81 protein-coding genes are annotated in these 81,593 nt (G+C 73.5%); 41 read left to right on the top strand and 40 right to left on the bottom strand.

What is annotated here, in order from left to right; translation table 11 throughout:
- Window positions 1–535: shikimate kinase (locus tag K7854_RS23825; RefSeq protein WP_226028599.1), on the top strand; the 535-nt coding region annotated here is incomplete at its 5' end.
- A 30-nt stretch (window positions 536–565) separates the two neighbouring features.
- Here the strand turns inward: K7854_RS23825 and K7854_RS23820 are convergent.
- From K7854_RS23820 to K7854_RS23805, 4 genes are read right to left on the bottom strand one after another with little or no spacing between them, the layout of a single operon-like run.
- A complete protein-coding gene (locus K7854_RS23820) occupies window positions 566–889 on the bottom strand; it encodes a putative quinol monooxygenase (protein ID WP_226028598.1) in 324 nt (107 codons plus the stop codon).
- Window positions 890–933: 44 nt separating this feature from the next.
- The gene (locus K7854_RS23815) at window positions 934–1,971 is read right to left on the bottom strand and encodes an NAD(P)-dependent alcohol dehydrogenase (protein ID WP_226028597.1); all 1,038 of its coding nucleotides are present in this window, start codon (window positions 1,969–1,971) and stop codon (window positions 934–936) included.
- Window positions 1,968–2,768: an iron-sulfur cluster assembly protein gene (locus K7854_RS23810; protein WP_226028596.1), complete on the bottom strand. Its 801-nt coding sequence runs from the start codon at window positions 2,766–2,768 to the stop codon at window positions 1,968–1,970. Before K7854_RS23810 ends, K7854_RS23815 begins: the two co-directional genes overlap by 4 nt.
- A gap of 1 nt (window position 2,769) precedes the next feature.
- The gene (locus K7854_RS23805; RefSeq protein ID WP_226028595.1) at window positions 2,770–3,771 is read right to left on the bottom strand and encodes an amidohydrolase family protein; all 1,002 of its coding nucleotides are present in this window, start codon (window positions 3,769–3,771) and stop codon (window positions 2,770–2,772) included.
- Between the two features lie 169 nt (window positions 3,772–3,940).
- Here K7854_RS23805 and K7854_RS37705 point away from each other — a divergent pair, with 169 nt between their 5' ends.
- A complete protein-coding gene (locus K7854_RS37705) occupies window positions 3,941–5,437 on the top strand; it encodes an AAA-type ATPase lid domain-containing protein (RefSeq protein ID WP_226028594.1) in 1,497 nt (498 codons plus the stop codon).
- A gap of 31 nt (window positions 5,438–5,468) precedes the next feature.
- Here K7854_RS37705 and K7854_RS23795 read toward each other — a convergent pair whose 3' ends face one another.
- From K7854_RS23795 to K7854_RS23785, 3 genes are read right to left on the bottom strand one after another with little or no spacing between them, the layout of a single operon-like run.
- Window positions 5,469–6,980, bottom strand: coding sequence for a tripartite tricarboxylate transporter permease (locus K7854_RS23795; RefSeq protein ID WP_226028593.1), 1,512 nt, complete (start codon window positions 6,978–6,980; stop codon window positions 5,469–5,471).
- 1 nt (window position 6,981) lies between these two features.
- On the bottom strand, window positions 6,982–7,527 hold the full coding sequence (locus tag K7854_RS23790) for a tripartite tricarboxylate transporter TctB family protein (protein WP_226028592.1): 546 nt from the start codon (window positions 7,525–7,527) through the stop codon (window positions 6,982–6,984).
- Window positions 7,524–8,510 (bottom strand): Bug family tripartite tricarboxylate transporter substrate binding protein, encoded by a 987-nt coding sequence (locus tag K7854_RS23785; RefSeq protein WP_226028591.1) that lies wholly within the window; start codon window positions 8,508–8,510, stop codon window positions 7,524–7,526. The genes K7854_RS23790 and K7854_RS23785 overlap by 4 nt, the downstream gene beginning before the upstream one ends.
- A gap of 283 nt (window positions 8,511–8,793) precedes the next feature.
- On the opposite strand from K7854_RS23785, the gene K7854_RS23780 reads away from it, so the two are divergent.
- Window positions 8,794–10,440 carry a sensor histidine kinase gene (locus tag K7854_RS23780; protein WP_226028590.1) on the top strand — a complete coding sequence of 549 codons (1,647 nt, stop codon included), beginning with the start codon at window positions 8,794–8,796 and terminating at the stop codon, window positions 10,438–10,440.
- Entirely contained in the window at window positions 10,437–11,225 is a 789-nt protein-coding gene (locus K7854_RS23775; RefSeq protein ID WP_226028589.1) for a response regulator, read from the top strand. Before K7854_RS23780 ends, K7854_RS23775 begins: the two co-directional genes overlap by 4 nt.
- Here K7854_RS23775 and K7854_RS23770 read toward each other — a convergent pair.
- Window positions 11,188–11,778: a TetR/AcrR family transcriptional regulator gene (locus K7854_RS23770; RefSeq protein ID WP_226028588.1), complete on the bottom strand. Its 591-nt coding sequence runs from the start codon at window positions 11,776–11,778 to the stop codon at window positions 11,188–11,190. The genes K7854_RS23775 and K7854_RS23770 overlap by 38 nt on opposite strands.
- Before the next feature lie 200 nt (window positions 11,779–11,978).
- On the opposite strand from K7854_RS23770, the gene K7854_RS23765 reads away from it, so the two are divergent.
- Genes K7854_RS23765 through K7854_RS23750 form a run of 4 tightly spaced genes read left to right on the top strand, consistent with a single transcriptional unit; the run spans window position 11,979 to window position 16,861 of the window.
- Window positions 11,979–12,581: a 2Fe-2S iron-sulfur cluster-binding protein gene (locus K7854_RS23765; protein WP_226028587.1), complete on the top strand. Its 603-nt coding sequence runs from the start codon at window positions 11,979–11,981 to the stop codon at window positions 12,579–12,581.
- Window positions 12,578–13,570 carry an FAD binding domain-containing protein gene (locus K7854_RS23760; protein ID WP_226028586.1) on the top strand — a complete coding sequence of 331 codons (993 nt, stop codon included), beginning with the start codon at window positions 12,578–12,580 and terminating at the stop codon, window positions 13,568–13,570. Before K7854_RS23765 ends, K7854_RS23760 begins: the two co-directional genes overlap by 4 nt.
- Window positions 13,567–15,717, top strand: coding sequence for a xanthine dehydrogenase family protein molybdopterin-binding subunit (locus K7854_RS23755; protein ID WP_226028585.1), 2,151 nt, complete (start codon window positions 13,567–13,569; stop codon window positions 15,715–15,717). The genes K7854_RS23760 and K7854_RS23755 overlap by 4 nt, the downstream gene beginning before the upstream one ends.
- Window positions 15,710–16,861, top strand: coding sequence for an XdhC family protein (locus K7854_RS23750; RefSeq protein WP_226028584.1), 1,152 nt, complete (start codon window positions 15,710–15,712; stop codon window positions 16,859–16,861). Before K7854_RS23755 ends, K7854_RS23750 begins: the two co-directional genes overlap by 8 nt.
- Window positions 16,862–16,902: 41 nt before the next feature.
- On the opposite strand, the gene K7854_RS23745 is transcribed toward K7854_RS23750, so the two are convergent.
- From K7854_RS23745 to K7854_RS23730, 4 genes are all read right to left on the bottom strand, one after another.
- The gene (locus K7854_RS23745; protein WP_226028583.1) at window positions 16,903–18,681 is read right to left on the bottom strand and encodes a glycoside hydrolase family 15 protein; all 1,779 of its coding nucleotides are present in this window, start codon (window positions 18,679–18,681) and stop codon (window positions 16,903–16,905) included.
- A gap of 10 nt (window positions 18,682–18,691) precedes the next feature.
- On the bottom strand, window positions 18,692–19,513 hold the full coding sequence (locus K7854_RS23740) for a polysaccharide deacetylase family protein (RefSeq protein ID WP_226028602.1): 822 nt from the start codon (window positions 19,511–19,513) through the stop codon (window positions 18,692–18,694).
- A 107-nt stretch (window positions 19,514–19,620) separates the two neighbouring features.
- Window positions 19,621–20,529 (bottom strand): DMT family transporter, encoded by a 909-nt coding sequence (locus K7854_RS23735; protein ID WP_226028582.1) that lies wholly within the window; start codon window positions 20,527–20,529, stop codon window positions 19,621–19,623.
- Between the two features lie 16 nt (window positions 20,530–20,545).
- Window positions 20,546–21,397 carry an SDR family NAD(P)-dependent oxidoreductase gene (locus tag K7854_RS23730; protein WP_226028581.1) on the bottom strand — a complete coding sequence of 284 codons (852 nt, stop codon included), beginning with the start codon at window positions 21,395–21,397 and terminating at the stop codon, window positions 20,546–20,548.
- Between the two features lie 253 nt (window positions 21,398–21,650).
- Here K7854_RS23730 and K7854_RS23725 point away from each other — a divergent pair, with 253 nt between their 5' ends.
- The 3 genes from K7854_RS23725 to K7854_RS23715 all read left to right on the top strand — a co-directional run bounded on the left by K7854_RS23725 (window position 21,651) and on the right by K7854_RS23715 (window position 23,779).
- Window positions 21,651–22,736: an MGDG synthase family glycosyltransferase gene (locus K7854_RS23725; RefSeq protein ID WP_226028601.1), complete on the top strand. Its 1,086-nt coding sequence runs from the start codon at window positions 21,651–21,653 to the stop codon at window positions 22,734–22,736.
- A gap of 97 nt (window positions 22,737–22,833) precedes the next feature.
- Window positions 22,834–23,220 carry a DUF2267 domain-containing protein gene (locus tag K7854_RS23720; protein WP_226028580.1) on the top strand — a complete coding sequence of 129 codons (387 nt, stop codon included), beginning with the start codon at window positions 22,834–22,836 and terminating at the stop codon, window positions 23,218–23,220.
- Window positions 23,221–23,287: 67 nt separating this feature from the next.
- Window positions 23,288–23,779, top strand: a complete 492-nt coding sequence (locus K7854_RS23715; RefSeq protein ID WP_226028579.1) for a DUF1360 domain-containing protein — start codon at window positions 23,288–23,290, stop codon at window positions 23,777–23,779.
- Window positions 23,780–23,807: 28 nt separating this feature from the next.
- Here the strand turns inward: K7854_RS23715 and K7854_RS23710 are convergent, their stop codons facing one another.
- Window positions 23,808–24,206: a DUF5997 family protein gene (locus tag K7854_RS23710; RefSeq protein WP_226028578.1), complete on the bottom strand. Its 399-nt coding sequence runs from the start codon at window positions 24,204–24,206 to the stop codon at window positions 23,808–23,810.
- Between the two features lie 58 nt (window positions 24,207–24,264).
- Here K7854_RS23710 and K7854_RS23705 point away from each other — a divergent pair, with 58 nt between their 5' ends.
- Window positions 24,265–25,038 (top strand): LysR substrate-binding domain-containing protein, encoded by a 774-nt coding sequence (locus K7854_RS23705; protein ID WP_226028577.1) that lies wholly within the window; start codon window positions 24,265–24,267, stop codon window positions 25,036–25,038.
- 37 nt (window positions 25,039–25,075) lie between these two features.
- Here the strand turns inward: K7854_RS23705 and K7854_RS23700 are convergent, their stop codons facing one another.
- From K7854_RS23700 to K7854_RS23690, 3 genes are all read right to left on the bottom strand, one after another.
- Entirely contained in the window at window positions 25,076–25,816 is a 741-nt protein-coding gene (locus tag K7854_RS23700) for a DUF4142 domain-containing protein (protein WP_226028576.1), read from the bottom strand.
- 89 nt (window positions 25,817–25,905) lie between these two features.
- Complete coding sequence (locus tag K7854_RS23695) at window positions 25,906–26,601, bottom strand: HAD family hydrolase (protein WP_226028600.1); 696 nt, start codon at window positions 26,599–26,601, stop codon at window positions 25,906–25,908.
- Between the two features lie 29 nt (window positions 26,602–26,630).
- On the bottom strand, window positions 26,631–27,107 hold the full coding sequence (locus tag K7854_RS23690; protein ID WP_226028575.1) for an Lrp/AsnC family transcriptional regulator: 477 nt from the start codon (window positions 27,105–27,107) through the stop codon (window positions 26,631–26,633).
- A 218-nt stretch (window positions 27,108–27,325) separates the two neighbouring features.
- Here K7854_RS23690 and K7854_RS23685 point away from each other — a divergent pair, with 218 nt between their 5' ends.
- Both K7854_RS23685 and K7854_RS23680 read left to right on the top strand, forming a co-directional pair.
- Window positions 27,326–28,816 carry an FUSC family protein gene (locus K7854_RS23685; RefSeq protein ID WP_226028574.1) on the top strand — a complete coding sequence of 497 codons (1,491 nt, stop codon included), beginning with the start codon at window positions 27,326–27,328 and terminating at the stop codon, window positions 28,814–28,816.
- Window positions 28,817–28,951: 135 nt separating this feature from the next.
- Window positions 28,952–29,992, top strand: coding sequence for a lactonase family protein (locus tag K7854_RS23680; RefSeq protein ID WP_226028573.1), 1,041 nt, complete (start codon window positions 28,952–28,954; stop codon window positions 29,990–29,992).
- 261 nt (window positions 29,993–30,253) lie between these two features.
- Here K7854_RS23680 and K7854_RS23675 read toward each other — a convergent pair whose 3' ends face one another.
- From K7854_RS23675 to K7854_RS23655, 5 genes are all read right to left on the bottom strand, one after another.
- Window positions 30,254–31,180, bottom strand: a complete 927-nt coding sequence (locus tag K7854_RS23675) for a sirohydrochlorin chelatase (protein ID WP_226028572.1) — start codon at window positions 31,178–31,180, stop codon at window positions 30,254–30,256.
- A gap of 138 nt (window positions 31,181–31,318) precedes the next feature.
- Window positions 31,319–32,320, bottom strand: a complete 1,002-nt coding sequence (locus tag K7854_RS23670) for an N-acetylglucosamine kinase (protein ID WP_226028571.1) — start codon at window positions 32,318–32,320, stop codon at window positions 31,319–31,321.
- Entirely contained in the window at window positions 32,317–32,994 is a 678-nt protein-coding gene (locus K7854_RS23665) for a uracil-DNA glycosylase (RefSeq protein ID WP_226028570.1), read from the bottom strand. Before K7854_RS23665 ends, K7854_RS23670 begins: the two co-directional genes overlap by 4 nt.
- Before the next feature lie 70 nt (window positions 32,995–33,064).
- Window positions 33,065–34,219, bottom strand: coding sequence for a WD40/YVTN/BNR-like repeat-containing protein (locus K7854_RS23660; protein ID WP_226028569.1), 1,155 nt, complete (start codon window positions 34,217–34,219; stop codon window positions 33,065–33,067).
- 82 nt (window positions 34,220–34,301) lie between these two features.
- The gene (locus tag K7854_RS23655) at window positions 34,302–35,936 is read right to left on the bottom strand and encodes a DNA alkylation response protein (RefSeq protein WP_226028568.1); all 1,635 of its coding nucleotides are present in this window, start codon (window positions 35,934–35,936) and stop codon (window positions 34,302–34,304) included.
- A gap of 118 nt (window positions 35,937–36,054) precedes the next feature.
- On the opposite strand from K7854_RS23655, the gene K7854_RS23650 reads away from it, so the two are divergent.
- On the top strand, window positions 36,055–36,807 hold the full coding sequence (locus tag K7854_RS23650; protein ID WP_226028567.1) for a PaaX family transcriptional regulator C-terminal domain-containing protein: 753 nt from the start codon (window positions 36,055–36,057) through the stop codon (window positions 36,805–36,807).
- A gap of 4 nt (window positions 36,808–36,811) precedes the next feature.
- On the opposite strand, the gene K7854_RS23645 is transcribed toward K7854_RS23650, so the two are convergent.
- Both K7854_RS23645 and K7854_RS23640 read right to left on the bottom strand, forming a co-directional pair.
- A complete protein-coding gene (locus K7854_RS23645) occupies window positions 36,812–37,612 on the bottom strand; it encodes a pectate lyase (protein ID WP_226028566.1) in 801 nt (266 codons plus the stop codon).
- 197 nt (window positions 37,613–37,809) lie between these two features.
- A complete protein-coding gene (locus K7854_RS23640; RefSeq protein WP_226028565.1) occupies window positions 37,810–38,889 on the bottom strand; it encodes an NADH:flavin oxidoreductase/NADH oxidase in 1,080 nt (359 codons plus the stop codon).
- A 139-nt stretch (window positions 38,890–39,028) separates the two neighbouring features.
- Here K7854_RS23640 and K7854_RS23635 point away from each other — a divergent pair, with 139 nt between their 5' ends.
- Together K7854_RS23635 and K7854_RS23630 are read left to right on the top strand one after the other, a co-directional pair.
- Window positions 39,029–39,391 carry an ArsR/SmtB family transcription factor gene (locus K7854_RS23635; protein ID WP_226028564.1) on the top strand — a complete coding sequence of 121 codons (363 nt, stop codon included), beginning with the start codon at window positions 39,029–39,031 and terminating at the stop codon, window positions 39,389–39,391.
- Window positions 39,392–39,562: 171 nt separating this feature from the next.
- Entirely contained in the window at window positions 39,563–40,018 is a 456-nt protein-coding gene (locus K7854_RS23630) for a DUF6214 family protein (RefSeq protein WP_226028563.1), read from the top strand.
- A gap of 45 nt (window positions 40,019–40,063) precedes the next feature.
- On the opposite strand, the gene K7854_RS23625 is transcribed toward K7854_RS23630, so the two are convergent.
- Window positions 40,064–40,720, bottom strand: a complete 657-nt coding sequence (locus K7854_RS23625; protein WP_226028562.1) for a DUF305 domain-containing protein — start codon at window positions 40,718–40,720, stop codon at window positions 40,064–40,066.
- A gap of 206 nt (window positions 40,721–40,926) precedes the next feature.
- Between K7854_RS23625 and K7854_RS23620 the strand changes: the two genes are divergently transcribed.
- Window positions 40,927–42,429: an LVIVD repeat-containing protein gene (locus tag K7854_RS23620; protein ID WP_226028561.1), complete on the top strand. Its 1,503-nt coding sequence runs from the start codon at window positions 40,927–40,929 to the stop codon at window positions 42,427–42,429.
- Here the strand turns inward: K7854_RS23620 and K7854_RS23615 are convergent.
- The 5 genes from K7854_RS23615 to K7854_RS23595 all read right to left on the bottom strand — a co-directional run bounded on the left by K7854_RS23615 (window position 42,417) and on the right by K7854_RS23595 (window position 46,430).
- Window positions 42,417–43,133 (bottom strand): TetR/AcrR family transcriptional regulator, encoded by a 717-nt coding sequence (locus tag K7854_RS23615; protein ID WP_226028560.1) that lies wholly within the window; start codon window positions 43,131–43,133, stop codon window positions 42,417–42,419. The two genes, K7854_RS23620 and K7854_RS23615, sit on opposite strands and share 13 nt — an antisense overlap.
- A 144-nt stretch (window positions 43,134–43,277) precedes the next feature.
- A complete protein-coding gene (locus K7854_RS23610; RefSeq protein WP_226028559.1) occupies window positions 43,278–43,967 on the bottom strand; it encodes an HAD family hydrolase in 690 nt (229 codons plus the stop codon).
- Window positions 43,968–44,047: 80 nt separating this feature from the next.
- Entirely contained in the window at window positions 44,048–44,719 is a 672-nt protein-coding gene (locus tag K7854_RS23605; protein ID WP_226028558.1) for a phosphatase PAP2 family protein, read from the bottom strand.
- A 57-nt stretch (window positions 44,720–44,776) separates the two neighbouring features.
- Window positions 44,777–45,712, bottom strand: a complete 936-nt coding sequence (locus K7854_RS23600; RefSeq protein ID WP_226028557.1) for a M56 family metallopeptidase — start codon at window positions 45,710–45,712, stop codon at window positions 44,777–44,779.
- A gap of 145 nt (window positions 45,713–45,857) precedes the next feature.
- Window positions 45,858–46,430, bottom strand: coding sequence for a DUF5134 domain-containing protein (locus K7854_RS23595; protein WP_226028556.1), 573 nt, complete (start codon window positions 46,428–46,430; stop codon window positions 45,858–45,860).
- Window positions 46,431–46,629: 199 nt separating this feature from the next.
- On the opposite strand from K7854_RS23595, the gene K7854_RS23590 reads away from it, so the two are divergent.
- Together K7854_RS23590 and K7854_RS23585 are read left to right on the top strand one after the other, a co-directional pair.
- Window positions 46,630–48,327 (top strand): FUSC family protein, encoded by a 1,698-nt coding sequence (locus K7854_RS23590; RefSeq protein WP_226028555.1) that lies wholly within the window; start codon window positions 46,630–46,632, stop codon window positions 48,325–48,327.
- Entirely contained in the window at window positions 48,324–48,905 is a 582-nt protein-coding gene (locus tag K7854_RS23585) for a MarR family winged helix-turn-helix transcriptional regulator (RefSeq protein ID WP_226028554.1), read from the top strand. Before K7854_RS23590 ends, K7854_RS23585 begins: the two co-directional genes overlap by 4 nt.
- A 222-nt stretch (window positions 48,906–49,127) precedes the next feature.
- Here the strand turns inward: K7854_RS23585 and K7854_RS23580 are convergent, their stop codons facing one another.
- Together K7854_RS23580 and K7854_RS23575 are read right to left on the bottom strand one after the other, a co-directional pair.
- Window positions 49,128–49,892: a VOC family protein gene (locus K7854_RS23580; protein WP_226028553.1), complete on the bottom strand. Its 765-nt coding sequence runs from the start codon at window positions 49,890–49,892 to the stop codon at window positions 49,128–49,130.
- A gap of 154 nt (window positions 49,893–50,046) precedes the next feature.
- Window positions 50,047–50,439, bottom strand: coding sequence for a VOC family protein (locus K7854_RS23575; protein WP_226028552.1), 393 nt, complete (start codon window positions 50,437–50,439; stop codon window positions 50,047–50,049).
- Between the two features lie 84 nt (window positions 50,440–50,523).
- Between K7854_RS23575 and K7854_RS23570 the strand changes: the two genes are divergently transcribed.
- The gene (locus tag K7854_RS23570) at window positions 50,524–51,063 is read left to right on the top strand and encodes a GNAT family N-acetyltransferase (RefSeq protein WP_226028551.1); all 540 of its coding nucleotides are present in this window, start codon (window positions 50,524–50,526) and stop codon (window positions 51,061–51,063) included.
- Between the two features lie 58 nt (window positions 51,064–51,121).
- On the opposite strand, the gene K7854_RS23565 is transcribed toward K7854_RS23570, so the two are convergent.
- Window positions 51,122–51,805 carry a glycerophosphodiester phosphodiesterase gene (locus K7854_RS23565; RefSeq protein ID WP_226028550.1) on the bottom strand — a complete coding sequence of 228 codons (684 nt, stop codon included), beginning with the start codon at window positions 51,803–51,805 and terminating at the stop codon, window positions 51,122–51,124.
- Window positions 51,806–52,032: 227 nt separating this feature from the next.
- Between K7854_RS23565 and K7854_RS23560 the strand changes: the two genes are divergently transcribed.
- From K7854_RS23560 to K7854_RS23545, 4 genes are all read left to right on the top strand, one after another.
- Window positions 52,033–53,436, top strand: a complete 1,404-nt coding sequence (locus K7854_RS23560; RefSeq protein WP_226028549.1) for a DUF6421 family protein — start codon at window positions 52,033–52,035, stop codon at window positions 53,434–53,436.
- Between the two features lie 56 nt (window positions 53,437–53,492).
- Window positions 53,493–54,239 carry an SDR family NAD(P)-dependent oxidoreductase gene (locus K7854_RS23555; protein ID WP_226028548.1) on the top strand — a complete coding sequence of 249 codons (747 nt, stop codon included), beginning with the start codon at window positions 53,493–53,495 and terminating at the stop codon, window positions 54,237–54,239.
- The gene (locus K7854_RS23550; protein ID WP_226028547.1) at window positions 54,236–55,306 is read left to right on the top strand and encodes a threonine aldolase family protein; all 1,071 of its coding nucleotides are present in this window, start codon (window positions 54,236–54,238) and stop codon (window positions 55,304–55,306) included. The genes K7854_RS23555 and K7854_RS23550 overlap by 4 nt, the downstream gene beginning before the upstream one ends.
- Before the next feature lie 88 nt (window positions 55,307–55,394).
- Complete coding sequence (locus tag K7854_RS23545; RefSeq protein WP_226028546.1) at window positions 55,395–55,967, top strand: transglutaminase domain-containing protein; 573 nt, start codon at window positions 55,395–55,397, stop codon at window positions 55,965–55,967.
- A 10-nt stretch (window positions 55,968–55,977) separates the two neighbouring features.
- On the opposite strand, the gene K7854_RS23540 is transcribed toward K7854_RS23545, so the two are convergent.
- The gene (locus K7854_RS23540) at window positions 55,978–56,706 is read right to left on the bottom strand and encodes a lysophospholipid acyltransferase family protein (RefSeq protein ID WP_226028545.1); all 729 of its coding nucleotides are present in this window, start codon (window positions 56,704–56,706) and stop codon (window positions 55,978–55,980) included.
- A 262-nt stretch (window positions 56,707–56,968) separates the two neighbouring features.
- Here K7854_RS23540 and K7854_RS23535 point away from each other — a divergent pair, with 262 nt between their 5' ends.
- From K7854_RS23535 to K7854_RS23515, 5 genes are all read left to right on the top strand, one after another.
- The gene (locus K7854_RS23535; protein ID WP_226028544.1) at window positions 56,969–57,352 is read left to right on the top strand and encodes a TlpA family protein disulfide reductase; all 384 of its coding nucleotides are present in this window, start codon (window positions 56,969–56,971) and stop codon (window positions 57,350–57,352) included.
- A gap of 146 nt (window positions 57,353–57,498) precedes the next feature.
- Window positions 57,499–58,008 (top strand): flavin reductase family protein, encoded by a 510-nt coding sequence (locus K7854_RS23530; protein WP_226028543.1) that lies wholly within the window; start codon window positions 57,499–57,501, stop codon window positions 58,006–58,008.
- A 220-nt stretch (window positions 58,009–58,228) separates the two neighbouring features.
- The gene (locus tag K7854_RS23525) at window positions 58,229–59,017 is read left to right on the top strand and encodes an electron transfer flavoprotein subunit beta/FixA family protein (RefSeq protein WP_226028542.1); all 789 of its coding nucleotides are present in this window, start codon (window positions 58,229–58,231) and stop codon (window positions 59,015–59,017) included.
- A gap of 54 nt (window positions 59,018–59,071) precedes the next feature.
- Window positions 59,072–60,034, top strand: a complete 963-nt coding sequence (locus K7854_RS23520) for an electron transfer flavoprotein subunit alpha/FixB family protein (RefSeq protein ID WP_226028541.1) — start codon at window positions 59,072–59,074, stop codon at window positions 60,032–60,034.
- A 165-nt stretch (window positions 60,035–60,199) separates the two neighbouring features.
- Window positions 60,200–61,498, top strand: coding sequence for a DUF6986 family protein (locus K7854_RS23515; protein ID WP_226028540.1), 1,299 nt, complete (start codon window positions 60,200–60,202; stop codon window positions 61,496–61,498).
- Here K7854_RS23515 and K7854_RS23510 read toward each other — a convergent pair.
- Both K7854_RS23510 and K7854_RS23505 read right to left on the bottom strand, forming a co-directional pair.
- Window positions 61,479–62,342: a hypothetical protein gene (locus tag K7854_RS23510; RefSeq protein ID WP_226028539.1), complete on the bottom strand. Its 864-nt coding sequence runs from the start codon at window positions 62,340–62,342 to the stop codon at window positions 61,479–61,481. The two genes, K7854_RS23515 and K7854_RS23510, sit on opposite strands and share 20 nt — an antisense overlap.
- 112 nt (window positions 62,343–62,454) lie before the next feature.
- On the bottom strand, window positions 62,455–63,531 hold the full coding sequence (locus tag K7854_RS23505) for a LacI family DNA-binding transcriptional regulator (RefSeq protein WP_226028538.1): 1,077 nt from the start codon (window positions 63,529–63,531) through the stop codon (window positions 62,455–62,457).
- A gap of 214 nt (window positions 63,532–63,745) precedes the next feature.
- Here K7854_RS23505 and K7854_RS23500 point away from each other — a divergent pair, with 214 nt between their 5' ends.
- From K7854_RS23500 to K7854_RS23490, 3 genes are all read left to right on the top strand, one after another.
- Window positions 63,746–64,699: an ROK family protein gene (locus K7854_RS23500; protein WP_226028537.1), complete on the top strand. Its 954-nt coding sequence runs from the start codon at window positions 63,746–63,748 to the stop codon at window positions 64,697–64,699.
- Window positions 64,700–64,787: 88 nt separating this feature from the next.
- Window positions 64,788–64,982 carry a hypothetical protein gene (locus K7854_RS23495; RefSeq protein ID WP_226028536.1) on the top strand — a complete coding sequence of 65 codons (195 nt, stop codon included), beginning with the start codon at window positions 64,788–64,790 and terminating at the stop codon, window positions 64,980–64,982.
- A gap of 166 nt (window positions 64,983–65,148) precedes the next feature.
- On the top strand, window positions 65,149–66,192 hold the full coding sequence (locus K7854_RS23490; protein ID WP_226028535.1) for an NUDIX hydrolase: 1,044 nt from the start codon (window positions 65,149–65,151) through the stop codon (window positions 66,190–66,192).
- 231 nt (window positions 66,193–66,423) lie between these two features.
- Here the strand turns inward: K7854_RS23490 and K7854_RS23485 are convergent, their stop codons facing one another.
- Entirely contained in the window at window positions 66,424–67,779 is a 1,356-nt protein-coding gene (locus K7854_RS23485; protein ID WP_226028534.1) for a dipeptidase, read from the bottom strand.
- A 144-nt stretch (window positions 67,780–67,923) separates the two neighbouring features.
- Between K7854_RS23485 and K7854_RS23480 the strand changes: the two genes are divergently transcribed.
- The gene (locus K7854_RS23480) at window positions 67,924–69,228 is read left to right on the top strand and encodes a geranylgeranyl reductase family protein (protein WP_226028533.1); all 1,305 of its coding nucleotides are present in this window, start codon (window positions 67,924–67,926) and stop codon (window positions 69,226–69,228) included.
- An 18-nt stretch (window positions 69,229–69,246) separates the two neighbouring features.
- Here the strand turns inward: K7854_RS23480 and K7854_RS23475 are convergent, their stop codons facing one another.
- Complete coding sequence (locus K7854_RS23475; protein WP_226028532.1) at window positions 69,247–69,702, bottom strand: nitroreductase family deazaflavin-dependent oxidoreductase; 456 nt, start codon at window positions 69,700–69,702, stop codon at window positions 69,247–69,249.
- A gap of 206 nt (window positions 69,703–69,908) precedes the next feature.
- Between K7854_RS23475 and K7854_RS23470 the strand changes: the two genes are divergently transcribed.
- From K7854_RS23470 to K7854_RS23460, 3 genes are all read left to right on the top strand, one after another.
- Window positions 69,909–70,637 carry a TetR/AcrR family transcriptional regulator gene (locus K7854_RS23470; protein WP_226028531.1) on the top strand — a complete coding sequence of 243 codons (729 nt, stop codon included), beginning with the start codon at window positions 69,909–69,911 and terminating at the stop codon, window positions 70,635–70,637.
- Window positions 70,638–70,776: 139 nt separating this feature from the next.
- Window positions 70,777–72,024, top strand: a complete 1,248-nt coding sequence (locus K7854_RS23465) for a sensor histidine kinase (protein ID WP_226028530.1) — start codon at window positions 70,777–70,779, stop codon at window positions 72,022–72,024.
- A complete protein-coding gene (locus K7854_RS23460; protein ID WP_226028529.1) occupies window positions 72,021–72,686 on the top strand; it encodes a response regulator transcription factor in 666 nt (221 codons plus the stop codon). The genes K7854_RS23465 and K7854_RS23460 overlap by 4 nt, the downstream gene beginning before the upstream one ends.
- A 55-nt stretch (window positions 72,687–72,741) precedes the next feature.
- On the opposite strand, the gene K7854_RS23455 is transcribed toward K7854_RS23460, so the two are convergent.
- The 3 genes from K7854_RS23455 to K7854_RS23445 form a co-directional block, all read right to left on the bottom strand.
- Complete coding sequence (locus tag K7854_RS23455) at window positions 72,742–73,482, bottom strand: maleylpyruvate isomerase family mycothiol-dependent enzyme (RefSeq protein WP_226028528.1); 741 nt, start codon at window positions 73,480–73,482, stop codon at window positions 72,742–72,744.
- A gap of 75 nt (window positions 73,483–73,557) precedes the next feature.
- Window positions 73,558–74,730, bottom strand: a complete 1,173-nt coding sequence (locus K7854_RS23450; protein ID WP_226028527.1) for an MFS transporter — start codon at window positions 74,728–74,730, stop codon at window positions 73,558–73,560.
- A 120-nt stretch (window positions 74,731–74,850) separates the two neighbouring features.
- Window positions 74,851–75,873: a LacI family DNA-binding transcriptional regulator gene (locus K7854_RS23445; protein WP_226028526.1), complete on the bottom strand. Its 1,023-nt coding sequence runs from the start codon at window positions 75,871–75,873 to the stop codon at window positions 74,851–74,853.
- A 294-nt stretch (window positions 75,874–76,167) separates the two neighbouring features.
- Here K7854_RS23445 and K7854_RS23440 point away from each other — a divergent pair, with 294 nt between their 5' ends.
- The 4 genes from K7854_RS23440 to K7854_RS23425 all read left to right on the top strand — a co-directional run.
- Window positions 76,168–77,529: an ABC transporter substrate-binding protein gene (locus K7854_RS23440; protein WP_226028525.1), complete on the top strand. Its 1,362-nt coding sequence runs from the start codon at window positions 76,168–76,170 to the stop codon at window positions 77,527–77,529.
- A complete protein-coding gene (locus K7854_RS23435; RefSeq protein WP_226028524.1) occupies window positions 77,526–78,461 on the top strand; it encodes a carbohydrate ABC transporter permease in 936 nt (311 codons plus the stop codon). Before K7854_RS23440 ends, K7854_RS23435 begins: the two co-directional genes overlap by 4 nt.
- A 2-nt stretch (window positions 78,462–78,463) precedes the next feature.
- A complete protein-coding gene (locus K7854_RS23430; RefSeq protein WP_226028523.1) occupies window positions 78,464–79,357 on the top strand; it encodes a carbohydrate ABC transporter permease in 894 nt (297 codons plus the stop codon).
- Between the two features lie 112 nt (window positions 79,358–79,469).
- A partial coding sequence (locus K7854_RS23425) for a glycoside hydrolase family 2 protein (protein WP_226028522.1) occupies window positions 79,470–81,593 on the top strand: 2,124 nt, incomplete at its 3' end.

Below are 81,593 nucleotides of genomic sequence, written 5' to 3'. Positions count from 1 at the left end.
ACCGATGGGGGTGGGCAAGTCCACGGTGGGGCAGCTGCTCTCCGAGCGGCTGGGCGCGGGGTACCGGGACACGGACGAGGACATCGTCACCGCCCAGGGACGGACCATCGCCGAGATCTTCGTGGACGAGGGCGAGGCCGCCTTCCGGGCCCTGGAGAAGGAGGCCGTGCGCAGCGCGCTCGCCGGGCACGAGGGTGTCCTGGCCCTGGGCGGCGGCGCGGTCCTGGACGCGGACACCCGTGCGCTGCTGGCCGGGCAGCGGGTCGTCTACCTGTCGATGGACGTCGAGGAGGCCGTCAAGCGGACCGGTCTGAACGCGGCGCGTCCGCTGCTGGTGGTCAATCCGCGCAAGCAGTGGCGCGAGCTGATGGAGGCCCGTCGGCACCTGTACGAGGAGGTGGCCACGGTCGTCGTGGCCACCGACGGGCGTACGCCCGAAGAAGTCGCCGAAGCCGCCCTGGACGCAGTGGATCGGCAGTCGGCCCGGCGGGGCCGCCTCACGCCGCACTGCGCGCTGCGCGACGGCGAGCGCTGACGGCGCCGCCGTACGCAGGCTCCCGGCGTCCTACTCCACCGCCATCTCGCCCAGCTCCGACCAGCCCTCCTGGTCCACCGTCGTGTTCACGATGCGCGGCGTGCGGGCCAGGTGGCGCGGCAGCTTCTCCTGTGCGGCGCGGAAGTGGGCCGACTGGACGTGCGCGGCGCCCGCCTCGTCGTCGCGGAACGCCTCGACCAGCACGTACTCCGTGGGGTCGTCGACGCTGCGCGACCAGTCGAACCAGAGGCAGCCGGGTTCCGCCCGGGTGGCCCGGGTGAACTCGCCGGCGATCTCCGGCCACTGGTCGGCGTGTTCGGGGAGCACCTGGAACTTCGCCGTGATGAAGATCATGGTCTTCGCTTTCTGTGATTGCGGGACCGGGACGGTTCTCCCGGTCACGGTACGAGGACGGCGCGGCCGCGGACCCGGCCCGCGTCCAGGTCGGCCAGGGCGTCCTGGAAGCGGTCGAGCGGGTACGTCGCCGTGTGCAGCCTTACCCGGCCCTGCGCTGCGAGCACCATCAGCTCGCACAGGTCGGTGTAGCTGCCAACGAGGTTACCGATGAAGTTGATCTCGGACGAAATGACGTCGATCGTGGGAATGTCGATGTTCTCGCCGTAACCCACGACGTGGTAGTCGCCGGCCCGGCGCAGCATGCGGACCCCGTCGCGGGTGGCGCCGCCCTCGCCGACGAAGTCCACGACGACCTCGGCGCCGTGGCCGCCGGTCAGCTCCAGGACCTGCTCGACGTGGTCGCCGTCGCCCACGACACCGTGGTCGGCGCCGAGTGACCGGGCGAGCTTCACGGCCTCCGGGTTGCGGTCGACGACGACCAGTTCGGCGGCCGTGAGCGCCTTCAGCACCTGGATGCCGATGTGACCGAGGCCGCCCGCCCCGACGATCACACAGCGGTCGCCGGGCCGCAGCCGCCGGGCCGCCTTGGCCGCCGCGTGGTAGGCGGTCAGCCCGGCGTCCGCGAGGGCCGCCACATCGGCCGGTTCGAGGGAGTCGTCGAGACGGACGACGCTGCGGGCGGACGTCCTGAGGTACTCCGCGTAGCCGCCGGCCGTGTCGATGCCGGGGAACAGCGACTGCTCGCAGTGGACGTCGTCGCCCGCCCGGCAGGCCCGGCACAGCCCGCAGGTCATCAGCGGATGGACGATGACCTTGTCGCCCTCCGCGACGCTCGTGACGGCGCTGCCCACGGCGTGCACCCAGCCGGCGTTCTCGTGTCCGATGGTGTACGGCAGGCCGACGCCGGACTTCTCGGCCCACTGCCCCTCCAGGATGTGCAGGTCGGTCCGGCACACCCCCGCGCCGCCGATCCGCACGATCACGTCGTGCGGGCCGGACACCTCGGGGGCGGGTACCTCCGCCATGCGGATGTTGTCGAGCGGGTGGTCGCCGTAGCCGACGACCTGGACTGCCTTCATGCGAGGGTCTCCTTCGTGGTCGATGGGGCCCCGGCGGATGCCCGGCCGGGCGCCGCGGGTGTGCCGTCCACCGGGTTCCCGTCGTCGCCGGAGCGAGGCGCCTGGTCGGCGCCGGAGCCGGGATAGCGGGTGCGCAGCAGACCGCGGCAGAAGTGCGCGTTGCCGTCGATCGAAATGCGCACGGACCGGGCGAACCGCAGGCGCAGCGGGATCTCCCCCGGCGGGAAGGGCCGGCCCGCGTCGTCCACGAGGGCCGGTTCGGCGGGCCCGGTGCCGAGCCCGAGGGCGGCGCGGCGGCGCAGCAGCGCCCGGGCGGCGGGCGTGTCCGGCAGGTCGCCCAGCACCACGTCGCCGAGCCGCTCCCCGGACAGCTCGGGCCGGGCGCGCAGCAGCGCGCTGAGAGCCCGTTCCATCGCGGCCGTGTGCGCCTTGCGCCGGAAGACCTCCCGCAGTTCCTCCAGGTCCCGCTCCGCCTCGTGGCCGAAGGTGCCGCGGTACCCGGCGTCGGCCGCCAGTCCCCGGTTGATCAGGTCGGAGTCGTGGTGGTCGTCGAGCAGGACGGTCACCTCACGGGCGCCGGGCAGCGCGCTGAGCGCGTCCTTGGCGTCGGAGGCCATGAGGTAGGCGAAGTTCGGGGAGCAGAACGACGTCGGGAGCCGCAGGTGCACGGTGATCCGGCCGTCGTCGGCGGTCAGGGAGCGGACGAAGCCGAGGTCGGTGATCGGTTCGTCCAGTTCGGGGTCGTGGACGGTGTCGAGCGCGGCGCGTGCCGCCGCCCCGAGCTGTGCGGCCCACACGTCAGGCCACCGCCCGTTCGGACAGCCGGCCCTCGGCGGGCACGTCGATGCCGTACATGGCGGCCGCGTTCAGGCCGAGGATCTTCTTCTTCTGCGCGACGGTGAGCTGCGGGTACTCGTCCGTCATGTCCTCGGGGATCGTGAAGTCGACGAACCGCTCGACCAGCCACTTCGGCGTCCACAGCGCGTAGTCGCTGGAGAACTGGATGCGGTCCTCGCCGAGCCAGTAGAGCAACTCGCCGATGATCTGCGCGAAGTACCGCGGCCGGGTGTGCATGAACGGGATCGCGACCGCGAGCCCCGCGTGCACGTTGGGCTCCTGGGTGGCGATCCAGCAGAAGTCCTCCAGGCGGGGCAGCCCGCAGTGCTCGACCACGAAGTTCAGGTCGGTGAAGTCGGTGGCCGCCTTGTCGACGTCGGCCACGTCGAAGGCGTCCCGGTCCAGGGGCCGGATCGTGGGGCCCTTGTGGATGTGGATGTTCCGGATGCCCAGCTCCCGGCAGGCCTCCAGGTAGCGGTAGGTCCACGGGTCGTCCAGCTTGTAGCCGCGCGAGTCGCCCTTCCACTCGGCCGTGTAGAGCTTGACGCCCTTCAGACCGAAGCGGGCGGCGTCCTCGCGGAGCTGCCGGAGACCCGCCTCCTCGAAGCGCGGGTCGAAGTAGTGGTTGTAGGTGAGCTTGCCGGGGTGCTTGCGGGTGAGCGCGAAGGCCTCCTCGGTCTGCCCGAACCCGGTCCGGTAGAACGCGCCCAGCCGGGCCGGCTGGAAGATCGCGTGGTCGACGTGGCCGTCGACGAACAGGTCCTTCATCAGCCGCTCGCCGCCGTAGTAGAGGTAGTCCTCGTACGGCCACAGCTCCGGCTCCGGGCTGAGGTTGCGGTGGTAGTCGTAGAAGCAGTCGATGAACTGCTTCCCGTGGATGTTGCGCTGGTTGTCCGGCCGCGCGTCCCAGAGTGCGACGTGCGCGTCCACGATGAAGTAGTTCTCGCCGTCCTTGCGGTACATGGCGTCCCTTCCGTCTCGCCGGCAGCTTGTGGAGCACCGTAGGAAGCGGCGCGAGGGCGGCGGCAGCCGTCGGGTGTCTCACTTTGAGACACCGCGACCGGCGAGATCCGGACCGTCGCCCAGTAGCGTGGCCCGGGTCGACGCAACGACGCGTCCCGCGGAGGTCGAAGTGGACAACGCGCACTCGGACGTCACCCTCGGGCAAGGCGGCGCGGCCGCCGCGCTCCCCACGCGCCTGCGGGCCTCGTGGCGGCGCAGCGAGACGTACGGACTGACGCCGGAGGAGATGCGGCCGGTCTTCACCGGTTCGGTGGACACCGGATCCCTGCTGTACGAATGCGGTCACGAGGTGCTGCGCGGGCTGCGCCGCACCCTGGCCAACGAGCCGGTGAGCCTGATGATCACCGATCACGAGGGCCTGGTGCTGTGCCGGCTCAGCGAGGACGCCGCCATCGACCGCTCCCTGGACCGGGTGCACCTCGCCCCGGGCTTCTACTTCGCCGAGTCCAACGCCGGCACCAACGGGCTCGGCCTCGCCCTCGCCGACCGCGCCCCCTCACTCGTACGGGCCGAGGAACACTTCTGCTCCGGACTGCGCGGCTACACCTGCGCCGCGGCCCCGGTCCTCGACCCGGTCAGCGGCGACGTCGCCGGCACCGTCAACCTCACCACCTGGTCGGACTCCTCCTCGCAGCTCCTGCTCGCCCTGGCACAGGCCACCGCCGGGAGCACCACCGCCCTGATGCTGGCGCGCGGCTCCGGCCGCCGTGTCCGCCCCCTCCCGCGCGGCGAGGTGTTCCGCGTGTACGCCGACGGAACCGACCGGGACGACGAGCGCGAACGCCCCCTGTCCACGGCGTGGACGCGGCGCGTGGCGACGGCCCGCTCGGCGCTCGCCGAGGGGAGGGTGCTCGCGGCCGTCGGGGAACCGGGCGCGGGCCGGACGGCGCTGATCTCGGCGGCACGCAGGGGCACCGCCCCACGGGAGCGGGTCCTCGTGGCACGCCCGCCGGCGCCCGAGGACATGCGGGCCTGGCTGACGCTGTGGACCCCGGAACTGGCCAAGGACGACACCTGCGTCATCGTCTCCCGGGTGGACGCCCTGCCCGGGTGGGCCGCCGCCGAGCTGGCCGCGCTGTTCGCCCGGGCCCGCCGTACGGGCCACGGCGCGGGCACCCGCCTGCAGCCGTTCGCGCTGACCGCCTCCGACTGGTCGGCGCTCCCGCCCGAGCTGGCCCCGCTCGTCGACACCGTCGTCGAGGTGCCGCCGCTGCGGGTGCGCCCGGACGACGTGATGCCGCTGGCCCACCGCTTCGCACGTCGGCACCGGGGCCACGGCGTGACGTTCACACCGGAAGCCGTACGGGCCCTGACCGCGTACGAATGGCCCGAGAACGTACGTCAGCTGAGGAAGGTGGTGCGGGCCGCCGCGGCCCGGGCGGACGTGGTCGACGCGCGGCACCTGCCGGCGGAGGTGTTCACCGGCGCCCGGTACCGGCTGAGCCGCCTCCAGGAGCTGGAGCGCGACGAGATCGTGCGCTGCCTGACCGAGCCCGGTACGACGATGGCCCAGGCGGCGCGGCAGCTCGGGATGAGCCGCGCCACCCTGTATCGCAGGACGGCCCGGTACGGGATCGACGTACCGGGCCGCACGCACCGCTCCTGAGCACCCGGACGTGCCGGGACCGGGCCGGGGATCAGGCCCGGGACGAGGCGTCCGTCCGCGTCCTCGCCCGGAGCACCAGCCGCTTCACCAGCGGCCAGGCCAGCAGCAGCACGATCACCGCGTACACCGTCACCGAGAACGGCGTGTTGACCAGGCCCGTCACGCTGCCGTCGCTGATCTGCAGGGCGCGGCGCAGCTGCTGCTCGGCGTTCGGTCCGAGGATGACGCCGATCACGGCGGGCAGCACCGGGAGACCGTAGCGCCGCATGCCGAACCCGATCAGACCGATGACCAGCAGGATCACCAGGTCGATCACCTCGCCGCCGACCGCGTACGCGCCGACCGCGGCGAAGAACATGATGCCCGCGTACAGATACGGCCGCGGGATCCGCAGCAGCTTGGCCCACACCGGCGCCAGCGGCAGGTTCAGGGCGAGCAGCAGCACCATGCCGACGAAGAGCGAGGCGATCAGGCCCCAGACCAGCTCGGGCTCCCGCTCGAAGAGCAGCGGCCCCGGCTGGATGCCGTACTGCTGGAAGGCGGCCAGCATGACCGCGGCGACCGCGGTCGTCGGCAGGCCGAGCGTCAGCATGGACACCAGCGTGCCCGCCGCCGAGGCCGAGGCCGCCGACTCCGGACCCGCCACGCCCTCGATGGCGCCCTTGCCCCACTCGTCCTTGTGCTTGGACAGCCGCTTCTCCGTGACGTACGACAGGAAGGTGGGTATCTCCGCGCCGCCCGCCGGGATCGCGCCGAACGGGAAGCCGATGAACGGGCCGCGCAGCCAGGACTTCCAGGTGCGCCGCACGTCACCGCGGCCGAGCCAGGGACGGCCCACCGGGATCGGTGCCGCCGTCCCGCGCCGCAGGTGGGCCGCCACCCACAGCGCCTCGCCGATGGCGAACAGACCGACCGCCACGATCACCACGTCCACGCCGTCGGCGAGTTGCAGCGAACCGAAGGTCAGCCGCTGCTGGCCCGTCATCTGGTCCAGGCCCACCAGGCCGATGGTCAGCCCGATCAGCAGCGAGGCCAGACCCCTGATCCGCGACGAACCCAGCACCGACGTCACGGCGATGAACGCCAGCACCATGATGGCGAAGTAGTCCGGGGCGCCGATGTCCACGGCCAGGTCGGCGACCGTCGGCGCGAGCGCCACCAGCAGGATCGTGCCGATCATGCCGCCCGCGAAGTGACCGATGGCCGCGGCGGCCAGCGCCTGTGCGCCACGCCCCGCCTTGGCCATGGGGTTGCCCTCCATGGCCGCGACCACCGCGGCGCTCTCGCCGGGGGTGTTGAGCAGGATGGAGGTGGTCGAACCGCCGAACATCGCGCCGTAGTAGATGCCCGCGAACATGATGAACGCGGCGACCGGATCCAGCCCGTACGTCACCGGCAGCAGCAGCGCCACCGCCATCGCCGGGCCGATGCCGGGCAGCACGCCGATGGCCGTGCCGAGCAGCACGCCGAGGGCGGCCCACAGCAGGTTGAGCGGGGTGAGGGCGGTGCCGAACCCGTCCATGAGGGAGTTGAGGGCGTTCATGTCAGAGCACTCCCATCAGCGGACCGCCGGGCAGCGGCACGCCGAGCAGCTTGTCGAAGACGACATAGGTGATCAGGGACAGCACCGCGGCGATCAGCGGATCGTGGTCCACCCGGCGGCTGCCGAGCGCGAAGGCGGCGCCCCAGAAGAGCAGCGCCCCGGCGACGGGGAAGCCGGCCGGCTCGATCAGGGCGGCGGCGCCGAGGAAGATCCCGGACAGCAGCAGCACCGTGCGCCAGTCGGCCGGTTCGGACAGGTCGACGTCCTCGCCGCCCTCGGCCTCGCCCCGGCCGCCGCGCAGCACGTCGACGGCGAGCAGCGCGGCGATCACCAACAGGCCGATGCCGACCACGACCGGAACGGTCTTGGGGCCGACCGGGCCGCGCTGGGTGATGTCGACGTCCATGGTGAGCGCGTCGGTCAGCACGAGCACACCGAGCGCCAGCAGCAGGGCGCACACGCCCAGTTCGGAGTGGTCGCGCAGCCACGAGCGGCGGCCGGCGGCCGGCTTCTCGTGGTCCTCGGGGAGTTCGGTCCGCGTCGTCACAGTCCCAGCTCCTTCAGCACCGACACCACGCGCTCGTCCTGCGCGTCCAGGAAGTCGCCGAACTCGTCGCCGGTGAGGAACGCGTCGTCCCAGCCGTTCTGGTCCATCGACTTCTTCCACTCGGGCGAGTCGTGCAGCTCCTCGAACAGGCGGATCAGCTTGTTGCGCTCTGCCTCGGACAGTCCGGGCGGGGCGACGATGCCCCGCCAGTTGGTGAAGTCCACGTCGTAGCCGGACTCCTTGAGGGTCGGCGCGTCCTCGAGGTCGTCCACCCGCTCGGGACCGGTCACCGCCAGCACCCGCAGCTCGCCGGCCTTGATCTGGTCCAGGTACTCGCCGACGCCGGAGACCCCGAAGCCGACCTTGTTGCCGAGGATCGAGGCGAGCAGCTCGCCGCCGCCGTCGAAGGGGATGTAGTTGACCGACTTCGGCTCGATCCCGGCGGCCTGCGCCATCAGCATCGGCGCGAGGTGGTCGGGCCCGCCCGGCGACGAACCGCCGCCCACCGGGATCTTCCCCGGATCCTCCTTCCAGGCGCCGATCAGCTCGTCGATCGTCTTGTACGGCGAGTCCTTGGCGACCACGACGACGTCCTGCTCCTCGGTGAGCCGCGCGATCGGCGTGGCGTCGGCGAGGGTCTTGGGGGCGTGGTTGGAGCGGACGGCGCCGACGACGCCGAGACCCATGGACATGGCGAGCTTGCCGTTGCCGTGTTCGCTCACCAGCCGGCTCAGGCCCACGGTGCCGCCCGCGCCGGGCAGGTTGAACACCTCGATGCTGTGGGTGAGCCCGGCGTCCTCGGCGTTCTTCGCGGCCGTGCGGGCGGTGATGTCGTAGCCGCCGCCGGGCGTGTTGGGAACCATGAAACGCAGGCCCGGGATCTGGGTGCCGGAGTCCGAGTCGTCGCCGGAGGAGAGCAACGGCGGTCCGGCCAGCACGAGCACGGCGGCCCCGAGCAGGGCAAGGGGGGTGCGCAGGCGCACGTATGACACCACCTGTCGGTTGGGTAGAGCGGTTGGGTGGAGCGGTGGGGGAATCCCGTGGGGGGGTGACGTGGGCCACATGGTGCCCGCGCGCTCGCCGTCTGTCTTCCTTGCGGAACCAAGGGAGGTTGTGTTCATTGCGGTCGCCAAAACCGTGTGCCGGACGTCGCCGTCGGATCGCCGGTTCATTGCGAAGCAGGCACATCCCTTTCCCTCGCCGCAGGTGGGCGCCATGATGGCGACCCGGCACCCCCGCCCCCCGTGATCCGAGAACGAGTCCGCCGTGGCCCCCACCTTCCGCCGTCAGACCCTCGCGGGCGAGATGCTGGTCCTGCAGCTCGCCATCGTCGTGGTCGTGCTGCTCGCGGTGGCCGCCGTCTCGCTCGCCCAGTCCAGGGCCACCTTCAACCGCGTCGAGGGCCGCCGGGTCACCGCCCTGGCCGAGCAGCTGGCCGCCACGCCGCTGGTGCGCAGCCAGTTGCTGCGCCCGGTGCCGCAGGAAGCCCTCGCTCCGCTGGTCAACTCCACGCAGACCCAGTCCGGGGTCACCTCCGTCACGGTGGCCGACGCCGACGGCCGCGTCGTCAGCTCCACCGACCCCACGCTGATCGGCGCCCGGCTGCCGCGCGGGAAGGGCGCCGGGGTGTCGAGCGGCTGGTCGGGGCCGCTGACGGTGCAGGGCAGCCGGGAGCTCGTCGCCCAGGTCCCGGTGCTCGGAGCCACCCGGCAGACCCTCGGCCGCCGGCTCGGCACGGTGATGGTCGGCGAGGCCGATCCGACGGTGTGGCAGCGCCTGAGCGGCGCCTCCTCCTACCTCCTCGCCTACCTCGGCATCGCCAGCGGCCTCGGCGTGGCCGGTTCCTGGCTGCTGGCCCGGCGCGTCAAGCGGCAGACCCTCGGCCTGGAGCCGCGCGAGATCGCCGGCCTCGCCGAGCACCGGGAGGCCATGCTCTACGGCATCGCCGAGGGCGTCGTCGCCCTCGATCCGCAGCACCGGCTCACCCTGGTCAACGAGATGGGCCGCCGCCTGCTCGACCTGCCCGCCGACTGCGTGGGCCAGAGCCTGGACGGGCTCGGCATCGACGGCCGGCTGCGCGACGTCCTCGCCGGCGCCGCCTCCGAAACGGCCGATCCGCGCGACGAGGTCGTCGTCCGCCACGGCCGGGTGCTGGTCATGAACCGCATGACCGTCACCAAGGACGGCCGCCCGCTCGGCTCGGTCACCACCCTGCGCGACCGCACCGAACTGGCCCGCCTGGAGCGGGAGATCGGCTCCTTCCGCTCCACCTCCGAGCTGCTGCGCGCCCAGGCCCACGAGTTCGCCAACCAGTTGCACACCATCTCCGGGCTCATCCAGATCGGCGCGCAGGACGAGGTGGTGCGCTACATCCGTGGGCTCAACCAGCGCCGCCAGTCCCTGGACGTCACCCTCAGCCGCCGGGTCCGGGACACCGCCGTGGCGGCGCTGATCACCGCGAAGTCCTCCCTCGCGGCCGAGCGCCGGGTCGCCCTGCGCGTCTCGGACCGCACGGCCCTGGACCGCCTGGAGCCGGCGGACGCCGCCGACGTGGCGACCGTCCTCGGCAACCTCGTCGACAACGCCGTGGACGCCGCCGCCACCCTGGACGACGCGCACGAGGCCTGGGTCGAGGTCGAGCTGCGGCAGGACGCCGCCAGCGTCGAGATCGTGGTCCGCGACTCCGGGCCCGGAGTGGCGCCCGAACTGGCCCGGGAGGTCTTCTCGCACGGCTTCACCACCAAGGCCGCCCGGCAGGGCGAGCGGGGCATCGGCCTGGCGCTGACCCGGCTGGTCTGCGAACGTCACGGCGGTGAGATCTCGGTGACCAACACCCCCGAGGGGGCCATGTTCACCGCACGCATGACCGTCAGCCACCTCACCGACGCGGTGGCGGAAGGAGCAGCACCATGACGGCTACGAGCGGCACGTCCGACGCGACCGCGACCGCCGCGCCCCCGGAGACGACCTGTGCCGCCGCCCCGGTCGGCGTGCTCGTGGTCGACGACGACTTCATGGTGGCCCGGGTCCACCGCGCGTTCGTCGAACGGGTCGAGCCCTTCCGGGTCGTCGGGGTCGCCGGCACCGGGGAGCAGGCGCTGGCCGCCGTCGGGGAACTGCGCCCCGACCTGGTCCTGCTCGACCTGTACCTGCCGGACGTGTTCGGCCTCGACGTCATCCCACGGCTGCGCGCCGCGGGCCACGACTGCGACGTCATGGTCATCAGCGCCGCCCGGGAGGCGGACGCGGTGCGCGGCGCCGTGCGGCACGGCGTGGTCGACTACCTCCTCAAGCCCTTCGAGTTCGAGGACCTGCGGGTGCGGCTGGAGCGCTACGCCGTCCAGCGGGGCCGGCTGCTCGGCACGGTGGTGCGCAGCCAGGCCGACGTCGACCGGGTACTGGCCGGGGCCGCGGCACAGGCGGCACCGGTCCCCGCGCTGCCCAAGGGGATGAGCGTGGAGACCGCGGACCTGGTGGAGCGCACCCTGCGCGAGGCGGACGGCACCCTGTCCGCCAGCGAGTGCGCGGCGCTGACCGGCATCTCCCGGGTCAGCGCCCGCCGCTACCTGGAGTACTTCCACACCGTGGGCAGCGCCGAGGTCTCCCTGCGCTACGGCGTGGCGGGCCGGCCCGAGCGCCGCTACCGCTTCCGGGGCGCGGTCACCGGCCCGGTGCTCCGGCCCGCAGGCCGTCCATGACGACATCCAGGAACCGGGTGACCCGCGACTGCCAGTCCTCCCCGGGAGCGACCAGCCACAGCCCGCCGAGGACGAGGAAGAAGTCGTCCCCGGTCAGTCCGGGCCGGATCGTGCCCGCCTCGTGGTTGGCGCGGAGCAGCAGCTCGGCCGCGTCCTCCAGCGGCGTGGGGCGCGGTTTCTCCGGCGCTCCGGGTGCGCTGGTGACCAACCGGATCGCGTCCGCCAGACCCGCCTTGGTCATGGCGAACTCGGCGAGGCGGTCCATCCACTCGCGCAGCGCCCGGTCCGGTTCCCGGGTGGCCAGCATCTCGGGCGCGGCGTCGGCCACCTGCTGCATCCCGTAGCGGTAGATCTCCAGGACGAGCGCCTCGCGGTTCGGGAAATTGCGATAGAAGGTGCCCTGCCCGACCCCCGCCTTCTTGGCGATGCCGCTCAGCGGGGCGTTCGCGCACTGCGTCAGCTCCTCCGTGGCCACGGCCAGGATGCGCTCGCGGTTGCGCTGGGCGTCCGAGCGCAGAGGAGTGTCCGGCTTGTCCTTCTTCGACTGCGGCACTCGTCCTCCTTCCGGGTGCGTGGCCGAATACCGACCTTGCTAAGCGGACAACTGTCCGTTACGTTTCCAGTGAGTGGACAGTTGTCCGGTTGCCCGGCCCACTCTACCGGCGGACAGCGGCCCACGGCCCCCCACCCATGCCCCCACTCCACTGCCTACAGCCAGTTTTCCCGGTCACCAGACACCAAAGAAGGCTGATCATGGCCCCAGCGCCCTCGTCGACGTCCAGCGCCGTCACCCTGAACATCAACGGCGAGAAGCACCACCTGACCGTCGACCACCGCACCACCCTGCTCGACGCCCTGCGCGAGCGCCTCGACCTCACCGGTACCAAGAAGGGCTGCGACCAGGGGCAGTGCGGCGCCTGTACCGTCCTGGTCGACGGACGCCGCGCCGTCTCCTGTCTGAACCTCGCCGTCGCCGCCGAGGGGCGCGAGATCACCACCATCGAGGGGATGGCCGAGGGCGACCGGCTGCATCCCGTCCAGCAGGCCTTCCTCGACCTCGACGGCTACCAGTGCGGCTACTGCACCCCCGGGCAGATCTGCTCGGCGATCGCCGTCATCGAGGAGCACGCGGCCGGCTGGCCCAGCGCCGCCACCGAGGACGTGCGCCCCGAGGCCGGACCGCCACCCCTGACGCCGGACGAGATCCGCGAACGGATGAGCGGCAATCTGTGCCGCTGCGGCGCCTACGTCTCCATCGTCCAGGCGGTCACCCGCGCCGCCGAGGCGCACCACGCCGCGGCCCACGACGGCGACCGCGCCGACCGGCCCGAGACCCCCGAGGAGACGGCCGCATGAGGGAGTTCGGATACCAGCGTGCCGACGACGTCTTGGGCGCCGTGGCCCTGCTCGCCGCCGACCCGGACGCCCGCTTCCTCGGCGGCGGGACCAATCTCGTCGACCTGATGAAGACCGGCGTCGAGCGCCCCGCCCGGCTCGTCGACGTCCGCGGACTCCCCCTGGACGGCATCGAGGAGACCGCGGACGGCGGCCTGCGCATCGGCGCCACCGTCACCAACAGCGACCTCGCCGCCCACCCCGAAGTGCGCCGCCGCTACCCGGCCCTGGCGCAGGCGGTCCTGGCCGGCGCCTCCGGCCAGCTGCGCAACATGGCCACGGTCGGCGGCAACCTCCTCCAGCGCACCCGCTGCGGCTACTTCACCGACCTGAGCAAACCCTGCAACAAGCGGGCCCCCGGCAGCGGTTGCTCCGCGCTCACCGGCGAGCACCACAACCACGCGGTCCTGGGCGCCTCCGACCACTGCGTTGCCGTGCACCCCTCCGACATGGGCGTGGCCCTCGCCGCCTTCGACGCCGTCGTCGGCTACGAAACCCCCGACGGGCCGGGCGAGCTGCCGCTGGCCGACTTCTACCTCCCCGTCGGGGACACCCCGCACCGGGAGACCGCCCTGCCGCCCGGCGCGCTGATCACCGGCGTCACCCTGCCGCCCGCCCCGGTCGCCGCCCGCTCCCGCTACCGCAAGGTGCGCGAGCGCGCCTCGTACGCCTTCGCGATCGGCTCGGTCGCCGCGGCGCTCGACGTCGAGGACGGTGTCGTGCGCGAGGCCCGGCTGGCCCTCGGCGCGGTCGCCTCCCGGCCCTGGCGGGCCCGCGCGGCCGAGGCCGTGCTGACCGACGCCCCGGCCGGCGGCGAGACCTACGCCGCCGCCGCGGACGCCGAACTGGCGGCCGCCAGGCCGCTGCCCGACAACGGATACAAGGTGACCCTCATGCGCAACCTCGTGGTGGCCGTGCTGACCGAACTCGCCGAGGAGACCGCCCGATGACCACCGCCACCACCGGCCCCACGGCGCTCAGGGGCGTCGTCGGCACCCCGCACACCCGCGTCGAGGGCCGCGACAAGGTCACCGGAGCGGCCCGTTACGCGGGGGAGATCCCCTTCGCCGACCTCGCCCACGGTTGGCTGGTCCTCTCCACCGTCGCCCGCGGACGCATCCGCTCCCTCGACACCGAGGCCGTCCTCGCCATGCCCGGCGTACTGGCCGTCCTGCACCACGGCAACGCCCCGCGGGTCGACACCGACTACATCGGCATGCTGGGCACCCCTCCGGACCCGACCGCCGCCGTCTTCCAGCACGACCGGGTGCCGCACGCGGGCTGGCCGGTCGCCCTCGTCGTAGCCCTGACGCCCGAGCAGGCCCGGGAGGCCGCCGAGGCCCTCGTCGTCACCTACGACGAGGAACCGCACGACACCGTGCTCACCACCGGCGCCCCGGGTGCCCACCCCGCCGGCGGGGTCATGCCCGGCGAGACCGCCAAGGGCGACCTCGCGGCCGGGCTCGCCGCCTCCGCCGTCGTGGTGGACGAGGAGTACACCACTCCCGAAGAGCACCACAGCATGATGGAGCCGCACGCCGCCACGGCCCGGTGGGACGGCGGCCGGCTGGAGGTCGTCGACTCCAACCAGGGCACCACCTGGATCCAGAGCGAACTGGCGAACATGTTCTCCCTCGACGCCTCCGCCGTGCGGGTGCGCTCCGAGCACATCGGCGGCGGCTTCGGCAGCAAGGGACTGCGCGCCCACCAGGTCGCCGCCGTGATGGCCGCGACCGAGTTGCAGCGCCCGGTGCGCGTGGTCATGACGAGGCGGCAGATGTTCTCGCTGGCCGGCTACCGCAGCCCCACCCTCCAGCGCGTGCGGCTCGGCGCCGACGCCGACGGCCGGCTGCGCGCCCTGGAGCACCGCTCGCTGAACCAGACGTCCACCGTCTACGAGTTCGTCGAGCCCAGCGCGGGCGTGGCCCGGGTGATGTACGACGCCGACGCCCACCACACGGCCAACGAGGTCGTAGCCCTCGACGTGCCGTCGCCGACCTACATGCGCGCGCCGGGCGAGGCGCCCGGGTCCTTCGCCATCGAGTCCGCCCTCGACGAACTCGCCGAGCGCTGCGGCATCGACCCGGTCGAAGTGCGCCTGCGCAACGAACCCGAGGCCGGCCCGGTCTCCGGCCTGCCCTTCAGCAGCCGCAACCTGGACGCCTGCTTCCGCGAGGGGGCCCGGCGGTTCGGCTGGGCCGAGCGCGACCCGCGCCCCGGGCGGCGCCGGGAGGGGCGCTGGCTCCTGGGCACGGGCACGGCCGCCGCCTCCTTCCACGCGGGCGCCGGTCCCTCCACGGCCGTCGTGACCGCGCAGGCCGACGGCGGCTTCACGGTGCGGATCGCCGCCGCCGACCTCGGCACCGGCGCCCGTACGGCGCTCACCCTGGTCGCCGCCGACGCCCTGGAGGTCGCCCCCGACCGGGTCAGGGTCCGGATCGGGGACAGCGACTTCGGACCCGCGATGATCGCAGGCGGCTCCATGGGCACGCGTTCCTGGGCCTGGGCGATCCGGGAGGCAGCCCGCGAACTGCGGGAGCGGCTGGCCCTCGGCACGGCGATCCCGCCGGAGGGCATCACCGTACGGTCCGACACCACCGAGGCCCTCGGCGCCCTCGCCCACAAGGAGCGGCACTCCTTCGGCGCGCAGTTCGCCGAGGTCGCCGTGGACCCCGCCACCGGCGAGGTACGGGTGCGCCGCATGCTCGGCATCTTCGCGGCCGGCCGGATCGTCAACCCCCTCACCGCCCGCAACCAGCTCGTCGGCGGCATGGTCTGGGGCATCTCCATGGCCCTGCACGAGGAAGCGGTCCGGGACCGGACCAGCGGCGCCCTCTACGCCCCCGACCTCGCCGGCTACCACGTGGCCACCAACGCCGACGTGGGCGATGTCCAGGCCGACTGGGTGGACGACCCCGACCCGGACGACCCGGTGGGCATCAAGGGCGTCGGCGAGATCGGCGTCGTGGGCGCCGCCGCGGCCGTCGCCAACGCCGTCTGGCACGCGACCGGCGTACGCCACCGCCACCTGCCGATCCGGCCGGACCGGATCCTGTCGGCGGGGGTGCCCGCGTCCGGGGGCGGCCCGCATGCTTGACATCGCCGACGAGCTGGACGGCTGGCTCGCCCAGGGGCGGGAGTTCGCCGTCGCCAGTGTCGTCTCGGTCGGCGGCAGCGCACCGCGCGGGCCCGGCGCGGCGCTCGCCGTCGACCGCGAAGGCACGGTGATCGGCTCGGTCTCCGGCGGCTGTGTGGAGGGCGCGGTGTACGAGCTGTGCGCCGAGGCCCTGGACAGCGGCGAGAGCGTGCGCAGACGCTTCGGCTACAGCGACGACGACGCCTTCGCGGTCGGGCTGACCTGCGGCGGAGTCATCGACGTGCTGGTCACGCCGGTCGGCGCGGACGCGCCGTCGCGCGAGGTGTTCCGGGCGGCCCTGTCGACCGCCGCCCGGGGCGGGACCGCGGCCCTCGCCCGGATCGTCCGGGGCCCGGCCGAGCTGCTGGGCCGGGCGCTGCTGGTCCGAGCCGACGGATCCTGCGAGGGCGGTCTCGGCGGCCACCCCGAGCTGGACCGCAACGCCGCCGCCGAGGCGGCTGCCCTGCTGGACGCCGGACGCACCGCCACGGTCGGACTCTCGGAGGACGGGTCGCACTGCCCCGGCGGGCTCACCCTGCTCGTCGAGTCCAGCGTGCCGCCGCCCCGCATGATCGTCTTCGGTGCGGTCGACTTCGCCGCGGCGCTGGTGCGGGCCGGGAAGTTCCTCGGGCATCACGTCACGGTGTGCGACGCCCGGCCCGTCTTCGCCACCCGGGCCCGCTTCCCGGAGGCCGACGAGGTCGTCGTCGACTGGCCGCACCGCTATCTGCGACGCACCCGCACCGACGGACGCACGGTGCTGTGCGTGCTCACCCACGACGCCAAGTTCGACGTGCCGCTGCTGACGGAGGCGCTGCGCAGGCCGGTCGCGTTCGTCGGCGCCATGGGCTCGCGCCGCACCCACGAGGACCGCCACCGCCGGCTGCGGGAGGCGGGCCTGACCGAGGACGAGCTGTCCGGGCTCCGCTCACCGATCGGCCTCGATCTGGGCGCCCGCACCCCGGAGGAGACGGCCCTGTCCATCGTGGCGGAGATCGTGGCGGCCCGCCGCGGCGGCACCGGCGCGCCCCTGACCGGCGGGGCGGAACCGATCCACCGGGACTCGCTCCACCGGGGGGTGACGGAGGCGGGGGCGGCCGCCTGAGGGGGAGACCCGGGGCAGGGAAGGCTCAGGGCAGGGAAGGCTCAGGGCAGGGTCGACTCGCCGGCCAGGCGGACCGCGCACTCCAGCATCATGGCGTGCACGAAGGCCTGCGGGAGATTGCCGCGGAGCTGCCGCTGGCGCACGTCGTACTCCTCGGCGAACAGCCCGGGCGGTCCGCAGGCCGCCCGGGTCCGCTCGAACCAGCGGAACGCGCCGACCCGGTCGCCGACCCGGTGCGTGGCGAGCGCCATCGTGAAGCCGCAGAGCAGAAAGGCGCCCTCGGCCTCGCCGAGCGGCACCCCGGGGTGTTCGAAGCGGTACAGGTACCCGTCCTCGGCCAGGCGGGACTCGACGTACGCACGCGTGGCGGCGTCGCCGTCGCCGTCCCCGAACGCGCAGCCGCGGGCCATCGGCACCAGCAGCGCGGCCTCCGGCCCGTCGTCGTCCTCGGCCCGCCGCCAGCGGCCGTCGGCGCGCAGGCAGCGGCGCCGGGTCTCCCGCAGCACCGTGTCGGCGAGGTCGGCACACCGGCGCCCCGCGGCCCCGGGCAGCACCCCGGCCATCCGCCGCAGACCGCACACCACGCTCAGCCGGGAGTGGGTCCACCACCGGTCCTCCAGCTCCCACAGACCGGCCTCCGGTTTCGACCACTGCCGCTCGACGACGTCCACCGCGACGGCCGCCGCCCGTTCCGCCTCGTCGGTCAGCCGGTCGTGCGCGGCGGCCGCGGCGAACAACTGCAGCGCCTCGCCGAAGGTGTCCAGCTGGAACTGGGCGCCCGCGTCGTTGCCCACGTGGTCGTTGCCGCCGGGATAGCCGGGCAGACGCAGGGAGCGTTCCTTCCCGACCGGCCGCCCGTCGACCGTGTAGGCGGGGCGCACCCCGTCGCCGTCCGCGAGCACGCGCTCGGCGACGAAGCGCACGGCGTCGTCGACCAGGGGGTGCGGCCCGTGCGCGGCGACCGCGAGACCGGCGTAGCACTGGTCGCGCAGCCATGCGTAGCGGTAGTCGTAGTTGCGCCCGCTGTTGGCCCGTTCCGGCAGGGACGTGGTCGCGGCGGCGACCATCCCGCCCGAGACGCTGGTCAGCCCGTGCAGCACGGCGTACGCGTGCCGGGCGTCGCGGGGCGCGACCAGCCGCGAACAGTCCGGCACCGCCCGCCGCCACTCCCGTTCGGTGGCCCGCCACAGCGCGTCGGCGTCCAGCGGCCCGGTCTCCGGCCGCTGGGACAGTTCCAGCACCAGGTCGTGCGTCTCGCCCTCGCGCAGCCGGAACTCGCCGCACAGCCCGGCCCCGTCCCGCCACACCGCGTCCGGCGCCCCCGCGAGCCGCATCCGCAGCCCCTCGGCCCCGGCCGTCCACACCCCCCGGTCCCGCCGGGGGTCGCGCATCCGGGCCTCCCCGAATCCGGGCCGCGGGTCCAGGTCCAGGCGCAGCCGCGCCTCGCCCCGTTCCACGCGCATGCGGCGCAGCAGTACGAGCCGGTCCGTGCGGGCCGGCAGCGCCAGGGCCTCCCGGCACTCGATCACGCAGCCGGCGGTCACCCACCGGCTGATCCGGATCAGCGTCCCCTCCTCGTAGGAGCCGCCCCAGACGTGCCAGGGGTCCGCCGGCTCCACGGTGAAGTGCCCCGCTCCGCCGATCAGCGCCGAGAACACCGCGTCGTCGTGCCACCGCGGGGCGCACAGCCACACGATCCGGCCCCGGGGGTCCAGGACCGCTCCCCGCTCACCGTCGGCGAGAACGGCGTACTCGCGCAGTGCCCAGGGCGGGCACGAGGTGTCCGGTGCCGCCGCGCGCCGCTCGTCGCTGTCGTTCATGACGCTACGGCTATCCCGGCGCCGGTGACCGAAACGGTGCCTGCCCCGTCGTCCCGGCCGTCGTCACCCCGGTCACGGACGCCACCCCGGCCCCGCCGGTCCCGGTCCCGTGCTCGCCCAGGGGCCCCACAGCCCACCCCGCCCCGCGGCAGTCGCGCACGATGTCCGGCAGCGCACCGAGGGTGGCCCGCCAGCTGCCCGGGGCGGAGGCGTGGTCGGTGTCGTGCAGGAGGACCGTGCCACCCCCGTCCAGGTCCGCCGCCACGGTCGCGCGGACCGAAGCGGGCGTGGCGTCGTGCCGCCAGTCCTTGCCCCACGCGGTCCACAGCACGGGCCGCAGCCCGGCCCGGCGGGCGGCCGCCCAGCGACCGGAGGTGAGGATGCCGTAGGGCGGCCGGTACCAGTGCGGGACACTCCCGGTCACCTCGCCCACCACCCGGACGGCACGCAGCAGCTCGCGCGCGTCCCGGGCCGGCGACGACCACCAGGGGCGGTCGTGCGTCCAGCCGTGCACGGCGAGTTCGTGTCCGCGCCGGACCAGTTCACGGGCCGGCGCGGGGTGCCGCAGGACGTTCTCGCCCAGGACGAAGAACGTGGCCCGCACCCCGAGTCCGTCCAGTGCGTCGAGGAACCGCGGCGTGGACACCGGATCGGGGCCGTCGTCGAAGGTGAGCGCCACGTGACCGGGGCTGCCGAGACCGGCCAGACCGGGGAACAGGCGGCGGCGCAGTCCCGGCAGCCAGGTCGCGGCCGGACCGATGTGGGCCAGCGCGGCGGCGACGACCGGAGCCCCGGCGTACACCGCCCGCCCGGTGCGGAACCCGTGCCGCATCCGTGGTGCCTCCGCTCTGTTCACCGCGTCTCCTCCAGGTCGTGCGTCCCAGGGTCGTTCGATCGTCCGACGCTTCCGCTCACCGCTCACCTTGTGCCGCTCACCGCTCACCTCTGGACCGTCTGCCCGGGGCCGTCCCGCGCCGCCGGGGCCGTGTCCCAGGCACCGTGCACCGACGGTGCCCGGGCCAGCCCGACGCTGCCCAGACCGATCAGCGCCACGCCGATCAGCTCGGGCAGCACCCGCACCCCGAGCAGGATCTCCTCGCCGAACAGTGCCCAGCCCAGGGCGACGCTGGTCAGCGCGTCGCCGAGGGTCAGGGCCGGCTGCGAGGCCGCCAGGGTCCCCGCCCGCAGGGCACTCTGCAACAGCAGGAAGCTGGCCACGCCCACCACCGCGGTGGCGTACGGCGGCCACTGGGTCAGTACCTCGCCCACCCCCTGGGGGAGCCGTCCGGTCACTTCCTTGAGCAGCGCCGCCGTACCGCCGAACCCCACCGCGGACGCCGATCCGAAGAGCGCGGCGCGGGGCGCCCCGTGCACCAGGCTGCCGACCGAGGCGAGGACCGCGATCAGGACGAACAGCGCCAGCCCCGCCCAGATCCACCGGCCCCCGGTGGCGGTGTCGTGACCGGGGGCCGGTGCGGCGGAGCCGAGGAACAGCGCGAGCCCCACGGCCAGCGCGACGAACGCCAGCCACGTCCGCGAGTCCGGACGCCGGTGGAAGACCGCACTGCCGACCATCAACGTGAACAGGAGTTCGGTGGCCATCAGCGGCTGGACGACGGCCAGACTGCCCACCGCAAGCGCGGCCGCCTGCAGCACCGTCGTCAGCGCCAGCAGCGCCGCCCCGCCGACCCAGTACCGGTCCCGCACCAGCCGCAGCAACGAGCGCAGCGCCGTGTGCCTGGCCCCGGCCCGGTCCTCGTCCTGCGCCGCGGCCCGGCGCTGCAGTACCGACGCCGCAGCGTTGGACAGCGCCGCGAGCAGGGCGAGGACGACGGTGAGGACACTCACCGCGGCGCGCTCCCGGTCATCCGAACCGTGCGGCCAGCCGCCGGTACAGTCCCGGAGCCGCGCCCCGCACCCGGCACGGCAGACGCAGCCACGAGGGCACGTACACCTCGTCCCGGCCCCGCACCACCGCGGTGCGCACCGCGTCGGCCACGCGCTCGGGGGGCACCGGGCGCGGCCGCGACCGCCGGTAGGGAGCGCCCCGGCGCTCGAAGAACGGAGTGTCCACGACGCCCGGCACCACATGGGTGACCCCCACGCCGGTGCCCCGCAACTCGTAGCGCAGCGAGTCCGCGAAGGCGCCGATCGCGGCCTTGGCGGCGGAGTACACGGCCTCGTCGCGCACCGCGACACTGCCCGCCAGCGATCCGACGAGCACCACCCGGCCCGAACCCGCCGCCACCATCCCCGGCAGCAGCAGCCGCACCAGCCGCAGCGTGGCCAGCACGTTGATGTCGAGCACCTCGTCGATGGTGTGCGGGGGCATGTCCAGGAACTCCCCGGCCCAGCCCACCCCGGCGCCGGCCACCAGCAGGTCCACCCGGCCCGCCGTGGCCAGCGCGAAGTCGGTGAGCTGCCGGTCGGCGCCGGGCAGGGTGAGATCCGCGGCGAACGCGGTGGCCGAGGTGTCGTCGGCGACCCGGCGCAGCCGCACCGGGTCACGTCCGGTGAGCACCAGCCGCCAGCCCTGCTCCTCGCCCAGCCGACGGGCCACGGCCGCGCCGATGCCGGAGGACGCCCCCGTCACCAGCGCCGTGCGGGTCCGCGTGTCCCGGTCCCCGACGGGCCGCCGGGGCCTCGCACGGTCCGCGTCGGGTGCGACGACCTGCGGTCCGGGGGCGGACCGGGGACGGGAGAACGCATGGACCATGGGGACCACCTTGGCTCGGGGCGGGCACCGGGAGGCGTCCGACCGGGCGGTCGGGCTCCGGCGTCCGGCCGGACGGGCGGTCACGGAGTATCCCCCAGGGCCCACCCGAAACGCCCGCTTGCGCGGTGGTTTGGAAGCTGCCGCAGCGGCAACTTGGTCCGCCGTGCATCCTCGCAGCTCATCAGCGCCCCGCCGCGCCGCCGCCCCGCGCGGTCCGCGGGGCGGCCGACGCCTGCTGGTGCTCAGCGCGAGCATGGGCGCCGGTCACGACACGGTTGCCGCCGAACTGGTCCGGCGGGCCCGGGAGCGCGGCGACACCGCCCGGGTCGTCGACGTCCTCGCCCTCCTGCCGTACGGCCTGGGCACCGCCCTCAGGTGCTTCTACCGCGGGTCCGTACGGCACTTCCCCTGGGCCTACGCCGCGCTGTACCGCCTCTTCCTGCGGCCCGGCGCGGGCCGCCGCCCCAGCGGGACGCCGCTGGCCCGGCTCGCCGGGCCCAGGCTGCGCCGGCTGGTGGAACGCACGGGCGCGGACGTGGTCGTGCCCGTCTTCCACCTGGGCGCCCAGCTCACCGGCCACCTGCGCGAACGCGGACTGCTGCCCGTGCCCGGCGTCGTCCTCGTGATCGACTTCGAGCCGCACCGGCAGTGGCTGCACCGGGGCAACGACCGCTGTCTGTGTCTCACCGAGGAAGCGGCGCGCGAGGTGCGGGCCGGCACCGGCACGCCCGCGGCGACGTGCGCTCCCGTCGTGGCGCCGGAGTTCTCGGCCGACGACGTGCCGGGGGCGGCACCCTGGCGGGAGACCTTCGACCGGCTCGGCCCCGGGCGGCCCGCCGTGGTGCTGTCCGCCGGTGCCTGGGGCGTCGGCTCGCACCTGGAGACCACCGTCCGGCTCCTGGCCGGCCACGGCTACCTGCCGGTCGTGCTCTGCGGCGACAATCAGCGGCTGCGCCGCAGCCTGTCCGGCACACCGGGCGTCCTCGCCCTGGGCTGGGTGACGGACATGCCGGGCCTGTTGCACGCCGCCCGCGCCCTGATCGACAACGCGGCCGGCCAGACCGCCGTTCAGGCGCTCGCGGCCGGGCTGCCGGTCGTCGGCCACCGTCCCATCCCCGGCCACGGCGCGGACGGCGTACGGCGGATGGCCGCACTCGGGGTGTCCGAGGTCGCCGAGGACGGTCCCGCACTGCTGGCAGCGCTGCGCAGGCTCACCGCACCGGGCCCGGACCGGAGGCTGCGCATCGCCGCCGGACGCGCGCTGTTCACCGACCACGCCGACGCCCTGACCCTGGTGACCGAGGCGGCCGACGCCGCGCGCGCCGACGCACGAACGTGAGGGCGCGGTGCCTGAGGGGGGTGCGCGCATGCCCGTTTCCCCGGACGGTCGCGGGGCACCCGCCCCGGAGCGGGAACCGGCACAAGGAGGCGACGCCGTGCGGCTCGACGAATTCCTCACCCGGGTCCGCGACCGCGGTGAGTTCCACGGCGACGACGAGGCCGAGCAGGTCACCACGGCCGTCCTGTGGGTGATCGCCTCCCGCATCCCGCCGGAGGACGCCGCCGGACTGGCCCGCGAGCTGCCCGCCCCCCTGGACGACGCGCTGCGCCTGGAACGCGGGCGCCCCGAGACCTTCGGCCGCGCCGAGTTCCTGCGGCGGGTGGCCCAGCAGACCGGCGCCCGGCCGCGCACCGCCGAATGGGACGCGGGCGCGGTGCTCTCCACCCTCGCCGAGGCGGTGCCCCGCGAACGCGTCGAGCACCTGATGGCCCGGCTGCCCGCCGACTGCGCCGACCTCTTCGGCGGCCCGGCACCCCACTGACCACCGGTACTCCACTGATCCCGGTACCCCACTGGCCCCGGTACCCCACTGACACCGAGGAGACCCCATGACGGACCTTGAGCAGCGCTATGCCGACGGGGAGGAGACACCCCTCGGCGGCTACGCGGCGCTCGCCACGACCTTCGCCGCCACGGCGGGCGCGTTCGCGGTGACGGCGTGGCGCCGGGGCGTCCGGCTCCCGGACACCGTCCCCGCCTGGGACGTGGTCCTGCTGGGCACGGCCACGTTCAAGGCCTCCCGGCTGCTGACCAAGGACAGGGTGACCAGCTTCCTGCGGGCCCCGTTCACCCGCCGCGAGCGGGAGGGCAACGCCAACGAGGTGATGGACGCCGGGCGCGGCACCGGTCTGCGCCGCGCCGTCGGTGACCTGATCTCCTGCCCGTTCTGCACCTCGGCCTGGGTGGCCGGCGGACTCGTGGGCACCTACGCCGTGGCTCCCCGGGCGGGGCGGCTGGTGTGCGTGGGCCTGAGCGCGGTCGTGGTGTCGGACTGGCTGCAGTACGCGTGGAGTCTGACCGCGCAGAAGGCCGAGGAGTGAGCGGGCGGCCGCCGGGCCCGGCGGCCGCTCAGCCGCGCTCCGCGCGCTCCGCCCGCTCGGCGTGCAGCTTCTTCACGCGGGCCGCCTCCTTGCGCACCTCGGCCTGGACCGCCTGCTCGCGCTCCAGCCACTCCGGCCGCTCCTGCTTCAGCGCGTCGATCTGCTCCGTGGTGAGCGGCTCGGTGACCCCGCCCCGGTGCAGCCCCGCGATGGAGACGCCCAGCTTGGCCGCCACCACCGGCCGCGGGTGCGGACCGTCGCGCCGCAGCTCGCGCAGCCACGCGGGCGGGTCGGCCTGGAGCGCGTTCAACTCGGCCCGCGTGACGACGCCCTCCCGGAACTCGGCGGGTGTGGCTTCGAGGTACACACCCAGCTTCTTCGCCGCGGTCGCGGGCTTCATGGTCTGGGTGTTCTGGTGCGACGTCATGCCGTCAAGGGTATCGATCGTGTGAGTGGCTCCCGACCACGCCCGGTAACCTGGCCGGGTGACAGGCTCGGAAGCTCCCCCCTCGTTCCGGCTCGCGTACGTCCCGGGGGTGACGCCCGACAAATGGGTGCGCATCTGGAACGAGCGGCTGCCGGACGTCCCCCTCGCCCTGACCCAGGTCCCCGCCGCCCGGGCGGCCGGCGTGCTGCTGGACGGCGACGCCGACGCCGGACTGGTGCGGCTGCCCGTCGACCGGACCCGGCTCAGCGCCATCCCCCTCTACACCGAGACCACGGTCGTGCTGATCCCCAGGGACCATCTCGTCACCGCGGCCGACGAGGTGACCGTCGGGGACCTCACCGACGAGATCGTGCTGCACCCCCTGGACGACGTCCTCGGCTGGGAACGGCCGCCGGGCAGGCCCGCCCTGGAGCGCCCGGCCACCACCGCGGACGCCGTCGAACTGGTGGCGGCCGGGATCGGCGTACTGCTCCTGCCCCTGTCGCTGGCCCGGCTGCACCACCGCAAGGACCTCACGTACCGCACGGTCACGGACGCCCCCGTGTCGGGCGTGGCCCTGTCCTGGCCCGAGGACGCGCACACGGACCGCGTCGAGGACTTCATCGGCATCGTCCGGGGCCGGACCGTCAACAGCACCCGGGGCAGGCAGCCCGAACCGGCTCGTTCCAAGGGCGGGAAGCAGACCGCCCGGAAGCAGACCTCCGGGAAGCAGCCCGGGGCCGCCCGGCGCGGCACCGGGGGCGGGCACCGGAGCGCGAGCGGCGGCAAGGGCAGGAGCGGCGGCCGCGGCGGCAAACCGCGCCGGCACTGAACCCACCGGACCCCGACGCCCCGCCCCCCCCGGCCCTTCACCGGACCGTCGGACTGGGCGTCGGCGCGGAGGTGTTCACCTCGAGGCCGGGCGGCGAGGTGAGCGAGAGCACCGGCTCGCCGGGTTGCGGGGCCGGCGGCGTGAGCTGCACCTTGGGCAGGTTCGGCGGGGCGGTCTGCTGGAAGTTGACCTGGTCGAAATTGACCAGCCCGGTCTTCTCCAGCACGGTGATGTGGTCCAGGACGGTGTCGTTGGCCTGGTCGGCGAGCTGCCGCACCAGCGAGTTCTTGGTGTTGGCGCGGATGTTGGCGATGGCCGGGAAGATCTGGCCGTGGGTGATCCGCATGATGTTGACCGCGGTGGTGTCGAACTGCTTGCCCGTCGTCCCGTCCACGGTCGACACGAACTGCTGCTGCTGCGGTGAGGCCAGGTTGGGCAGGGTGATGCCCAGCTCCGGCGCGATCCGGCGGCAGGTGGCGTCCAGCCGTGAGTGGCCCACGACCAGGTGCTCCCCGGCCTCCCTCATCTCCGGTGTCGTGCCGCGCTCCATGGCCATGAGCCCGAGCGGGTGCTCCCACAGCCCCGCGGCGCGCACCTTCACCACGAAGTCCCGGTCCTGCTCGGTGAGCGGCCCGTACCGCGTGTTGGCGACGACCCGGGCCTGGTCACTGCCCGCGTTCTGCACCCCGAGCATGGTCGGGTAGGCCAGCGCGGTGAGGGTGAGGACCAGGGCACCGGCCACGAAGGCGGTCCCTGCCGTGGTGCGCGTGATGCGCATCGTGCCTCCTGGGACGAGGACAGGCTCGGACACCAGGAGGTACGGATACGGAACGCGATCTGATCACCGCCGCGGGCAAAACCTCGGCCTCAGGAGGCGCGCGCCTGCCCAACGAGCCAGTCGTGCGCCGCCCGCGCGGTGAACTCCTCCTGGCCCCCGCGCACCAGCAGCCCCGCGGTGGCGAACTCCGGGGCGTCGGCCTGGGCCGCGACGTACGGGATCGCGATGCAGCGCATCCCGGCCGCGTGCGCGGCAGCGGCACCGGGAGCGGCGTCCTCCAGGACCACGCAGCGGGCCGGTTCCGCGCCCAGCCGGCGGGCCGCCTCCAGGAAGACGTCGGGGGCGGGCTTGCCCCGCGCTACCTCGTCGGCCGAGACGACCGTGCGCAGGTGGGCGTTGAGCCCGGTGCGGGCGAGGATCGTTTCGATGGCCTCCGGTGACGAACCCGACGCGACCGCCATCGGCACGCCCTCGCCCGCCAGCAGCTCGACGAACTTCCGCATCTCGGGGTAGGCACGGGCCGAGTCGCGGGCGAGCCCCAGGTAGTGGCGGTTCTTGACGGCGAGCAACTCCTCGACCGTGGCCCGCAGCCCGTACCGCCGCTTCCAGTCGGCGACCGTCTCCTGGGTGCTGATGCCCACGTACGCCTCGTGGTCGGCCCAGGAGAAGTCCGGGACGCCGTACTCGGCGAGGGTGCGCCGGCCTGCTTCGTAGTAGTTCGGCTCGCTGTCCACGAGCGTTCCGTCGAGATCGAAGATGACCGAGATGCCGCCAAGCCTGCTCAGGGTGCTCATGTCGTCCAGGATGCCAAGGATCATCTGCGGGCCGAGCGACCGATCGACTCCACCAGCGGCAGCAACCGGTGCGGGACGCGCTCGCGCAGCGCCACCTCGCTGCGGGTGCGGACCACGCCGGGCAGGCTGATCAGCTTCTGCACCACGTCCTCCAGGTGCGCGTTGTCACGGGCCACGACGCGGGTCAGCAGGTCCCCGCCACCCGTGATGGAGAAGGCCTCGACGATCTCCGGCACGGCCGCCAGCGCCTCGCCCACCTCGTCCAGATGGCCCTGGGTGACCTCGATGTGCACGAAGGCGAGCACCGGGTGGCCGAGCGCGGCGGGGGAGAGGGACGGGGCGGCACCGGTGATCACGCCGTCCCGCTCCAGACGGTCCAGCCGGGCCTGGAGGGTGCCGCGGGCGATCCCGAGGAGGCGGGCGTACTCCCGCACGCTGGTGCGCGGCTGCTCCAGCAGCAGCCGCAGGATACGGGTGTCGAGCTCGTCGACGGCCATCGCGGGTCCGGTCCCCTCTCGTCGGCCATTGGCCCTCTGGTGGCCGTAAGCATTCCCTGATCACTGTACCAATGGCACACCTGGACAACAGCCTGTTGAGCCAGTGGTGGCGAAGATGCTCCTATAGAGATGTCGATGGCGCTGCGGACCCCGCGGCGCCTTTTGCATGCGAGGACTTCCGGGCCAGTGGGCGTGAGCGAGCGAGGGGGCGGTAAGCAGTGCTGAAGAAGGTGTTCGTGAGCCCGGACCCGGGGCGGTCCCGGCTGCGGTTCGCCGCCCGGGCCGTCCTCGGCATCGGGCTGGCCGTCGTCGTGTGCGGGCTGGCCGGCACCTCCCTGGTCGGCGCGGTCATCGGCGGCCTCGCCGCCCTGCTCGCCCTCTTCACCGTCACCGACGCCACCGTGCGGGGCCAGGCCGTCACCACCGCGCTGCTGCCGGTCGCCGGGCTGCCCGTGCTCACCGCGGCCGCCGCGCTGCACGGCTTCCCCGTGGCCCGGGACCTCACCTTCCTCGCCGTCGTCGGTGCGGGCGTGTACGCCCGCCGCTGGGGCCCGCGCGGGCACAGCCTCGGCGTCTTCGCCTTCATGACCTTCTTCATCGCCCAGTTCCTGCACGCGACCACGGACCGGCTCCCCGAGATGTTCGCCGCCGTCCTGCTGTCCGTCGCCGCCGCCGCGGTGGTGCGGTTCGGCCTGTGGTGCTACGAGCGCCGGCGGCCCGCGCCCGCCGTCCCCGCGCCGCCGGCCGGCACCGGGCTGGCCCGCATCACCACCCGGCAGGCGGTGCAGGCCACCGCGGGTGCCGGCTTCGCCCTGGTCGTGGGCCAGCTGGTGTCCGGCGACCGCTGGTACTGGGCGGTCGGCGCGACCTGGTGGGTGTTCGTCAACACCACCTCGCGCGGCGAGACCCTGGTGCGCGGCTTCCGCCGGGTCCTGGGCACCGTCGTCGGCATCGGCCTGGGCTTCCTGATCGCCGTGCCGGTGGCCGGGTCCCCGGTGCCCACCGCCGTGCTGGCCGCCGCCTGCGTCTTCGGCATCTTCTACACCGCCGCGGTCTCCTACACCTGGATGATGCTCTGCGTGACCCTGCTCGCCGAGCTGCTCTACGGCCTCCTGGGCGTCCTGAGCCCCGGCCTGCTCGCCCTGCGGATCGCCGAGACCGGCGTGGGCGCGCTCGGCGCCGCGCTCGCCGTGCTCTTCCTGCTGCCGGTCACCACGCACGCCGTCACCGACGCCTGGATCCAGCGCGCGCTGCGCTGTGTGCACGCCTGCACCGCGGAGGCCGCCGCCCGCCTCGCCGGAACGGAGGGCGCCGACCCGGGACCGCGGGTGGCGGAACTGGAGCAGCTGCTGGCCCGGGTACGGCTGTCGGTCGCCCCGCTGGTGCACCCGCTGAGCCCGATGCACGGCCGCAGGCGGCGGGCCCGCCGGGTCCTCGACCTGCTCGACGACTGCGCCCGGGAGATCCGCGGCCTGGTCGCCGTGGCCGCCGACCCCGAAGCCTCGCACGACGCCCGGCTGGCCGCCGCCTGCTGGCGTGTCGAGGCCGCGGTCGAGGCACTCACCGGCGGGGGACCCGTCCCGAGCCGCGCGGGCGGGCCGCGCGCCGCCGAACCCGCGCTGGCCCACCTGCACGACCTGGAGCACGCCCTCGCCGAACTCGCCGCGCCCTTGCGCGGCCCCTCCGGTTCACGCCTGGTCGGCGCCTGACCCGCCCCGTCCGGCGCCCTCGGACACCCGTTTGGTCTAGACCGCAGGTGATCGACTGCTACCGTCGCTCCGGAGCGGACGATCAGGGTCGGCGCTCCACGGGACGCAGGACCAGGCGGGACGAGAGGGGCAGCGGTGACGGACGGCGGCAGGCGGCAGCGGCGGGCATACATCGGGTCGTTCACGGCGGCCGGCGGCCCCGGGATCCTGACGGCCACCGTCGCCCCCGACAGCGGCGCCCTCACGGTCGTGAGCGGCACGGACGGGCTGGCCGACCCCTCCTACCTGGCCCTGGCGCCCGACGGGGACACGCTCTACGCCGTCAGCGAGACTTCCGAGGGCGCGGTGGCCGCCTACCGGGTGAGCGGGGACAAACCCGAGCCCGCCGGGCGGCCGGTGCCCGTCGAGGGCGACGGACCCACCCACCTCAGCCTGTACGCCGGGCACGTGCTGACCGCCAACTACGGCTCCGGCACGGTCACCGCCGTACCGGTCCGCCCCGACGGCGCCCTCGCCCGCTCCGCGTCCGGCGTCCTGCGGCACACCGGCTCCGGCCCGCACGCCCAGCGGCAGCAGGGGCCGCACGCCCACCAGGTGCGGCCGGACCCCAGCGGGCGGTGGGCCGTCAGCGTGGACCTCGGCACCGACTCCGTACGGGTCTGCACCCTCACGGACGGGGCCCTCGCCGTGCACCGGGAGATCGCGCTGCGACCGGGGTCGGGGCCCCGGCACCTGGGCTTCCACCCGGACGGCTGCCGCGCCTACGTCCTCAACGAACTGGCGCCCACCGTCACCGTCTGCCACTGGGACGCCGACGACGGCGCGCTCAAGCCGCTGACCGAGGTGCCGGTACTGCCGGGGGCCCCGGCGGGCGACGCCTACCCCTCCGGCATCGCGGTCTCGCCCGACGGCCGCTTCGTGTGGACGGCGACCCGCGGCGAGGACGTCCTGTCCGTGTTCACCGTGGAGCCGGACGGACTGCGGCTGTCCGCCACCGTGCCCTGCGGCGGTCACTGGCCCCGCGACATCACCGTGTCCGACGGCTTCCTGTACGCGGCCAACGAGCGCTCGGGAGACGTGACCTGGTTCGCCCTGGACCCGGCCACCGGCATCCCCCACCGCACCGGCTCCCTCGCGGTCCCAGCGGCCTCCTGCGTAATCCTCGCCCCCGCATAGCGAGCAGCCGGCCATCCCGCCCCCACCCTGCGGGCAGTCGTGCCGCCCCCATCCTGCGGGCAGTCGTGCCGCTGGGGCGGCACGGGTGGGCGCAGGCGGCACCCCGCAAGCGCCGGGCAACGCGACCGCCCCCCGGCCGCACCCACGCCGGCCACGACCCCGACCGACGGCCCCGTACCCCGCGGCCACGCCGAAGGGGCCCGCTCCTCACAGAGAGCGGGCCCCTTCACACACGCCTGGAAAGGCAAGCGCAAGCGCACGTCACCGAACCGGCGCCCCCTGCGCCTGCTGCGGCGAGATACCGAGCGCCGTCGTGTACTTGGCCAGCGCCAGCTTGCCGATCGCCGGATACGGGCCGAGCGGCTCCGCGGTGGCGCAGCCGGCCTCCTTGGCCGCCTCCTCCAGCACGGACGCCTCGATCTCGGGGCCGATCAGATACGGCGCGAGCGCCAGCTGCTGGGAGCCCGAGGAACGCAGCTGCTCGGCCACGGACGCGATCGAGCCCTCCTCGTCCAGCGCCGCCGCGATCACCGGCACGGCGAGGCGCGCGGCGAGCAGCATGCCGGTGATCCCGGCCGCCTGGACGGCCTCGTCGCCGCCCACGGAGGCCAGGATGATGCCGTCCGCGGCGGTCGCCACGGTGAACAGGCGGGCGCGGTCGGCACGGGCGAGCCCGGCCTCGGAGAGCCGCACGTGCAGGGCCTCGGCCAGCAGCGGGTGCGGTCCGAGCACATCGGTCAGCTCGGCCGCGATCTTGCTGTCCATCACGGCCTGCCGGATCCGGCGCAGCAGCGCGTTGTCCGGCCCGGCGAGCAGCGGCACGACGACCGCGACGGGGCCCTCGGGCTCCTTCACCTCCAGGCCGGCGGCGCGCGCCTGCTCGAAGCGGGCGGTGCGCTCCTCGGCGGCCTGGACGAGCACGGAGGTCAGGGAGGGGAACTCGGCGCCGTCGTCCCCGTCGAGGTGGCCGATCCGGGCGTCGAGCCCGGGCAGCTCGGAACGGGCGATGCTGATGACCTCGTCGGCGAGGCTCCGGGTGGCGCTACTGGGCGTCCCCGGCACCGCGAGGACGAGCGCCGGCGCGCCCTCGGGAGCCACCAGGGGTTCGGGACGGCGGTGCCGTCCGGGCTGGCGGGGGCGCGGCATTCGTACTGGCAGGCCGGACGCGGGCCCAGTGGGGGAGCTCATGGCGCCGCATGTTACTGGTTTCCGGGGTTTCCCTGTTCGGGGAGGGTGCAGGTGAGCGGTATCCGTCCGGTTTTGTCTGATGAGTGATGTACGGATCGGCCGACATCGGCATGATTCACCTCGTCGGCCGACCACTTCTCAGCCGTCTGCTCCGCCGTCCCGGACACGTGTCACCCACAGCATCCTGTCGTCACCCGGAAGGGCGAGTGAGCCGGTCGCCAGATCGGCCGCGATCCGGACCGAGCCGTCCAGCGGATCGCCCTCCGCGACCGTCCACCGCGCCCGCGGCAGCCGCTTCTTCAGCTCCTCGCCCAGCGGTGTGAGGAGCGGGTCGCCGAGCCGCCGCAGCCCGCCGGTGACCGCGACGAGGGGCTCACCGCCGCCCGGACAGACCGCGGCGGCCGAGTCGGCCAGGTGCCGGGCGGCGGCCCGCAGGATCTCCGCCGCGACCGGGTCGGCGGCCGCACACGCCGCCACCTCGGGCGCGAAGGAGGCCAGGACTGCGGGCCGGTCGGACCGCGGATACACCTGCCCGGGCAGTCCCGCCACTGGGCCGAACCGCTCCTCGGCGCGGGCCAGCAGCGATGCGGAGCCGCCCGCCCGCCCGTCATGGGCGCGCAGCGCCGCCTCCAGGCCCGCCCGCCCGATCCAGGCGCCGCTGCCGCAGTCGCCCAGCAGATGGCCCCAGCCGTCCGCCCGGCGCCAGCGGGACAGGTCGGTGCCGACGGCGATCAGGCCGGTGCCCGCGGCCACCACCGCCCCGGCCCGCGGACCGAGCGCGCCCACGTACGCGGTCACGGCGTCGGCGACCAGGGCGACCGTCCGCACGCCCAGCTCCCGGGCGAGCGCACCCGGCAGTTCGGCGCGCAGCGCGTCGCCCAGCGTGGCCAGTCCGGCGGCCCCGACGACGACGGTGTCGAGCCGGGTCAGGCCGGTTTCGGCACCCAACGCCCTGGCCATGGGCAGCAGTTGCCCAAGGAGGTGCCCGGGGTCGATCCCGCCCGCACCGGTGCGGACGGGTTCCCCCGAATCACGCCGAGCGAGCGGACCGAGCGGACCGGGTCCGTCGCCGCCGACGGCGCCCACGACGGCGCGCAGCCCCGAGCCACCGGAGTCCACGGCCAGGAAGCCGCCGCTCACGGCAGGCGCCAGTCGACCGGCTGACCTCCCAGGCGCATCAGCAGGTCGTTGGCCCGGCTGAACGGCCGGGAACCGAAGAAGCCCCGGTCGGCCGACATCGGGGACGGGTGCGCCGACTCCACGGCCGGCAGGTCGCCGAGCAGTGGCCGCAGATTGCGGGCGTCGCGGCCCCAGAGGATGGACACCATCGGCTTGCCCCGGGCCGCGAGCGCGCGAATCGCCTGCTCGGTGACCTCCTCCCAGCCCTTGCCGCGGTGGGCCGCGGGCTTGCGCGGGGCCGTGGTGAGCGCCCTGTTGAGCAGCAGCACGCCCTGCTGGGTCCAGGGCGTCAGGTCCCCGTTGGAGGGCTGCGGGAGATTCAGGTCGGTGTGCAGCTCCCGGTAGATGTTGACGAGGCTGCCGGGCAACGGGCGTACCTCGGGGGCCACGGAGAACGACAGCCCGACGGCGTGTCCCGGGGTGGGGTAAGGGTCCTGTCCGACGATCAGGACCCGTACGTCGTCGAAGGGCTGCTGGAAGGCCCGCAGGACGTTCGCCCCCGCCGGGAGGTAGGTGCGGCCGGCCGCGATCTCCGCGCGCAGGAACTCACCCATCGAGGTGATCCGCCCCGCGACGGGTTCCAGGGCCTTCGCCCAGCCCGCTTCGACGATTTCATTCAAGGGTCGTGGTGCCACGGGCGTCACCCTACTGCCGTACGGGTGACGCCGATCAACCGGTGGCCAAGGCCGGTCCCCCCGCTCCGGTTCATCCGACGACCGCGGCCCGCACGCACAGCACGTCCGGCAGGTGGGAGGCCAACTGCCGCCAGCTGTCGCCGTCGTCGGCCGAGGCGAACACCTCGCCGTTGCGGTTGCCGAAGTACACGCCCGCCTGCTCCGCGTCGTCCGTGGACAGCGCGTCGCGCAGCACCGTGCCGTAGTGGTCCTCCTGGGGCAGGCCCGCCGAGAGCGGCTCCCAGCTCTTGCCCGCGTCCGCGGTGCGGAAGACCCGGCACCGGTGGTCCGCGGGCACCCGGTCGGCGTCGGCGTTGATCGGGAAGACGTACGCCGTGTCGCCGCGGTGCGGGTGGGCGGCCACCGCGAAACCGAAGGTGGAGGGCAGACCCTCGCCGATGTCCGTCCAGTGGGCACCGGCGTCGTCGCTGCGGTACACCCCCCAGTGGTTCTGGAGGTACAGGCGGTCCGGGGTGGCCGCGTCCCGCGCGACCTTGTGCACGCACTGGCCGAACTCCGGGTCGGGGTCGGGCAGGAAGACGGCGGAGACCCCGGAGTTCGACGGCGCCCAGCTCGCGCCGCCGTCGGCGGTGCGGAACACCCCGGCGGTGGAGACGGCGACCGTCACCGACCTGGGGTCGCGCCGGTCGGTGAGGACGGTGTGCAGCCCCTCACCGCCACCGCCCGGGACCCACTTCGACCGGGTGGGGTGCTCCCAGAGCGGGCGGACCAGCTCGAAGCTCTCACCGCGGTCCTCCGAGCGGTACAGCGCCGCCGGTTCCGTGCCCGCGTAGACCACGTCCGGTTCGGCGGCCGCCGGGTGCAGCTGCCACACCCGCTCCAGGGAGGCGCCGGTGTCCTTGGGGAACTTGACGGCGGGCGCGGCCGGTTCGGTCCAGGTCCGGCCCAGGTCGTCGGAGTGGAACACCGACGGCCCCCAGTGCGCGCTGTCGCCCCCGGCCAGCAGCCGCGGGGTGCCGCCGCGGGTGTCGAGGGCGACCGAGTAGACCGCCTGTGCGTTGAAGTAGGGACTCTCGTCGAACTCCCAGGTGCCACCCCGCCGGCGCCCGATGAACAGGCCCTTGCGGGTGCCCACGGCGAGCAGTACCTCGGTCATGCCGATCACCTCCGCGGCGTCCTCGTCGACGCCTTCGTCTCGGACACGGGCCAGTCTGCACCCAGCCACTGACAGTCACCCCTGGAAAGGGCTCCGCCCCAGGTCAGACGGTGGTGTCGGGTCCGGTCGGGGGTGTCTTCGGGCCGGCCGCTCAGCTCTCCTCGGGCAGCGCCCGCGCCAGGATCGCGCCGAGGCCGGCCGTGTCCGGCAGCGTGCCGAAGGAATGCCCCCAGTCACCGCCGAGCCTGCTCGCGCAGAAGGCGTCGGCGACGGCCGGCGGGGCGTGCCGGACCAGGAGGGAGGCCTGGAGGGTGAGGGCCATCAGCTCCACCAGGCGCCGGGCCCCGGTCTCGGACGCCGCACCGAGCCCGGCCCGGAGCCGGGTCACCGCCGCGTCCAGCCGGGCGTCCGCCCCGCCCGCCAGGGCCAGTTCCGCGAAGAGGGCGTCCGCGCAGGCGGGGGAGCGGCCGAGGGCCCGCAGCACGTCGAGGGCGTTGACGTTCCCCGAGCCCTCCCAGATCGACAGCAGCGGCGCCTCGCGGTAGTGGCGCGGCATGCCCGACTCCTCCACGTAGCCGTTGCCGCCGAGGCACTCCAGGGCCTCCGCGGTGAACGCCGGGCCGCGCTTGGTCACCCAGTACTTGCCGACGGCGGTGGCGATCCGCCGGAACGCCGCCTCACCCGCGTCACCGCGCACGGCGCGGTCGGCGGCGCCGGCGAGCCGCAGGGTGAGGGCGGTCGCGGCCTCGGACTCCAGCGCGAGGTCGGCCAGGACGTTGCGCATCAGCGGCTGGTCCACCAGCCGGGCGCCGAAGGCGCTGCGGTGCCGGACGTGGTGACCGGCCTCGACCAGGGTCTTGCGCATCAGCGTCGCCGAGGCCATCACGCAGTCCAGCCGGGTGCAGTTGACCATCTCGATGATCGTCTTGACGCCCTGCCCCTCGGGCCCGACCAGCCAGGCCACCGTCCCGTCGAACTCGGGCTCCGAGGAGGCGTTGGACCGGTTGCCGAGCTTGTCCTTCAGCCGCTGGATGCGGAAGGTGTTGCGGGTGCCGTCGGGCAGCACGCGCGGCACCAGGAAGCAGGACAGGCCCCCGGCGGCCTGGGCCAGCACCAGGAACACGTCGCACATCGGCGCCGACGTGAACCACTTGTGCCCGCGCAGCGTGTAGAGGCCGGGCTCGGCGGTCGCCGTGGCCGTCGTGGTGTTGGTCCGCACGTCCGAGCCGCCCTGTTTCTCGGTCATCCCCATGCCGGCCAGCAGTCCGCGCTTGTCCGTGGGCGTCCGCAGCCCCGGTTCGTACTCCCGTGAGGTCAGCAGCGGTTCGTAGACCTTCGCCAGGTCGGGCTGGGCGCGCAGGGCCGGGACGGCCGCGTACGTCATCGAGGTCGGGCACCCGTGCCCCGCCTCCGTGTGACCCCAGACCAGTCCGCCGGCGGTCCGCGCGACGTGGGCGCCCGGCCGGTCGTCGGCCCACGGGGCGCCGGCCAGGCCCTCGCCGACCGCGACCCGCATCAGGCGGTGCCAGCTCGGGTGGTACTCGACCTCGTCGACCCGGTTGCCGTACCGGTCGTGGGTGCGCAGCACGGGCTCGTACCGGTTCGCGAGGTCGCCCCACTCCTGCGCCTGTGCGCTGCCCGCCCGACGGCCCAGCCGCCGCAGGCCGTCCTCGGCCCACCCGGCGCCCTCCCGGCGCACGCCCTCCAGCAGGGCGGTGTCGTCGGACGCGTCGTAGGGAGCCGGGGGAGGAGGCTGATTGGTGACGTCGTGCGTCGCGTAGGTCATGCTTCCGAGTGTTGCACTTTCCCTGCGAGCGCAGCAATAGTGCAACACGACGGGCGCACGTACAGTACGTGCTCATGCAGTACGTGCTCATGTGGACGAACGACGCGGGCCCGCGCGGATGAGCGGTTCCCAGGCCCCCGACGGACTCACGCTGCGTCCGCTGTCCGCGCGGTCGGTGGTCCTGAGCCTGCTGCTCGGCACGCATCCCCCGGAGCTGCCGGCGCGGGACCTGGTGCGGCTCGTGGCGGGGTTCGACGTCGGTGCCTCCACCGCGCGCGCGGCGCTGAGCCGGATGACCTCCGCCGGGGACCTGCGGCGCACGGACACCGGCTACCGGCTCAGCGAGCGGCTGCTGGAGCGCCAGCGGCGCCAGGACGAGGCCCTGCGCCCGCACACGCGCGCGTGGGACGGCGACTGGGAGACGCTCGTGATCACCGCGACCGGGCGCGGTCCGGCCGCCCGGGCCGAGCTGCGGGCCGCCCTGACCACCCTGCGCCTGGCCGAACTCCGCGAGGGCGTCTGGCTGCGTCCCGCCAACCTCGACCGCCCGCTGCCCGCGGGTCTGGACCGGGTGGCCGAGCGGCTCGTCTCACGCCCCGGGACCCCGGCCGGTGACCTGGCCGCGCGCCTGTGGCCGCTGGACGACTGGGCGGACACGGCACGGGCGCTGCTCGCCCAGGTCGACCGGTCCCGGCGTCCGGCGGACCGCCTCACCGCCTTCGCGGCCGTCGTGCGGCATCTGCTGGCCGACCCGGTGCTGCCCGCGGAGCTGCTCCCGGCCGACTGGCCGGGAGCAGCCCTGCGGGACGCCTACGCGCGCTACCAGCGGGAGCAGTCCGGTCAGGTCCGGGCGCACGGCACCCGGACCTGACGCCTCACTTGTAGGTGATGTCGGACGAGGAGTACTTGCAGTAGGTGCCGTCCGCACCGGAGCCGTTCGAGTCCGGCTCGTCGCCGTCGTCGTTGCCGATGTACTTCTGGCACGGGACGATCTTCTTGCTGCTGTCCCCGACGATCGTGATGTCGCGCAGGGTCGCGCTGTCGCCGTAGTTGGTGTTGATGCCGGCGATCCGGCTGCCCTTCCAGCTGACCTCGATGCCGCTGAGGTTGATCGTGCGCTTGTACTGCGTCGAGCAGTTGCCGCAGGAGCGGACGAAGGTGCCGAAGTTCTTGACGGCGAAGCCGGAGACGTTCAGCGTGCCCGCGCCGTTGAACTGGAACACCTTGTCACTGGCCTCCTTGGCGCCGCCGCCGGAGACCGTGTAGACGTTCGACGACGAGGAGCCCCGGAAGGTCGCCGCGTCCTCGCCGACGTCCTCCCACCAGACGTTCTGCAGGGTGCAACTGCCCTTGCAGTGGATGCCGTCGGCGGCCGGGGCGCCGATGATCACGTTCTTGAGGACGGCGCCGGGGGCCAGTTCCAGGATCGGGCCCTGGTCCTCGTCCTGGCCGTCGGAGCCCAGGTCGCCGGTGCCGTACAGGCGCTTCATCCCGTAGTCCTTGGTGCCGGACACCGCGATGGTGGAGGAGACGCCTTCGCTGCCGTTGGGGGTCGGCCAGGTGGCGGCCTGCGCCGAAGGGGCTCCGGAGGTCATGAGCATGCCAACCGAGAGTCCGAGAGCGGCCAGCGCGCCGGTCGCCGCGCGCCGGGCGGGCGGTCGTGTCGCAGGGGTCATGTTCTGATCCCTTCCATAGGGTGTGGGGGTGGAACGGAACATGTACGTGAACGACGATCGTCATCATGACCGAGTGCGCGAACGCGCGGTCCAACTTGTGGGGAAGTATGGAGCCGCGGCGTTCGCGATGGTCATGCTGATGAACGGACCGTAGAGGGCAAGCGCTTTCTAGTCAACGCCTCGCGCGAAACCCCGCCTCATACGGCCCAGCCGTACTGGTCCGGCGTCCGGGCGTCCGCGCCCAGCTCCCGTGCCGCGTGCTGGGCCCAGGACGGGTTGCGCAGCAGTTCGCGTCCCAGCAGCACCGCGTCGGCCTCGTCGTTGGCCAGGATCTTCTCGGCCTGCTCGACGTCGGTGATCAGGCCGACGGCGGCGACCGGCAGCGTGGTCTCGGCCTTCACGCGGGCGGCGAAGGGGACCTGGTAGCCGGGCCCGGTGGGGATGCGGACGCGCGGGGCGTTGCCGCCGGTGGACACGTCGAGCAGGTCGACGCCGTGGGCCTGGAGGTCGCGGGCGAAGCGGACCGTGTCGTCCGGCGTCCAGCCGCCCTCCTGAAGCCAGTCGGTCGCCGAGACGCGGAAGAACAGGGGCTTGTCGTCGGGCCAGACCTCCCGCACCGCGTCGACGACCTCCAGGGCGAACCGGGTGCGGTTCTCGTACGAGCCGCCGTAGGCGTCGGTGCGGTGGTTGGAGTGCGGCGACAGGAACTCGTGGATCAGATAGCCGTGGGCGCCGTGGATCTCGGCGATCTCGAAACCGGCCGCCAGCGCCCGGCGCGCGGCCTGCGCAAACTGGCCGGCGATGTCCTGGATCTGCGGGATCGTCAGCTGGGCCGGCACCGGGTGCCGCTCGTCGAACGCGAGCGCGCTCGGGGCCAGCGGCTGCCAGCCGTGGGCATCCGCTCCCACCGGCGCCCCGCCCTTCCAGGGCTGTGCGGTGGAGGCCTTGCGGCCGGCGTGGGCCAGCTGGATCGCCGGCACCGTGCCCTGGGAGTGCAGGAAGTCCGTGATCCGGCGGAACGCCTCGACCTGCGTGTCGTTCCACAGCCCGAGGTCCTGCGGGGAGATGCGGCCCTCGGGCGACACGCCGGTGGCCTCCACGACGATCAGGCCGGTGCCGCCCACCGCGCGGGCGGCGTAGTGCGCGAAGTGCCAGTCGCCGGGCACGCCCGCCAGGGGGCCTTCCGGTGCGGCGGAGTACTGGCACATCGGCGGCATCCAGACCCGGTTGGGGATCGTGGTGTCACGAAGCCGGAGGGGCTCGAAGAGGGCGCTCATGGCGGGCTGCTCCCTTGGTCGCGAGGACGGGACGGTTGGTACGGTACCTCTCGTAGTACGCCGGATGTCAAACTACGGCGTCCTTCGTACAATGGGAAGCCCTGCCGTCCGGTGGAACCCCCGACCGACTGGAGTCGCCGTGACCCTCGCCGCCACTGCCGCCGGCGCCCGCGCGCTGCCTCATCCGACGCGTGCGGAAATCCGGCTCGAAGGGCTGCTGCACGCGCTGTCCGACCCGGTGCGGCTGCGGATCGTGCGGGAGCTGGCCGTCGACAGCGACGCCCTGTTCTCCTGCTCGCACTTCGACCTGCCGGTCAGCAAGTCCACCACCACCCACCACTTCCGGGTGCTGCGCGAGAGCGGAGTGATCCGCCAGACCTACCGGGGCACGGCCAAGATGAACGGCCTGCGCAGGGACGACCTGGACGCCCTCTTCCCCGGGCTGCTCGACGCCCTGCTCGCCGCGGCCGCCCGCCAGGCCGCGGTCGTGGGGAGCGGCTGACGCGGGCGGGGGCCGCGGGGCTCGCTCCGCTGACAGGGTGCCGCCCTCGGTGAACGAAGCGTGTTCCGTTCGTATTGAATGTGATCATTCGGTTACGTTGCGTATGTGCTCGAAGCATCCTTCGTTGATCGTTCTCTTCAGCTTTCCGACCGCTGTCCGGACGACGGTGAGATGTCCGTGCGGCACGCCTGGGTGGTGAGCGAGGGTGGCACCACGACCTCGTGGTTCGACGTCCGGCTGGCCTTCGCCGACGGCGCCCGGGTGGACGCGCTCGCCGTGCTGTCCGGCGCGGACCTGCGGGTCGAGGACGTACGGGCCCAGCCGCCGCTGTCCCTCGACGACCTGGCCGTGCTCGCGGAGTGGCTGGAGCACCCCCTCTTCGAGGCCTGCGTCGCGGCCCCCGCGCGGGGTGCCCCGACCGGGGCGCGGCGGGCCCGGCCCGAGTGGCCGCGTGGCAGGGAGGGGCGCAGGCGCGTCGCCCAGGAGTACCGGAGGGCCCGGGAGCAGGGCGGCGACCCGGTCCTCGCGGTGATGCGCGCGACCGGGCACAGCAGGCGCCGGTCGCTCAGGCTGATCGGCCAGGCCCGGGACGAGGGCTTCCTGACGCCGCGTCGCGCTCGCCGCTGAGAGGCGACGGCCGAGGGCCTGCCCCGGCGCCGGGCCGGCCCGTCGTCACAGCATCGCGCGCATACGGGAGATCTCGCTCGTCTGCTGGGCGACCACGTCGTCGGCCATCTCCTCGATCTGCACGTTGTTGCCCTCGGACTTCACGTCCGTGGCCATGCTGATCGCGCCCTCGTGGTGAGTGATCATCAGGGTGAGGAAGAGCTGGTCGAAGGCCTTGCCCTCGGCCGCGCGCAGCTTCTTCAGCTGCGCCTCGGACGCCATGCCCGGCATCGCGGCGTGCTCGTGCCCGCCGCCGGCCGCCTTCTCGCCGTGGGTCTCGAGCCAGCCCTCCATCGCCTTGATCTCCGGGCCCTGCGCGGCCGAGATGCGTTCCGCCAGCTTCTTGACCTGGCCGGACTCCGCCTGGTCCGGCGCCAGTTCGGTCATCTCCAGCGCCTGGGCGTGGTGCTGGATCATCATCCGCGCGTAGGAGACGTCCGCCGAATTGGGGGAGTCGTCGTCCGCGCGCTGTTCCTCGGCGTCCTCGGCGGACAGGGTGCGGTTGCCCTCGCCCGGCTTGCCCGGCGCGATCACCGAGGGCCCGGCGGCGGCCGCCGAACCGGTGTCCGGTCCCGAGTCGCAGGCCCCCAGCCCGAGCACGGCCAGTGCGGTCAGCGCGGCCGTGACGAGGGACGCGCCGGACATCGCGGGGCGAAAGGACACAACGACCTCCTGTGGCTGGGGTCGTCCCTCCCGGGAGGGACGCGGAGCACTTCGTGGGTGCGATGACCGTCCTAGCACGCTTCCGCGCGTCACTGATCAAAAAACTTCATTGCGTGTTTGTTGCCCCCTGTTGGTATGTGCATGGCGAAGACGATACTGCGGGATGCGTGAACCGTTCCGACGGGAACGGACGTTGGGAGGAAACAGTGACCCTGTTGAACGACCCGCGAACGCGGCGCAGACGCCTGGGAGTCGCGGCTGTCGCCGCCGGACTCCTGTGCGCCCTGCTGACCGCCGGCCCCGCCGTGGCAACCCCCGACCCCGGGGACGGTCCGGCCACGTCGAAGGAGGTCTCCAAGAGTGCGCGCGCCGAGGTGCGCGACGCCGTCGAGAGCGGCGAGATACCCGGCCAGGACGAGATCGTCCACTCGGACAACATCCAGCACCTGACCAACATCCCCAAGGACGCGCTGCCCGGCACCAACTCGGACCTGGCCTTCCAGGGCCGGTACGCCTTCGCCGGAAACTACGACGGCTTCCGCATCTTCGACATCAGCAACCCGAAGAAGCCGAAGACCGTCGCCCAGGTGCTGTGCCCCGGCTCGCAGAACGACATCTCCGTCTCCGGGGACCTGCTGTTCCTGTCGACCGACTCCTCGCGCAGCGACAGCAGTTGCAACAGCACCACGCAGCCCGCGACCGAGAAGTCCTCCTGGGAGGGCATGAAGGTCTTCGACATCAGCGACAAGCGGAACCCGAAGTACGTCGCCGCCGTCGAGACCGCCTGCGGCTCGCACACCCACACGCTGGTGCCCGAGCGGAAGAACGTCTACATCTACGTCTCCTCCTACTCCCCGAACGCCGCCTACCCCGACTGCCAGCCGCCGCACGACGGGATATCCGTGATCAAGGTGCCGCGCCAGGCACCCGAGCGGGCGGCCCTCGTGGGCTTCCCGGTGCTGTTCCCCGGTGAGGGTCCCGACGGCGGCGGCAACCCGGGCGGGCCCACCAACCCGGGCGTCTCCAAGACCACCGGCTGCCACGACATCACCGTGCTGCCCTCCGAGGACCTGGCGGCCGGCGCCTGTATGGGCGACGGCATCCTGTTCTCCATCAAGGACCCCGAGCGCCCGAAGGTCATCGACCGCGTCCAGGACAACGTGAACTTCGCGTTCTGGCACTCGGCGACCTTCAACCAGAAGGCGAACAAGGTCGTGTTCACCGACGAGCTGGGCGGCGGCGGCGCCGCGACCTGCAACGCGGAGATCGGCCCGAACCGCGGCGCCGACGGCATCTACGACATCACCGGCCGGGGGGACCACCGCAAGCTGGTCTTCCGCAGCTACTTCAAGATCCCGCGCCACCAGGCGGACACCGAGAACTGCGTGGCCCACAACGGTTCGCTGATCCCGGTCAAGGGCAAGGACATCATGGTCCAGGCCTGGTACCAGGGCGGCGTCTCCGTCTGGGAGTTCACCGACTCCTCGCGGCCCAGGGAGATCGCCTACTTCGAGCGGGGTCCGCTGAGCACCGACACCCTGAACACCGGCGGGTCCTGGTCGGCGTACTACTACAACGGCTACATCTACTCGAACGACATCGCCAAGGGCTTCGACGTCCTCAAGCTCAGCGACCGGCGCACCGACCCGGCCAAGCGGGTCCACCTGCGGGAGCTCAACACGCAGACGCAGCCGGACTACTTCGACTGAGCGGTCGGGTCCGTCCGGTCCTGCTCCGACCGGGTCGGCCGGTCCAGCACACCGGTCGCGAAGAACCGGGACAGGTCCGGGTCGCACCCCGTCCCGCCGGGCGCCTCGGCGTCCGGCGGGACACCCAGCTTCCAGTCCAGCCGGTAGCGCTCGAACAACTCGGCGCGCAGCTCCGGCACCGGCATCGGCACCCCGGGCACGAGCGCCGCGAAGACGGCGCCCATGAGCTGGGCGCGCAGCATCGGGTAGTCCCGGTCGACGTCCTGCGAGCCGTGCCGGGCCACGGTGTCCCGCAGCAGCTCCGCCAGCCGCCGCTGCTCCGGACACGGCACGAAGCCCACCTCCGCCTGGAGCAGGCCCGCCATGTGCTGGCGCATGAGCACCGGCCGGTCCCGGGCGAGCCCCAGGATCGCGTCGATGGCCCGGGCCAGCCGCTCGCGCCCCTCGCCGGTGCGCGGCTCGCGCTCCAGGGCCTCCTCCAGGGTGCGGTGCATCAACCGGTGCACGGCGGACTGCACCAGCTGGCGCTTGCCGGGGAAGTAGTACGAGACCAGCCCCCGCGCCGAACCCGCACGGTCCGCGATGTCGCCCAGCGTGGTCGCCTCGTACCCGCGCTCGCCCACCAGCTCCACGGCGGCCTGCAGAAGACGCTCCTTCGAGCGCCGCCGCAATTCTTCATTGACCGAGGCGCTGCGCGGGGACATGCTGTACTCCTGCGTTGACTGGCTGCCAGCCAACTATACTCGGCGCAGGCGGAGGGCCTTCACCGGCCGTTCCGGCTACCGTCTGCCTCGGGCGACACGGGGGATCGTCCGAGGCGGACGGCACCGCCCACTGGTTGCCTCGGGCTACGGGACGAGGTCCAGCACCGGTCGCAGTCCCGCCGGGCGCTCCGCCACCGGCAGGTGGTCGACGAAGTGCACTGCGCATCCCAGCGCCGCCGCGCCGCCGTCCGCCCTCCGGTCGTCGCCGACCATCAGCGTCCGCTCCGGCTCCACGCCCAGCGCCGCGCAGGCGACGCCGAACAGCCGGGGATCGGGCTTGCGGATGCCGTGCTCGAACGACAGGACGTACGTGTCCACGTACCGGTCGAGGCCGTGTGCGCGGAACACCGGACGCAGGTCCCAGCCGATGTTGCTGACCACACCCACGGCGATGCCGCGCCCGCGCAGCGCGCTCAGCACCTCGGCGGCGTCGGCGTAGGGGCGCCACGCGTCCGGCGACATGTGCCGCTCGTAGAGCACGTCGTGCAGGCCCGGGTCCGGCAGCGGCACCTGCCGGGAGAGTCCGGTGTACGCGGCCCGGTGCAGCTCGGAGCTGTCGTCGCGGACCTCCCACACCTCGGCGAGGTCACCCGGCACCCGCAGCGGTGGTGCGCCGCCGGGCAGCGCTCCCGCTCGCTGGAGGGCCTCGGCCGTCCGGGCCAACTCCGGTGCGGCAAGCTCCAGTCCGGCACCGTCGAGCGCCGCGCGCAGCCACGCTTCGGTGGATTCGATCCGGAACAGGGTTCCGGAGAAGTCGAACAGAACGGCGGTCATGGTCCGGATCCTAGGGGGCGACGGCAGGGAGCGGGTGGCGCGGTGCCCGCAAGAGCCGGCCCGGCGGACGGCCCTCGCGCTCACGGATGCCGGCGCCGGTGCACCAGCACGGCGAGCGCCACGACCAGGGCGCCCAGCAGCCAGCCGCCGAGGACGTCGGTGGCCCAGTGGACGCCGAGCCACACCCTGGTGACGCCCACCCCGGCCACGGAGACCGCGGCGACGGCGAGGCCCGCACGGCGCAAGGTGCGGCCGGCGTCGTAGTGGTGGAGCAGCCACACCAGCAGGCCGCACACGAACGTCGCGGTCATGGCGTGACCCGAGGGGAAGGCCGCGTAGTGCGCGGAGTCCACGGGATCGGGCCACACCGGGCGGGGGCGGTCCACCGCGGCCTTGAGGGCCTGTTGGAGGAGACTGCCCAGCAGACAGGTCACCCCCAGCCATACGGCCGTCCACCGGTCCGCCCGGCGCCACCACAGCCACAGCACCACCACCGCGCACAGCAGGCGCATCGTCCAGGTGTCCCACACCCAGTCGGTGAGGATCCGCATGGCCCGCGTGACGCCGCCCTCCTCGACCGCCCAGCGATGGGTCGTGGCGGCGATGTCCTCGTCCAGCCGCACCAACGGGCCCCATTCGACGGCCACCAGGGTGAGCAGGAGCACGGAGCACACGGTCAGTACCCAGGTGACGCGGAGGGCGGTGCGTGGCTGCGGAGGGGCGGGCGGGGAGTCGACCGGCGGCGTCTGCATGCCGCGATCCTCGCCGAACCGATGCCTCCGGGGCCACTGCCGCGGCCGGGACGGGCCCTAGCCCAAGGCCCGCAGCCCCGGCGCGAACGCCACCAGGACCGGGACGGCCGGTACCAGCGCGGCCGCGGCCGTCAGCCGCAGCCTGCGGGCCGCCGGCAGCCGGTTCGGCGGGGTGAGCAGCCGGTGCACCCGCTGCGGGACGTCGGCCCGGGCGGCCGGGCAGGGACCGAAGACCCCGCGGTCCTCGTTCAGTTCGACCAGGGCCAGGGCGGTCGTCAGGCGGCCGAAGCGGCGTGAGGCCACGTCGTCGGCGGCGAGTTCGACCAGGCGGTGCATCTCGTCGCGGAACGCGGCGAACACCGGGACCTGCGGAAAACCCTCCGCCAGCGCGGCGGAGCAGTGCAGCAGCCAGTCGTGCCGCGCCTGCGCGTGCCCCTTCTCGTGGGCGAGCACCGCGTCCAGCTGCCGGCCCTTGAGGCGGCGCAGCGCCGCGGTGGTGACCACCAGTTGAGGGGGCGTGCCGGGCAGCCACCAGGCGTCCGGCCGCTCGCCCTCCAGGACGACCAGCGGTCCCGCGCCGGGCTCCTCGCCGGGCAGCAGCGGAGCGCGGTGCCGCAGCTCCGCCCGGCGCAGCCGGCGCCGGGAGCGGGCCCGTACCACCTCCCGGGCCAGCATCACGGCGCTCCACAGTCCACCGCAGGCCAGCGTGAGGGCGGTGGTGGCCGCCCAGAGGCCGGAGGTGCCCAGGGCGTAGGCCTCGACCACCGGGCCGGGAGCGGTCGCGAAGACGGGCCCGCCCACCGCGTGCCAGGCCGCCGCCGCGCTCAGCGTCATCGACAGCGCGCAGCACACGATCACCGCCGCCACCACGCACTGCCAGACCCACAGGGCGACCACCGGTTCGCGATCCGGCCAGTCGGCCCGGGCGAGCAGCCTGGGGGCGAGCACGGCGGTCAGGGCGCCGAGCAGCAGCAGTGCCGCGGGGAGAATCATGGGGGCAGCCTATGAGCGCCGTGCCGCCGGCAGCACGGACCCGGGCGCAAAGTGACGCAGACAACGATTGCGCCCGGCGTACACCGGGCAGGGCGGGCCCCGGACGGCCCGGCTCCCGGGGCGGACCGCGCCCCGGCCGGGTGTCTCACAGGGGCAGCAGCATGGCCAGCATTCCGATCGCCATGGAGAGCCGGCAGGCCCGCGCCAGCTCCGGCCGGTCACCCCATCCGGCCCCCGTGCCGGCCCCGGGTGCCGTCCCCGGACCGCCCCCGGCCACCGCCCCGACGGGTATCAGCCGTACGCCCGTCAGCAGCACGTATCCCGCGAAGTAGAGCAGCAGCACCCCGGTCAGCACCGGTGTGCCGGACGTGCCGTGTCCGTGCGCGTGGCCGGGGGACCCGGCCATCACCACCGCCATGTAGACCATCGCCGCGGCTCCCACCAGGTGGTGCAGGTGGTGGCGCGCCGACCGGGCGGCCCACAGCGCCCGCAGTCCGGCGGCGCCGAAGACCACCGCGTAGGCGGGCCAGACCCAGGCCGGCGGGGTGAACACCGCGGCGGGTACGGCCATGGCGGCCATGCCGAACCCCATGAGGGCCTCGCCGCCCGCGGCGCGGCGCTGGTCCTCGACGCCGCTGCGCATCCGCAGCAGGCAGTAGGCGCCGGTCGCCGCGCACAGCGCGACCAGCAGCCATCCGGGCGACGCCGGTCCGTGCACACGCACCTCCCCGTTCGGCGGTCCACGGTCGGTCAAGGACTGCCCCGGCCGTACGGCGCGCACGCGAGCGCAAGGGTGTACGCGGGGGCACCCGGGGAGCGCACGCCCCCTCCGCGGTGGAACACCCCTGGTCGGTGCCGGGAGTGGCTGCCCGTCCGACATTTGATTTACAGGTAAAACACTTGTTAATCTATCCCTCATGAGCAGTGCGACCCCCACCTCCGGCACCTCACCGGCCCGCCGTCTGTCCCTGGCAGGCGTGCTGCGCCTGCGCCGGCCCTCCGAGATCTGGTTCAAGCCCGCCCTCAGTTCGGTCGCCGCCGTCGCCCCTCCCAACCTGCTCCTGCTGGCCGTCGGCCGGCTCGACCTGGCGATGTACACGATGGCCGGGTCCCTGTGCGCGCTGTACGCCCACAATCGCCCCTACGCCGCCCGCGCCCGCACCCTGGCGTGGGTGGTGCTGGGCATGATCGGCGGCCTCGCCGTCGCCCTGGTCACCGCCTCGCTCACCGGCAACGCCGTCGTCCTCGTCACCGTCGGCGCGCTGCTGGCCGCCGTGCAGAAGGCCCTGTGCGACGCCACCCGGGTCGGCCCGCCGGGCAACGTGGTCCTGACCTTCATCAGCTCCGCCGCCCTCTTCGTGCCGCAGACCCTCGGCCAGGTCCCCGGCCACCTCGCGCTGGCCGCCGCCGCGGGCGTCTGGGCCTGGCTCGTCGGCATGGCGCCCGCACCGGTCCGCCCGCACGGCCCGGAGCGCCGAGCCACCGCCCAGGCCCTGAACGCCGCCGCCGCGTACGCCGCCGCCCACGGCACCGGCGCGGACGGCGACACCCACGCCCCCGCCCGCGCCGCCGGGTACGCCGCCGTCCAGGCCGCCTGGCAGACGCTGCTGGCGCTGCCGGCCACCGGCGCCCGCGCCGCCACCCGGCACGCCCTGGAACGCCTCGTGGTCCGTGCCGAGGTCGCGCTCGCCGCCCCCGCCGACACCGACCCGGAGCGGCTGCGCTCCTGGGCCCGCGCCCTGCGCGGCGCCGGCCGGATCCCGCGCACCGGTGACGCGCCCGGGGGCACCGACGAACTCCTCGGCGTGGACGCCGAACTCGCCGCCCGACCCGCGCCCCTGCGGCAGCGGCTCGGCCCGCTGGCCCCGATCGCCGCCCGCACCGCCCTCGGCTGCGCCCTGGCCGGATACGCCTCCCTGGCCCTCGGCATCGGCCGCCCCTACTGGGCCCTGGTCACCGCCGCCGCGCTCTACCAGGCCAACCTGACCCTCACCTGGAGCCGGGCCGTGCAGCGCGTGGTCGGCAACCTCGCCGGGGTGCTGCTCTTCGCCGCCATAGCCCCGCTCGCGCACCTCGGACAGGCGCTGCTCGTCCTGTGCTGCCTGGCCCTCAACTTCGGCGCCGAAGCCCTCATCACCCGCAACTACTGGCTCGGCAGCGTCTGCGTCACCCCGATGGCGCTGCTCGTCACCGAGTTCGCCGGCTACCAGGCCACCGGCGACCTGATGACCGAACGGGCCGTGGACACCCTCGTCGGGGCGCTGGTCGGCTTCCTCGCCGCCGTCGTCGTCACCAACCGGCGCGCCGGGAGCCGCGTCGAACAGGCGGTGACCGCGGCCGACCGGGCCCGGGAGCACGCCGTGCGCCTCCTCACCGAGCCCGCCCCCGCCCCCGGCGCCCTGGAGGCCGCCCGCCGGTCCCTGGCCGCCGCGCTGACCGACCTGCGGGCCACCGCCGACGGCGCGGCCGGTGAATGGTGGGGACGCGCGCTGCCCCAGGAGAGGGTCGTGCTCGCCGAGCAGTCCGGACACCGTACGCTCGCCGAGGCGGTGCGACGCCAGGCAGCGCGTCCGGACCGGGACGCGGGCACGAGAACGGAGGACGTACGGCCATGACCGCAACCGACGGGGGAGCGAACGACGGGGGAGCCGGTTCGCGTGCCGGTTCCGGCGACGGCGGGACGGGGCCGGGCGGCGACACCGTGGCCGCGGTCGTACGCCAGTGGCGCGCCGTCCACCCGGATCTCGACACCGGGCCCATGGAGATCATCGGCCGCATCAACCGCTGCGCCGCCCTCCTGCAGCAGGCCGAGGACGCCCCGCTGCGGCGCGCGGGCCTCAGCCGGGCGGAGTTCGACCTGCTCGGTGCGCTGCGCCGCACCGGACACGAACTGACCCCCGGGGAGCTGGCCCGGGAGACCTTCTCGTCCGGCGCCGCCGTGACCAAGCGCCTCAAGCAGCTCACCGAGCGCGGCCTCGTCGAGCGGCGCGGCGACACCCGCGACCGCCGGGTCGCCCACGTCCGGCTCACGGACACCGGACGCGACCTCGTCGACGGCATCCTGCCCGAACAGCTCGCCTACGAGTCGGCCGTCCTGTCCGGCGTGGACGGGCCCCGGCAGGGCGAACTGGCGGCGCTGCTCGGCGGGCTGCTGGGGCAGCTGGAGGGACGGCTGGACGCGCTGCGGGCCTGAGCAGCGCCGCCGACTCACCCTGCCGGGCCCGTCCACGCCGGGCAGGACCGACCCACGTGGGCTGCCGTGCCAGTCAGAGCGGCGGCCGGACGCGCTGCGGGCCTGCGGGGCCCGGCGGCCGGGCGGGTCGGGGCGTGTCACCGTCCGGCGGGCGGCGGGTGTCGCACGCTGCCCGGCGCCGCGGGCCCGAGCTGCCCGGGTGCCGCCGCCGCGCGGAGCGGGTCAGCGCTCGTCGCCCGCTCGGTAGACGCCGAACATCGCGCCCTGCGGGTCCCGCAGTACCGCGATGCGCGGGCCGTCGGGCACGGAGGTGGGCTCCATGAGCACGGTGCCGCCGCCGTCGGTCGCGTCGACCGCGACGGTGTTCACGTCCGCCACCGCGAAGTACGGCAGCCAGTGCGCCGGCACCTCGTGCGGGAACTTGTCGTCCATCGTCACCATGCCGCCGAAGTCCGCCCCGTCGATGCCCCACTGCGGATAGCGGTCCGAGGCGCCGACGCTCCAGCCGAACACCGTCGTGTAGAAGTCGGCGGCCCGGCCGGGCTCCCGGGTCAGCAGCTCCACCCAGCCCAGCGAGCCGGGCGCGTTGAACAGCCCGGCACCGGGGAACGAGCGCCCCTGCCACAACTGGAACACCGCCCCGCCCGGGTCGGCGGCCACCACGAACCGGCCCGAGTCGAAGACGTCGGTGGGCCCCTGGAGGGCCACCCCGCCGGCCGCCGTCACCTGCCGCGCGGCCGCGTCGGCGTCGCGCACGGCGAACGACACGTTCCAGGCGACCGGCTGACCCTGCTGGTACAGCGGCGTCAGGGCGGCGACCGCCGCGCCGTCGATCCTGGCGATCGTGTAGCCGCCCGCCTGCTGCCGCGGGTCCGTCTCCGGGTACCAGCCGAACAGCTTGGTGTAGAACCGCTTGGCCGCTTCCAGGTCGGTGGTCCCCAGCTCCGCCCAGCAGGGCCCGCCGGTCACCGGTTCGTGGAGCTTCATCGTGGTGGCGTCCTTCCGCCGGGGCCGTGGACCGTACATCCCCCCAGCACACCGAGGCCCCCTCCAGCACGCTAAGGCCGGCCCGCGACCGCGGCCATCCGGCGACGTACGCGCCCGGCGACGTACGCGCCCGGCCCCGTTTCCGTCCGGCGGCTCAGATCCCGGGCCGGTAGCGCAGCGGATGCTCCGCGGGCACCTCCACCAGCACGATCCGGGTGCCGTCCGGGTCCGCGATCCACATCTCCACCAGCCCCCACGGCTCCTTGACCGGCGGTCGCACGATCTCGACCCCCTTCGCGCGCAGTTCCTCGTGGGCCGCAGCCGCGTCCTCGACCTGGAGCCACAGGGCGAGCCCGGGGGTGAGGGGGGTGTCGGAGCGCCCGGAGACCTCCAGGAAGCCGCCGCCGAGGAAGTAGACGGTGCCCCGCTCCGGACCGGTGCCGAACTCCCGGTGGACGGCGAGACCGAGCTGCTCGCCGTAGAAGGCGCGGGAGCGATCGGGGTCGGTGGGGCGGAGCAGGGTCCGGCTGCCCAGTACATGCACCATGCGTCCCGAGACTAGCGGCGGGCACCGACGGCGTTACGCTCATCGGTGCCCGCGCCGTGCCCGAGACCGAACCGGAGACGCCCCATGGACACCGCCGCCAGCCCGCTGACCTACCGCGACGCCACCGACGCCGACGTGGACGCGCTCGTGGCGCTCATAGAGTCCGCGTACCGGGGCGACGCCAGCCGGGCCGGGTGGACCACCGAGGCGGACATCCTCGAGGGGCAGCGCACCGACCCGCAGGGCGTGCTGGAGGTCGTCAAGGCGCCGGACAGCCGGCTGCTGACGGTGGAGCGGGAGGGCAGGATCGTGGCCTGCTGCCAGCTGGAGCACCGCGGCGCGCACGCCTACTTCGGGATGTTCGCCGTCAGCCCGGCGCTCCAGGGCGCAGGACTCGGCAAGACGATCATCGCGGAGGCCGAGCGGCAGGCCCGCGCGACGTGGGGCGTCACGGAGATGCACATGACCGTGATCTCCGTGCGCGAGGACCTCATCGCCTGGTACGAGCGCCGCGGCTACCGCCGTACGGGCGAGATGACCCCCTTCCCGTACGGCGACGAGCGCTTCGGCATCCCGCAGCGCGACGACCTCCGGTTCGAACTGCTGGTCAAGCCGCTGGTGTGACGCGTGCGGCCGCCCGGGCCTCGGCGGCCACGGCGGCCACCGAGGCCGCTCAGGCCGCTCAGGCCGTGAAGCGACCCGTGCGCTTGATCTCCGGGTAGTCGGTCGTCGCGCCGTCCAGGCCCAGGGCGCGCACCAGCCGCAGGTGGTCCTGGGTGTTCACGGTCCAGCAGAACACCCGCAGTCCCTCCTTGCGGGCCTTCCGCACGATCTCCAGCGTGACCCGGTTGATGTCCAGGCACAGCGTCCGGGCGCCCGCCGCCACGGCGCGGTCCACGACCTCCGGGCCGTAGTACTGCGCGACCAGCGCGGTCCGCACCCCCGGCACGAGCCGGGCGATCTCGACGATGGCCTCGTCGTGGAACGAGATCACCTCCACCCGGTCCACCAGATCCCGGCGGAGCATCACCTCGGCGAGGACGCGCGCGGCCGCCACGTCCTTGATCTCGGCCTGCAGCGGCACCGAGACGGCGTCCAGCGCCTCCTCGAAGACGGGGACCCGCTCCCCCCGGCCCGCGTCCAGGGCACGCAGCTCCTCCAGCGTCTTGTCGGCGATCGCACCGGTGCCGTCGGTGGTGCGGTCCACGTCGGCGTCGTGCATGACGACGAGCGCGCCGTCCTTGCTCAGGTGCAGGTCCAGTTCGACGACGTCGAGGCCCGCCCGCTCGGCGGCGACGAAGGAACGCAGGGTGTTCTCGGGTTCGACACCCATCGCTCCGCGGTGACCGATGGTGAGGAAGTTCAAGGCTCGACTCGCTTCCGTCGACGTCGGCGTGGGCAGGGCGGCAGCCTAACGGCCCTGCCGGACCGTTTCCCCCCTGCCGCGCCGGGTATACGAATCCGGCGCTCGACAGGAAAAAATGCGGCGATGCCCGGGGTGAGGCAGGATAATTTACGGAGCCTCCCCTTGATAGGAGAAACGTCGTATGCATACGGTGTCTTGACGCAAGCTTCTCCCGTGGAGGATGGGACATGACGGAAATTCTTGTGCAGGTGGGTGCGGAGGAGAACGTTCCTCCGGCGAGCAGGGTGGTGGAGCACCCGGCGTGGCCCGTGCTCAAGGATGCCGTGGAACGGATCCGGCCATGGCAGTCCAAGGACGGGTCGATCGACTTCGACGCCGAGGGCGCCCCCGAGCGGGCCGCCGCCGAGGACGCCGTGCGCCGCGTCACCGAGGCCGTGCGCGAGCTGTCCCCGCTGCTGCCGCACGACCGGGCCTACCACGAGGCCCTGGTCACCGACCTCGGCCGGTGGGCCGACGGCGGCTTCGAGGTGCCCGACTTCCTCGATTCCCTGCTGGCCTTCCAGCCTGCCGCGAACCGCGCGGACGGCCTCCAGCACCTGGTCGTCTTCCCGATGTACACGCAGAACGGCAACCCGGACCGCAACCTCGAAGCGGTCGTGCTGCGCATGGTCTGGCCCGACTGGCTGGCCGAACTGGAGCGCACCCGCTACGACAACCCGCTGTTCTGCGGCATCACCTTCGAGGACTTCACGGCCGGCTACGACACCAACTCGGCCGTCCTCTTCCCGGAGACCATCGCCGTGCGCGAGGCCCCCGAGCGCTTCTCCTGGGGCGGCATCTTCTGCGACCGCGAGGCCGCCCGCTTCCGCCGTGTCACCGAGGCCGCCGTGGAGCTGCTGGGCCTGGAGCTGCCCGAGGACGTGGCCGCGATGGTCCACGACCAGAAGCGCTGCGAGGAGGCGTTCGTCCTGTGGGACATGGTCCACGACCGCACCCACAGCCACGGCGACCTGCCCTTCGACCCGTTCATGATCAAGCAGCGCCAGCCGTTCTGGATGTACGGCCTGGAGGAGCTGCGCTGCGACCTCACTGCCTTCAAGGAGGCCGTGAAGCTCGCGGACGACGGCGTCCCGCAGGCCCGTGACGTGCAGTACGCGGTGCTCTTCGACCGCATGTTCCGCTTCCCGGTGACCGGCGAGCGGGTGCGCAACTACGACGGCCTCGGCGGCCAGCTCCTCTTCGCCTACCTGCACAAGCACGACGTCGTCCGCTGGACCGACAACAAGCTCTTCATCGACTGGCAGCGCGCCCCGCAGGTCACCAACCAGCTGTGCGCCGAGATCGAGAAGCTCTACCGCGACGGCATCGACCGCCCGAAGATCGTCCACTGGTTCGCCGGCTACGAGCTGGTCGCCACCTACCTCGCCCCGCACCCGGGCTCGAAGTGGGCCAAGGGCCCCGACGCCCTGGACCTGTCCCTGCCGCCGCGCAAACTCGTCGACGACGTGCTTCCGGACGAGTTTCCGCTGAGCATGTTCTACGAGGCCCTGTCCAAGAAGCTCAAGAAGGTGATCGCCTCGACCCGGGGCATCACCAGGGCCGCGGACGGCGCCGAGCGGGCCGCCGCGTGAGCGACGGCACCGGCGGGCAGGCACAGGCACGGCAACAGGCTCGGGAGGCGAGGACCATGGGGAACGGGGCGCTCGACGGCGCGGTGATCGCGGTGGCCGGGGCGGGCGGACCCGCCGGACGGGCCGCGCTGCTGCGGCTCGCCGAGGCGGGTGCGACCGTCGTCGGCGCGGACAACGACCCGGAGCGGCTGGCCGAAGCGGTGGACGCGGCACGCTACGCGCACGGCGGTGCCACCGTCACCGGCGAGACCGTGGACCTGCTGGACCTGGACTCCACCCGGGCCTGGGCCGACCGCACCGAGAAGGAGTTCGGCCACGTCGACGGCATGGTCCACCTCGTCGGCGGCTGGCGCGGCAGCAAGACCTTCACCAAGACCGAACTCGGCGACTGGGACTTGCTGGAGAAGCTGCTGATCCGCACTGTGCAGCACACCTCCCTCGCCTTCCACGAAGCGCTGCAGCGCAGCGACCGCGGCCGCTACGTCCTGATCAGCGCCGCGGGCGCGGCCAGCCCCACCGCGGGCAACGCCGCCTACTCCGCCGCCAAGGCCGCCGCCGAGGCGTGGACGCTGGCCATGGCGGACTACTTCCGCAAGGCGGGGGGCGAGCAGGGGCCGACGTCGGCGGCTGCGATCCTGGTGGTCAAGGCGTTGGTGCACGACGCGATGCGCGCCGAGCGCCCCAACGCGAAGTTCGCGGGCTTCACGGACGTGCGCGACCTGGCCGAGGCGGTCGCCGGGGTCTGGGACAAGCCCGCCGCGGAAGTGAACGGAAACCGCCTGTGGCTGACCGAGAAGCCGTGAACCCCCCGAAGACCGACGCGCGTCGCCATCACGACCCCGAGGTCCGCGGTTTCGCCAGTGACAACTACGCCGGTGCCCACCCGGAGGTGCTCGCCGCCCTGGCGCTGGCCAACGGCGGGCACCAGATCGCGTACGGCGAGGACGAGTACACCGAGAACCTCCAGCGCGTGATCCGCAGCCACTTCGGCTCGGGCGCGGAGGCGTTCCCGGTCTTCAACGGCACCGGCGCCAACGTCGTCGCCCTCCAGGCGGTCACCGACCGCTGGGGCGCGGTGATCTGCGCCGAGAGCGCGCACATCAACGTCGACGAGGGCGGCGCCCCCGAGCGCATGGGCGGCCTCAAGCTGCTCACCGTCCCCACCCCCGACGGCAAGCTCACCCCCGACCTGATCGACCGGCAGGCGTACGGCTGGGACGACGAGCACCGGGCGATGCCGCAGGTCGTCTCGATCACCCAGAGCACCGAGCTGGGCACCCTCTACACGCCCGAGGAGATCCGGGCCATCTGCGAGCACGCCCACGCGCACGGCATGAAGGTGCACCTGGACGGCTCCCGGATAGCCAACGCCGCCGCCTCCCTGGACGTGCCCATGCGCACGTTCACCAACGCGGTCGGGGTCGACCTCCTCTCCCTCGGCGGCACCAAGAACGGCGCCCTGTTCGGCGAGGCGGTGGTGGTGCTGAACCAGGACGCCGTGCGGCACATGAAGCACCTGCGCAAGCTGTCCATGCAGCTCGCCTCCAAGATGCGCTTCGTGTCCGTGCAGCTGGAGGCGCTGCTCGCCAAGGACCTGTGGCTGCGCAACGCCCGGCACTCCAACGAGATGGCCCAGCGGCTGGCCGAGGGCGTGCGCGCCGTGCACGGGGTCGAGATCCTCTACCCGGTGCAGGCCAACGCCGTCTTCGCCCGGCTGCCGCACGAGGTGAGCGAGCGCCTGCAGAAGCGGTTCCGGTTCTACTTCTGGGACGAGGCCGCCGGGGACGTGCGCTGGATGTGCGCCTTCGACACCACCGAGGACGACGTGGACGCGTTCGTGGCCGCCCTCAAGGAGGAGGCGGCGCGCTGAGCCGAGCACGGTCGCGAGTATGCATAGGTATGCGGTCACCTGAAAAGTCATTGACCTTCGGGTGATCGCGTTCCTATGCTCTGCGGGCATGGAGCTGATCCAGAAAACCCCTGACCTGTCCGCCTACCTGGCCGCCGACGAGGTCATCGACCACGAGCACCCGCGCGTACGGGAGGTGGCCGGCCGCCTGGCGAGGGAGGCGGAGGACTCGTATGCCTATGCGCGGCTGGCCTTCGAGTTCGTACGGGACACCATCCCGCACTCACAGGACTCCGGGGACCCGCGCGTCACCTGGCGGGCCTCCGACGTCCTGGAGCGGCGCACCGGCATCTGCTACGCCAAGGCCCATGCGCTGGCCGCGCTGCTGCGGGCCGAGGACATCCCCACCGCGCTGTGCTACCAGCGGCTCGACGTGGTGCACGGACTGGTCGCCGTACGCCTCGACGGCGCCTGGCACCGGCAGGATCCGCGCGGGAACAAGCCCGGCGTGAACGCCCGGTTCTCCCTGAACGGGGAGCAGTTGGCCTTCACGCCGGACCACGCGGCGGGCGAGGCGGACTACCCGGAGCTGTACGCGGCGCCGCACCCGGTGGTGCTGGACGTCCTCAAGGCGGCCACCGACCGCCCGCACCTGTGGCGGACCCTGCCGGCCGCGTTGTGATCCGCCCGGCTCAGTGCGCCTGGGCCGTGCGCAGCTGCTCGGGCGTCGGCGCCGTGCCGCCGAGGTGGGCCGGCATCCACCAGGTGTCGTCGGGCCCCTTGGGGCGCACGGGGTAGGCGCGCTGCGCGGCCTCCAGCAGCTCCTGCACCCGCTCGCGCAGCCGCCGGGTGAGGGCACCCGCGTACTGCTCGCGCGAGGCCTCCATCGCCTCGCCGACCCGGATGGTGATGGGGGTGTGGCTGCGCTTGAAATTGCGCGGGTGGCCCTTGGTCCACAGGCGCTGGGTGCCCCACAGCGCCACGGGGACCAGGGGGACGCCCGCCTCCTGCGCCAGCCGCGCGGCTCCCGACTTGAAGCTCTTCAGGGTGAACGACTCGGAGATCGTCGCCTCGGGGAAGACGCCGACGACCTCACCCGACTTCAGCGAGTCCAGGGCGTGCGCGTAGGCCGCCTCGCCCTGTTTGCGGTCGACCGGGATGTGCTTCATCCCGCGCATCAGCGGACCGGAGATCCGGTGCCGGAAGACGGACTCCTTCGCCATGAAGCGCACCAGCCGCTTCTGCGGCAGCGCGGCCAGGCCGTCGAAGATGAAGTCCAGGTAGCTGATGTGGTTGCTCACCAGTACGGCGCCGCCCGTGCGCGGGATGTTCTCCGATCCACGGCAGTCGATCTTGAGGTCCCACACCTTGAACATGGTGCGGGCGAGACCGATGACCGGACGGTAGACGAGTTCTGCCATGGGCGGGTCGGACCCTTCCTTGTCAGCCTGGGAAGGGGAACTCCCAGTCGAAAGTTACGCAGCCGTAGGTTTGCGGCTTGTCGCAGATCGTGCCCCAAGAACGGCCGGTGTACCAGCCTTGGTGCCCGTGTGCGGCGAGATCCTCATCACTCGCCCGGCCCCGAGGTGGCCGAAATGCGACGGTGAGCGGGAATCTCCGGCGCTCCGCGAGCGCTGCACCTTCGGAGGACCGGACCGGTGGCACGCGGGGTACGCGTGCCACATGAGTGCCGCGGTGGCGGCGGAAGGGGGCGCGCTGGTGCGCGGCCAGGACGACGACAGGCGGGCGGCGGCCGCCGCCCCACGGCTCGACGCGGCCGACCTCGGTGCGCAACTCGGCGCCCGCGCCACGCTCGTGCAGTTCTCCAGCGCCTTCTGCGCGCCGTGCCGGGCCACCCGCCGGGTGCTGGGCGAGGTGGCGGGCCTGGTCCCCGGTGTCGCCCACGTCGAGATCGACGCCGAGGGCCATCTCGAACTCGTCCGCGCCCTCGACGTGCTGAAGACCCCCACGGTGCTGGTGCTGGACGCCGACGGCCGCGTCGTACGGCGTGCCGTCGGGCAGCCGCGCAGGGCGGACGTGATCGCCGCACTGGGTGCGGCGGTGTGACGAGCGCCATGCCACCGGTGAGGTCTTCTCCACAGCCGCCGCACCCCGGGACGTCATTGACTGTGTGTGCCACCCGTCGTCAGCCTGCCCCCATGCCCCGCTCGCCGTTGCCGGGACCGAGGCGCAACGCAGAAGGACCACCCCGTATGACGGTCACCCCCGACCTGGCCGCCTCCCGGCCCGCCGCCGACGACCTGCTGCGGTCCGTCTTCCGGCGGCACGCGGCGGGCGTCGCCGTGATCACCGCGCGGGGCCCCCGCGGTCCGGTCGGTTTCACGGCCACCTCCCTCACCTCCGTCTCCGCCCGCCCGCCGCTGCTCTCCTTCGGCATCGGCACCGGCTCCTCCAGCTGGCCCGCGGTCTCCGCGGCGGAACACGTCGGCGTCCATGTGCTGGGCGAGCACCAGGAGGAGCTGGCGGCCACCTTCGCCCGCAGCGGCGCCGACCGCTTCGCGGCTCCCACCGTCTGGCGGGAGGGGCCCGAGGGTGTGCCGGTGCTGGACGGCGTGCTCGCCTGGCTCGTGTGCCGCGTGGTCGGCCGGGTGCCCGCGGGCGACCACCGGATCGTGCTGGCGGAGGTGCTCCTCGGCGATCCCGCGGGGGCCGGCGCGCCGCTGCTGTACCACCAGGGGCGTTACCGCGGTCTGCGCGACTGAGCGATCGGCGGGACGCCTTCTGCGAAGGTGTCGAGTTCCGGTTACGCTGCGTTGCGAAGGTCACAGTTCAAAGCGCTTGCTTAGCGGGCAGGAACTGGGTGTACTGACGAGTAATATTCCGGGCGGAGCGCAGGTCGCCCCGACCGGGATCGGCCGCTTGGGGCGCCTATGCTGCCTGCAAGAGGCAGCACTGAAATGTCGACGCAGTAGGAGAGCCGGCGTGAGCTTGAGGATCGTTGTCACTGTGAAGTACGTGCCCGACGCCACTGGCGACCGGCACTTCGCCGATGACCTGACCGTCGACCGGGACGACGTGGACGGTCTGCTCTCCGAGCTGGACGAGTACGCGGTCGAGCAGGCGCTGCAGATCTCCGAGAATTCCGACGACGACGTCGAGGTCACCGTCCTGACGGTGGGCCCCGAGGACGCCAAGGACGCCCTGCGCAAGGCGCTGTCCATGGGCGCGGACAAGGCGATCCACGTCGAGGACGACGACCTGCACGGCACCGACGCCATCGGCACCTCCCTGGTCCTGGCCAAGGCGGTCGAGAAGGCCGGCTACGACCTGGTCGTCTCCGGCATGGCCTCCACCGACGGCACCATGGGCGTCGTTCCCGCGCTGCTCGCCGAGCGCCTGGGCGTGCCGCAGGTGACGCTGCTGTCCGAGGTCTCGGTCGAGGGCGGCGTCGTGAAGGGCCGCCGTGACGGCGACGCGGCCACCGAGCAGCTTCAGGCCTCGCTGCCGGCCGTCGTGTCGGTCACCGACCAGTCGGGCGAGGCGCGTTACCCCTCCTTCAAGGGGATCATGGCGGCCAAGAAGAAGCCGGTTCAGTCCTGGGACCTGTCCGACCTCGACATCGACGAGGACGAGGTCGGCCTGGAGAACGCCTACACGGTCGTCGAGTCCGCCGCCGAGCGCCCGGCGCGCTCCGCGGGCACGATCGTCAAGGACGAGGGCGAGGGCGGCAAGCAGCTCGCCGAGTTCCTCGCGGGCCAGAAGTTCATCTGAGCCCCGCCCCGCTGACCGCCCCTCATCTTTCGCAAGCAGGAGAGAAGAAGTCCCATGGCTGAAGTTCTCGTCTACGTCGATCACGTGGACGGTGCCGTCCGCAAGCCGACCCTGGAGCTGCTGACGCTGGCCCGCCGCGTCGGCGAGCCGGTCGCCGTCGCGCTGGGCGCCGGTGCCGGTGACACCGCCGCCGCCCTCGCCGAGCACGGCGCGGTGAAGGTGCTCACGCACGAGGCCGCCGAGTACGCCGACTACCTGGTCGTGCCGAAGGTCGACGCGCTCCAGGCCGCCGTCGCCGCCGTCTCCCCGGCCGCCGTGCTGGTCCCGTCCTCCGCCGAGGGCAAGGAGATCGCCGCCCGCCTGGCGCTGCGCCTCGGATCGGGCATCATCACCGACGCCGTCGACCTGGAGGCCGGCGACGAGGGCCCGGTGGCCACCCAGTCGGTGTTCGCCGCCGCCTTCACCACCAAGTCCCGCGTCTCCAAGGGCACCCCGGTCATCACGGTCAAGCCGAACTCGGCCGCCGTGGAGGCCGCCCCGGCCGCCGGTGCGGTCGAGGCCCTGTCGGTCACCTTCTCCGCCGCCGCGACCGGTACCAAGGTCACCTCGCGCACGCCGCGCGAGTCGACCGGGCGCCCGGAGCTGACCGAGGCCGCGATCGTGGTCTCCGGCGGCCGCGGTGTCAACGGCGCGGAGAACTTCGCGATCATCGAGGCGCTCGCCGACTCGCTCGGTGCGGCCGTCGGTGCCTCGCGCGCCGCGGTGGACGCGGGCTGGTACCCGCACACCAACCAGGTCGGCCAGACCGGCAAGTCGGTCTCCCCGCAGCTGTACATCGCCTCCGGCATCTCGGGCGCGATCCAGCACCGGGCCGGCATGCAGACCTCGAAGACCATCGTGGCGATCAACAAGGACGCCGAGGCCCCGATCTTCGAGCTGGTCGACTACGGCGTGGTCGGCGACCTCTTCGACGTCGTCCCGCAGCTCACCGAGGAAGTGAAGTCCCGCAAGGGCTGAACCGCCCGGCGGCACGTCGTGCCGAGGCCCCCGCGACCGCACGTGGCCGCGGGGGCCTCGGCATGTGCGCAGGATGGTGTTGACCGGCGAGAGACCGACAGATAACTTCGCTCTACGGATAAGTGGTTCCGTTCAGCGGAAAAATGAACATCAGGAGGGTGTCGGATGGGTCAGCAGGAGAAGGTGGCAACGAGCCTCGCGGGCGCCGTCGGCGAGGAGATCAGTGCCTCCCTCGCACCGGTCGACGCGGAGCTGGAGCGCCGCTACCCCGGAGACCCGGGCACCCGTCAGCCCGTCCACACCGTCTACGTCCCCGGTGACGTCTTCGCCGCCGACACCATCCGCACCTGGGGCGACCAGGCCCTGGCCGCGCTCGACGAACACGCCCCCGACGCCGCCTCCTTCGCCGCCGTCCTCGGCCTCTCCGACGACCTCGCCGAGCCCGTGTACTCCCGCGTACGCGCCAAGCTGGAGCGGGAGCCGGTCGAAGACCTGCGCATCGACTTCGAGGACGGCTACGGCAACCGCACGGACGCCGAGGAGGACGAGGCGGCCGCCCGCGCCGCCCGGCTGGTCGCCGAGGCCTGCGAACAGGGCACCGCGGCCCCCTACATGGGCATCCGCATGAAGTGCATGGAGGCCCCGGTGCGCGCCCGCGGCATCCGCACCCTCGACGTCTTCCTCAGCGGCCTGATGGAGGCCGGCGGTCTGCCCGAGGGGCTGGTCCTCACCCTGCCCAAGGTGACCTACCCCGAGCAGGTCACCGCCATGGTGCGGCTCCTGGAGGCCTTCGAGAAGGCGCGCGGCCTCACGCCCGGCCGGATCGGCTTCGAGATCCAGATCGAGACCAGCCAGTCCATCCTCGCCGCCGACGGCACCGCCACCGTCGCCCGCATGATCCAGGCCGCCGACGACCGCGCCACCGGCCTGCACTACGGCACCTTCGACTACAGCGCCTGCCTCGGCGTCTCCGCTGCCCACCAGGCCAGCGACCACCCGGCCGCCGACCACGCCAAGGCGGTCATGCAGGTCGCCGCCGCCGGCACCGGCGTACGCGTCTCGGACGGCTCCACCAACGTCCTGCCGGTCGGCCCCACCGCCCAGGTCCACGACGCCTGGCGGCTGCACTACGGCCTCACCCGCCGTGCGCTGGCCCGCGCCTACTACCAGGGCTGGGACATGCACCCCGGCCACATCCCCACCCGGTACGCGGCCGTCTTCGCCTTCTACCGCGAGGGCTTCGAGCAGGCCGCCGCCCGCCTCGCCCGCTACGCCAGCCGCACCGGCGGCGACGTCATGGACGAACCCGCCACCGCCAAGGCCCTCAGCGGCTACCTGCTGCGCGGCCTGGACTGCGGCGCCCTCGACATCGCCGAGGTGGCCCGGCTGACCGGCCTGACCCGCGCCGACCTGGAGGGCTTCTCCGGCCCGCGGCGCGGCGACCTCACGGCATCGGCGCAGTAGGCCCCGAAGACGGCGTCCGGCCCCCGGCGAAGGGATCCTCGGGTCCCGAGCCCACGTACCGTTCCAGGCCGGACGCCGTCACCCGCTGTTCCTCGGCGAACAGCCGCGTCCCCCGGTCGCACAGCCGCCGGTCCGCCCGCGCCCGCGCGCAGAACTCCTCGGGCGTCGCCCCGAACAGCTCGCGCAACCGCGCCGACGCGTCCAGCAGTTCGGTGATCAGGGGCCGCTGCGCCCCCGGATGGCGCCGCGGCGCACCGGTACCGTCGTGCAGGACGCCATGGCGGTTGACGTACGCGTACGCGCCGCGCAGCACCGAGCCGTCGCCCGGCTCGACGCGTACGTCGGGCGCGGGCAGCCAGACCCGGTCGAAGTTGCCGCCCGCCATCGGCACGCCCTCGCTCGCGTCGATCACCGCGAGCTGTGCCTCGTCCAGCCACAGCACGAACAGCTCCCGTACGACGCCGGGGGCGGCCACCGGCGAGGCGGACACGTAGCCCATGCGGCTCACGTGGGCCGAGACGCCGATGTCGAGTCCGGTGACCCGCGACCTGACCATCGGGACCGGCGAGTCGACGCCGAACTCGGCCATCTTGTGGTGCAGCTGGGCCGGGCTCGCGTTGGACCCGATCGCCAGCACCGGGACCCGGCCGTCGCCCTCCTCGTACACCGCCCGGTCCAGCGGCAGCAGCCGGTCCCCGTCCAGCAGCCCGGACTCGCGCGGCCACGCGCCCGGGTACAGCAGCGGATCCTCGCGCGGCACGCCGGCCAGTCCGAGCGCCCGCAGCGTCCGGCTCCCGCCGGGCGGCCCGGCAGGTGCACGGCCCTCGCGCGGTGATTGCGACACGTGTGCCTCCTCCCGACGGTGGGGCGGGACGGCGCGTCCGGCCGCCCGCACGGGTGGACCGCCGACCCGCACCCGCCCGGCCCGGGGTCGCCACAGGTCCCCCGCGGCCCGGTCAGTCCGCCGGCGGCAGCTCACCCGAGCCGCGGGTGACCAGCCTGGTCGGCAGTTCGATGCGGTCGGGGGCGAGGAGGGTGCCGTCCAGCTGCCGGAAGAGGCGTTCGGCGGCGGTGCGGCCGAGGGCGGCCGCGTCCTGCGCGACCACGGTGACGCCCGGTTGGAGCAGGTCGGCCAGCTCGATGTCGTCGAAACCGACCAGGGCGACGCCCCGGGTTTGCTCGGCCAGGACCCGGATCACGGTCACCGTCACCCGGTTGTTGCCGGTGAAGATCGCGGTCACCGGACGCGGATCGGCGAGCATCTCCTCGGCCGCCCGGCGCACCCGCACGGGGTCGGTGACGCCCAGGGACATCCAGGAGTCCTCGATCGGTATGCCGGCGTCCGCCATGGCGGCCCGGTAGCCGCGCAGCCGCTCGGCGGCGGTGTGGATGCGGGGCATGTCGCCGATGAAGCCGATCCTGCGGTGTCCGTGCGCGATCAGGTGGGCCACGCCGTCGCGGGCCCCGCCGAAGTTGTCGGAGACCACCACGTCCGCGTCGATCCGGCCCGCCGGACGGTCCACGAACACCGTGGCGACGCCCGCCTTAAGCTCCGGCTCCAGATACCGGTGGTCGTCCCCGGCGGGGATCACCACCAGACCGTCCACGCGCCGCGCGCACAGGGCGAGGACCAGCTCCTGCTCGCGGTCCGGGTCCTCCGCGCTGGACCCGTTGATCAGGAGGGCGCCGTGCGCGCGGGCCACCTCCTCCACGGCGCGGCTGAGCGGCCCGTAGAACGGGTCGGCCAGATCCTCCAGGACCAGGCCGATGCTCGCGGTGCGGCCCTTGCGCAGGACGCGCGCGCTGTCGTTGCGGCGGAAGCCCAGCGCGTCGATGGCCTCCTGGACCCGGCGCTCGGTCTCCGGGGTGACGCCGGGCTCCCCGTTGACCACCCGGGAGACGGTCTTGAGACCGACCCCGGCCCGGGCGGCGACGTCCTTCATCGTCGGGCGATTGCCGTAACGGTTCCCGGGGAGGCGGTCTGCGCGGCGGGTCGTGTCGGGCACGATGCGGTGTCCTGTCCTGTCGTCCACGGGATTGCGTCGGCTCCTGCTGTCCGGGGGGATGTGTCGGTGATGGGCTTGTATGAGGATGTGGCGTCGAGCATAGAGCCTGGACAACGTTGTCAGATGCGGGGGACACTGTCCATCGCACTCTCCGGTCCTCGTCCCCATCGCGGGACCGGACGCTGCGCGCTCGTGTTGTACGGCTTTTTCGCTTTCGGTCCGACGGGGAGATCCGACTCTGATGCACACCGACCTCGTGGCAGCGCTGGACATCGGCGGCACCAAGATCGCCGGCGCACTGGTGGACGGCCACGGCCGCATCCAGGCGCGCGCACAGCGTGCGACACCCGCCCGGGAGGACGGTGACACCGTGATGGAGGCCGTCGAGGCCGTGCTCGCGGAACTGACCGCGTCGCCCCTGTGGGGTCGGGCCACGGCCGTCGGCATCGGCAGCGCGGGCCCGGTGGACGCCTCGGCCGGCACCGTCAGCCCGGTGAACGTGCCCGGCTGGCGCGACTACCCGCTGGTCCGGCGGGTCCGGGCCGCCTCCGGCGGGCTGCCGGTGGAGCTGATCGGGGACGGGGTGGCCATCACGGCGGCCGAACACTGGCAGGGCGCCGCCCGGGGCCACGACAACGCGCTGTGCATGGTGGTCTCGACCGGCGTCGGCGGCGGCCTGGTGCTCGGCGGCCGGCTGCACCCCGGGCCGACCGGCAACGCCGGCCACATCGGCCACATCAGCGTCGACCTGGACGGCGACCCCTGCCCGTGCGGCGCGCGCGGCTGCGTGGAGCGCATCGCGAGCGGCCCCAACATCGCCCGGCGCGCCCTGGACGCCGGCTGGCGGCCCGGCCCGGACGGCGACACCTCCGCCGCCGCGGTCGCCGCCGCCGCCCGCCTCGGCGACCCCGTCGCCGTCGCCTCCTTCGAACGGGCCGCCCAGGCGCTGGCCGCCGGCATCGCCGCCACCGCGACCCTCGTCGAGATCGACATCGCCGTGGTCGGCGGGGGAGTGGGCAAGGCGGGGGACGTCCTCTTCGCTCCCCTCCGCAAGGCCCTCACCGACTACGCGACGCTGTCCTTCGTCCAGCGCCTCGCGGTCGTGCCGGCCCAGATGGGGACGGACGCCGGGCTGGTCGGCGCGGCCGCGGCGGCGCTCTCGCGGACCCCGGCCCAGCCGCCCGCGCACGTCTGAGCCCCGGAGAGCCGTTCCGGCGCGGCGTCCGCGGAGGCTTCCCCGGGGCAGACCGTGACCCCGGCGCGGCTGCGTAGTTGAACGGGGCATGAAGAAGCGCAGCATGCTCGCCCTCGCGTCCCTCGCCACCGGCTTCGTGGTCGCGGCCGTCAGCCCGTCCCACGCCGCCCCCGCCGACCTCCCGCTCGGCCTCGGGGTGGACGACACCGTCAGTACCCTGCAGGACACCGTCGCCACCGAGAGCCTGACCCTCGACGACGACGCCCTGGGACAGCCGGGCTGACACCCTCCGGCCGGGCCGGTGCGCCCGGTGGGCACCGTGCGGCGCCACACCCCCCGAGGGGCGTGGCGCCGCTGTCATATGCCCGTTTTCCCGCCCCCAACTGGGCTGGTTTCCGTGGCAGGGTGAAGCGGGCAAGCCACAGGGGGCCAACAGAAGAGGGGGACCTGTGACCGTCGTCTGGATCAACGGCGCGTTCGGTGCGGGGAAGACCACTACCGCACGGGAACTGATCGAACTGATCCCGAACAGCACGCTCTTCGACCCCGAGGTCATCGGCGGGGCGCTCGCGCACCTGCTGCCGCCCAAACGCCTGGCCGAGGTGGGCGACTTCCAGGACCTGCCGATCTGGCGCCGACTGGTGATCGACACGGCGGCCGCGCTCCTCGCCGACCTCGGCGGGACGCTCGTGGTCCCGGCGACCCTGCTGCGCCAGGAGTACCGGGACGAGATCTTCGGCGGTCTCGCCGCCCGTCGGATCGAGGTCCGGCACGTCCTGCTGGCCCCGGCCGAAACGATCCTGCGGGAGCGAATAGCGAGCCGTGGGACTCCGCAGGACCTGCCCGACGGCGAGATGCGGGTCCGGCAGTGGTCCTACGACCACATCGAGCCCTACCGCGCCGCCCTCGCCTCCTGGCTCACCGCCGACGCCCATCCCGTCGACACCGGCGCGCTGACCCCGTACGAGGCCGCGGTCCGGGTCGCCGAGGCCGTCGGCACGGGCGCCGTGCCCGCCTGCGAGATCGTGCAGACACCGGAACCCACCGGTGAGACCGTCGCCGCCGGCGTCCTGCTCTTCGACGAACGGGACCGGATCCTGCTCGTCGACCCCACCTACAAGCCCGGCTGGGAGTTCCCCGGCGGCGTCGTCGAACCCGGTGAGGCACCGGCCCGCGCCGGCATGCGCGAGGTCACCGAGGAGACCGGGCTCAGCCTCGACGACGTGCCGGCCCTGCTGGTCGTCGACTGGGAACCGCCGGCGCCCCCTGCCCGCGGCGGTCTGCGGCTGCTGTTCGACGGCGGCCGGCTCGGCTCCGCGGACGCCGACCGGGTCCTGCTGCCCGGCGCCGAACTGCGCGCCTGGTGCTTCGCCACCGAGGACGAGGCCGCCGCCCTGCTGCCCCCGGTCCGCTACCAGCGGCTGCGCTGGGCGCTGCGGGCCCGGGAGCGCGGCGCCGCCCACTACCTGGAGGCCGGCACGCCGGTCGGCTGACGCGGGCCCGCCGCCCCGTGGATCCGCGCCGAAGCACGCGGTGCATCCCCGGTCCGCGCGGTCATCCCAAGCCCGGGACCGGAACGGGCCACCTCCGCGTCGAGGGCCGTCGGCCGCCCGTACGACGACCTCCCCGCGACGACCGCGGGCGGGGCCCCGCCGACCTGGCGAGGCACCCGCGCCGACGGCGGAACGCGGGACGGGCCCGGGAGCAGCGCGACGGGACCGGGCTCAGCTCGCCGCGTAGTTGCGCAGGAAGTGGGCCTCCGCCACCGACAGCCGCTCCAGTTCCTCGGGGGACACGCTCTCGTTCACGGCGTGGATCTGGGCCTCCGGCTCACTCAGGCCGATCAGCAGGATCTCCGCCTCCGGGTAGAGGGAGGCCAGGGTGTTGCACAGCGGGATGGAGCCGCCCTGACCGGCGTACTGCATCTCCTCGCCCGGGTACGCCACCGCCATCGCGTCCGCCATGGCCTGGTACGCGGGGCTCGTGGTGTCGGCGCGGAACGGCTGGCCCTGGCCGATCTGCTCGACGGCGACCCGCGCGCCCCACGGCGTCCGCGACTCCAGGTGGGCCCGGAGCAGCTTGGTGGCCTCGGCGGCGTCCACGCCCGGCGGCACCCGCAGGCTCACCAGCGCCCGCGCGCTCGCCTGCACCGACGGGGTGGCGCCGACGACCGGCGGGCAGTCGATGCCGAGCACGGTGACGGCGGGCCGCGCCCAGATCCGGTCGGCGACCGAGCCGGAACCGATCAGCTGCACGCCGTCCAGCACCCGCGCGTCCCGCCGGAACTGCTCCTCGTCGTAGGCCAGGCCCTCCCACGCGCTGTCCGCCGCGAGCCCGTCGACGGTCGTCGAGCCGTCCTCGGCCCGCAGCGAGTCCAGTACACGGATCAGGGCGCCCAGCGCGTCCGGCGCCGCACCGCCGAACTGGCCGGAGTGCAGGTTGCCTTCGAGCGTGTCGACCTGCACGCGCAGCATCGTCATGCCGCGCAGCGTGGAGGTGACCGTCGGCAGGCCGACGCGGAAGTTGCCCGCGTCGCCGATGACGATGGTGTCGGCGGCCAGCAGCTCGGGGTGCGCCTCGGCGTACCGCTCCAGGCCGCCCGTGCCCTGCTCCTCGGAACCCTCGGCGATGACCTTGACGTGCACCGGCACGCCCCCGTTCGCCTTGAGCGCGCGCAGGGCCAGCAGGTGCATCAGCACGCCGCCCTTGCAGTCCGCGGCGCCCCGCCCGTACCAGCGGCCGCCGCGCTCGGTCAGCTCGAAGGGCGGGGTGGCCCAGCCGGCCTCGTCCAGCGGGGGCTGCACGTCGTAGTGGGCGTAGAGCAGCACCGTCTTCGCGCCCTCGGGGCCGGGCAGGTACCCGTACACCGACTGGGTGCCGTCCGGCGTGTCCAGCAGCTCCACGTCCTGGAAACCCTCGGCGCGCAGGGCCGCCGCTATCCAGTTGGCGGCGCCCACGCTCTCGCTGCGCGGGAACTGCTCGAAGTCGGCCACCGACTTGAAGGCCACCAGCGCGGCCAGTTCCTCCTTCGCGCGGGGCATCAGCGAAGCGACGGTCTCGGCGACCGGATTCGACGACATGGGCACGCTCCTTGTGGGTGCGACGTTGTACCAAGGAGTACTTGGAATGACGGGCCGATCCTCCCACAGTGGCCTGCGGCGATGCCCGCCGTAGGATGCGGGGGTCAGGTGCGGCAGGCGGTTTGATCGGAGCAGTAGACCATCGTGAGCAGCGAGAACTCTTCGGCGGACGACGCGCGTCAGGTCTGGGACGTGGTCGTGGTGGGCGCGGGACCGGCGGGGGCCTCGGCCGCCTACGCGGCGGCGGTCGCGGGGCGGCGCGTCCTGTTGCTGGAGAAGGCCGAACTGCCCCGCTACAAAACGTGCGGCGGCGGCATCATCGGCCCCTCGCGCGACACCCTCCCGCCCGGCTTCGAGCTGCCCCTCCAGGACCGCGTGCACGCGGTGACCTTCTCGAACAACGGGCGCTTCACCCGGACCAGGCGCTCCCGGCAGATGCTGTTCGGGCTGATCAACCGGCCCGAGTTCGACCTGCAGCTGGTCGAGCACGCCCAGAAGGCGGGCGCCGAGCTGCGCACCGGGGCCACGGTGACCCGGGTGGAGCAGCACGGGTCGGCGGTCCCGGACCGGCGCACGGTGGCCGTCGTCCTCCAGGGCGGCGAGACGGTGCTGGCCCGGGCCGTCGTCGGCGCGGACGGCAGCGCCAGCCGGATAGGCGCCCACGTCGGGGTGAAGCTGGACCAGGTCGACCTCGGTCTGGAGGCGGAGATCCCGGTGCCGGAGACGGTCGCCGAGGACTGGAAGGGCCGGGTGCTCATCGACTGGGGCCCGATCCCCGGCAGTTACGGCTGGGTCTTCCCCAAGGGCGACACGCTGACGGTCGGGGTGATCTCGGCGCGCGGCGAGGGCGCGGCGACCAAGCGGTACCTGGAGGACTTCGTCGCCCGGCTCGGGCTGTCCGGGTTCGAACCCAGCGTCTCCTCCGGCCATCTGACGCGCTGCCGCGCCGACGACTCGCCGCTCTCGCGCGGCCGGGTCCTGGTGTGCGGGGACGCGGCCGGGCTCCTGGAGCCGTGGACCCGCGAGGGCATCTCCTTCGCGCTGCGCTCGGGACGGCTCGCGGGGGAGTGGGCGGTGCGCATCTCCGAGGCGCACGACGCCGTGGACGCGCGCAGGCAGGCCCTGAACTACGCGTTCGCGATCAAGGCCGGTCTGGGCGTGGAGATGAGCGTTGGCAAGCGGATGCTGGCGGTGTTCGAGCGCCGTCCGGGCCTCTTCCACGCGGCCCTGACCGGCTTCCGCCCGGCGTGGAAGGCGTTCAAGGACATCACGCAGGGATCGACCTCGCTGGGTGAGCTGGTCCGCAGCCATCCGCTGGCGCAGCGGGCGCTGGGGGCGATGGACCGGCGGCCCGCGCCGTCCGAGACGTCCGCGTCCTCCGAGACGTCCGCGCCGTCCGCATCCTCCGAGTCGTCCGAGTCGTCCGCGGGGGAGCAGAGCGGCGCCTGACGCCGGCGTGCCGTCCGGTCAGTTGCCGATCTCGATCCGGAAGACCGGGTGGTCGCAGGCGGCCGCGGCCAGCTCCTCGTCGGAGGACTTCACGGTCACCCCGTTGAAGTACTGGTTGACCTCCCAGCCCCACTTCGCCAGGTAGGTCCGCAGGATCGGGAGCTTCTCCTCGTCGGGAAGCTCCACCGCGGTGAACACCCGCACCTTGCGCCCCACCCGCAGCTCACCGCCGCCGGCGGCACGCATGTTGCGCACCCACTGCGAGTGGCCGCGCGCCGAGACCAGGTACTGCGCGCCCTCGTAGGTGTGCGGGTTGACCGGGATGCGCTGCATCCGCCCGCTCTTGCGGCCGCGCACGGACATCTCCGCGGTGCCCGCGATGCTGATGCCGAGGCGCGCCAGCCGGCCGATGACGCTGTTCAGACGGACGTTCAGCGGGCTGCCCTTGCGGTAGTACGGCGCGGTCGTCGACATGGTGGCCTCCAGTAGGCGTGGCGTGGGCGCGTGGGCATGACGGGGGTGGGGCAGGTGGCGCGGCCGGAGTCCGAGAGAGAGCGCTGTTCTCTTTTGTGAGCACTGCTCTCGCTCCGTGGTCTCAGTGTGCACCGCCGTGCCGCGCAAAGGCAAGAGCAGTGCTCTCGTTTGTGTGCACTGCTCCAAAACCGTGGAAGACTGGCCCCATGAGCACCGCAGACGGAGTCCGGGGAGACCGGACAGCCCGGGGAACCCGGGGAGCCCGCGCCCGGGCCAGGATCGAGGTCACCGCCACCATCAAGGCCGAGGCGCGCGCACAGCTCGCCGTGGAGGGCGCGGCCAAGCTGTCCCTGCGGGCCGTGGCCCGCGAGCTGGGCATGGCCTCCTCCGCCCTCTACCGCTACTTCCCCAGCCGGGACGACCTCCTGACCGCCCTGATCATCGACGCCTACGACTCGCTCGGCGGCGCGGCCGAGGCGGCGCACGACTCCGCGGCCGGCCTCGGACCCGCACGCCGCTGGACCGTGGTGTGCGAGGCGGTGCGCGTCTGGGCGCTGGCCCACCCCCACGAGTACGCGCTGATCTACGGGTCGCCCGTGCCCGGCTACACCGCGCCCCAGGACACCGTCCCCGCCGCCGCCCGGGTGGCCGAGGTGCTCATCGGTATCCTGCGCGAGGCGCACCGGGGCACGGGGCTCGCCAAGCCGGTGATCCCCGCCGAACTGCGCCCCGAGGCCCGCCGGATGGCCGCCGACATCGCCCCCGACCTGCCGCCCGAGACCGTGACGGCGATGGTGGCGTGCTGGGCCGAGCTGTTCGGGCTGGTCGGGTTCGAGGTGTTCGGGCAGTTCCACCGGGTCGTGGAGGACCGGCCGACGTTCTTCCGCCACGCGGCGGACCGGCTCGCCCACTCGGTCGGCCTGGTCTTCCCCTGACGTCCCGGGGCACGTCTGGCTTCCCCTGACGTTCCCGGGGCGGGCCGCGGCCGTGCGCGGGTGTACTTCGCCGGGAGTACGTGTGATCACCACGCGCGGGTGACGCCGCCCGCGGGGCCCGGCGTCTAGCGTGGCGGACATGGACGGACAGCGCGAGCACGAGGGCCGGGCGCCGCGGTGGTGGCGGCACGGGCCCTCGTGGGGCATCCCGCGGGGCGACGAGGAACGGCGTCCGCGTTGGCCCTGGCCGTCCACCGTGCTCATCACGGCGTTCGTGCTGTTCGGCTCGAACTTCGCCGCTCACGCCCAGGCGGGTGAGCGGGCCGCCCTGGACCCCTTCGCCCGCACGCTGCTGTTCGTGACCGGGGCCGCGCTGCTGTGGCGGCAGCGGTACCCGGTGCCGGTCGTGTTCGGCACGGCGGTCACCACCCTGGTCTACCTGGGCGCCGGATACCCGTACGGCCCGGTGTTCGTGGCGGTCGCCGTGGCCTGCTTCAGCGCCGTCGTCGCCGGGCACCGCAGGGCCGCGTGGGCGGCGATGGGGACGCTGTGGGCCGGGCACGCCCTCGTGGCGCACTGGCTCTACCGGTGGCTGCCGCCGTCCGGGGACTCGGCCGCGCCCTGGGGACAGGAACTCGTGATCGCCGCCTGGGTCGTGGCCATCGCCGCCCTGTCGGAGCTGGCCCGGGCCCGCCGTGAGCAGTGGGCGCGGGAGCGGGCCGAGCGGGCCCAGGCGGCGCGGCGGCGGGCGGACGAGGAGCGGCTGCGGATCGCCCGCGAGCTGCACGACGTACTCGCGCACAGCATCTCCGTCATCAACGTGCAGGCCGGCGTCGGACTGGCGCTCCTGGACACCGACCCGGAACAGGCCCGCACCGCGCTGAGCACCATCAAGGACCAGAGCAAGGAGGCGCTCGGCGAGGTGCGGCAGGTGCTCGACACCCTGCGCACGCCCGGGGACGCGCCGCGCGCCCCGGCCCCCGGCCTCGACCGGCTCCCCGAACTGGTCGAGCAGGCGGCGGGCGCGGGTCTCACCGTCGAGGTGGTGGGAAAGCCGCCGCGGCTGTCGCCGGGTACCGACCTGGCCGCCTTCCGCATCGTGCAGGAGGCGCTCACCAACGTCGTGCGGCACTCCGGTTCGCGGCACGCGCGCGTCCGCCTCGACCGGGACGGGGGCACCCTGCTGCTGCGCGTCGACGACGACGGTCCCGCGACCGGCGCCGAGGCGGGCGGCAGCGGCAACGGGCTGGCCGGGATGCGGGAGCGCGCGGCGGCGCTGGGTGGCACCATCGAGGCGGGCCCGCGGCCCGACGGCGGCTTCCGGGTGCTGGCCGCCCTGCCGATCGACGTGAAGCGCACGACCCACGCGAAGGAGGACGACCGGTGATCCGCGTACTGCTCGCCGACGACCAGTCACTGGTCCGGGCCGGGTTCCGGGCGTTGCTGGACGCGCAGCCGGACATCGAGGTGGTCGCCGAGGCCGCGGACGGCGAGGAGGCGGTCCGCTCGATCCGCGAACTGCGCCCCGACGTCGTCCTCATGGACATCCGCATGCCCCTGCTCGACGGCCTCGCCGCGACCCGGCGGATCACCGGCGACCCGGGGCTGCGCGACGTGAAGGTGGTCATGCTCACCACCTTCGAACTCGACGAGTACGTCTTCGAGGCGATCCGTTCCGGCGCCTCCGGCTTCCTGGTCAAGGACACCGAGCCCGCGGAACTGCTGCGCGCCGTGCGGGCGGTGGTGGACGGTGACGCCCTGCTGTCGCCGGGGGTGACGCGCCGGCTGATCGCCGAGTTCGCGGCGCGTTCCAAAGAGCCCGCGGCGGCCGGCGAGATGGCCCGGCTGACCGAGCGGGAGCGCGAGGTGATGGCCCTGGTCGGCATCGGACTGTCCAACGAGGAGATCGCCCGCCGGCTGGTCGTCAGCCCGCTGACCGCCAAGACCCACGTCAGCCGCACCATGGTGAAGCTGGGCGCCCGCGACCGGGCACAACTGGTCGTCCTGGCCTACGAGTCGGGACTGGTGCGGCCGGGCTGGCTCGGCTGACCCCCGCGCGCACCGGCCGGGCAACCCGGACCGGCCGACCCGCCGCCCCGCTCACCTACCTCCAGGTGATGCCCGACCGCTCGCGCCACAGGGCGGCCAGCGAGCCGTCGCCGGTCACCTCCGGGACGGGCCGGCGGTTCCACAGCGCCGGGTAGAGGAGCGCGGCGGGCCCGGACAGCTCGCAGTCGGCGTCCCCGCCGTCCTCCCGCACGGTCACCGGCGGCTGTGCGGACAGCCGTACCGTCCACACCGCGTCCGGCGCGTCCGTCGCCCGGACCCGCAGGGTGCGGGGCTGCTCGGTGCGCACGGCGCTCTTCGGACGGGCGTGGAAGGCGCACAGCAGCTCGTCGATGCCGTCCACCGCGAAGTCCGTGCCGACACCGGTGGGTTCACCGCCGCGGGCCGACTCGGCGTCGATCCGGTGCACGGTCGTCTCGTGCGCCTGGCGCCGGGCCCAGAAGGCCAGCGGTGACGGCGCGGGCAGGAAGTGCCAGCACCGCACGTCGGGCGCGGCGCCCGCGAGGGTGTCGACCAGCCGTGCGTGGCCGTCCCGGAACCAGCTCACGAGCGGGGCGCCGTCGAGGTCCGTCGGCGCATCGGCGGGCCGGGGACCGGTGTGCCCCTGGGCGACGAACTCCGTCGCCCAGCGGTGCACCGTCCCCGTGTGCCGCAGCAGGTCCCGCCCCCGCCAGCCGGGGCAGGTCGGTACCTCGGCGTCGCTGCCCGCCGCCTCGGCGGCCGCGGCCAGCAACGCACCTTCGCGGTCCAGGATCTCGACGTACGCGGCGGTCTTCATGGCAGGGAGTCTGCCGCATGGAGCGGGCTCGACGGCAGGCCCCACCGGTACTTTCCGGCAGGGCGGCGGCGCGGCTCAGCCGCCAGCCGCCGCGCGCCGCGTCGCGACCGCGACCAGCACCGCCACCGCCGCGAGCGCGGCCACGCTGGTGAGGGCGGCGGGCAGGGACAGCCAGTCGGCCATGAATCCGATGGCGGGCGGTCCGAGCAGCATGCCGCCGTAGCCCAGGGTGGACGCAGTCGCGACACCGCTCGGGCCGCCGAGCGCCCCGGCCCGCTCGATGGCGACCGGGAAGATGTTGGCGAGCCCCAGGCCGGTGATCGCGAAGCCGAACAGCGCCGCCCACACGGAGGGGGCGAGCGAGCCGAGCAGCATGCCGGCCACCGCGGTGGTGCCGCCCGCCACCACCGTGGCCGTCCGGCCCAGTCGTTCCAGCAGCGTGGTCCCGGTCAGCCGGCCGACGGTCATGGCGAGCGCGAAGCAGGAGTAGCCCGCCGCCGCCAGGCCCGGGGAGGCGTCGAGGTCCTGCTCCAGGTGCAGGGCGCCCCAGTCGGCCATCGCGCCCTCGCCGTAGGCGGTGCACAGGGCGATCAGGCCGAAGGTGACGACGAGGCGACGGGTACGGCGGTCCCGGGGGCGCGGGGCGCCGTCCTGCTCGGGGAGGCGGTCCGGCGGTGCGGCGGGTTCGCAGCGCAGCAGGGCCCGGCCCGCGAACAGGGTGACCAGCAGGCCGGTCACGGTGAGGGCGAGCAGGTGCCGCGTGGGCGACAGCGCCCCGGCGACCAGCCCGCCGAGCCCCGCGCCGACCATGCCGCCCAGGCTGAACGCGGCGTGGAAGCTGGGCATGATCGGGCGCCCCAGCACGGCCACCAGATCGACGGCTGCGCTGTTGAAGGCGACGTTGATCCCGCCGTACGCGCTGCCGAAGACCAGCAGGACGGCGCCGAGGGCGAGTGCGGAGTGGGTGAGCGGGGGCAGGGCGATGCTGAGGCAGAGCAGCACCGCGCAGGCGACGGTGACCGGGTGGCTGCCGTAGCGGCGGACGAGCCGTCCGGTGAGGGTCATGGTGACGACGGCGCCCGCGGAGACCCCGAGCAGGGCGAGTCCCAGGGCGCTGGCGGAGGCGCCGGTCTGCTCCTTGATGGCGGGGATCCGGACCACCCAGCCGGCGAAGACGAAGCCGTCGAGGGCGAAGAAGGCGGTCAGGGCGATGCGGAGACGGGTGAGATCGTCGCGAGTGCCCGGCACGGCGCTGTGCGATCGGGCTTTGTTTATTTGCGGCACAAAGTCAGGCTAGGTGCCGGGTGAGGGGCGCGGCAAGGGTGGCCGGGGACGGGCGGGCGCCGTGACGTGCGGGAGCCCGGCGGGTCAGGCGACCGGTGTCCCCGCCGTGCTCTGCCGCACCAGCAGCCGGTGCGGCGCCTTGGCCTCGGTCGGCGGGGGCGCCGAACCGTCGATCACGCCGAGCAGGGTGCTGACCGCCGTGCGCGCGATCGCGGCCTTGTCGGGTGCGACGGTGGTCAGTGACGGCGAGCTGTACCGGCCCTCCTGGATGCCGTCGACCCCGACGACGGCGATGTCGTCGGGCACCCGTACGCCGGCCCGGGCCAGGGTGTGCATGGCACCGATGGCCAGCAGGTCGTTGTAGCAGAAGACCGCGTCGGGCGGCTCGGGCCGGGCGAGCAGCCGCTCCATGGCCTCGGCGCCCAGGTGGCGGTGGAAGCGCGGGGTGGGGACGATCAGCTGCTCGTCGACGGTGAGCCCGGCCCGTTCCAGCGCCTGGCGGTAGCCCGTCGTACGCAACTGCGCGGTCTCGCCGGTGCTGTAGGGCTGGTCGCCGATGGCCGCGATGCGCCGACGGCCGAGCCCGATCAGGTGCTCCGTCGCGTCCCGGGCCGCGGCGACGTTGTCGATCGCCACGTGGTGGAAGCTGCCGTTGAAGATGTGCTCGCCGAGCAGCACGACGGGCACCCGGTTGGTGCGCCGGCGCAGCTCGTCCGCGGAGATGGACAGCGGGCTCAGCAGCAGGCCGTCGAACATCGTGGCGCGCGACTCGCGGCCCAGCAGCTCCCGCTCGCGCTCCCCGTCGCCGTCGGTCTGGTCGAGCATGACCACGTACCCGTGGGTGCGGGCGGCGGTGATCACCTCGCGGGCCAGCTCGGCGAAGTACGGCACGTCCAGCTCGGGGACGACCAGGGCGATCATGCCGCTGCGGCCCCGGCGGAGATTGCGGGCCACCAGGTTCGGCCGGTAGTCGAGTTCGTCGAGCGCGGCCTGCACCCGGACCCGCAACTCGTCGGAGACGGGCACCGAACCGTTGACCACGTTGGACACGGTGCGGATCGAGACTCCGGCGCGTCGGGCGACGTCACGGAGTGTGGAGCCGGCCATCCAGTTCCCCCTCACGGCCCTCGCGGGGCATCGGGTCGGCAGCATCTCGGGTCCGCGCCGGTGCGGACCAGCGCCGACGCAGGTTGATGTTACTCAGCTATTGCATCGTTGCAAAAGGCGCAGCATCATCTCTGCATCGTTGCAAAGCGTGGGCGGCGGTCCGTGCGTCGTGCGTACCGCCGCGCCGCCGACGACGCCTGCGCGCGTCCATGTCCACCCCCGCTCAGTCACTCCAGCCCCAGCCACCCCGTTTCGCGAACAGCAGCCCGCATTCCCGACCGAGGAGCCGTGCTCATGTCCAGATCATTCGTCCCGCGGCGCAGCGTTCTGCGCGGCGCGCTCGGCGTCGGCGCCCTCGCCGCGACCGCCGGCCCCCTCGCGGCCTGCGCACCCGGTTCCTCCGGGTCCGAGCCGCGCAAACTCACCGGGACGCCGAGTGCGTCGGCCAAGGGCGAGATCACCATCTGGAACCGCTCGGGCGACCTGTTCAAGGTCTTCGACGCGGCGATCGACGCCTTCCGCAAGGCCTATCCGGACATCAAGGTCAACCACCAGGCCGTCGACATCGACGCCAAGCTCGCCAACACCCTGATCAGCGGCACCGACCTGCCCGACGGCAGCTTCTGGGACGACGCCAAGATCGGCGGCCAGGCGGAGCACCTGTACGACCTGACGGACCTGATAGCGCCGTACCGCGACAAGACCTCGGCGTACAAGCTCTCGGTCAACACCGTCGACGGCCGGATCTACGGCGTGCCCTGGGACCTCGACCCCGGGCTGCTCTGGTACCGGGAGGACCTGCTGGAGGACGCCGGCGTCGACCCGGCCGGGCTGAAGACCTACGACGACCTGCTGGCGGCCGCCCGGTCGCTGCGGGAGAAGAACCCCAAGGCCCGCCCCCTGCACATGGAGAAGGACCCCTTCCTGGGCCAGCTCTGGCTGGAGATGCTGGCCGGCCAGCAGGGCACCAGCCTCGCCGACGCCGACGGGCAGGTGCGGCTGGACTCCAAGGAGTACCGCAACGTCCTCAACTGGATCCGGGACGCCGTCGACGACGATCTGGTCACCCACACGGAATACCTCAAGCAGGCCGACCTCGCCGCCCTGGAGAGCGGTCAGCAGGCCCTGGTCCCGTGGGCGGTGTGGTGGTCCTTCGCCCCGCAGCAGCTGCTGAAGAAGGGCAAGGGCAAGTGGCGGGCCGCACCCCTGCCGGCCTGGACCCCGGGCGGCGCGCGCAGCGGCGCGATGGGCGGCAGCAGCTTCATCATCCCGGCGAAGGCGAAGAACCCCGAACTCGCCTGGCTGCTGTACGAGTTCCTGTGCTTCAAGGAGCCCGGTTACAGCGCCGTGTACGGACCGAGCGAGGTCTACCCGGGCGGACTGACCACCTCCGTGCCGAGCTACGGACCCGCCCGCCGCCCCGACAAGCCGCTGTTCGAACCGGTGGCCGCGCTCGGCGGACAGGACCTGTGGAAGGTCGCCGTGGACGCCGCCGACACCATCCCGTCCGCCGCGCCGATCCCCGCCTGGTGGGCCAAGTCCGTCGACTACCTCGGCAACAACCTCCAGCGGCTCATCGAGGGCAAGATGGCCCCCGACGACGTCATCGACGACTCCACCAAGAAGATCCAGCGCAACCTGGTGGACCGCGCATGACCTCCGGCACCCTCACCCCGCCCCGCAAGGAAAGGACGGCCCCGGCCGCGCCGCGCCCCGGCCGCAGCTCCCGCCGGAGGCCCTTCCTCGCGCCGTACCTCTTCATCGCGCCGTTCTACGTCGTCTTCGCCGCCTTCGGCCTCTACCCCCTCGTTTTCGCGCTCCAATTGAGCTTCACCGACTGGAAGGGCGCGGGCGCGGCCAACTTCATCGGCCTGGAGAACTACACCTACCTGCTCACCAGCGAGGAGTTCTGGTCCTCACTGGGCAACAGCGCGGTGATGTGGCTGCTGATCGTGCCCGTCCAGATCGTCGGGGGCCTGGCCGCGGCGGTGCTGCTGGCCAACGCGCGGCTGCGGCTGCGCGGCATGTTCCGGGTCGCCTTCATCGCGCCGTTCGTCACCCCGCTGGTGGCCATGGCCCAGGTCTGGATCGTCGCCTTCGACACCGACTACGGGCTGGTCAACCACCTGTTCAACCTCGTCGGCCTGCCGGACGTCGACTGGCTCCAGTCCACCGCCTGGGCCAAACCGACGCTCGCGCTGCTGTTCCTGTGGAAGACCACCGGGTTCGCGATCATCATCCTGCTCGCCGGTCTCCAGGCCGTGCCCGCCGACGTGTACGAGGCCGCCGCCCTCGACGGCGCCTCCCGCAAACGGCAGTTCTGGTCGCTGACCCTGCCCCTGGTCCGGCGCAGCATCGCCTTCCTCGTCGTGGTGCAGACCCTGGCGGTGTTCCAGATGTTCGCCGAGCCGTTCGTCGTCACCCAGGGCGGCCCGTACGGCTCGACCTCCACCGGCGGGCTGTACCTCTACAACCACATCCTGGCGTCCGACCTCGGGACCGGCGCCGCGAACTCCTTCCTGCTCGTGCTGCTGGTGTTCGCCCTGTCCCTGCTGTCCGTGCGCCTGCTCCGCTCCCGAGACGAGTGACCATGACCAGCCTCATGACCAGCCGGACCAAGAAGCCGGGCAGGAGCCTGTCCCAGCCCCGGCCGGGGCCGCTCCAGTACCTGGTGCTCGGCCTCCTCGCCGTCGTCTTCGTCTACCCCATCTACTGGGCCGTCAGCTCCTCGCTGAAGCCGCCGGCCGACATCGTCCGCGACCCCCTGTCCTTCTCCCTCGGCTCGGCCACGCTCGACAACTACCGGGCGATGTTCGGCGACGTGCCGATCGGCACCGGCTTCGTCAACACCGTGCTCGTCGTGGCCGTCAAGGGCGCGATGACCATGTTCTTCTGCCCGCTGGCCGGCTACGCCTTCGCCAAGTACCGCTTCCCCGGCAAGAACCTGCTCTTCGGCGTGCTGATGCTCACGCTGATGCTGCCGACGCTCGTGCTGGTCATCCCGCTGCTGCTGGAGATGAGCCAACTGGGCTGGGTCAACACGTACCAGGCGCTGATCCTGCCCGGCAGCATCGACGCCTTCAGCATCTTCTGGATGCGGCAGACCATCGCGGCCGTGCCCGACGAACTGCTCGACGCCGGACGCGTGGACGGGGCGAGCGAGTTCGGCATCTTCGCCCGGATCGTGGTGCCGGTGATCCGGCCGGGCATCGCCGCGCTCGGCGTCCTGACCGCCATGAACATCTACAACGACTTCGTCTGGCCGGTCGTCGCCGTCAACGACGAGAGCCACCAGACGCTGCAAGTCGTGCTGTCCACCCTCGCGCAGAACGTCACCGGCAACCGCGTCGGCGCCGACTTCGCCACCGTCTGGGGCGAACTGCTGGCCGCCGGAAGCATCGCGATGCTGCCCGTGCTCGCCCTGTTCGTCCTGCTGCAACGTCACTTCATCAACGGGATCCTCGCGGGCAGCGTCAAGGGCTGACCCACCTGCCCCCCCTGCCCCCCTGCCTTCCCGTAACGACCGGCCGCCGGCCTGACCGCCCCGTACACCGCCGACCCTCCCACTGCCGCACCGAATCGGAGCACACACGCGCATGACCACCCCCCGTCCCGAATACCCCCGCCCGCACTTCGACCGCTCCCACTCCTGGCTCACGCTCAACGGCACCTGGGACTTCCGCGCCGACCCCGCCGAGCGGTACTCCGCCGACGCGTCCGACGGCTACGACCGAGCGATCACCGTGCCCTTCGCCTGGGAGACCCCGGCCTCGGGCATCGCCGAGCACTGGCTGCAGACCGCCTGGTACCGGCGCACGTTCACCGTTCCCGCCGAGTGGGCCGGACAGCGCGTCGTCCTGCACTTCGGCGCCGTGCACCACGCCGCCACGGTCTGGGTGAACGGCACCGAGGTCGCCCATCACGAGGGCGGCTACACCCCCTTCGCCGCCGACGTCACCGACGCGCTCGGCGACGGCGACCACCTGCTCACGGTGCGGGTGCACGCTCCCGCCGACAAGCTCGACATCGCCCACGGCAAGCAGCGCAGCATGCCCCGCGACGACTACGACGGCGTCTGCTTCACCCCGTCCTCCGGTATCTGGCAGAGCGTCTGGCTGGAGGCCCGCCCCGCCACCCACCTCGCCGCCCTGCGGCTGCGCCCGAACGACGACCTGACCGGCATCACGGTCGAAGCCGTCGTGCACGGCCCCGCCGCGGACCGCGCCGAACTCCGGCTGCGCGTACGCGACGAGGACACCGCCGTCACGGCGACCGTGGACCCCGACGGACGACTCCGTACCGAACTCCCGCTGTCCGCGCCCAGGCTGTGGTCGCCCGAGGACCCGCACCTCTACCACGTCGACGCCGAACTGACCTCCGCCGACGGCACCGACCGGGTCGCCGCGTACACCGGCCTGCGCACCATCACCGTCGACGGCGAATCGCTGTACCTCAACGGACGGCGGCTGTTCGTCCGCGGTGTGCTCGACCAGGGCTACTGGCCCACAACCGGCATCACCGCCCCCGACGACACCGCCCTGCGCCACGACCTCGAACTCGCCGCCGACGCCGGATACAACCTCGTACGCAAGCACCTCAAGCTGGAGGATCCCCGCTTCGTCCACCACGCCGACACCCTCGGCATGCTGCTGTGGGCCGAGCCCGCCTCGCCCGGCCGCTTCTCGCCCGCCGCCGTCACCGCCTTCGCCGAGCAGATCGAGCCGATGGTCGAACGCGACGGCAACAGCCCCGCCATCGTCATCTGGGGCCTGTACAACGAGGAATGGGGCCTGGACTGGGACATCCCCGGCGACCCGGCCAAGCAGCGCGCCGCCGCCGACGCCTACGACCGCCTCAAGGCCCTCGACGCCACCCGCCCGGTCGTCGAGAACTCCGGCTGGACCCACGTCAAGACCGACCTGCTGGACTGGCACTACTACGACGAGAGCGCCGCCTCCTGGGCCACCACCGTCGCCGACCTGCTCTCCGGCGAACGCGACGACTTCCCCGTCAAGCTCGGCCCCGACTTCGTCGTCCACAAGAAGCTCGCCGTCCCCGGCCAGCCGCTGCGCGGCCTGCCCAACCTCAACAGCGAGTACGGCGGCGGCTTCACCGGCCTGGACCGTGCCTGGCACCTGCGCTGGCAGACCCAGGAACTGCGCCGGCACGACCGGCTCGCCGGGTACGTGTACACGGAGCTGTACGACATCGAGCACGAGAGCGCCGGACTGCTGGACTTCGGGCGCGGCGCGAAGGACCTCGCGGGCGTCGACCCGGCCCACGCCAACGCGCCGACGACCCTCGTCCTGGACGTCACTCCGGTGGCGCCGGGCCGCGACCTGCTCACCGCCGAGCGCGACTTCACGGTCGACGTGCACGTCTCCCACCACGGCACCGACCCGGTCGCGGGCACGCTGCACACCGCCTGGACCCCGGTGTACGCCAGGACGCCTGACACACCCGGCGACGCCGTCCCCGGCTGCCGTGCGGAGGCCAAGCCGTACGTGCTGGGCGCCCCCGTCACCGTGCCCGCAACGCTGCCCGAGGGCTGGACCAGCGGCCGGCTGCACCTGGCGCTGGTGGTGGACGGCACCGTCGCCGCGCGGACCGCGCTGGACGTGGACACGCGGACCGATCCGTACATCGGCGACGACCCACAGGCCTGCGCCACCCCGGGGAGCCCCGCACCCCGTGGATCCTCGCCCTGTCCCTCGCGCTCG

The organism is Streptomyces hyderabadensis, from assembly GCF_020404845.1.
Lineage (GTDB): Bacteria > Actinomycetota > Actinomycetes > Streptomycetales > Streptomycetaceae > Streptomyces > Streptomyces hyderabadensis.
The sequence above is the reverse complement of the archived record's forward strand: the minus strand, read 5'-3'. Positions and strand labels throughout refer to the sequence as shown.

Coding starts and splice junctions, on each gene's coding strand:
- K7854_RS23820 (WP_226028598.1), bottom strand. CDS start 889: ATGATCTTCATCACGGCGAAGTTCCAGGTGCTCCCCGAACACGCCGAC.
- K7854_RS23815 (WP_226028597.1), bottom strand. CDS start 1,971: ATGAAGGCAGTCCAGGTCGTCGGCTACGGCGACCACCCGCTCGACAAC.
- K7854_RS23805 (WP_226028595.1), bottom strand. CDS start 3,771: ATGTACCGCAAGGACGGCGAGAACTACTTCATCGTGGACGCGCACGTC.
- K7854_RS23795 (WP_226028593.1), bottom strand. CDS start 6,980: ATGAACGCCCTCAACTCCCTCATGGACGGGTTCGGCACCGCCCTCACC.
- K7854_RS23775 (WP_226028589.1), top strand. CDS start 10,437: ATGACGGCTACGAGCGGCACGTCCGACGCGACCGCGACCGCCGCGCCC.
- K7854_RS23765 (WP_226028587.1), top strand. CDS start 11,979: ATGGCCCCAGCGCCCTCGTCGACGTCCAGCGCCGTCACCCTGAACATC.
- K7854_RS23760 (WP_226028586.1), top strand. CDS start 12,578: ATGAGGGAGTTCGGATACCAGCGTGCCGACGACGTCTTGGGCGCCGTG.
- K7854_RS23755 (WP_226028585.1), top strand. CDS start 13,567: ATGACCACCGCCACCACCGGCCCCACGGCGCTCAGGGGCGTCGTCGGC.
- K7854_RS23750 (WP_226028584.1), top strand. CDS start 15,710: ATGCTTGACATCGCCGACGAGCTGGACGGCTGGCTCGCCCAGGGGCGG.
- K7854_RS23745 (WP_226028583.1), bottom strand. CDS start 18,681: ATGAACGACAGCGACGAGCGGCGCGCGGCGGCACCGGACACCTCGTGC.
- K7854_RS23740 (WP_226028602.1), bottom strand. CDS start 19,513: ATGCGGCACGGGTTCCGCACCGGGCGGGCGGTGTACGCCGGGGCTCCG.
- K7854_RS23730 (WP_226028581.1), bottom strand. CDS start 21,397: ATGGTCCATGCGTTCTCCCGTCCCCGGTCCGCCCCCGGACCGCAGGTC.
- K7854_RS23725 (WP_226028601.1), top strand. CDS start 21,651: ATGGGCGCCGGTCACGACACGGTTGCCGCCGAACTGGTCCGGCGGGCC.
- K7854_RS23715 (WP_226028579.1), top strand. CDS start 23,288: ATGACGGACCTTGAGCAGCGCTATGCCGACGGGGAGGAGACACCCCTC.
- K7854_RS23710 (WP_226028578.1), bottom strand. CDS start 24,206: ATGACGTCGCACCAGAACACCCAGACCATGAAGCCCGCGACCGCGGCG.
- K7854_RS23700 (WP_226028576.1), bottom strand. CDS start 25,816: ATGCGCATCACGCGCACCACGGCAGGGACCGCCTTCGTGGCCGGTGCC.
- K7854_RS23690 (WP_226028575.1), bottom strand. CDS start 27,107: ATGGCCGTCGACGAGCTCGACACCCGTATCCTGCGGCTGCTGCTGGAG.
- K7854_RS23675 (WP_226028572.1), bottom strand. CDS start 31,180: ATGAGCTCCCCCACTGGGCCCGCGTCCGGCCTGCCAGTACGAATGCCG.
- K7854_RS23655 (WP_226028568.1), bottom strand. CDS start 35,936: ATGACCTACGCGACGCACGACGTCACCAATCAGCCTCCTCCCCCGGCT.
- K7854_RS23650 (WP_226028567.1), top strand. CDS start 36,055: ATGAGCGGTTCCCAGGCCCCCGACGGACTCACGCTGCGTCCGCTGTCC.
- K7854_RS23645 (WP_226028566.1), bottom strand. CDS start 37,612: ATGACCCCTGCGACACGACCGCCCGCCCGGCGCGCGGCGACCGGCGCG.
- K7854_RS23640 (WP_226028565.1), bottom strand. CDS start 38,889: ATGAGCGCCCTCTTCGAGCCCCTCCGGCTTCGTGACACCACGATCCCC.
- K7854_RS23630 (WP_226028563.1), top strand. CDS start 39,563: ATGTCCGTGCGGCACGCCTGGGTGGTGAGCGAGGGTGGCACCACGACC.
- K7854_RS23615 (WP_226028560.1), bottom strand. CDS start 43,133: ATGTCCCCGCGCAGCGCCTCGGTCAATGAAGAATTGCGGCGGCGCTCG.
- K7854_RS23610 (WP_226028559.1), bottom strand. CDS start 43,967: ATGACCGCCGTTCTGTTCGACTTCTCCGGAACCCTGTTCCGGATCGAA.
- K7854_RS23605 (WP_226028558.1), bottom strand. CDS start 44,719: ATGCAGACGCCGCCGGTCGACTCCCCGCCCGCCCCTCCGCAGCCACGC.
- K7854_RS23600 (WP_226028557.1), bottom strand. CDS start 45,712: ATGATTCTCCCCGCGGCACTGCTGCTGCTCGGCGCCCTGACCGCCGTG.
- K7854_RS23590 (WP_226028555.1), top strand. CDS start 46,630: ATGAGCAGTGCGACCCCCACCTCCGGCACCTCACCGGCCCGCCGTCTG.
- K7854_RS23585 (WP_226028554.1), top strand. CDS start 48,324: ATGACCGCAACCGACGGGGGAGCGAACGACGGGGGAGCCGGTTCGCGT.
- K7854_RS23580 (WP_226028553.1), bottom strand. CDS start 49,892: ATGAAGCTCCACGAACCGGTGACCGGCGGGCCCTGCTGGGCGGAGCTG.
- K7854_RS23575 (WP_226028552.1), bottom strand. CDS start 50,439: ATGGTGCATGTACTGGGCAGCCGGACCCTGCTCCGCCCCACCGACCCC.
- K7854_RS23570 (WP_226028551.1), top strand. CDS start 50,524: ATGGACACCGCCGCCAGCCCGCTGACCTACCGCGACGCCACCGACGCC.
- K7854_RS23560 (WP_226028549.1), top strand. CDS start 52,033: ATGACGGAAATTCTTGTGCAGGTGGGTGCGGAGGAGAACGTTCCTCCG.
- K7854_RS23555 (WP_226028548.1), top strand. CDS start 53,493: ATGGGGAACGGGGCGCTCGACGGCGCGGTGATCGCGGTGGCCGGGGCG.
- K7854_RS23545 (WP_226028546.1), top strand. CDS start 55,395: ATGGAGCTGATCCAGAAAACCCCTGACCTGTCCGCCTACCTGGCCGCC.
- K7854_RS23540 (WP_226028545.1), bottom strand. CDS start 56,706: ATGGCAGAACTCGTCTACCGTCCGGTCATCGGTCTCGCCCGCACCATG.
- K7854_RS23535 (WP_226028544.1), top strand. CDS start 56,969: ATGAGTGCCGCGGTGGCGGCGGAAGGGGGCGCGCTGGTGCGCGGCCAG.
- K7854_RS23530 (WP_226028543.1), top strand. CDS start 57,499: ATGACGGTCACCCCCGACCTGGCCGCCTCCCGGCCCGCCGCCGACGAC.
- K7854_RS23520 (WP_226028541.1), top strand. CDS start 59,072: ATGGCTGAAGTTCTCGTCTACGTCGATCACGTGGACGGTGCCGTCCGC.
- K7854_RS23515 (WP_226028540.1), top strand. CDS start 60,200: ATGGGTCAGCAGGAGAAGGTGGCAACGAGCCTCGCGGGCGCCGTCGGC.
- K7854_RS23500 (WP_226028537.1), top strand. CDS start 63,746: ATGCACACCGACCTCGTGGCAGCGCTGGACATCGGCGGCACCAAGATC.
- K7854_RS23495 (WP_226028536.1), top strand. CDS start 64,788: ATGAAGAAGCGCAGCATGCTCGCCCTCGCGTCCCTCGCCACCGGCTTC.
- K7854_RS23485 (WP_226028534.1), bottom strand. CDS start 67,779: ATGTCGTCGAATCCGGTCGCCGAGACCGTCGCTTCGCTGATGCCCCGC.
- K7854_RS23475 (WP_226028532.1), bottom strand. CDS start 69,702: ATGTCGACGACCGCGCCGTACTACCGCAAGGGCAGCCCGCTGAACGTC.
- K7854_RS23470 (WP_226028531.1), top strand. CDS start 69,909: ATGAGCACCGCAGACGGAGTCCGGGGAGACCGGACAGCCCGGGGAACC.
- K7854_RS23465 (WP_226028530.1), top strand. CDS start 70,777: ATGGACGGACAGCGCGAGCACGAGGGCCGGGCGCCGCGGTGGTGGCGG.
- K7854_RS23455 (WP_226028528.1), bottom strand. CDS start 73,482: ATGAAGACCGCCGCGTACGTCGAGATCCTGGACCGCGAAGGTGCGTTG.
- K7854_RS23445 (WP_226028526.1), bottom strand. CDS start 75,873: ATGGCCGGCTCCACACTCCGTGACGTCGCCCGACGCGCCGGAGTCTCG.
- K7854_RS23440 (WP_226028525.1), top strand. CDS start 76,168: ATGTCCAGATCATTCGTCCCGCGGCGCAGCGTTCTGCGCGGCGCGCTC.
- K7854_RS23435 (WP_226028524.1), top strand. CDS start 77,526: ATGACCTCCGGCACCCTCACCCCGCCCCGCAAGGAAAGGACGGCCCCG.
- K7854_RS23430 (WP_226028523.1), top strand. CDS start 78,464: ATGACCAGCCTCATGACCAGCCGGACCAAGAAGCCGGGCAGGAGCCTG.